The sequence below is a fragment of the Streptomyces sp. NPDC051569 genome (genome assembly GCF_044454085.1).
Classification (GTDB): Bacteria; Actinomycetota; Actinomycetes; order Streptomycetales; family Streptomycetaceae; genus Streptomyces.
In genome coordinates this window covers 1-113885 of sequence record NZ_JBITDJ010000018.1, presented here as the reverse complement: position 1 = coordinate 113885, position 113885 = coordinate 1, and the positions used below count along the sequence as shown (strand labels likewise).

The 113885-nt window shown below is 70.0% G+C and carries 107 protein-coding genes, 1 tRNA gene and 3 pseudogenes (1 of these 111 running past the window's edge); 31 read left to right on the top strand and 80 right to left on the bottom strand.

Annotated elements, in window-relative coordinates; translation table 11 throughout:
• The 6 genes from ACIBAE_RS23325 to ACIBAE_RS23300 all read right to left on the bottom strand — a co-directional run.
• Positions 1–822, bottom strand: the 5' portion of a protein-coding gene (locus ACIBAE_RS23325) for an aspartate-semialdehyde dehydrogenase (protein ID WP_399288836.1). 237 nt of this gene lie to the left of the window's left edge; 822 of the gene's 1059 nt are visible here — the first part of the coding sequence; the start codon lies at positions 820–822; its stop codon lies beyond the left edge, outside the window.
• The gene (locus tag ACIBAE_RS23320) at positions 819–2090 is read right to left on the bottom strand and encodes an aspartate kinase (RefSeq protein WP_399288833.1); all 1272 of its coding nucleotides are present in this window, start codon (positions 2088–2090) and stop codon (positions 819–821) included. Before ACIBAE_RS23320 ends, ACIBAE_RS23325 begins: the two co-directional genes overlap by 4 nt.
• 327 nt (positions 2091–2417) lie before the next feature.
• On the bottom strand, positions 2418–2633 hold the full coding sequence (locus ACIBAE_RS23315) for a type II toxin-antitoxin system VapB family antitoxin (RefSeq protein ID WP_399288830.1): 216 nt from the start codon (positions 2631–2633) through the stop codon (positions 2418–2420).
• Positions 2634–2779: 146 nt separating this feature from the next.
• Positions 2780–4141, bottom strand: coding sequence for a hypothetical protein (locus tag ACIBAE_RS23310; protein ID WP_399288827.1), 1362 nt, complete (start codon positions 4139–4141; stop codon positions 2780–2782).
• Between the two features lie 268 nt (positions 4142–4409).
• The gene (locus ACIBAE_RS23305) at positions 4410–4592 is read right to left on the bottom strand and encodes a DUF397 domain-containing protein (protein WP_399288824.1); all 183 of its coding nucleotides are present in this window, start codon (positions 4590–4592) and stop codon (positions 4410–4412) included.
• The gene (locus ACIBAE_RS23300) at positions 4589–5338 is read right to left on the bottom strand and encodes a helix-turn-helix transcriptional regulator (RefSeq protein WP_399288890.1); all 750 of its coding nucleotides are present in this window, start codon (positions 5336–5338) and stop codon (positions 4589–4591) included. Before ACIBAE_RS23300 ends, ACIBAE_RS23305 begins: the two co-directional genes overlap by 4 nt.
• Before the next feature lie 196 nt (positions 5339–5534).
• Here ACIBAE_RS23300 and ACIBAE_RS23295 point away from each other — a divergent pair, with 196 nt between their 5' ends.
• From ACIBAE_RS23295 to ACIBAE_RS23275, 5 genes are all read left to right on the top strand, one after another.
• Entirely contained in the window at positions 5535–6173 is a 639-nt protein-coding gene (locus tag ACIBAE_RS23295) for an ATP-binding protein (protein ID WP_399288821.1), read from the top strand.
• A 212-nt stretch (positions 6174–6385) separates the two neighbouring features.
• A complete protein-coding gene (locus ACIBAE_RS23290) occupies positions 6386–7192 on the top strand; it encodes a hypothetical protein (protein ID WP_399288818.1) in 807 nt (268 codons plus the stop codon).
• A gap of 12 nt (positions 7193–7204) precedes the next feature.
• Positions 7205–8740, top strand: coding sequence for a B12-binding domain-containing radical SAM protein (locus ACIBAE_RS23285; protein ID WP_399288815.1), 1536 nt, complete (start codon positions 7205–7207; stop codon positions 8738–8740).
• Positions 8737–9393 carry a dTMP kinase gene (gene tmk / locus ACIBAE_RS23280; RefSeq protein WP_399288812.1) on the top strand — a complete coding sequence of 219 codons (657 nt, stop codon included), beginning with the start codon at positions 8737–8739 and terminating at the stop codon, positions 9391–9393. The genes ACIBAE_RS23285 and tmk overlap by 4 nt, the downstream gene beginning before the upstream one ends.
• Positions 9390–9833, top strand: coding sequence for an NUDIX domain-containing protein (locus ACIBAE_RS23275; protein ID WP_399288809.1), 444 nt, complete (start codon positions 9390–9392; stop codon positions 9831–9833). The genes tmk and ACIBAE_RS23275 overlap by 4 nt, the downstream gene beginning before the upstream one ends.
• 85 nt (positions 9834–9918) lie before the next feature.
• On the opposite strand, the gene ACIBAE_RS23270 is transcribed toward ACIBAE_RS23275, so the two are convergent.
• Positions 9919–10596, bottom strand: coding sequence for a CDP-diacylglycerol diphosphatase (locus ACIBAE_RS23270; RefSeq protein WP_399288888.1), 678 nt, complete (start codon positions 10594–10596; stop codon positions 9919–9921).
• A 603-nt stretch (positions 10597–11199) separates the two neighbouring features.
• Positions 11200–11304: pseudogene (locus ACIBAE_RS23265) on the bottom strand (IS5/IS1182 family transposase); the annotation flags it as partial.
• Between the two features lie 269 nt (positions 11305–11573).
• On the opposite strand from ACIBAE_RS23265, the gene ACIBAE_RS23260 reads away from it, so the two are divergent.
• The 3 genes from ACIBAE_RS23260 to ACIBAE_RS23250 are packed head-to-tail and all read left to right on the top strand — an operon-like array spanning position 11574 to position 13818.
• Positions 11574–12050, top strand: coding sequence for a hypothetical protein (locus ACIBAE_RS23260; protein WP_399288806.1), 477 nt, complete (start codon positions 11574–11576; stop codon positions 12048–12050).
• Entirely contained in the window at positions 12050–13357 is a 1308-nt protein-coding gene (locus tag ACIBAE_RS23255; protein ID WP_399288803.1) for a hypothetical protein, read from the top strand. The genes ACIBAE_RS23260 and ACIBAE_RS23255 overlap by 1 nt, the downstream gene beginning before the upstream one ends.
• Positions 13354–13818 (top strand): hypothetical protein, encoded by a 465-nt coding sequence (locus ACIBAE_RS23250; RefSeq protein WP_399288801.1) that lies wholly within the window; start codon positions 13354–13356, stop codon positions 13816–13818. Before ACIBAE_RS23255 ends, ACIBAE_RS23250 begins: the two co-directional genes overlap by 4 nt.
• A gap of 112 nt (positions 13819–13930) precedes the next feature.
• Here the strand turns inward: ACIBAE_RS23250 and ACIBAE_RS23245 are convergent, their stop codons facing one another.
• The 3 genes from ACIBAE_RS23245 to ACIBAE_RS23235 form a co-directional block, all read right to left on the bottom strand.
• Positions 13931–14584, bottom strand: coding sequence for a DUF5063 domain-containing protein (locus ACIBAE_RS23245; protein ID WP_399288798.1), 654 nt, complete (start codon positions 14582–14584; stop codon positions 13931–13933).
• A complete protein-coding gene (recR, locus tag ACIBAE_RS23240) occupies positions 14577–15176 on the bottom strand; it encodes a recombination mediator RecR (RefSeq protein ID WP_399288795.1) in 600 nt (199 codons plus the stop codon). The genes ACIBAE_RS23245 and recR overlap by 8 nt, the downstream gene beginning before the upstream one ends.
• A 102-nt stretch (positions 15177–15278) precedes the next feature.
• Entirely contained in the window at positions 15279–15614 is a 336-nt protein-coding gene (locus ACIBAE_RS23235; protein ID WP_399288885.1) for a YbaB/EbfC family nucleoid-associated protein, read from the bottom strand.
• Between the two features lie 321 nt (positions 15615–15935).
• Here ACIBAE_RS23235 and ACIBAE_RS23230 point away from each other — a divergent pair, with 321 nt between their 5' ends.
• A complete protein-coding gene (locus ACIBAE_RS23230; protein WP_399288793.1) occupies positions 15936–16703 on the top strand; it encodes an SLATT domain-containing protein in 768 nt (255 codons plus the stop codon).
• A 132-nt stretch (positions 16704–16835) separates the two neighbouring features.
• On the opposite strand, the gene ACIBAE_RS23225 is transcribed toward ACIBAE_RS23230, so the two are convergent.
• The 3 genes from ACIBAE_RS23225 to ACIBAE_RS23215 all read right to left on the bottom strand — a co-directional run bounded on the left by ACIBAE_RS23225 (position 16836) and on the right by ACIBAE_RS23215 (position 21008).
• Positions 16836–17486, bottom strand: a complete 651-nt coding sequence (locus ACIBAE_RS23225; protein WP_399288790.1) for a hypothetical protein — start codon at positions 17484–17486, stop codon at positions 16836–16838.
• Positions 17487–17602: 116 nt separating this feature from the next.
• Positions 17603–20317: a glycosyltransferase gene (locus tag ACIBAE_RS23220; RefSeq protein ID WP_399288786.1), complete on the bottom strand. Its 2715-nt coding sequence runs from the start codon at positions 20315–20317 to the stop codon at positions 17603–17605.
• Positions 20318–20324: 7 nt separating this feature from the next.
• Positions 20325–21008, bottom strand: coding sequence for a GntR family transcriptional regulator (locus tag ACIBAE_RS23215; RefSeq protein WP_399288783.1), 684 nt, complete (start codon positions 21006–21008; stop codon positions 20325–20327).
• 403 nt (positions 21009–21411) lie between these two features.
• On the opposite strand from ACIBAE_RS23215, the gene ACIBAE_RS23210 reads away from it, so the two are divergent.
• Positions 21412–23499, top strand: coding sequence for a protein kinase (locus tag ACIBAE_RS23210; RefSeq protein ID WP_399288780.1), 2088 nt, complete (start codon positions 21412–21414; stop codon positions 23497–23499).
• A gap of 126 nt (positions 23500–23625) precedes the next feature.
• Here ACIBAE_RS23210 and ACIBAE_RS23205 read toward each other — a convergent pair whose 3' ends face one another.
• Positions 23626–24912, bottom strand: coding sequence for an adenylosuccinate synthase (locus ACIBAE_RS23205; protein ID WP_399288778.1), 1287 nt, complete (start codon positions 24910–24912; stop codon positions 23626–23628).
• Positions 24913–25119: 207 nt separating this feature from the next.
• Here ACIBAE_RS23205 and ACIBAE_RS23200 point away from each other — a divergent pair, with 207 nt between their 5' ends.
• Positions 25120–26019 (top strand): diacylglycerol kinase, encoded by a 900-nt coding sequence (locus ACIBAE_RS23200; RefSeq protein WP_399288775.1) that lies wholly within the window; start codon positions 25120–25122, stop codon positions 26017–26019.
• A gap of 75 nt (positions 26020–26094) precedes the next feature.
• The gene (locus tag ACIBAE_RS23195) at positions 26095–27876 is read left to right on the top strand and encodes a hypothetical protein (protein ID WP_399288772.1); all 1782 of its coding nucleotides are present in this window, start codon (positions 26095–26097) and stop codon (positions 27874–27876) included.
• A 33-nt stretch (positions 27877–27909) separates the two neighbouring features.
• Here ACIBAE_RS23195 and ACIBAE_RS23190 read toward each other — a convergent pair whose 3' ends face one another.
• A complete protein-coding gene (locus ACIBAE_RS23190) occupies positions 27910–28530 on the bottom strand; it encodes a GbsR/MarR family transcriptional regulator (RefSeq protein WP_399288769.1) in 621 nt (206 codons plus the stop codon).
• A gap of 75 nt (positions 28531–28605) precedes the next feature.
• Between ACIBAE_RS23190 and ACIBAE_RS23185 the strand changes: the two genes are divergently transcribed.
• From ACIBAE_RS23185 to ACIBAE_RS23175, 3 genes are all read left to right on the top strand, one after another.
• Positions 28606–29520: an ATP-binding cassette domain-containing protein gene (locus tag ACIBAE_RS23185; protein ID WP_399288766.1), complete on the top strand. Its 915-nt coding sequence runs from the start codon at positions 28606–28608 to the stop codon at positions 29518–29520.
• A complete protein-coding gene (locus tag ACIBAE_RS23180) occupies positions 29517–31310 on the top strand; it encodes an ABC transporter permease (protein ID WP_399288763.1) in 1794 nt (597 codons plus the stop codon). The genes ACIBAE_RS23185 and ACIBAE_RS23180 overlap by 4 nt, the downstream gene beginning before the upstream one ends.
• A gap of 299 nt (positions 31311–31609) precedes the next feature.
• On the top strand, positions 31610–33019 hold the full coding sequence (locus ACIBAE_RS23175; protein WP_399288760.1) for a lamin tail domain-containing protein: 1410 nt from the start codon (positions 31610–31612) through the stop codon (positions 33017–33019).
• Between the two features lie 144 nt (positions 33020–33163).
• Here the strand turns inward: ACIBAE_RS23175 and ACIBAE_RS23170 are convergent, their stop codons facing one another.
• From ACIBAE_RS23170 to ACIBAE_RS23100, 15 genes are all read right to left on the bottom strand, one after another.
• Positions 33164–33757 carry a Uma2 family endonuclease gene (locus ACIBAE_RS23170; protein ID WP_399288757.1) on the bottom strand — a complete coding sequence of 198 codons (594 nt, stop codon included), beginning with the start codon at positions 33755–33757 and terminating at the stop codon, positions 33164–33166.
• Positions 33758–33931: 174 nt separating this feature from the next.
• Entirely contained in the window at positions 33932–34591 is a 660-nt protein-coding gene (locus ACIBAE_RS23165) for a response regulator (protein ID WP_399288754.1), read from the bottom strand.
• Positions 34588–35898: a sensor histidine kinase gene (locus tag ACIBAE_RS23160; RefSeq protein ID WP_399288751.1), complete on the bottom strand. Its 1311-nt coding sequence runs from the start codon at positions 35896–35898 to the stop codon at positions 34588–34590. The genes ACIBAE_RS23165 and ACIBAE_RS23160 overlap by 4 nt, the downstream gene beginning before the upstream one ends.
• Positions 35899–36106: 208 nt before the next feature.
• Positions 36107–37033, bottom strand: a complete 927-nt coding sequence (locus ACIBAE_RS23155; protein ID WP_399288748.1) for an alpha/beta hydrolase — start codon at positions 37031–37033, stop codon at positions 36107–36109.
• A gap of 75 nt (positions 37034–37108) precedes the next feature.
• A complete protein-coding gene (gene kynU, locus ACIBAE_RS23150) occupies positions 37109–38476 on the bottom strand; it encodes a kynureninase (protein WP_399288746.1) in 1368 nt (455 codons plus the stop codon).
• Positions 38469–39314 carry a tryptophan 2,3-dioxygenase family protein gene (locus tag ACIBAE_RS23145; RefSeq protein WP_399288743.1) on the bottom strand — a complete coding sequence of 282 codons (846 nt, stop codon included), beginning with the start codon at positions 39312–39314 and terminating at the stop codon, positions 38469–38471. The genes kynU and ACIBAE_RS23145 overlap by 8 nt, the downstream gene beginning before the upstream one ends.
• A 489-nt stretch (positions 39315–39803) precedes the next feature.
• A complete protein-coding gene (locus tag ACIBAE_RS23140) occupies positions 39804–40217 on the bottom strand; it encodes a DUF3151 domain-containing protein (protein ID WP_399288740.1) in 414 nt (137 codons plus the stop codon).
• Between the two features lie 113 nt (positions 40218–40330).
• Complete coding sequence (locus ACIBAE_RS23135) at positions 40331–41797, bottom strand: MFS transporter (protein WP_399288737.1); 1467 nt, start codon at positions 41795–41797, stop codon at positions 40331–40333.
• A 24-nt stretch (positions 41798–41821) separates the two neighbouring features.
• Complete coding sequence (locus ACIBAE_RS23130; protein ID WP_399288734.1) at positions 41822–43108, bottom strand: MalY/PatB family protein; 1287 nt, start codon at positions 43106–43108, stop codon at positions 41822–41824.
• Between the two features lie 69 nt (positions 43109–43177).
• Entirely contained in the window at positions 43178–44209 is a 1032-nt protein-coding gene (gene fbaA / locus ACIBAE_RS23125) for a class II fructose-bisphosphate aldolase (RefSeq protein ID WP_399288731.1), read from the bottom strand.
• A 177-nt stretch (positions 44210–44386) separates the two neighbouring features.
• The gene (gene pyrE / locus ACIBAE_RS23120) at positions 44387–44926 is read right to left on the bottom strand and encodes an orotate phosphoribosyltransferase (RefSeq protein WP_399288728.1); all 540 of its coding nucleotides are present in this window, start codon (positions 44924–44926) and stop codon (positions 44387–44389) included.
• Positions 44927–44960: 34 nt separating this feature from the next.
• Positions 44961–45773 (bottom strand): aldose 1-epimerase, encoded by an 813-nt coding sequence (locus tag ACIBAE_RS23115; RefSeq protein ID WP_399288726.1) that lies wholly within the window; start codon positions 45771–45773, stop codon positions 44961–44963.
• 17 nt (positions 45774–45790) lie between these two features.
• Positions 45791–46690 carry an SRPBCC domain-containing protein gene (locus ACIBAE_RS23110; RefSeq protein ID WP_399288723.1) on the bottom strand — a complete coding sequence of 300 codons (900 nt, stop codon included), beginning with the start codon at positions 46688–46690 and terminating at the stop codon, positions 45791–45793.
• Between the two features lie 219 nt (positions 46691–46909).
• Positions 46910–48508 carry a polyamine aminopropyltransferase gene (locus ACIBAE_RS23105; protein WP_399288720.1) on the bottom strand — a complete coding sequence of 533 codons (1599 nt, stop codon included), beginning with the start codon at positions 48506–48508 and terminating at the stop codon, positions 46910–46912.
• 83 nt (positions 48509–48591) lie between these two features.
• Entirely contained in the window at positions 48592–49110 is a 519-nt protein-coding gene (locus ACIBAE_RS23100; RefSeq protein ID WP_399288717.1) for a DUF2617 family protein, read from the bottom strand.
• Between the two features lie 899 nt (positions 49111–50009).
• On the opposite strand from ACIBAE_RS23100, the gene ACIBAE_RS23095 reads away from it, so the two are divergent.
• Complete coding sequence (locus ACIBAE_RS23095; protein ID WP_399288715.1) at positions 50010–51206, top strand: pyridoxal phosphate-dependent aminotransferase; 1197 nt, start codon at positions 50010–50012, stop codon at positions 51204–51206.
• A 179-nt stretch (positions 51207–51385) separates the two neighbouring features.
• On the opposite strand, the pseudogene ACIBAE_RS23090 reads toward ACIBAE_RS23095, so the two are convergent.
• From ACIBAE_RS23090 to ACIBAE_RS23075, 4 genes and pseudogenes are all read right to left on the bottom strand, one after another.
• Positions 51386–52569: pseudogene (locus ACIBAE_RS23090) on the bottom strand (methyltransferase domain-containing protein).
• Between the two features lie 3 nt (positions 52570–52572).
• Entirely contained in the window at positions 52573–52704 is a 132-nt protein-coding gene (locus ACIBAE_RS23085) for a hypothetical protein (protein ID WP_399288711.1), read from the bottom strand.
• A gap of 149 nt (positions 52705–52853) precedes the next feature.
• Positions 52854–53018, bottom strand: a complete 165-nt coding sequence (locus ACIBAE_RS23080) for a hypothetical protein (RefSeq protein ID WP_399288708.1) — start codon at positions 53016–53018, stop codon at positions 52854–52856.
• A 1317-nt stretch (positions 53019–54335) separates the two neighbouring features.
• A complete protein-coding gene (locus ACIBAE_RS23075) occupies positions 54336–55562 on the bottom strand; it encodes a multiprotein-bridging factor 1 family protein (protein WP_399288704.1) in 1227 nt (408 codons plus the stop codon).
• Between the two features lie 781 nt (positions 55563–56343).
• Here ACIBAE_RS23075 and ACIBAE_RS23070 point away from each other — a divergent pair.
• Together ACIBAE_RS23070 and ACIBAE_RS23065 are read left to right on the top strand one after the other, a co-directional pair.
• Positions 56344–56558: pseudogene (locus ACIBAE_RS23070) on the top strand (IS5/IS1182 family transposase); the annotation flags it as partial.
• Positions 56559–56597: 39 nt separating this feature from the next.
• A complete protein-coding gene (locus tag ACIBAE_RS23065) occupies positions 56598–57002 on the top strand; it encodes a hypothetical protein (RefSeq protein ID WP_399288701.1) in 405 nt (134 codons plus the stop codon).
• 347 nt (positions 57003–57349) lie between these two features.
• On the opposite strand, the gene ACIBAE_RS23060 is transcribed toward ACIBAE_RS23065, so the two are convergent.
• The 13 genes from ACIBAE_RS23060 to ACIBAE_RS23000 form a co-directional block, all read right to left on the bottom strand.
• Positions 57350–57541, bottom strand: a complete 192-nt coding sequence (locus ACIBAE_RS23060; protein WP_399288699.1) for a hypothetical protein — start codon at positions 57539–57541, stop codon at positions 57350–57352.
• A gap of 56 nt (positions 57542–57597) precedes the next feature.
• Positions 57598–58977, bottom strand: coding sequence for an ABC transporter permease (locus tag ACIBAE_RS23055; protein ID WP_399288698.1), 1380 nt, complete (start codon positions 58975–58977; stop codon positions 57598–57600).
• The gene (locus tag ACIBAE_RS23050; RefSeq protein WP_399288695.1) at positions 58974–59855 is read right to left on the bottom strand and encodes an ABC transporter ATP-binding protein; all 882 of its coding nucleotides are present in this window, start codon (positions 59853–59855) and stop codon (positions 58974–58976) included. The genes ACIBAE_RS23055 and ACIBAE_RS23050 overlap by 4 nt, the downstream gene beginning before the upstream one ends.
• A gap of 43 nt (positions 59856–59898) precedes the next feature.
• On the bottom strand, positions 59899–61320 hold the full coding sequence (locus ACIBAE_RS23045) for a YcaO-like family protein (protein WP_399288692.1): 1422 nt from the start codon (positions 61318–61320) through the stop codon (positions 59899–59901).
• Between the two features lie 253 nt (positions 61321–61573).
• Positions 61574–64111 (bottom strand): class III lanthionine synthetase LanKC, encoded by a 2538-nt coding sequence (gene lanKC / locus ACIBAE_RS23040; RefSeq protein WP_399288689.1) that lies wholly within the window; start codon positions 64109–64111, stop codon positions 61574–61576.
• Between the two features lie 60 nt (positions 64112–64171).
• A complete protein-coding gene (gene mpaP / locus ACIBAE_RS23035; RefSeq protein ID WP_399288685.1) occupies positions 64172–65803 on the bottom strand; it encodes a daptide biosynthesis intramembrane metalloprotease in 1632 nt (543 codons plus the stop codon).
• A 185-nt stretch (positions 65804–65988) separates the two neighbouring features.
• A complete protein-coding gene (locus tag ACIBAE_RS23030) occupies positions 65989–66138 on the bottom strand; it encodes a daptide-type RiPP (protein WP_399288682.1) in 150 nt (49 codons plus the stop codon).
• A gap of 64 nt (positions 66139–66202) precedes the next feature.
• Positions 66203–66343 (bottom strand): daptide-type RiPP, encoded by a 141-nt coding sequence (locus tag ACIBAE_RS23025; protein ID WP_399288679.1) that lies wholly within the window; start codon positions 66341–66343, stop codon positions 66203–66205.
• A 44-nt stretch (positions 66344–66387) separates the two neighbouring features.
• Positions 66388–67638, bottom strand: coding sequence for a daptide-type RiPP biosynthesis dehydogenase (mpaC, locus tag ACIBAE_RS23020; protein WP_399288676.1), 1251 nt, complete (start codon positions 67636–67638; stop codon positions 66388–66390).
• Positions 67635–68954, bottom strand: coding sequence for a daptide-type RiPP biosynthesis aminotransferase (mpaD, locus tag ACIBAE_RS23015; protein ID WP_399288672.1), 1320 nt, complete (start codon positions 68952–68954; stop codon positions 67635–67637). The genes mpaC and mpaD overlap by 4 nt, the downstream gene beginning before the upstream one ends.
• The gene (gene mpaM / locus ACIBAE_RS23010; protein ID WP_399288669.1) at positions 68951–69757 is read right to left on the bottom strand and encodes a daptide-type RiPP biosynthesis methyltransferase; all 807 of its coding nucleotides are present in this window, start codon (positions 69755–69757) and stop codon (positions 68951–68953) included. Before mpaM ends, mpaD begins: the two co-directional genes overlap by 4 nt.
• The gene (mpaB, locus tag ACIBAE_RS23005; protein ID WP_399288666.1) at positions 69754–70827 is read right to left on the bottom strand and encodes a daptide biosynthesis RiPP recognition protein; all 1074 of its coding nucleotides are present in this window, start codon (positions 70825–70827) and stop codon (positions 69754–69756) included. Before mpaB ends, mpaM begins: the two co-directional genes overlap by 4 nt.
• A gap of 26 nt (positions 70828–70853) precedes the next feature.
• Positions 70854–71816, bottom strand: a complete 963-nt coding sequence (locus tag ACIBAE_RS23000; RefSeq protein ID WP_399288663.1) for an LLM class flavin-dependent oxidoreductase — start codon at positions 71814–71816, stop codon at positions 70854–70856.
• Between the two features lie 467 nt (positions 71817–72283).
• Here ACIBAE_RS23000 and ACIBAE_RS22995 point away from each other — a divergent pair, with 467 nt between their 5' ends.
• Entirely contained in the window at positions 72284–73288 is a 1005-nt protein-coding gene (locus tag ACIBAE_RS22995) for a LuxR C-terminal-related transcriptional regulator (RefSeq protein ID WP_399288660.1), read from the top strand.
• A 24-nt stretch (positions 73289–73312) separates the two neighbouring features.
• Here ACIBAE_RS22995 and ACIBAE_RS22990 read toward each other — a convergent pair whose 3' ends face one another.
• The 5 genes from ACIBAE_RS22990 to clpB form a co-directional block, all read right to left on the bottom strand.
• The gene (locus ACIBAE_RS22990; protein ID WP_399288657.1) at positions 73313–73714 is read right to left on the bottom strand and encodes a hypothetical protein; all 402 of its coding nucleotides are present in this window, start codon (positions 73712–73714) and stop codon (positions 73313–73315) included.
• Positions 73715–73719: 5 nt separating this feature from the next.
• Positions 73720–73938 carry a hypothetical protein gene (locus ACIBAE_RS22985; protein ID WP_399288654.1) on the bottom strand — a complete coding sequence of 73 codons (219 nt, stop codon included), beginning with the start codon at positions 73936–73938 and terminating at the stop codon, positions 73720–73722.
• A 254-nt stretch (positions 73939–74192) separates the two neighbouring features.
• Positions 74193–74732 carry a YbjN domain-containing protein gene (locus tag ACIBAE_RS22980; RefSeq protein ID WP_399288652.1) on the bottom strand — a complete coding sequence of 180 codons (540 nt, stop codon included), beginning with the start codon at positions 74730–74732 and terminating at the stop codon, positions 74193–74195.
• 352 nt (positions 74733–75084) lie between these two features.
• Entirely contained in the window at positions 75085–75375 is a 291-nt protein-coding gene (locus ACIBAE_RS22975; protein WP_399288649.1) for an AAA family ATPase, read from the bottom strand.
• A 205-nt stretch (positions 75376–75580) separates the two neighbouring features.
• Entirely contained in the window at positions 75581–78256 is a 2676-nt protein-coding gene (clpB, locus tag ACIBAE_RS22970) for an ATP-dependent chaperone ClpB (RefSeq protein WP_399288646.1), read from the bottom strand.
• Between the two features lie 104 nt (positions 78257–78360).
• Between clpB and ACIBAE_RS22965 the strand changes: the two genes are divergently transcribed.
• Entirely contained in the window at positions 78361–78837 is a 477-nt protein-coding gene (locus ACIBAE_RS22965) for a pyridoxamine 5'-phosphate oxidase family protein (RefSeq protein ID WP_399288643.1), read from the top strand.
• A 164-nt stretch (positions 78838–79001) separates the two neighbouring features.
• On the opposite strand, the gene ACIBAE_RS22960 is transcribed toward ACIBAE_RS22965, so the two are convergent.
• Together ACIBAE_RS22960 and ACIBAE_RS22955 are read right to left on the bottom strand one after the other, a co-directional pair.
• Entirely contained in the window at positions 79002–79325 is a 324-nt protein-coding gene (locus tag ACIBAE_RS22960) for a (2Fe-2S)-binding protein (protein WP_399288640.1), read from the bottom strand.
• Positions 79322–79492, bottom strand: a complete 171-nt coding sequence (locus tag ACIBAE_RS22955; protein ID WP_399288637.1) for a hypothetical protein — start codon at positions 79490–79492, stop codon at positions 79322–79324. The genes ACIBAE_RS22960 and ACIBAE_RS22955 overlap by 4 nt, the downstream gene beginning before the upstream one ends.
• 181 nt (positions 79493–79673) lie before the next feature.
• Between ACIBAE_RS22955 and ACIBAE_RS22950 the strand changes: the two genes are divergently transcribed.
• Positions 79674–80657 (top strand): helix-turn-helix transcriptional regulator, encoded by a 984-nt coding sequence (locus ACIBAE_RS22950; protein ID WP_399288634.1) that lies wholly within the window; start codon positions 79674–79676, stop codon positions 80655–80657.
• A gap of 181 nt (positions 80658–80838) precedes the next feature.
• Here the strand turns inward: ACIBAE_RS22950 and ACIBAE_RS22945 are convergent, their stop codons facing one another.
• From ACIBAE_RS22945 to dnaK, 4 genes are read right to left on the bottom strand one after another with little or no spacing between them, the layout of a single operon-like run.
• Positions 80839–81345: a heat shock protein transcriptional repressor HspR gene (locus tag ACIBAE_RS22945; RefSeq protein ID WP_399288631.1), complete on the bottom strand. Its 507-nt coding sequence runs from the start codon at positions 81343–81345 to the stop codon at positions 80839–80841.
• 7 nt (positions 81346–81352) lie between these two features.
• Positions 81353–82549, bottom strand: coding sequence for a molecular chaperone DnaJ (gene dnaJ / locus ACIBAE_RS22940; RefSeq protein ID WP_399288629.1), 1197 nt, complete (start codon positions 82547–82549; stop codon positions 81353–81355).
• A 60-nt stretch (positions 82550–82609) separates the two neighbouring features.
• Positions 82610–83260, bottom strand: a complete 651-nt coding sequence (gene grpE / locus ACIBAE_RS22935) for a nucleotide exchange factor GrpE (RefSeq protein ID WP_399288626.1) — start codon at positions 83258–83260, stop codon at positions 82610–82612.
• Positions 83257–85101, bottom strand: a complete 1845-nt coding sequence (gene dnaK, locus ACIBAE_RS22930; RefSeq protein WP_399288623.1) for a molecular chaperone DnaK — start codon at positions 85099–85101, stop codon at positions 83257–83259. Before dnaK ends, grpE begins: the two co-directional genes overlap by 4 nt.
• A 430-nt stretch (positions 85102–85531) precedes the next feature.
• Between dnaK and ACIBAE_RS22925 the strand changes: the two genes are divergently transcribed.
• The 3 genes from ACIBAE_RS22925 (at position 85532) to ACIBAE_RS22915 (ending at position 89730) form a co-directional block, all read left to right on the top strand.
• Positions 85532–86227, top strand: coding sequence for a sugar transferase (locus ACIBAE_RS22925; RefSeq protein WP_399288620.1), 696 nt, complete (start codon positions 85532–85534; stop codon positions 86225–86227).
• Positions 86228–86311: 84 nt separating this feature from the next.
• Positions 86312–88585 carry a (Fe-S)-binding protein gene (locus ACIBAE_RS22920; protein WP_399288618.1) on the top strand — a complete coding sequence of 758 codons (2274 nt, stop codon included), beginning with the start codon at positions 86312–86314 and terminating at the stop codon, positions 88583–88585.
• Between the two features lie 125 nt (positions 88586–88710).
• The gene (locus tag ACIBAE_RS22915; RefSeq protein WP_399288616.1) at positions 88711–89730 is read left to right on the top strand and encodes a Yip1 family protein; all 1020 of its coding nucleotides are present in this window, start codon (positions 88711–88713) and stop codon (positions 89728–89730) included.
• A 92-nt stretch (positions 89731–89822) separates the two neighbouring features.
• On the opposite strand, the gene ACIBAE_RS22910 is transcribed toward ACIBAE_RS22915, so the two are convergent.
• From ACIBAE_RS22910 to ACIBAE_RS22900, 3 genes are all read right to left on the bottom strand, one after another.
• On the bottom strand, positions 89823–90320 hold the full coding sequence (locus ACIBAE_RS22910; protein ID WP_399288613.1) for a phosphoribosyltransferase: 498 nt from the start codon (positions 90318–90320) through the stop codon (positions 89823–89825).
• A gap of 7 nt (positions 90321–90327) precedes the next feature.
• A complete protein-coding gene (gene dcd, locus ACIBAE_RS22905; RefSeq protein ID WP_399288610.1) occupies positions 90328–90903 on the bottom strand; it encodes a dCTP deaminase in 576 nt (191 codons plus the stop codon).
• Between the two features lie 71 nt (positions 90904–90974).
• Positions 90975–91157 carry a hypothetical protein gene (locus ACIBAE_RS22900; protein WP_399288608.1) on the bottom strand — a complete coding sequence of 61 codons (183 nt, stop codon included), beginning with the start codon at positions 91155–91157 and terminating at the stop codon, positions 90975–90977.
• 220 nt (positions 91158–91377) lie between these two features.
• Between ACIBAE_RS22900 and ACIBAE_RS22895 the strand changes: the two genes are divergently transcribed.
• Positions 91378–91451: transfer RNA gene (locus ACIBAE_RS22895), tRNA-Gly, on the top strand.
• Positions 91452–91617: 166 nt separating this feature from the next.
• On the opposite strand, the gene ACIBAE_RS22890 is transcribed toward ACIBAE_RS22895, so the two are convergent.
• From ACIBAE_RS22890 to ACIBAE_RS22855, 8 genes are all read right to left on the bottom strand, one after another.
• Complete coding sequence (locus ACIBAE_RS22890; protein ID WP_399288605.1) at positions 91618–92028, bottom strand: IS3 family transposase; 411 nt, start codon at positions 92026–92028, stop codon at positions 91618–91620.
• A gap of 167 nt (positions 92029–92195) precedes the next feature.
• Positions 92196–92501, bottom strand: a complete 306-nt coding sequence (locus ACIBAE_RS22885) for a transposase (RefSeq protein WP_399288602.1) — start codon at positions 92499–92501, stop codon at positions 92196–92198.
• Positions 92502–92590: 89 nt separating this feature from the next.
• Positions 92591–93700 (bottom strand): hypothetical protein, encoded by a 1110-nt coding sequence (locus ACIBAE_RS22880; RefSeq protein WP_399288600.1) that lies wholly within the window; start codon positions 93698–93700, stop codon positions 92591–92593.
• Positions 93701–93788: 88 nt separating this feature from the next.
• Entirely contained in the window at positions 93789–95870 is a 2082-nt protein-coding gene (gene fxlM, locus ACIBAE_RS22875) for a methyltransferase, FxLD system (protein ID WP_399288597.1), read from the bottom strand.
• Between the two features lie 23 nt (positions 95871–95893).
• The gene (locus ACIBAE_RS22870; RefSeq protein ID WP_399288594.1) at positions 95894–97168 is read right to left on the bottom strand and encodes a lanthionine synthetase C family protein; all 1275 of its coding nucleotides are present in this window, start codon (positions 97166–97168) and stop codon (positions 95894–95896) included.
• Positions 97165–100119, bottom strand: coding sequence for a lantibiotic dehydratase (locus tag ACIBAE_RS22865; protein WP_399288592.1), 2955 nt, complete (start codon positions 100117–100119; stop codon positions 97165–97167). Before ACIBAE_RS22865 ends, ACIBAE_RS22870 begins: the two co-directional genes overlap by 4 nt.
• A gap of 217 nt (positions 100120–100336) precedes the next feature.
• Positions 100337–100516, bottom strand: a complete 180-nt coding sequence (locus tag ACIBAE_RS22860; protein ID WP_399288590.1) for an FxLD family lanthipeptide — start codon at positions 100514–100516, stop codon at positions 100337–100339.
• A 554-nt stretch (positions 100517–101070) separates the two neighbouring features.
• Complete coding sequence (locus ACIBAE_RS22855) at positions 101071–101517, bottom strand: ATP-binding protein (protein WP_399288588.1); 447 nt, start codon at positions 101515–101517, stop codon at positions 101071–101073.
• A 233-nt stretch (positions 101518–101750) separates the two neighbouring features.
• On the opposite strand from ACIBAE_RS22855, the gene ACIBAE_RS22850 reads away from it, so the two are divergent.
• The 3 genes from ACIBAE_RS22850 (at position 101751) to ACIBAE_RS22840 (ending at position 104333) form a co-directional block, all read left to right on the top strand.
• Positions 101751–103034 carry an XRE family transcriptional regulator gene (locus tag ACIBAE_RS22850; RefSeq protein WP_399288585.1) on the top strand — a complete coding sequence of 428 codons (1284 nt, stop codon included), beginning with the start codon at positions 101751–101753 and terminating at the stop codon, positions 103032–103034.
• Entirely contained in the window at positions 103031–103570 is a 540-nt protein-coding gene (locus ACIBAE_RS22845; protein WP_399288583.1) for a GNAT family N-acetyltransferase, read from the top strand. Before ACIBAE_RS22850 ends, ACIBAE_RS22845 begins: the two co-directional genes overlap by 4 nt.
• Before the next feature lie 88 nt (positions 103571–103658).
• Complete coding sequence (locus tag ACIBAE_RS22840) at positions 103659–104333, top strand: IS3 family transposase (protein ID WP_399288580.1); 675 nt, start codon at positions 103659–103661, stop codon at positions 104331–104333.
• 471 nt (positions 104334–104804) lie between these two features.
• On the opposite strand, the gene ACIBAE_RS22835 is transcribed toward ACIBAE_RS22840, so the two are convergent.
• From ACIBAE_RS22835 to ACIBAE_RS22825, 3 genes are read right to left on the bottom strand one after another with little or no spacing between them, the layout of a single operon-like run.
• Entirely contained in the window at positions 104805–105464 is a 660-nt protein-coding gene (locus tag ACIBAE_RS22835) for a hypothetical protein (protein ID WP_399288577.1), read from the bottom strand.
• A gap of 57 nt (positions 105465–105521) precedes the next feature.
• Positions 105522–106442 (bottom strand): hypothetical protein, encoded by a 921-nt coding sequence (locus ACIBAE_RS22830; protein ID WP_399288575.1) that lies wholly within the window; start codon positions 106440–106442, stop codon positions 105522–105524.
• Entirely contained in the window at positions 106439–107959 is a 1521-nt protein-coding gene (locus tag ACIBAE_RS22825) for a hypothetical protein (RefSeq protein ID WP_399288572.1), read from the bottom strand. Before ACIBAE_RS22825 ends, ACIBAE_RS22830 begins: the two co-directional genes overlap by 4 nt.
• A gap of 348 nt (positions 107960–108307) precedes the next feature.
• Between ACIBAE_RS22825 and ACIBAE_RS22820 the strand changes: the two genes are divergently transcribed.
• Positions 108308–109030, top strand: coding sequence for an NUDIX hydrolase (locus tag ACIBAE_RS22820; RefSeq protein WP_399288570.1), 723 nt, complete (start codon positions 108308–108310; stop codon positions 109028–109030).
• A gap of 68 nt (positions 109031–109098) precedes the next feature.
• Here ACIBAE_RS22820 and ACIBAE_RS22815 read toward each other — a convergent pair whose 3' ends face one another.
• From ACIBAE_RS22815 to ACIBAE_RS22790, 6 genes are all read right to left on the bottom strand, one after another.
• On the bottom strand, positions 109099–109239 hold the full coding sequence (locus tag ACIBAE_RS22815; RefSeq protein ID WP_399288567.1) for a hypothetical protein: 141 nt from the start codon (positions 109237–109239) through the stop codon (positions 109099–109101).
• A 6-nt stretch (positions 109240–109245) separates the two neighbouring features.
• Entirely contained in the window at positions 109246–109389 is a 144-nt protein-coding gene (locus ACIBAE_RS22810; protein ID WP_399288565.1) for a transposase, read from the bottom strand.
• 304 nt (positions 109390–109693) lie between these two features.
• Entirely contained in the window at positions 109694–109900 is a 207-nt protein-coding gene (locus ACIBAE_RS22805; RefSeq protein WP_399288562.1) for a hypothetical protein, read from the bottom strand.
• 34 nt (positions 109901–109934) lie between these two features.
• Positions 109935–110075 carry a hypothetical protein gene (locus ACIBAE_RS22800; RefSeq protein ID WP_360172487.1) on the bottom strand — a complete coding sequence of 47 codons (141 nt, stop codon included), beginning with the start codon at positions 110073–110075 and terminating at the stop codon, positions 109935–109937.
• 887 nt (positions 110076–110962) lie between these two features.
• Complete coding sequence (locus ACIBAE_RS22795; RefSeq protein WP_399288560.1) at positions 110963–111535, bottom strand: hypothetical protein; 573 nt, start codon at positions 111533–111535, stop codon at positions 110963–110965.
• Positions 111536–111612: 77 nt separating this feature from the next.
• Positions 111613–111888 carry a hypothetical protein gene (locus ACIBAE_RS22790; protein WP_030595208.1) on the bottom strand — a complete coding sequence of 92 codons (276 nt, stop codon included), beginning with the start codon at positions 111886–111888 and terminating at the stop codon, positions 111613–111615.
• 539 nt (positions 111889–112427) lie between these two features.
• Between ACIBAE_RS22790 and ACIBAE_RS22785 the strand changes: the two genes are divergently transcribed.
• Together ACIBAE_RS22785 and ACIBAE_RS22780 are read left to right on the top strand one after the other, a co-directional pair.
• Positions 112428–112676, top strand: a complete 249-nt coding sequence (locus ACIBAE_RS22785; RefSeq protein WP_399288557.1) for a hypothetical protein — start codon at positions 112428–112430, stop codon at positions 112674–112676.
• Positions 112673–113074 (top strand): DNA-binding protein, encoded by a 402-nt coding sequence (locus tag ACIBAE_RS22780; protein WP_399288555.1) that lies wholly within the window; start codon positions 112673–112675, stop codon positions 113072–113074. Before ACIBAE_RS22785 ends, ACIBAE_RS22780 begins: the two co-directional genes overlap by 4 nt.
• 317 nt (positions 113075–113391) lie before the next feature.
• Here ACIBAE_RS22780 and ACIBAE_RS22775 read toward each other — a convergent pair.
• A partial coding sequence (locus ACIBAE_RS22775) for a transposase (RefSeq protein ID WP_399288552.1) occupies positions 113392–113885 on the bottom strand: 494 nt, incomplete at its 5' end.

Sequence of the window (113885 nt, the reverse complement as noted above, 5' to 3'; positions counted from 1 at the left end):
GTGCGCCCGGTCGACGGTGATCTCGTGCTCGAAGCGCGCGTGCACGGACATCGAGTGCGTGGTGATCACGGGGACGTGGACGCAGGTGGCCGCCACCCGCAGCCCGGGCAGGTCGAGGACCTTCCGGGTCTCCTCGCGGATCGCCATCTCCTCCGAGGACCAGCCGCCCTCCTGGAGCGCGCCGGACCAGGGCACCACGTTCAGCGCCAGCGGCGCGGCGAAGGGGCCGGTGGTGTCGCCCACCGCGCGGCGTACATCGCCCGGGTGCGTGCCCAGTTCCGTACCGGCGACGGCGGAGAGCTGATCGCGCAGCGCGCCGATGCCGTCCTGGCCGGCGGAGCTGACCGCCTGGTACGAGGAGACCACCAGCTCCCGGGCGCCGAATTCGGCGTGCAGCGCGCCCACCGCGACGATCATCGTCAGCGTGGCGCAGCCCGGACTCGCGATGATCCCGCGCGGACGGGACCGTACGGCGTGCGGATTGACCTCGGGAACGACCATCGGTACGTCCGGGTCCATCCGGAAGGCCGCCGAATTGTCCACGACGACCGCGCCCTTGGCGGCGGCGATGGGCGCCCATCTCGCGGACACCTCGTCCGGCACGAGGAACACCGCGACGTCCACGCCTTCGAGCGCTTCCTCGGAGAGCCCGACCACCTCGGTCGCCTCGCCGCGTACGGACAGCTTGCGGCCGTCCGTACGCGGCGAGGCGATCAGCCGGATCTCGCCCCAGATGTCGGCGTGCTGCGACAGGATCTGGAGCATGACGGCGCCGACGGCACCGGTCGCACCCACGACCGCGAGCGTCGGCTTCCGGGTCATCGCCCGGTGCCCCCGTAAACGACGGCCTCGTCGGTGTCGCTGTCGAGACCGAAGGCGGTGTGCACGGCGCGCACGGCCTCGCTGACCTCGTCAGCACGGGTGACGACCGAGATGCGGATCTCACTGGTCGAGATCAGCTCGATGTTCACACCCGCGTCGGACAGCGCTTCGAAGAAGCCCGCCGTGACGCCCGGGTTGGTCTTCATGCCGGCGCCGACCAGCGAGATCTTGGCGATCTGGTCGTCGTAGCGGAGCGACTCGAAGCCGATCGTCGACTTCGTCTTCTCCAGCGCGTCGATCGCCTTGCGGCCCTCGGTCTTCGGCAGCGTGAAGGAGATGTCGGTCAGACCGGTGGACGCGGCGGAGACGTTCTGCACCACCATGTCGATGTTGATCTCGTTGTCCGCGATCGCACGGAAGATCGTGGCGGCCTCACCCGGCCGGTCGGGGACACCGACAACCGTGATCTTCGCCTCGGAGGTGTCATGGGCGACACCGGAGATGATGGCCTGCTCCACCTTGCGGTCCCCTCGCGGTTCGTTGCTGACCCAGGTGCCGGGCAGTCCCGAGAAGGACGACCGGACGTGGATCGGGATGTTGTAACGGCGTGCGTACTCCACGCACCGGTGCAGCAGCACCTTGGAACCGGAGCTGGCGAGCTCCAGCATGTCCTCGATGGAGATCCACTCGATCTTCCGGGCCTTCGACACGACCCGGGGGTCGGCGGTGAAGACGCCGTCCACGTCGGTGTAGATCTCGCACACCTCGGCGTCCAGCGCGGCCGCGAGCGCGACGGCGGTGGTGTCGGACCCGCCCCGCCCCAGGGTGGTGATGTCCTTCTTGTCCTGGGACACCCCCTGGAACCCGGCGACGATGGCGATGTTGCCCTCGTCCAGCGCCGTGCGGATGCGGCCCGGCGTGACATCGATGATGCGCGCTTTGTTGTGGACCGAGTCGGTGATGACACCGGCCTGGCTGCCGGTGAACGACTGGGCCTCGTGGCCCAGGTTTTTGATCGCCATCGCCAGCAGCGCCATGGAGATCCGCTCTCCGGCGGTCAGCAGCATGTCGAACTCACGCCCGGCAGGGATCGGCGATACCTGCTCGGCGAGATCGATCAACTCGTCCGTCGTGTCACCCATCGCGGAAACCACGACGACCACCTGGTGGCCGTTCTTCTTGGCGTCGACGATTCGCTTGGCGACCCGCTTGATGCCCTCGGCATCGGCTACGGAGGAGCCTCCGTACTTCTGCACGACAAGGCCCACGTGCGCTCCTCGCTCAATCCATTACTGCTGTCGGCTCAGTTTACCGAGCGGTCGCATTTCGCCCCGGCTATATCAGATCATGAGATGTCCAGCTCACGGGATGATCAGCGAGAGGCGGGCACGGCCGCTCGGTGAGGATGCATGCCCCCGATCATGAAGGCCACGCGGAACGTGGGGCGCGTCACAGGCCGCCGTCACCTGACAGGGCGGTGGCGCGCGGCCCCCGGGATTGTCGTCCGGCGGCGTCCGGCGATGAGCGTCCGGCAGGTGCCCGGCGGGTGGGCGTCCGGCGGGCGAACGCGGATTTGTCGATCAGGTATCGCTCGTTCATGCCGCCGACGACTCCTGCCTGGGGTCGTTGCGGACGTCGTACATAAGGTCGATCTCCCCGGTCTTGATGGCGTCGCTGAACTCCTGCCGACGCAGACGCTTCGCCGCGTCCACGACTGCGGCCAGGACCGCCGCCTCGTCCGTCTCGGCGCCGAACGCCGCACGGATGTCTTCGAGGAATTCCCCGTCGATGTCGACACTGATGCGGGCCATGTCAGGCCGCCTTTCCACGAGAGGAATCACCGGACCACCTCCACGATAGGTCTCGCTGCTACGGGTTCGAGGCGCCTGCGGACACCTCGGTTCTTCGCGCCGCGCCTGGCCGCGTCGCGCTTCACCGCGCCGTACTTCACCGCGCTTCACCGCGCCGCGCTCGCACCGCTCAGCTCGCTGTGTGTCGGCTGCGGGATGGACCGGGCCTTGAGACCGGCCGCCGCGCGGGCCTCGTCGGCGCGGCGGGCGACGTCCACCTCGGCGGGGACGCTGCGGAAGGTGTCCGGTACGGAGTCGATGACCACGCCCGCCTCCTCCGCCACGTCGTACGCCTTCATCTCCTCGCGGCATTCCAGGCACACTCCCCGGACGAGCACCTTCACCGTCTCGGGCTCCTCGCAGTTCATGCAGGTCATCAACGCGCGGGTCACATGGGCGGACTGCCGGATCGGCGCGGGCGGCATCTTGCTCTCCAGTCGGGTACGGGCGATCGCCCCCGGGCTGTGCAGGGGATGCGGCAGCCCGGCGGTCAGGGAACGGGTGAGGTGATCCACCGTCGCCCCGCGCGCCAGCCACTGCGCGGCCAGCGGTTCGAGCGCGGCGCACTCGGCGGCGGAGAGGGTCATACGGGGATCGGTACGGCCGAGCCGGCTGAGGACGCCGTACGCCTTCGAGGGCACGGCGGCCACGACCGGCGCGGCGGCGGGTACGGGTGCGGGTGCGGGTGCTGGGGCGGGTGCTGGGGCGACGACGGGGGCCGGGGCGGGTACGGGGGTCGGCTCCGTGGCGGGCGTGGGCAGCGGCTCGGACTCGGGGGTCGGCACGGGTTCCGGCTCCCGCTCCGGATCGTCGTCATCCGGATCGGGGTCGTCGTCCCACCCGTCGCCGTCGTCCCACCCGTCGCCGTCGTCCCACCGGTCGTCCCACCCGTCGCCGCACTCCGGCTCTTCGTCATACTCCGGCTCGGGTTCGATCAGGTGCCAGGCATCAGGGTCCGCATCAGCCTCAGGCTGGGTTTCCCGCTCAGGCGCGGGTCCCGGTACGGCCCCGGTCGCCGACGCGCACGCGGCGGCTGCCCGCTCCCGGCGTTCCAGCTCGGTGAGGTCGATCCCGCACATGCTCCGTACGAAGGCCGTCCACCACGCGTCGTCCCTGGACGTCCGCGTGAAGTAGGTGCGTGTCACCCATCGAAAACTGTTGTCCTCCAGCTGCAAGTGCTGCTTCACCCGGCGCAGATGACCCTCGTCCGAAAGGAAGTTGAGCGCCTTGCCGCACGCCTGCTGGCCGTAGTCGGCGATGTTCCCGGCGAGGGCCTTGTAGCCGATCGCCGAGCCCTCGGGAAGGCGGTCGATGTACGAGGCGACGGCCGCCTCCCGCGTGCGCAGATGTGCGAAGTCCGCCTGTCCACGCGGGCGTTGGTCGGGTGCGCAGCGCTTTCCGTACCCCGGTTTGGCCCAGGGATGTGCGGAGGCGGGCAGGGCAGCACTAAGGTCGGTGTAAACCACCATCGAGTCCTGTCGATGCGTAGGTCAGGCCCCGGATTTCGGTGTTGGCGCACCGGCCGGGGCCGCTTAATGCCCCGAACGCTAGACGTTCATCACACTCCGGCGCAACCCGACCACGGAAAGTCATCGCGCCTGGTCGGTCGGGGACTTGGGAGGGGGGAAGGTTTTTCTCTCCCCCGGAAAACCACCCAATGCCTAAAGAAGGGCTCGAAGCCCGAGGCCCGGAACCCGAGGCTCAAGCCCCGGGCCGACCTGCGGTGACGTCTCCGACTCAGACGCGGCGCGCGTACGCCACGAAGTCGTCCCAGGAAGCCTGCGGAACGGCCAGTTCGGGGCCGGCGGGGGACTTCGAGTCGCGAATGTGGATGGCAGGGCGGCCGGCGGCCACCTCGACGCAGTTACCGCCCTCGCCGTCGCTGTAGCTGGACTTGAACCACGCCAACTGCTCGCTCACAGCTCATCCACCATCCGCTCCAGGAAACGGGCCGAGTCCTCGGCGCCAAGGGCTTCCATGCGGATCATGCTAAGCCGCTCGGTCGCCGCACTGACCGCTTCCGGCTCAGAGGTCAGCTCGCTCGCGAACGGCCCCTCGGCGAAAGCGAATCGCTCGTGGTTGCGGGTCTCCAGCAACACCATGGATCCACTGAGTGCCGCAGGAATACCGCGCTCGTACGGCAGCACCTGGAGCGAGATGTTACGCCGCGCTCCCACCTCCAGGAGATGGAGCAACTGTTCCTTGTCCACAAGCCGGCCACGGAGTGCGGCCTCGTACAGCACGAAAGTGAACGCCACCGGTGGCCTGCTGCTCAGGATCTTCTGACGCTCCAGACGGGCCAGGACTCGTTCTTCGACCGTCTCCGCGTCCACCGATGGAGAGAAGTTCCCGATCAAATCTCGCGCGTACGTCTCCGTCTGCAAGAGTCCCTGCACAAGAGCCACTTCGTACGACCACAGGTTGATCGCCTCACGCTCCTGAACCATGAAGTTCAGGGCGCGGGCGGGAAAGCGGTGGCGTCGCAGATAGGGCTTGGCCGCACTCAGCAGCCCCTCCGCCCGCAGCAGCTCATCCGCAGCGTCGAGCAGCTTGGGCGTCGGCATCCGTACGCCCTGCTCCATCGCCTTGATCGTGTCGGGAGCGTAATTGGAGGCCGCGCCCAGCTCCTCACGGCTCACACCGGCCTTCGTGCGCCACCTCTTCACCTGGTCACCGGCGTACCTCCAAGCGACCGGCGACTGGGAGTTCTCGCCCTGCTCCTGAAGTGACACAGTCCGCACCTCCGACTGATACACCGCACCGTGTATCCGCTCCGTCACTTCCGAGCGTAACCACTCTCAACCAGCCTGTGACCATGAATGATGCAATCCGACCCTCTCTGGTCGAGTGGTGAGCACGCCCATGTCCACGACCGTGATGCGGTTCGGCCGCTCAACCGCCTCCGTGCCCGAAGCCCGTGCCTTCGCCCGAGGTGTTCTCCGTAACGCCTGTGCCCACTTCCTCGACGACGTACTCGTCTGCGTCTCGGAGCTGGCGACGAATGCCGTCCGGCACGGCGTGCCCGTCGGCGGGGCGTTTCTGATCAAGATCGAGGCCGACGATCAGCGCGTACGGGTCGAATGCCACGACGCCAACCGCCGGCGCCCCCGCGTACGCCACCCCGCCGACGACGACCAGCATGGGCGGGGCCTGCTGCTCGTCGAGGCCATTTCGTCGCGCTGGGGTGTCGGTGACCGGCCGTTCGGCAAGTACGTGTGGTTCGAGCTGGATCTCAGGCCCCCGGCCGATGAAGCGGACCGGCCGAGCCGTCTCCTCGGCACGCTCGTCGGCGGGAGCAAGGTCGAGGGCACGGTCGAACTCGACGTCCCGGGCCAGGGTGTCGTGGTCGTCCGCACCGGCCAAGCAGACGTGCCCGCCCTGCTCAGGACGTACGCGAACCGGCGCGTGGCAGCCGAGGTGGACGCCCTGAACGGGCCCTCGCCAGTGGGGCGTGAGCGGCAGCGCCGTCAACTTCTCGGCCTCTCGCTTCACGAGGACTGAACTGCCGGCCCGGGCAGGCGGGGCGTGGAGAAGGAACGACCCATGTGTCGGACAGGCTCCCCGCTGCCGCCCCTGCCCAGGTGCCCGGCTACGACGTTGCCGCAGTTATCGCCCGCCGTTGATGCCTTCGCATTCCGCAGTCCACGGCGTGCCGCTCATCGCTGACGCGAGAAGCTACGGAGAACCGCCCGCACCACCAGAGGAGCATCTCCGTGACCGGCGTTCTGACGACTGATCATCCTGGCTGGCACAGCGACGCCGATGGGGCACGCGCGCGTGTAGTTCGTACGGCTTGCGGTCTCTGGGTCCTGTCCTTCGACGACCAACAGGGCCTGCGCGTCGACTGCCTGGAGGGCACCGAGGACGTGAAGCCCGCGTTCCTCTCCACCGACCCCGCCCACCTTCCGCAGACCGCACCACCCGCGCTGCGGTCCGGTCTCGACGAGCTCGGCGTCACGCAGCGGCTGGCGAATCCGTGGCTGTGGGACGCGATTACCACCGCGATCCTCCGCCAGGTCGTACGCGCCGACCAGGCCCGCAAGCTCTACCGCGCCTGGTGCAGCGCCTACGGCACCGTCGTCGACGGTCCGTTCGGCAAGCTCGCTGTGGCCCCGGCTCACGCCACGGTGATGGCCTTGGCCGACGAGAGCTTCGCCGCAATCGGCGCCAAGTTCCACCGCACCGCGCTACAGGCGGCGGCCGAGTACTACGAACGCCACCACGAGTCATGGGAGGGTGCGAACGCCGCCGACCTGAGTGTGGCGCTGACGGCCATCCCTCGGATCGGGCCCTGGACCGCCCGTGCGGCTGCCGCCGACTTCACCGGCGACTTCAGTATCTACCCGCACGATGACCTCGCCGTCCGCACCTGGGCCGCCCAGATCGCCCCCGCCTACCCCTGGCCCGGCAAGAAGGACAAAAGCTTCGGTCCCCTGTGGACCGGCTGGGCCGGTCCAGATCGAACCGCTCTGCACACCCTCACCCTCGCCACCCTCACCTGGGGGGCCCATGCCCGATGACCTGGAGGACCGATGCAGCAGTTACCGCTGATCGCGGGCGCCGACGACGCCCGTACGCTGGACGCCCTGTTCATCAACGCGCCACTGCGTGACTACACCCTGCGGCCTCGCACGAACGACTACACCCTCCCCGTGCTGGGCATGGCGTACATCGCCACCTACGCGCAGAGTCAGGGCTTCAACGTCGGCCTCCTGGATGCCGAAGCTCACGGCCTGGGCATCGAGGAGGCCGCCCGGATCGTCAACGAGGCCACGCCTCGCTGGGCCGCCATGAACCTCCTCGCACCGACCTACGAGATGTCCGCGAAACTCGCCACCCTCCTGAACCCGGGCATCGCCCTGATGGTCGGCGGCCATCACGCCAAGGCCATGCCGGACCGCGTGCTGAACGACCCTCGCATGCGCAGCCTCCGGGCCCTTGTCCTCGGTGAAGGTGAGCTGCGCGTCACCGCCCTTCTGGAGGACGAGCGAAATCGGCGGACGCTGCCCGGCGTCATGTGGCGGGACCCCCTGCTCGGCACCCGGGCCACCGGCATCGCCGACCCCAAAGCCAGCGCAGCGCTATTGAGCCCGAACATCGACACCCTTCCGTACATCAACCGGGCCTTCCTCCCGCAGGATCCCTGCCAGGCCGCCCCGACCGCGACCGACCGCCGCCTGGCCTCCCGAGGCTCCCGCTTCGCTACGGCTGCCCGCACCGGGCACATGGAGGCCAACATCGTCGGCAGTCGCGGCTGTCCCTACAACTGCACATTTTGCGGCGCCGCCGTCACAGCCAACCCGGACGTCACCATCCGGGTGCGCTCCCCCGAGAACATCATCGGTGAACTCGACCAGTTGCACGACGAGTACGGAGTGACCGCGTTCCGCTTCGTCGACGACCTGTTCCTCGGCGTCGGCCGCGTCATCGACGAGCAGATGGCGGCCTTCACCCGAAACCGTATTGGCGAACGGTATGTGTGGGACGCCACCGGACGTATCAACGTCCTCAACCGGCTCTCCGAGGCGGACCTGGACCGCCTCGTGGCCAACGGGCTGCGCGAAGTCGCCCTCGGTATCGAATCCGGCAGCGACCGCATCCTGGCAGCAATGGACAAGCGCATCGACGCGGCGATGACCGAGCGCGTCGCCCGCCGCCTGGTCGCCCACGGTATCGGGGTGAAGGGCTACTTCATCCTGGGCTTCCCCGGCGAGACACAGGAGGACCTGGACGCCACTGTCCAGCACATCCGCAACCTGTGGGACATCTCGGATCTGCACACCGGAGACGTGCGCGCGAGCGTCTTCGAGTTCCGCCCTTACCCTGGCACACCCGTGTGGCAGACGCTCACTGACGCCGGATACGAACCCGACACCCTCCTCGCGTACGGCGATGTGGACCTCACCAGCGACGGCGCGCACGAGTCGATGCGGCAGCGCGACGAGTTCAACTTCTCTGTCGGCATCCCATTCGGCGACATCCCTCTGCAACGCATCCGGTCGACGCTCGCCATGCTCACCCGCGAGCAGCACGAGCGGAACCACAGCGGGCAGGAGGTTTCCGCATGAGCCACGGACGCTCCGGCTGGTTCGTCAGCATCGACGGGCCCAGCGGAGTCGGCAAGTCCACCACCGTCAAGGCTCTGCACGACCTTCTGGCCGAGCAAGGTCGCCCCGTCACCAGGACGGTCGAACCGACCACCAGCGCCCTGGGCACGTTCACGCGCTCCCACGCCAACGAGATCCACGGCCTGGCGCTGGCCTGCCTCGTGGCCGCTACTCGCTACGAGCACGTCGAGACTGTGATCGACCCCGCGCTGCGGGCCGGCGAGCTTATCGTCAGCGACCGCTACCTACCCTCCACGCTGGTCCTGCAGCGGCTCGACGGTGTCCCATTCGAGTTCTTGATCGATGTCAACCGGCATGCTCCGTTGCCGGATCTGGCGGTGATCCTCACCGCCGAGCCGGGGCTCATCGCCCAGCGCGTCGCCGAGCGGGGAATCACCCACCGCTGGCACCTGGACCCCACCGGCCCGGGCCATGAAGTCGATCTGTACCGGGACGCAGCGGCCTACCTGACGGGCAGAGGTGTCAACGTGCTGGTCCTCGACAACAGCACCTACACCCCATCGGACGCAGCGCACAGAATCGCCGACGCCATACCGGCTCTGCCGCTAGCCTCGGTCCCCTCCCCCACCCCTTCAACCCCCCAAGGAACATGAGCGGACATCCGGCAACACCCGTCATCGACACCCACGTCATCCTTCGCGACGGCGACAAGGTCCTGTTCTCCCAGCGGGGCGGCCCGTACGGCTACGGCCGGTGGCACATGCCGTCCGGGAAGCTCGACCAAAAAGAGTCCCTGCCCGCCGGCGCCGCCAGGGAGCTGTTCGAGGAGACCGGTATCACCGTCGACCCGACCGACCTACGGATGGTTCAGGTCGTTCACCACCGCCAGGACGACGAGGTGGAGCGCATCGGCTTCTTCTTCGAGGCCGTCGAGTGGGAGGGGAACCCCGTCAACAAGGAACCGGAGAAGTGCTTGGCGCTCACCTGGTTCACCGTGCACGAGCTTCCTGACGACATCATCGAGTACCCGCAGGCCGGCCTGCTCGGCTACCTGAACGAGACCGGGCCTCTCACCTCGCACAACTGGCGGTAGCGCTCCCGGCGCTCAAGTCCGGCGAAGGCGCGGCAGTTGCGTGCCGGATTCGTCCGCTGCCGCGCCTCCCGCTCATTCCGAGGGCTCAGTTGTACACGAGAAGGTGGTCACACGTATTCGTGCCGTCGTGGAGCGAAGGGTCGCTGTTGAGGACGTAGAAAGCCCCGGCGAATCCCGTAGCCGTCATCTTCGGCACCACGATCAGCGTCTGGTTCGCCATGCTCAGCCCGTTCGGCTTCACCACGTACTGCTGCAACTGCGCGAAGAGATTCATTCCGAGACTGGGCAGCCTGAGGACTCGGTACGTACGGTCCCCCGTCCCGTCCGAGCCCGTGACCGGTACCCGGTACTTCACGGCGTCCCATTGCGCGGGACTGGTGGCCATGCGTCCCATCGTCTCCAGTTCCTGCAGCCGCCGTTGCGTGCTCGCCCGGACGCCGGCCATGTGAATGTGCAACTGGTTGAAAAAGCGGGCGCTCTGCGAATTGATCCCCAACCCGATATTGGGATACTGCACGGGGACGCTGCCTCCGCTCCGGGCGTTCTGCCATGCGTCGTTCCAGTAATTTGGCGCGCCGGAGGTCTCGATGAACGGGCATTCGATACCGGTGATCCGACAACTGGGGGTCAGGAGAAAGTTGTGCCGGCTCGACGGCCTGCCGTTCAGTACGACGTAGTCCGAGGTCACCTTCAGGCAGGCGGGAGGGAACTGCCCGGGGGGCAGGGGCTTTCCCTGCGTGCAGTACTGGACGTCCCGCCACAGCGGATCGTTGTCGGAAGGGCTGCCGCAGAGGGGCTGGAGCTGAGCAGGGGGGCAGGTCGGGGTTCCCCCGGGAGGCGGAGTGGGGCACGCGTCGGGGGCAGGGTCCGCGTGCGTCGGGGCGGCTGCCGAAGCGGTGCGTCCGGCCGCCGCTTCCACGCCGGTCAGGAGCGTCGCCGCACCGATGGCGCCGGAGAACGCCACAAACCGACGCCGAGGCAGCTCGTTCGAAGTCCTGTCGTCATTCATGCGTGCTCCCCGATGGTGATGTCCACTGCATGGAATTCCCGGCCGCGAGCCGGAAAGGGCGGCCCGCCCGATTCCGGCCGCGCCGATTCGCTCACAGGGTAGGGAGCGACGAGCAGGTTTCCTGTCGACCGACCCGGTCGGTGTCACGGGTTCCGCCATTCAGCGGCCATCCCGTTCAGTCGTCGATGGCGGTAGCGCCGATTCCGCTTCTGCTCTCCCGCACACGACGGCCCCGGAGACGACATCGGAGACGAAAGCACTCCCGGCCGGAGTTCGGTGAGGACCTCGACGATTCCGTGCGGCCGGGCGGCAGCCGAATTGTGGGTCGAGCCCGGCAGAGCGGGCGGGGCCCGGAGCACGCGACAGGGTCGCGACTCCGATGCCGAACCCCGCGGCGAGCTGGGCGTACGTATCGCCGTACCGCGAGTGGGCCAGGCGGCAGAGCCTGCGACCGGCCGACAGGCACGATGCGGTATCGGGCAAACCGCTCGCACGGTGCGGCCGCCAGGGGTTAGGGTCTTCAGTCACGATTGAACGCAACGTCGCAGAACGTGCTGCCCCGCAGCGGGCACGCGTGGGGACAGGGGGATACCGTGAGTTCCGAGCCCGATTCCTTAACGCCCATATTCGCGCCGAACACCGGCGTTGATCCCCGGTCCGGAAGTCTTCCCGCGCCGAACACCGGCCCGGACCCACGGACCGCCTGGCAGGACCCGCGTACCGCGCACCAGTTGCCCGCCCCGGACGGGCGCACCGATCTCCGTGACCCGGGCCCCGCAGCCGGCACGGACCCCGACCCCGGATTCGACGGCGGCATCCGGACCATGTCGGCCGGCGGCGGACCGAGCGGCGGTTCGGCCGTCGGCACCCCGCAGGCGAGCGCCGACGACAGCGGCGGCTACGGCGTGAACAACGCCGAACTCGGGAGACTCGCCGACGAAATGGACGAGGCGGCACTCATCCTCGAAAACGCCGACAAGGGACTCGCGGAGTCCGACGCCACGGCTCGCACGCACAGCATGCTCGCCAGCGGGCGCATGCTCCTGAGCACGACGAGCGAGTGGGACGGAGAAATCACCCGCCTCGCCCGACAATGCCGTTCACTGGCCGACAAGTTGCGCCAGACGCATACGAACTACACCGCGCAGGAACACCGTACGGCGCAGGATTTCCAGGCCATCCTCAGCTCGTCCGAGAGGGGTGCGTGATGGCGACGCTCGGCGAACGTCCGAAGGGCACGGACCACACCCATCCCGATGCGGTGGCGCGGCAGGACATCACCGTCGCGGAGCTGGACGACGTCCGTCCGGAGGCCTGGGTGCGAGCGGCTACGGAGTGGACCGACCTGGCGTCCGCGACCGCCGACGCCAGGGAACGTGTCCAGGACGTCCTCCACAAGCTGCCCTTCGTCTGGCGGAGCGCGGTCTCCGTCACGGCTCGGGTCCAACTGACCGCGCTGTACAACGAACTGACCATCGCGAACAGTGAGTCGAAAGCGGCCGCGGCCACACTCGACGCCGCGCACACCGGGTTCGAGCTCGCCGGCACATGGCTCGACGAGGCCACCGACATGGCCACGGCGCAGTACCTGACCCTGCACAACGACGGCAGCGTCTCGATCCCCGACCGGAATTACCCGCACAACGACCCGGACAGCGCCGTCGTGGCCCGGCAGGATCAGGAGAACGCCGAGACCCTTCGTACCCGCGCGGCGGCAGCCCTCAGTTACGCCGCTGACGTCAACGAGCACACCGGCTACGAACTTGAACGGATCAAGAAGGCCGTGGAGTACAGCGTGCTGGACGACCACACCAAGGCCGCCGTCCAGGCCGACACGGAGGGCGCGCAGGGGCTGAGCCGCGTGTTCTCCGGTCAGGGAGGCGTGCTCCTTCCTCCGCCCGTGCCCGACGAGGGGTCCGGCGACTACAACAGTCGCGAGGCCACCAACGAGGACCGTGCCATCAAGAACAAGATGGGCTTCTACGCCATGGGGTCTCCCGCGGTGGTCGGCGGCCCCCAGTCGGCGAAGCACATGCTGCACTACCTGTCGAACACCGGCGAGCCGCTGGAGGTCGATGTCGACGCCATGCTCGACGACCTCCCGGACATGCGGCGCAACGTCGACGCACAGATGGCGGACAACGCCGACGGCTGGCAGGCGCAGGCTCTCGCGGAGTACGAGCGCACGGGAAAGCCGGTGAAGATGGTCCAGCAGACCGGCTGGCAGGGCTGGACCGCCGAGAAGGACCCCGACTGGTATCACGCGATGGGTTCGTTCCACTACAACACGATCGCCCAGGTGGAGGTCGTCCCGGGTCCGGACGGCGAGCCCAGGACCACGATCCGCTACGAGACGCACGTGTACGACCGCTACAACTGGGACGCGAACAAAGGGACCCCGGTCCCGGCGATGGGCAATGTGTCGGACGCCGAGATGGCAAGGCTCCATCAAACGGGTCAGGCCAAGGAGTACGACATGGGTGGACAGAGCAAAGTCCGCACGTGGAACGGGTGAGCACGCGCCCCCGCCGGCGGAAGGCGCTGGTCTGGTTCCTGGCCGCATGCGTGGTGTGGATCGTCGGGGTGGCCGTCTGGGCCGCCGTCTCCCTCCTCACCCCGGCTCGGGAGGGGGCGGAGGAGGCCGTGGAGCGCAAGGCCGGCATGCACCACGATCAGCACCACCCCGAGACGCGCTACTACGTGCCGACGTACGCCGAGATCGAGAAGGACGGCACCGCCGTGCTCGGCTACCGGGTCGACGACACCATCGACTCCTCCGTCGCGGACTTCCTCCGGACCTACGACATCACGGCCGACCCGCAGAGCGCCGGGCCGACCCGCGCGACGTACACCGACCACTTCGGCGACGTACGACGCGTGGTCACCGTCGTCTACGACCGGCCGCCCGACGAACGCGACGAGTACGGCGCCCCCGCGCGGATCACCGTGCGGGCGGAGCCGTCGCACACCGGCTGAGATCGTGCCCCGGTCATCCCCCCGGCCCCGGCCTGGCCAGCGCCTCCCGGCCCTCGTTGTCCCCCGTACCGGGCGGCCCGGTACGGGGAAGCGGGGATCAGGCGAGCCCCGCTCAGGCGAGCGGCCTCGTCAGGTGGCCGATCTCCTCCGCCATCACGCGGCCGGCCTCTTCCGCCAGCGCGTCGTCACCCAGGTCCTGGTCGGTGTCCAGGCCGTCGAGGGCCGGGAGGGGCTGGTTGAGGCGGACGTGGGCGACCAGGGACTGGAGGGCGCGCAGGGCGGCGGAGGCGGTGGAGCCCCAGTTCGAGAAGTACGAGAACTGCCACCACCACAGCGCCTCGGTCGTCCGGCCCGCGCTGTAGTGGGCCATGCCGTGGCGGAGCTCCGCGACCACGTTGGCGATGTCGTCGGAGATCCGGGACGCGACGGGCGCCGTGCGGGGCTCGTACGGGTCGAAGACCTCGGAGTACACGTCGATCGGCTCCAGGATCACGGCGAAGCGCTCGCGCAGGTCGTCGACGTCCGGCTCCGGGCCGAGATCGGGCTCGTACCGCTCCTCGGGAAGGATGTCCGCGTGCGCGCCGAGCCTGCCCCCGGCCAGCATGAGCTGGGAGAACTCCAGCAGCAGGAAAGGCACGGCACTGTCGGGCTCGTCGCCCTTCGCCACCTCGGTGACGGCGACGATGAAGCTTTCGATCTGGTCGGCGATCTGGACCGCGAAATCGTCGGGGTCCTGGTGGACGGCGTGCAGCGTTGCGTCAGACATCGAGAAGTCGTCTCCCCTCGAAGGCCCGCCCGAGCGTGACCTCATCGGCGTATTCCAGGTCTCCCCCCACGGGCAGACCGCTGGCCAGACGTGTGACTTTCAGACCCATCGGCTTGATCATGCGGGCGAGATACGTCGCTGTGGCCTCGCCCTCCAGATTCGGGTCGGTGGCCAGGATGAGCTCGGTGACCGTGCCGTCGGCGAGACGCGTCAGCAGTTCACGGATGCGCAGATCGTCCGGGCCGACGCCCTCGATCGGGCTGATCGCGCCGCCGAGCACGTGGTACTTCCCGCGGAATTCGCGGGTGCGCTCGACAGCCACGACGTCCTTGGGTTCCTCCACGACACAGATCACCGTGACGTCGCGGCGCGTGTCACGGCAGATCCCGCAGAGCTGCTCCTGGGCGACATTGCCGCACACGGCGCAGAACCGGACCTTGTCCTTCACCTCAAGGAGGGAGTGGGCGAGGCGGCGCACGTCGGTGGGCTCTGCCTGGAGGATGTGGAAGGCGATCCGCTGCGCGCTCTTGGGACCGACGCCGGGCAGCCTGCCCAACTCGTCGATGAGGTCCTGAACCACGCCTTCGTACAACGGATTGCCTTTCGTGGTGCTGCTCTGCGTACGCTAGTTGGTGTCGGTGGGGCTTTGAAGAGGTACCGGGGAAGACGTACCGGAAAGGTCCTGGCAGAGGTCCTAGAACGGCAGTCCGGGCATGCCGCCGAGACCCTGCGCCAGCGGGCCCAGCTTCTGCTGCTGGAGCTGCTGCGCGTTCTCGTTCGCGGCCTGGACGGCGGCGAGGACGAGGTCCGCGAGCGTCTCCGTGTCGTCGGGGTCGACGGCCTTCGGGTCGATCACGAGGCCGCGCAGCTCACCGGAGCCGTTCACGGTCGCCTTCACCAGGCCACCGCCGGACTGTCCCTCGACCTCGGTCGCCGCCAGCTCCTCCTGGGCCTGGGCGAGGTCCTGCTGCATCTTCTGGGCCTGCTGGAGGAGCTGCTGCATGTTGGGCTGGCCACCACCGGGAATCACGGTCACTCCTGGCATTTCGACGACGAAAATCTCTGTAAGCCGAGCCTACGTGGTCGCCGCGCACCTCGCCTTACCCCGAGGGGAGCAACTCTTTCGGGTGAGAGTCTCCCGGCTCCTTTACCTGATCAAGGCCCACACGTAGGGGGAGATACCGGGAATTCGGGCGCAGGGCCCACCATTCGGCGGTAGGAATGCATCCGCGTCACCATGCGGTCCTGCGCATGGCCACGCACGCGCAGGGCCGGAGTCACGCGCACAGCGACCGTCACCGCCTGCCCCGACCGTCACACAGATCACAGCAGACCGCAGAGGAGTGCCCCGGTGAGCCAGCCGGAGATGCAGCCCGGAGGCCCCGCCCGGGAGGAGGGCCCCCCGTCCGGTGCCGTATACGGCGAGGGGGACGGCGGCCCGCCGCACGGTGATCTGACCGGGGGGCCACTCCCGCTCGGAGACTGGGGCGAGCCGGCGGAACGGCTCGACGAGCTGTACCGCTGGGTCGAGACGGGCGCGCTGCGCACGGTCGACTGGTATTTGTCCGACCGGTTACGGAAACGGCGCGTCGCGCGCGTCCTGCGGGCCGCCACAGCCGTCGGGGTGACGGCCGGCGCCGTACTGCCGCTGCTGGACCTGACCAGGGCGCTGCCCGAGGCGGCGGGCTGGGGATACGTCTCGCTGCTGCTGGGCGCGGCGTGCATGGCCTGCGACCGCTACTTCGGGCTGACGTCCGGGTGGATGCGGGCGGTCGCGACGGCGCAGGCGGTGCAGCGGCGACTGCAGACGCTCCAGTTCGACTGGGCCTCGGAGTGCGTACGGGAGGTGCTGGGCCCCACCGAGGGCACCGCGAGCGAGGCGGCCGAGCGGTGCCTGGGAGTGCTGCGGAGGTTCACGGAGGACGTGACGGAGCTGGTACGGGCGGAGACGGCGGACTGGATGGTCGAGTTCCGTGCCGGACACGCGCCGCTGGTGATGCAGTCGATGCCGATGGGCGGGGTACGGGGCGAGGGCTCCCCGCCGCACCCGGGCCGCTTCCCCCTCCCCCCGGGCACCCGCCCGAACATGCCACGGCAACGGCCCCCGGAGCCGAGGTGAGCGGTGGGGCGGGGCCTGCCTCCCGGCCCCGCCCGCTGGACCCCGACTCCCGGCCGGGCCCGCTGGGCGCCGCCTTCCGGCCCCGCCAGCTCGACCCCGCTTCCCGGCCCCGCCCCGGCCCTCGGCCTCGCCTCAGCTGAAGACGATCATCGAGCCCTGGCCCAGGCTCTTGGTGGCCGCCGCGTGGAGGCCCAGCCATACGTGGCGCTCGCGGGCGAACGGGCCCTCGTCGTACGAGGTCGAGGTCGCCGGTTCCTCCAAGGACGTGGGGCGGTCCGGCGGGGTCGGGGCGGACGGGGGGTTGGCCGCGTCGATGCCGATCGACGCGGCGACGAATTCCAGCTCACGCAGCAGACCCTGGGTGGAGCCCAGCGGGCCGCCGCCCGCGAGAAGTTCATCGTTCGAGAGCGGTGACGCGAAGTCCACCGGGACATACGCGCCCGCGTGGTCGTAGTGCCAGACCAGATGCGACTGCTGGGCCGTCGACTCGAACATCTCCAGCAACTGCTCGTAGTCACCGCCCAGTTCACCGACCGGCGTCACCGCCAGGCCGCAGAGCTGGAGCAGATACGCGCGGCGCAGGAAGTGCAGCGCGTCGTAGTCGAAGCCGGCGACCGGGGCGACATCGCCCGACAGGCCCGGCATGTAGGCGAAGACGGGGACGGGCGGCAGCCCGGCTTCGTTGAGTGCCTTGTCGTAGATGGCGATCTCTTCGGCGAAGGGATTGTCGGGGCTGTGGCACAGCACATCGACGAGGGGGACCAACCACAGGTCACAGGCCAAGGGAGGCTCGCTCTCCAACGGGTTCGTACGCGTACGCGCGATGGTCGGGACAGCGTAGTGCGGCGTGCGTGTTCAGCGAAGGGCCCGGTCAGCCGACGTGGGCCGGCCGGCGTGTGCTATCCGCCGGATGGCAGATCCCAGATCCATACCCCGCCGACCCGCTTTCCAGGGCCGCCGAGCAGCTTCTCCACCGTCTCGTACAGCGCCGCGTCATTGGGCTGCGGCGCGAGCACCACCACACCCGCCTTCCAGAAGGCCAGGTCGTAGCGCGCCTGCGCCTGCCAGTCGGCGCCCAGCTCCGGGACCTGGCCGTCGCCGTAACGGATGTCCCGCAGCAGCTTCGAGGTGTAGCGGTCGGGGGCGCCGTAGATGCCCCTGCGGTCCTCGCCCCACGGCCCGTTGAAGTAGCCCGCGGGCACGGAGAAGCCCAGGCCGGTCGCGGACTGCCAGTGCAGCGCCTCCGTCTCACCGGGGTAGGGCAGCGGTACGGGGACGACGGTCTCGCCCTCGGAGACGTACGAGCGGTACATCCCCTCCGCGAAGAACGCCGGGACCTCCGCGCGCTCCCGTACCGGGAACGGCGTCGGGAGAATCGGGAGCAGGGCGGCGGCCACCGAGGCGAGCCCGACGATCCGGTGCGTACGCCACAGCGCGACACCGAGGTCCCCGGGACCCGGAAAACGGTCCCCGGGACCCGGAAGACGCCCGCCCTCCGCCCGCCGGTCCGTGCCTCGGTCCGTGCCTCGGTCCGTGCCTCGGTCCGTGCCTCGGTCCGTCAGCCGGTCCACCGCCAGCGCCACCAGCGCGCCGAGCGCCGGTGCGCAGATCATCGCCACCCGCGACTCGATGACCGACTCGAAGAGCGGCTGATGGGCGAGCGCCCGCCAGGGCCCCGGCAGCACCACGTCCGTGAACGGGATACGGATCTTCGGGCCCATCGACAGCAGCGCCGCCGCGACCGCCGTGAACGCCAGCGCCCTGACCACGGCGAGCCGCCACAGCCACACCGTGATCCCGAAGGCGAGGGCGATCAACGGCCATCCGTAGAAGGCGTTCTGCTCGGTACGGTTCATCGCGAGGGCGTCGGCCGTCGCCTCGTCCCCGAAGAGCGCCCGCCCGGAGAACTCCAGGAAGGCCAGCGGGCCGTTGCCGGCGTTGTCGCCGTGCAGCACGCTGTGGTAGCTCTGCGGGCCGAAGAACTGCCAGTACAGCGGGAACGCCAGCAACGGCAGACAGACCTGCGCGGCGAACCCGAACCCCCGCAGCAGCGGCCGCACCGCCGCCCGCGCCACGTCCCGGCGCACGACCGCGTACCCGAGCGCGAAGAGCAGCATCCCCATCACGGCCAGCAGCAGCGGTTCCTCGCCGAGGAAGATCTGATACGTCACGAGGACGCCGAGCAGCACGCCGTTCCGGACGACCCGCTCACCCTCGCAGAGCCGCAGCGCCCGCTCGATGATCACCGGGATCATGAAGAGGACGAGGAAGTTGGGGTGCGCGTTGCCGTGCGACATCATCGGCGGCGCGAACGCGGCGAGGGCCGCGCCGAGCGCCGCCGCCCACCGGTCACGCACCAGCCGGCGCGCGAACAGCCGGTGCCAGGAGACGGCCGTCGCCGCCAGGCCGAGGGTGAGGACCAGCGCCCAGGTGACGTGCGGGCCCAGCGCGAGCGTGACGGGGGCGAGGGGGACGGAGAGCCCGAGCATGACGGTGTTCGCCATCAGGTTCACGCCGTCGGGGAAGTTCTGGAGGGTGGTGAAGAGCGGATTACGCAGATGCGCGACGTTGTCGGCGGTGACCGCGAAGAACCACTCCCACTGGTTCTGGTCCGACCCGGAGTCGGCGAGATACGCGTGGGGCAGGTCCGCCCACAGCCCCATGTAGAGGAAGAAGGACGCGACGAGGAACAGCGCGGCGACGGTCAGATCCGTACGGCGGGGCCCGTCGAGCCGCCCCGCCCGCAGCCGTACCAGCTCCAGCAGCACCCTCGCGTAATCCAGCGGCCGCACCTTGGAGCCCCGCTGGTGCGCCCAGCGCACCGGCACCTCCGTCACCGGCCAGCCGGACCGCCGGAAGAACCGCAGGATCTCGACGTCTATGCCCCAGCCGTCCAGCCGGGAGTCGGCGAACGCGGCCCGCCCCTGCTCGCCGTCGAAGAGCTTGAAACCGCACTGGGTGTCGCTGATGCCGTCGACCGCGACCACCTGTATCAGCCGGTTGCCGAGCCGGCCGAGCCACTCGCGCGGCGCCCACTGCCGTACCTCGATGCGCGCGTCGGGATGGGCGCGCGAACCGATCGCCGCGCCGCCGCCGTCCGCCGTGAGCTGCTCCGTGAGCTGCTCGTCGAGCCGGTCCAGTTCGGCGATCGGCGTCGCGAGGTCCGCGTCGGTCACCAGCACGCGCCGCCCGTGGGAGGCCAGCACGCCCTGGCGCAGGGCATGGCCCTTGCCGTGGTTGCCGGTGCTCGTCACCAGACGGACGCGCGGTTCGCCGGCCGCGGCCTCTTCGGCGATGGCGGCCGTGGCGTCCGTCGAACCGTCGTCGACGACGATCAGCTCCCACCTGCCCCAGCGGTCCGGATCCGCGCGCAGGTGGGCGCGGATGGCGTCCAGGGTGGGTCGGAGCCGGTGCTCCTCGTTGTACGCGGGTACGACGACGGTCAGATCCACGACCGCCCTGTCCGCCACAAGCTCCACGCCCGCCCCCTTGGGACCCGCCCCCTTGGGACCCGCCCCCTTCGGACCCGCCCCTGGTTCGCGCGGGCTCATCGCCTCTTCGCGCGGGCCGCTCGTCTCTTCGCGCGGGCCCCTCGCCGCCCTGTCCGGGCTCATCGCCGCCTCACCGCCGCGGACCTTCCAACCGGTCCGCCCACTTGAGCGCGTGCTCGTTGTAGTCGACCATTCCGGCCCGTACCGCTTGCAGATCGCCGAGGGTGACCGCGTCGGCCAGCTGCTCGTGCCCGCTCCACAGCCATTTCTCCGCCTCGGCGTCATCCCGCAGGAAGGGCACGGAGAACACCCAGGTCTGGACGCGCAGCCGGTGCAGGAACTCCGCGATGAAACGGTTCGCCACCAGACCGCCCAACTCACGCCAGAACCGCAGGTCGTAGCCGATGAGAATGGTCAGATCACCGACCCGGGCCGCACGGGCGGCCTCCTCGGCCCGACGCCGTACGGACACCAGCGACGCGCCACGCGACCTGGCGGCCAGTTGCTCGCCCCCCAGATGGTGGAAGACACCGTCCACGATCAGCGAGCGGGCCTCGATCATGCCCCGGAAGTCCTCGACGGAGAACTGATGGACCTTGAAACCGCGGTGCTGGTCGCAGTCGAGCAGCCCCTGTGCGCTGAGGTCGACGAGCGCTTCCCTGACGGGCGTCGCGGACACCCCGTACTGCTCGGCGATGTGCTTGACCGTGAATTCCTGCCCCGGCACGAGACGCCCTGCGAGCACTTCGTCACGCAGCGCGTCCGCGATCTGCTGGCGCAGAGTACTGCGGGTGACGGCTCCGCTGGCGCGCATGGTGGTCGGTCCTCCCCTGGTCCGGCTTCCGACACTTTAAGCCAGGGGGTGGGAGAGGGCGCCGGAGCGGTCGTGGTCCGCTCCACCACGGGGGCGGCCGCAGGCAGTCGGCGAGTCCCGCCGTCCCGTGCGAGATGATCCGGGGCGTGACGGACGGTGTGACGGACAAGGCGGACCGGGTGACTGACAAGGCGTGACAGACAGGGCGTGCCGGACAAGGCGGACCGGGTGACAGACAGGGCGTGCCGGACAAGGCGTGACAGTCGTACGGCCCCCCGGGAACCGGCTTGACGGGCATGGCAGTCTCTCGTGGTCGGGAGCCGACGCCATGTGCCCACCGGGCCCACCACCCGGTCCGGTCACGATGCACGGGAAATTCGGGGTAGGGGAGGGCCGCGCGGCCATGGAAAAGCTGGTAGCAGGAGATCCGCAACGCATCGGCGCCTACCGGCTGCTGGCCCGCCTCGGCTCGGGAGGCATGGGCCAGGTCTTTCTGGCCCGCTCCGACCGGGGCCGTACGGTCGCGGTGAAGCTCGTGCACCGGGGGCTGGCCGAGCAGGAGCAGTTCCGCGGCCGGTTCCGGCAGGAGGTGGCCGCCGCGCGGCGGGTCGGCGGACGGTGGACGGCGCCGGTCCTGGACGCCGACACGGAAGCGGCCGTGCCGTGGCTGGCGACGGGTTACGTCGCCGGGCCGACCCTGCGGTCGGTCGTCTCGGACGGCCACGGCCCGCTGCCGGAGCGCTCGGTACGGATCCTCGCCTCCGGTCTCGCACACGCGCTCCAGGACATTCACGCGGCGGGTCTCGTCCACCGCGATCTCAAGCCGTCCAATGTGCTGGTGACGATCGACGGGCCGCGCGTCATCGACTTCGGCATAGCCCGCGCGCTGGAGACGGTCACGGACGAGGGTCCGACGCGGGCCGGCGCGCTGGTGGGATCGGCGGGCTTCATGGCACCGGAACAGGTGCGCGGGGAACGGGTGACGGCGGCGAGCGACGTGTTCTGCCTGGGATCGGTCCTGGCGTACGCGGCGACGGGACGGCTGCCGTTCGGCACGGCGGACACCGGGGCGCACGCGCTGATGTTCCGTATCGCGCAGGAGGAACCGGACCTGTCCGGAGTGCCGGACGCCCTGCTGGAGTTGGTACGGGCCTGTCTGCACAAGGACCCCGGCGCGCGGCCGACCACGAAGGACATCCTCGGCCGGGTGGGCGACGCGGCGGCGCACCCGGCGACCGAAGCGGGGCCCGGTCCGGGGACCGAAGCGGGGCCCGGTCCGGGGACCGAAGCGGGGCCCGGTCCGGGGACCGAAGCGGGGCCCGAAGCGGGGCCCGGCGGTCCGGGCGCGGAACCGTGGCTGCCGGGCACGCTGCTGGCGCGGCTGGGGCAGCACGCGGTACGGCTGCTGGAACACGAGGACCCGACGGGGCAGGTGAGGAGACCGGTGGCGGCGATCGCCCCGGCGGCGGCTTCCGCACCGGCCGCGAGCACGGCCCTGGCGCTCCCATCGGCGCCGACGCCCGCACCGGGACACGGACCGGCACAGGCACAGGCACAGGCACAGGGGCTGTCACCGGCACGGGCCCTGACACCAGCACAGAGACCCGCACTGCCGCCGGCACAGACAGCGGCACCGGCTCCGGCCCCCGCCCTGACCCCGGCACACGCTCAGGCCCCGACGCCAACGCCAACGCTGACGCCGGCTCCGGGCCCGATGCCTCCGCAGACCGCGACGCCTCCGCAAGCCGCGACGCCTCCGCAAGCCGCCACGCCTCCGCAGGCCGCGACGCCGTACGGCTATCCGCAGCCCTGGTACGGGGTGCCGGGCTCGTCCAATCCCGCGCCTCAGTTCGGCACCGGCGCCCCCTTCGGCCCCACCACGCCGTACGGCCCGGCCCCGGTCACCGAGCCTCCGCAGCGTGACGCGCGCCGCACGCGCGGCACGATCGCCCTGATCGCCGTGGCGGTGGTCGTGGCGCTCGGCGCGGGAGGTTCGGTCTATGCCTTCATGGACGGGGGCAGCACGAAGGGCGACAAGGGAACGCGGGTGAGCGCCGGTCCGGACCCCAAGCCTCCGGTCGATGCCCCGCCGACCCCGCAGGCGTCACCGTCGGCCACCTCCGACGAGCAGGGCGACGTGCCCGCCGGGTATCTGGGCACGTGGACGGGGGGTCTGGACACCAGCACCGGTTACAGCACCCGCCGACTCGTCATCCGGCAGGGCGCGGTGGGCGACCCGGTCCTCTCCCTGACGGCGGACGGTCCGGCCGAGGGCGGCAGCAGCTACCACTGCGTCTTCGAGGCTCCGCTGACCGCCGCTCCGGCGCAGGGCGCCCCTCTCCAGGTCGGCCCGTCCAAGGTCACCACGGGCGAACCCATGTCCTCCTGCACCCCGGGCACCCCGACCGAACTGACGCTCCTGCCCGACGGCACGCTCCGCCGGACGACGACGAGCGGGGAGTCCCTGACGTACACGAAGGGCGACGGGTAGGCCGGGCGGCCCGGCGGACGACACCGCGCCCCGACAGCCGTTCATGGCTGTCGGGGCGCGGTGTTCGGGGCGCGGTGTGATGTCAGCGGCCCGCGTCAGCGGCCCCGCGTCAGGCGCTGATGACGCTTATGACAGGAAGGAGTTGATCTCGATCGTCTCCGTGCGGCCCGGGCCCACGCCGATCGCGGAGATCGGGGCTCCGGACATCTCCTCCAGCGCCTTCACGTACCCCTGCGCGTTCTTCGGCAGGTCGGAGAAGGTCTTGGCCTTCGTGATGTCCTCCGACCAGCCGGGCAGGTATTCGTAGATCGGCTTCGCGTGGTGGAAGTCCGTCTGGCTGTACGGGAGTTCCTCGACACGCTTGCCGTCGATCTCGTACGCCACACACACCGGGATCCGCTCCCAGCCCGTCAGCACGTCCAGCTTCGTCAGGAAGAAGTCCGTGAGCCCGTTGACCCGCGTCGCGTAGCGCGCGATCGGCGCGTCGAACCAGCCGCAGCGCCGGTCGCGACCGGTCGTGACCCCGCGCTCGCCGCCGATGCGGCGCAGCGCCTCACCGTCCGCGTCGAACAGCTCGGTCGGGAAGGGCCCGGCGCCGACACGCGTCGTGTACGCCTTGAGGATGCCGATGACCCGGCTGATCTTCGTCGGCCCCACACCCGAACCCGTGCAGGCGCCGCCCGCCGTCGGGTTGGAGGACGTGACGAAGGGGTACGTGCCGTGGTCGACGTCGAGCAGCGTGCCCTGGCCGCCCTCGAAGAGGACGACCTTGCCCTCGTCGATCGCGTTGTTCAGGAGGAGCGTCGTGTCGGCGACGTACGGCTTGAGCTGCTCCGCGTACGTCAGCAGTTCCTCGACGATCTTGCCGGACTCGATCGCGCGCCGGTTGTAGAGCTTGGCGAGGAGCTGGTTCTTGAAGTCGAGGGCCGCGTCGACCTTCTGGATCAGGATCGACTCGTCGTACAGGTCCTGGACCCGGATACCGACGCGGTTGATCTTGTCGGCGTAGGTCGGGCCGATGCCGCGTCCTGTCGTACCGATCTTCCGCGAACCGAGGAACCGTTCCGTCACCTTGTCCATGGTCGTGTGGTACGAGGTGATCAAATGAGCGTTACCGCTGATCAGCAGCTTGGACGTGTCGACACCGCGCTCGTTGAGCCCGTTCAGCTCGGAGAACAGGACGGCCGGGTCGACGACCACTCCATTGCCGATCACCGGGACACAGCCCGGCGAGAGGATTCCGGAAGGGAGGAGATGCAGTGCGTACTTCTGGTCGCCCACGACGACCGTGTGGCCGGCGTTGTTGCCGCCCTGATAGCGCACGACATAATCCACAGACCCACCGAGCAGGTCGGTGGCCTTTCCCTTGCCTTCGTCACCCCACTGAGCACCGAGCAGCACAAGTGCGGGCACAGGCGTACACCCCTTCCGGGCGGGGCATGTCCAAGGTCGGGAGGCGTGCGTACGCCGTCCATAAGGCGCACATACGCCCCATGTCATCGCACAACGCTGTACGACACAGCCCGAACCGTCGAACCGGTTGCCCCGGAATAGACGAAGCCCCTGGCGCAATAGCGCAAGGGGCTCTTGCACAAAGATGCTACCCGAGGAAGGACCGAGGTGTCGGCTCCGGAGCCCGCCGAGAACGGTGCGCAGCAGCTTCTGGTGGTCATCGACCCGGTCGCCCGCCGGACCGACGGCGAATCCGTACGGATCGCGAAGGACGTGCTCAGCGCCGGTGCGCCGGTGAAGATCTGTCTGCCTGACGGCCCCGAAGAGTTCGCCCGGGTGTTGGCCAGACGGGGCAGCCGGCGGCCGGTGCTCATCGGCGACGACCGGGCCCTGCTGCGCATGGTCGGCCTGCTCCACCGGGACCGGGAGCTGGCCTCCGACGCGCTCTCACTGGTGCCGGTGGGCGTCGCGGTGGAGCTGGCCCGCTCGCTGGGGGTGCCGACCGGCGCGGTCGCGGCGGCGCGCGCGGTGCTGGAGGGGGTGGTGCGCCGGCTCGATCTGCTGGTCGACGAGAGCGATGGGGTGGTGCTGGGGGATCTCCGCATCCCCGCGCTCCCCGCCATCCCCGCGCAGGGTGCCGCCCCGGCCGGAGCCGCGCCCCCGGTGGTGTCGGCGGCGTCGGCCGCCTCGGCCGTCTGGCACACCTGCTGCTCCCTGGTCCGCACGCTGGTACGACCGGCGCCGGGCGCCGTCACGGCGCATACGCACCGGCTGCGGGTGGAGGCGGACGGTGTGCTGCTGAGCGATCTGGACGAACCGGTCGAGGGCGTGACGGTGCGCTCGCGTGGCGGGCGCGCGGAGGTCGTGATCCGTACACACGCCTCGGCCGAGCCCGTCCGGGCGAGCGCACTGTCGGTGACGGTCTCGGGAGCGGACTTCCGCTACCGGGCGGACGCGCGGGTGACCGGCCCCGTACGGACCCGGACATGGACGCTGCGGCCGGGGGCCTGGGGGCTGACGCTGCCGGCGGAACCGGCGGGGGCACGCCCGGGGCCCTGGCGGGACTGACGCGCTCCTCCGGCCCTTCCGCCTCCTCAGGGGCGGGTAGCCTCGGGATCCGGTACGGAGCCCGGGGGGGCAGCTATGCACGACAGAGCGCTCGATGTCACGGCGACGGCGGAGGCACTGACCCGGTACCGGGGGCGGGGACGCATGTGGTCGCGCGTGGGTGCGGCGCTAGCGGCCGGCGGTGTGGTCATCGGCATAGCCGGCGCGGACCGGGGACTGGGATGGCCGGCACAGCTGATGAGCTACCTGGTCAGCGCCTCGGCATTCGCCTTGGTCGTCGGTGCGGCGAATCGGCAGCTGTCCGGCCGGATGCGGCGGCGGCTGGAGGGCGGTCCCTGGAGAGCGTGCGCGGCCGAGGCCGTACCGCGCGGGATGCACGCCGCTGCCGTGGTGCTGCGCGACCCGGACAGCGGCGCATTGCTTCCACTGACCGTGCTGGCCGTGCAGCAGCGCTTTCCCCTGGTCCGGCCCGGGCTGAGCGGCGTGCTGTGGTGGTGCGGCGACCCGCGTAACGGTGGGGTGGTCTCCCCGCCGGGCGGCGGGGAGCTGATCTGGGCGAAGCCGGTACGGGGACGCCGAGGACGGCTGCGGCTCGTACGCCTGGCGGAGGCGAAGGGGCTGTCGCAACGGACGGCGCCGCGCCAGCCACAGCCCAGCAGCGCGCCCGTACCGTTCGGGCTCCCGCTTCCTGTCCAGAAACCCATCCGCCGCTGGGGGCTCTTCCGGTGGTTGGTGCTGCTGGGAGCGGCAGCGCTGGCCTTGGGTATCGCGGGTGACCATGCCTCGGATATGGACCCGCAGATCGACCTCGCCGTGCTGAGCGAGCAGCCGGACGGCACCTGCCAGGTGCGGTGGACGGACCCCTGGAGCGGCGCGAAGCGCGAAGGCCCGTTCCACTGCGACCCGGACCGTGATCCGCTGCTGTACGACTGGTGGACCGGTTTCGTCGTCTCGTACGGGCCCTGGAAAGGCGATCTGTACGACGCCGAATGGCGCGGCACCGTGGCCAACGACGCGAACATCTGGGCCTCGGACGGCGGTCGCGCGCTCGTTGTCGTGGGCCTCGCCGGTGGCGGTATCAGCCGGTGGCGCCGGCGCGGGGCGGACGAAGCGGCTCCGACTGCCGACCTGGTACGGCGTCCCGTACCGGTCAGCCTCGTCAAGGCGAGCGACGCCGAAGCTCCGGTGACCCTGGCCTTCGCGGCGCTGGCAACCGAGGCGCGGCGGCGGCACATTCCCCAGACTCTCCGGCCGGGACGCCTCTACCGCCCCGAACGCGACATCCGTGAGGTGCCGTGGTGGCGGGTGCGGACGCTACGGAACGCTTCTTATCTGACCGGCACCGTCGCGAACCTGGGCCTGGCGGCCTTGTTCGGGGCGCTGTACTGGGTCCGGCCGGGCGGGGACACTCTGAAGTACGTGGGAGTCACCGGTTTCGCCTTGGCGGCCGGCCTGTACTCGCTGCACCGGTTGCTGACGCGGGGCCTGCCCACCGCCAGGAAGCTCGCCCGGGCGGCCCTCGCCCCCGTCCCCGTACCCAAGCGCTACGTCCTGCTGCACGACCCGCACGGCGGCGGGCCCGTGCTGCTCTTCTTCTCCGCGCACGGCGGAGACGACGATCTGCCCGAGGCGGTGCTTCCCGTGAACTCACCCGGCCCGGCCAAGCGGCCCTGGATCGGCCTGCCCACCGCCGCCACGGGCGAGGCAGAGCTGCGCGGCTGGCTCGACAACGATCCCGTGCTCGTCGTCGCGTGGATCGAGGGGCGGGCGCTGTGGCCCCAGGAGCCGTACCGGGAGATCAATCCGCGCGATGCCGGGACCCGCGCTTATCTGGAACGACTGGCGCCAGCCGGCTGACTCCCCGCGCCCGCCTCTGGTCGGTCCCTGGCGTCAGTTCCCCCCGTCCCCCGTACCTCTCTCAGTCCCTGGCGTCCGGGCCTCCGGGATCGGCGGCATCGGCGGCATCGCCGCCGTCCAGGTGGAGCCTTTCCGCTCCTCCTGCCAGCGGTCCATCAGGGACAGCAGCTCCTTCTGCAGGAACTCGAAGAACGCCGTCGTCTCGGCGACCCTCGCCCCCGCCGGGGTGTTTCTGCCGAGGGTGTCGGCGCCTTCGCGCAGGGTGCGTTCCCAGCGGCTCAGTACCGGCTCCCGCTGGGTGAACGTGGCGTACCAGAGCTCGTTGTGCAGGCGGTAGCGGTCGCGGCGGGAGCCGGGGTCGCGCTCGCGGCCGACCATGCTGACCTGGGAGAGGTAGCGGACGGCCCCGGACACGGCCGCGGGGCTGATGCTGAGCTGTCCGCTCAGCTCGGCGGAGGTCATGCTGGCATCGTCCGAGGCGAGCAGGGCCGCGAAGACCCTGGCCGCCGTCCGCTGCATCCCGGCCTCGGTCAGCTCGGCCGCGAACCGCTCCACGAAGCGCGTCACCGCCTCCTCGTCCCGCTGCGGGACATGGGCGTCGCCGGCGTCGCTGATGTCATCGGCCTTACGGGCGCCAGTGCTCGGGCTGCTCATCGCCCCATCCTAACGGCGTCCTTTTTGCACTTCCTTAACTTCACAAGTTTGTGAAACTCACGTACGTTCCAAAACATGACGAAGGCAATCAGCGTCGCCGGACTGCACAAGTCGTTCGGGCGGACGCACGCGCTGGACGGCCTCGACCTCACCGTCGAGACCGGCGAGGTCCACGGCTTCCTCGGGCCCAACGGAGCCGGCAAGTCCACCGCCATCCGCGTCCTCCTCGGCCTGCTGCGCGCGGACTCCGGCACGGCCCGGCTCCTCGGCCGGGACCCGTGGAAGGACGCGGTCGAGCTGCACCGGCGCGTGGCCTACGTGCCGGGAGACGTGACGCTCTGGCGGAACCTGTCCGGCGGCGAGGTCATCGACCTGTACGGGCGGCTGCGCGGCGGCCTCGACGCGGCACGGCGGGCCGCGCTCGTCGAGCGGTTCGAACTCGACCCCACCAAGAAGGGGCGCACCTACTCCAAGGGCAACCGTCAGAAGGTCGCCCTGGTCGCCGCGTTCGCCTCCGACGTGGATCTGCTCATCCTCGACGAACCGACCTCGGGACTCGACCCGCTGATGGAGGAGGTCTTCCGGCGGTGCGTCACCGAGGAGCGTGACCGGGGCAGGACCGTACTCCTCTCCAGCCACGTACTCAGCGAGGTCGAGGCGCTGTGCGACCGGGTGAGCATCATCCGCAAGGGCGTGACCGTCGAGTCGGGGTCGCTCGCCGAGCTGCGCCATCTGACCCGTACGAACGTGACCGCCGAACTCTCCCGCACACCCCGGGGCCTTGACCGGCTGCCCGGCGTCCACGGCCTCGACATCAGCGACCTCACCACCGGTGGAAAGCGCGTCCGGCTCCAGGCCGGCGCCGGGGCGCTCGACGCGGTGCTCCGGTCGCTCTCCGAGGCCGGTATCCGTTCGCTGACCTCCTCGCCGCCCACGCTGGAGGAGCTGTCCCTCCGGCACTACGCGCCCGACCAGGCGGTATCCCGATGAGCGGCGCCGGTACGACCGGTGACGCCACCACCGGCGCGACCGGTGCGATCACCCCCGGCGGCGCCATCGCCCGCACCGCCCTCGGCGGGACCGCCACCGCCGGCACCCGGCAGCTCGTGCGACTCGCCCTGCGCCGCGACCGGATCATGATCCCGGTGTGGGTCGCGGCCCTCGGGCTGACCATCGCGTCCGTCGCCCGGTCCTTGTCCGCGCTGTACGGCACCGCCGCCGAACGCGCGGACCTCACACGCTCCCTGCGGGGCGACAGCTCCCTGCGCGCCCTGTACGGGCCGGTCTTCACGGACTCCGTCGGCGGGCTGACCGCTTGGCGCACGGTCGGCTTCGGTGCCGGTCTCGCCGCCGTGATGAGCCTGCTCATCGTCGTACGGCACACCCGGGAGGAAGAGGAGACGGGCCGTCAGGAGCTGCTGTCCTCCGCCATGGTCGGCCGCCGCGCACCCCTCACCGCCGCGCTCCTCACCGCACTCACGGCCAACACCGCGCTGGCGGCGGTGATCACCGCCGGACTCGCCGCCTCCGGCCAGGACATCGCCGGTTCACTCGCCCTCGCCCTCGCGATCGCGGGCGTCGGCACGCTCTTCGCCTGCACCGCCGCCATCACCGCACAGATCACCGGGAGCGCGCGTCTCGCGAAGGGGCTCGCGCTCGCCGCCATCGGCGCCGCGTACCTGCTCAAGGCGGCCGGTGACGCCTCGTCGGACAACGGCTCGTCCGTACTGACCTGGCTCTCCCCGCTCGGCTGGGCCGAGAACACGCGCGCCTTCGCCGGGGAACGATGGTGGGTGCTGCTGCTCCTCGCCGCCGCCATCGTCGCCCAGGCCACCGTCGCGTACGCCCTCGCCGGACGCCGCGACCTCGGCATGAGCTTCGTGGCCGCCCGGCCGGGGCCTGCGGTGGGCGGGCTCGGCACGGCGGGCGCGCTCGCCTGGCGGCTCCAGCGCGGCAGCCTGGCCGGCTGGGGGGCCGGATTCCTGCTCGCCGGGGCCGTCTTCGGCGCCGTCACCGACAGCGCGGCCGATCTGGCCGGCGGCGATGAGGGGATACGGCGAATCATCGAGCGGATGGGCGGCGCGAACGGCGGGCCCGGTGGTCTCGGCGGGCCCGGTGGTCTCGGCGGTCTCGGCGGTCTCGGCGGTCTCGGCGGCGCAGCGGACGGCGGCGCGCACGAGGGCCTGACCGCCGCCTTCCTCGCCACGACGGTCTCGATGCTCGGCATGGTCGCCGCGCTGTACGCGGTCGCCTCGGTGCTGCGGCTGTACGGCGAGGAGACCGGCGGGCGTGCCGAACCGGTGCTCGCGGGGGCGGTCGGCCGACTGCGGTGGGCCGGTGGCCATCTGCTGATCGCCTTCGGCGGGGCCGGGCCGGTCATGCTGCTGGGCGGGGTGGGACTGGCCGCCGGTTACGGCCGGGACCTGCCCGCGATCCTGGGTGCCTGCCTCGTCCAACTGCCCGCGATCTGGGTGCTGGGCGCGTCGGCGGTGCTGCTGTACGGAGTCGTCCCGAGGGCGGCCGTGGCGGGGTGGGCGGTCGCGGGGGCGGTCCTGGCCCTGGGCTGGATCGGCCCGGCGCTCGGTCTCCCGCGCCGGGTGATGGACCTGTCGCCCTTCGGGCATCTGCCGAAGCTGCCGAGCGCGGCGGGCGCGGCGGGCGCGGGCGGCGCGGCGGGCACGGAGATGGCCTGGGCGCCGGTCCTCACGCTGACCGCGATCGCGGTGGTCTTGGTGGCCACGGGGCTGGCGGGACTGCGGCGCCGGGACATGCTGAGCTGAGGCAGGCTGAGCTGAACTGAGCTGAACTGAGGCAGGCCGAGCAGGGACGTGCGTCGGCGCGGCTTGTCCACAGCCTGTGGACAAGCCGCGCCGTCCACTCCCCCGCGTCTTGCGGGAAGGGAGTGGCCACTGCGGGGGCCGACACGTCGGGGCCGTCCCAACCGGGAAGCCAACAGCGTGAGTTACCCGCGCTGTTCGCAGTGTGTTCAACCCATGGTCGCTGATGTGCCCGAAGCTTCGCCGGGGGCGCGAGCGCGCTCCTTGCCCGCACCACCCCCGCGAATCGAGGACCGGTCCCCTTGCGTACGCACTGGCGTAGAAATGTCCACATCGGCGCCGCCGTCCTGTCCGTCCTCGCCCTCGGCCTGTCCAGCGCGCCGGCGTCCGCGCAGGACCAGTCCATGGTGCTGATCAACGAGGTCGAGTCGAACGGCGGAAGCCCCGGCGACTGGATCGAACTGGTCAACAACGGGACCGCCTCGGTCGACCTGTCCGGATGGATCGTCAAGGACGACGACAACTCCCACTCCTACAAGATCCCTTCGGGCAAAACACTCGCCCCCGGCGGCTACCTGGCACTCGATGTCGAGTCCTCCTACGGACTCGGCAGCCCCGACTCGGCACGCCTGTACCGCGCCGACGGCTCCACCCTGGTCGACAGCTACTCCTGGACCGGCCACGCCACCACCACCTACGGCCGCTGCGCCGACGGCACCGGCGCCTTCACCACCACCACCGCCCCGACCAAGAGCGCGCCCAACGCCTGCCCCGGCGGCGGGGGCGGGCTGCCGTCCGACACCACGTGGCCGGGCGATCCCGGCGTCACCGTCGCCGACGGCTCGAACGTGTTCGGCACCAACCTCAGCGGCCTGTCCTACGAGAGCCCGAGCGTGCTGTGGGCGGTCAACAACGGCCCCGGCAAGCTCTACCGCCTGGTACAGAACGGCACGACGTGGGCCCCCGACCGCACCGGCGGATGGACGTCGGGCAAGACGCTGCGCTACGCCAACGGCAGCGGCGACCCCGACGCGGAAGGTGTGGTCGTCACCCCTGACGGGCTGTTCGTCGTGACCGAGCGCGACAACAACGGTTCCACCAGCCTCCCGAAGGTCCTGCGCTACGACACCACCTCCACGGCCTCCTCGCTGAACGCGACCGCGGAGTGGAACCTCACCTCCGACCTGCCCTCCGTCGCAGCCAACTCTGGCCCCGAAGGCATTTCGTGGATCCCGGACTCCTATCTCACCGCGCACGGCTTCCACGACGAGCGCGCCAACGCCGCCTACAACCCGGCCGCTTACCCCGGCCACGGCAGCGGACTGTTCTTCGTCGGCCTGGAGGCCAACGGCACCGTCTACGCCTACGCCCTCAACCAGTCCGGCGGCGGATACACCCGGATCGCCACCGTCGCCAGCGGCTTCCCCGGCGTGATGGACCTGGAATTCGAACCCGCCACCGGTCACCTCTGGGCGGCCTGCGACGACACCTGCCAGGGCCGCAGCTCCACCCTCGACATCAACGCCCAGGGCAAGCTCGCCGTCACCCACACCTACGACCGCCCCACCGGGATGCCCAACTACAACAACGAGGGCTTCGCCATCGCCCCCCAGGCGGCCTGCGCCGCCGGCCGTAAGCCGGTCGTCTGGTCCGACGACGACAACGACGGCGGCCACGCCCTGCGGGCCGGCACCCTGGCCTGCACCAGCTGACCCGGCCGACCCAGCTCATCCCAGCTGATCCCAGCTGACAACGGCTGACAACGGCTGACAACGGCGGGGCGGGGCAGCCAACCGGCCGCCCCGCCCCGCCGTCGGGCTGCCAGGCGCTCATGGCGCCGCTGTCCCCACGTCCCGTCAGCGCACGAATTCCTTGAGGTCTTCGGTGTCGAGCTCGATGCCGACGGGGTCGGGGAGCAGGATCTTCGTCCCGAAATCGGCCACTTGGCGATAGCGGTAACCGTCCACGGCCGGATCGCTGTGGACGGTGACCGTGCCATGGTCACGGTCGATCAGCAGATAGAGCGGGATTCCCGCCGCGGCGTAGGCGGCCGGCTTTTCCTCGCGGTCCCGCCGGTCGGTGTCGGAGTCGTACGAGGTGACTTCCACCGTCATCAGCACGCCCTCCGGGTCGGCCCAATCCCCTTGCCCGACGAAGGTCCTCTCCGGAGCGAGCACGGCATCCGGCTTCGCCCGGCCTTTTCGGTACGCCTCGACCTGAAGCCCGAGCTCGCCGCCGGCGTACAGCCACAGATCGGCACGGACCCGCATGCAGCGTTTCTGAAGCCACCTGATGATCTCGCTGTGGTCGCCGTCGGTCATGCCCCTGATCCCGATCCGTCCGTGGATGAACTCCAGCCTGACGGCGTCGGACTCCCTCTCGACGAGTTCGGCGATCCTCTCGAACTCCTCGACAGACATCTGAACCGTGCGCTCTGCCATAACTGTCATGGTGCACCTCCTGTCAGGCCGCGACCAGTGTGACGGTGCCGTGTGCGGGTCGGCGGGCAGTCCCGGCCCCGCTCACCCTCGCGAGTGATCACCTGTCCGGTATCCGCCACTCACCCGGCCTCACCCCGCTTCACCCACGTCTCACCCACGCCTCACCCCGGCCTCACCCCCGCCTCACCCCGGCGTGACCAGCCGTGCCTCGTACGCGAACACCGCCGCCTGCGTACGGTCCCGCAGCCCCAGCTTCACCAGGATGCGGCTCACATGCGTCTTGATCGTGGACTCGGCGACGACGAGATGCTCCGCGATCTCCGCGTTCGACAGGCCCTGCGCGATCAGCACCAGCACCTCCGTCTCGCGCTCCGTGAGATCGGCGATCCGGGCCATCGCCGGGGCGCGGGGCACCTGCGCGAGCCTGGAGAATTCCGTGATCAGGCGCTTGGTGACGATCGGAGCGAGCAGCGCCTCACCGGACGCCACCACCCGTACCCCCTCGGCCAGCTGCCGTGCCGAGGCATCCTTGAGCAGGAAACCCGAGGCTCCGGCGCGCAGCGCCTCGTACACGTACTCGTCGAGGTCGAAGGTGGTCAGCACCAGCACCTTCGCCGTCGCGTCCGCCGCCACGATCTCGCGCGTCGCGTCGATGCCGTTCAGCTCCGGCATACGGATGTCCATCAGCACCACATCGGGGTGGAGCGCGGCGACCTGGGTGATCGCCTCGCGGCCGTTCACCGCCTCGCCGACGACCTCGATGTCCGGCATCGCGTTCAGCAGGACGGAGAAGCCTTCGCGGACCATCACCTGGTCGTCGACTATCAGCACCCGGATCGTCATGACGCCTCCCCGTCCCGTACGGCGGCGACCGGGATGAACACCGCGACCTCGTAGCCGCCGTCCTCCAGGAGCTCGGCCGTCATCTCGCCGTTCAGCATCGCCGCCCGCTCCCGCATACCCGTGATGCCGTGGCCCGCCCCGGGCGACGGCTTGACCAGGCCCTGCGGCGGGGTGTTGACGATCCGCAGGCCCAGACCGCCGAGCACGTACGAGATCTCGACCGTGGCGGTCGACCCCGGCGCGTGCCGCAGCGCGTTGCTGAGCGCCTCCTGCACGATGCGGTACGCCGACAGCTCGACGCCCTGCGGCAGCTCACGCACCGCTCCGGTGACCGTCTGCTCCACGGTCAGACCCGCGTCGCGGACGTTTCCGAGGAGGCCGCCGAGATCGGCGAGGGTGGGCTGCGGGGCGTCGGGGGCCTGGTAGTCCTCGGCCCGTACGACTCCGAGGACGCGGCGCAGCTCGGTCAGCGCGGCGACGGCGTTCTCGCGGATCGTGATGAACGCCTGCTCCAGCTCGGGCGGTGGATTCTCCACCCGGTACGGGGCCGCCTCGGCCTGGATCGCGACGACCGACATGTGGTGGGCGACCACGTCGTGCAGCTCGCGGGCGATGGTGGTGCGCTCTTCGAGCAGCGTGCGCCGGTCGCGCTCGACGGCGGTGACGCTCTGCTGCACGGCGACCTCCCGTACGGCCCGCACGGCCTCCCGGCGGACGTGCCACACGGTCACGGCCAGCAGCACCAGGGTGACCACGAAGATCATGGGTGCCGCGACGGACTCACCGTACCCGAAGGGGTCGAGGAACGCCCCGGCGAAGAGCCCGTACGCGACGGTGATCACCCACATCCAGGCGGCGTCGCGCGGCCGGGTGCGGGCGGCGACCACCGTCACCACGACCAGATAGGCGGCGAAGGAGCTGGCCGTCCACGGTCCGCCCGCGCCGTCGATCACGTTGAGAGCGGCGGCGCAGAACAGCGAGAGCCACCAGGCGCCGACCGGCCTGACCAGCGTCAGCAGCACCGGCAGCACCGGGAACAGCTGAAACACACTGCCGTCGGAGTAACCGACGACGAACACCAGGAAGGCGCCGGCCACGATCAGGACGTGCGGTGCCCAGGTCGCGGACGCGTGTATCCGCTCCGGCAGCCGGCGGATGATCGGACTGTCCAACGGCAGGGGGCGGAGCGGACGGTAGGCGAAGGCATCGCGGAAGAGGCTCTGGCGCAGGCCGCTGATGCCGTCCAGGGCCATACGGAACTCAGGGCTCCGGTTCTTGCGGCTCTTCCGGGTCTGTGTCTCGGTCACGCTTCCACGGTAGGCGGCGGGAGACGCGGAGTCGTCACCACTGAAGCGGATCCCCGGTGGTCCGTCCCAGGTACTACGCGCTCCACCAGGTACGCGGCGGCGCCGGGAGCGCGAGCCCGGGAAGTGGGTGCGCCGCGCGGGCCGACCAGGGGCGCGAGCCCGGCGCGCGCCAGGCGTGTTTCACCGGGCGTGTGTCACCAGGCGTGTGTCACCAGGCGAGCTGGGCGATCTCCTCCGCGACCACCGCGCACGCGTCGGCGACCGGGTCGATGAGCGGGAAGTGGCCCACCTCCTCCAGCAGGGTCAGGCCGACCATCTCGCCCGCCCTGGCCGCCGCGTCCACGTACGCCTCCGCGACGGCCTGCGGCACGGTGAGGTCCGAACGGCCCTGCACCACGGCCGTCGCGATCCCGGTCGGCAGCAGCGCCGCCGGGTCGGCGCTCTCCCGGCGCTGCTTGAACTCCGCCTCACCGCCCAGCAGCTGGAGGACGGCTCCGCCGCACACGTCCAGCTCGACGGCGCGTACGAGATCCGCGATCGGGGCGAGCGCGACGACCCCGCGCAGCGGCGGCGGCGCCGGAAGCCGCCACGGCGAGCCCTCGGGCAGCACGTGCCGGGACGCCGCCCACAGCGCGAGGTGCCCGCCGGCGGAGTGCCCGGCGACGACCGTGCGTCGCACGTCGGCCCCGGGCAGCGCGGTCGCGACGAGCGCGGGCAGCGCGTCCATGGCGGCGGCGACATCGTCGAAGGTGTCCGGCCAGCGACCGGCCACCGGCCCCGGGCCGCCGTCCGTACCCGCGCCGCCGTCCCCGCCGCCCTCGCCGCCGTTCTGCTGCGGGATCAGCTGTCCCCGCCGGTACTCCACATTGGCGACGGCGAACCCGCGCCGGGCCAGGAAGTCCGCGAACGGCGTGAGGTGCGCACGGTCGTACGGCGCGCGCCAGGCCCCGCCGTGCAGCAGGACGACGAGCGGCACCCGCTCCTGGCCATCCCGGGGGGCGTAGAAATCGATCACCTGATCAGGGTGTTCGCCGTACGAGGCGGTGCGATCGGGCCGGACGGCCGGATGGGCGAAGACCGATTCGGTCTCCGCGGCGTCACGAGCGACGGCGTCGTGCGCGGCGGGGTCCGGCATCTTGCTCCAACCTTTCGGTACGACGGCCCAATTGACCTGATCAGCGGGGACGGTATCAGCCCGGGAGGGAGTCGTTCACACGCCCGGGCCCGTCACCTCCACGGCTGACGCCGCCGGGACCCGCGCCGGGATCTCCGTCAGGACCTCCCCGAGCGCCCGCGCCGCCCGTTCCGCGTCGGCGAAGCCCACGTACAGGGGGGTGAAGCCGAAGCGCAGCACGTCCGGCCTGCGGAGGTCGCCGATCACTCCCCGGGCGATCAGGGTCTCCATGACGGCGGGCGCCTCGGCGCAGCGCAGGGCGACCTGGCTGCCGCGTTCGGCGTGCGCGGCGGGGGTCATCGAGGTGACCCGTCCGGGCGGCGCGTACGCCTCCACGCACTCCAGGAAGAAGTCCGTGAGCGCCAGGCTCTTGGCCCGTACGACCTCCACCCGCACGCCCTCCCAGACATCGAGGGCCGCCTCCAGCGCCAGCATGGAGAGGATGTCCGGAGTGCCGACCCGGCCACGGACCGCACCGTCCGCCGCCGCGAAGTCCGGGTCCATGGCGAACGGATCGGTGTGCGAGTTCCAGCCGGGCAGCGGGGAGTCGAAGGCCGCCTGATGGCGCTCGGCGACGTACAGGAACGCGGGTGAACCCGGCCCGCCGTTCAGGTACTTGTACGTGCAGCCGACCGCGAGGTCCACGCCGTGCGTGTCCAGGCCGACCGGCAGGGCGCCCGCGCTGTGGCACAGGTCCCAGACGACGAGCGCCCCGGCCTCGTGCGCGGCGGTGGTGATCCCCGGGAGGTCGTACAGGCGACCCGTACGGAAGTCGACATGGTTGACGAGCACGACAGCCGTGCGCGGCCCCAGCGCCCCGAGCAGCTTCTCCGGGTCGACGGGGACGAGGCGCTTGCCCGTCATCCGGGCGGCGGAGCGCGCGATGTATCCGTCCGTGGGGAAGGTCGTGGCGTCGACCAGGATCTCGTCCCTGACCGGGTCGCCGTCCTCCCGCGCGTCCAGCAGGCGGACCGCCGCCACCACGGCCTTGAAGACATTGACGCTGGTGGAGTCGCCGACCACGATCTGCCCCTGACCGGCGCCGACGAGCGGCGCGATCCGGTCGCCGATCCGCTCGGGCGCGGTCCACCAGCCGCCCTCGGTCCAGGAGCGGATGCCGAGCTCGCCCCACTGACGGGCGATGACGTCCTGGAGGCGCTCCGGGACATTGCGGGGCAGCGCGCCCAGCGAGTTCCCGTCGAGGTAGACCGACGCGTCGTCGAGGGTGAACAGCTCGCGCCGCCCGGCGAGTTCGTCGGCGGCGTCCAGGGCAGCGGCCTTCGCGACCAGCTCGGCGGTCGTCGCTCGCAACTCGGTGGCCTTTTCCCGCAACTCGGTGGCTGCTCGCAGCTCGGTGGTCTTCGCGGCCGGGGCCGCCGCGCTCGCGGCAAGGGGCTCAGACATGGCTGCGCGCCGTCCACAGCTCGGGGAAGACGTTCTTGGTCGCGCGCTTCTCCAGCCAGGCCACGCCGGCGGAGCCGCCTGTGCCGGTCTTGGAGCCCATCGCCCGCCGGGTCGCCACCAGATGGTCGTTGCGCCAGCGCCACACCAGCTCGCCGACATCCGTCAACGCCTCACCCAGGCGGACGAGTTCGGTGTGCTGGTCCGGGTCACCGTAGATCCCGGCCCAGACGTGCTCGATCTCGGGCGACGGCTCGTACCGCTTCGACAGGTCGCGCTCCAGCACCTCGCGCGGCACCGGCAGCCCGCGCCGCGCGAGCAGCGCCAGCACCTCGTCGTACAGGCTCGGCTCGTGGAGCGCCTTCTCCAGCTCCGCGTGGACGCGCGGTGCGCCACGGTGCGGGACGAGCATGGAGGCGGACTTGTCGCCGAGCAGGAATTCCAGCCGCCGGTACATCGCGGACTGGAAGCCGGAGCCCTCGCCGAGCGCGCCCCGGTAGGAGTTGAACTGCGCGGGTGTCAGCTGGCCGAGCGGCTTCCAGGAGGCGTTGAGCGCGTCCAGTTCACGTACGGACCGCTTGAGCGCGTCGATCGCGACCTGCGTACGGTCCTCGCGCAGCGCGCGGGACGCGGTCTCCCACTCATGGACGATGACCGTGAACCACAGCTCCATGACCTGGGTGGTGACGAGGAAGACCATCTCGCCCGGGTCGTCGGAGCGCAGATGCTGCAAATGGGTGAGGACGTCCGCCTGGACGTAGTCCTCGTACGGCGTGGTCCCGGCGAAGTCGAGGTTCGGGGACTCCGAACCGGCTCCGGGGGCATCGGGGGTGTGTGACATCGCTGTCTCCTCGATAGGACTGCCGGGTAGCGGTCCGCCCCTTTCCGTGTGGTTACGGAGCCCCGGTCCCCTCCCGGCATCATAATCCGACATACATGACGGGGCTCTGTCAGAGAGTGGGCCCGGCGATGTACGAACCGTTCGCGTCGTCCGGCCAGGCGTTGGAACGGCACGCCCAAAGCAGACTTCTCCCCTGGTGAGCCGGCCTGGGGGAGAGGCGAGACAACGGGTCTCCGTGCCGGATATGGCCGATATGACTGCGGTGGCGCTGTGACTTCTGCTGTCGGTGTGACAGGCGGCCCAGCTGATTCGACAGCGCGTGCGATCGGACAGACCGAAAGCCCGCACCCTGGGACACGGGCCGGGCCTTCGGAGGGTTGCGTTTTCCCGCGGACGCGAGCAGACGATTCGGCGCCGGAGTCACCAGCGGCCTGGAGCCACCAGCGGTCAGCGGTCAGCGGTCAGCGGTCAGCGGTCAGCGGTCAGCGGTCAGCCGAGCGTGTCCGCCGCGAGCTCGGAGGAGTCGCGCAGGAAGGTCGAGCAGCGCTCGTACTCCTCCTTCTCCCCGATCGCCTGCGCGGCGCGTCCGAGCGCGTGCAGGGCCCGCAGGAATCCCCGGTTCGGCTCGTGCTCCCAGGGCACGGGACCGTGTCCCTTCCACCCGCTGCGGCGCAGCGAGTCCAGCCCACGGTGGTAACCGGTCCTGGCGTACGCGTACGACTCGATGACCCTGCCGTTCTCGAAGGCGTCGTCGGCGAGCTGCGCCCAGGCCAGCGAGGAGGTCGGGTATTTGGCGGCGACTTCGGCGGGCGCCGTCCCGTCGGCGAGCAGCTCACGCGGCCCGGGATCGTCGGGCAGCTGGGTGGGGGGCGGCCCCCCGAGCAGGTTTTCATGGATGGCCATGCCTACAGTCTGCCTTGCCAGGACGAGCGCCTCCCCCGACGGGCCGCACGACCGCGAAACCGCCTGCCCGCCCCGCACCGGACGGGCCGCCGCACCCTCGGACAGCAGCGGCATCAGGGAGCGGTCGCCGGACGCTCGCTGAGCGGCGCGTCGGCCTTCTGCGCTTCCAGGGGTGGCGCGGAGAAACCACAGTTGATCTTGCATTCCGGCTGTTCCGCCGGCTTCCCCGGCGTACGGACCGTCGCCCAGGCGAGCGCCGAGCCCAGGACGAACACCCCCGCGCACCACAGCATCGCCCGGTGGAAAGCGGCGTTGAACTGCGTCGCCGAGTGGTACGCCTGCGGGCCCATGCCCGCCAGCAGCGGCAGCGCGGCCACCGCGATCAGACCGGCCGCGCGGGCCGCCGCGTTGTTGACGCCACTGGCCAGCCCCGCCCGCGCGGTGTCCACGGAGGCCAGCACCGTCGCGGTCAGCGGCGCGACCAGGGACACCAGGCCCAGGCCCATCAGCAGCAGCGCGGGCAGCACATCCGCGAAGTACGAGGCGCCCGGACCCACCCGCAGCATCAGCAGCAGCCCGGCCGCGCTCAGCAGCGGGCCCACCGTGAGCGGGATACGCGGGCCGATCTTCTGCCCCAGCGCCCCCGACCGCGCGGAGAGCAGCAGCAAGAGGATGGTCGTCGGCAGCAGGGCCGTCCCGGCACGCAGCGCCGAGTACCCCACGACGACCTGGAGCTGGAGCGGAAAGAGGAAGAAGAAGCCGCCGATCGCCGCGTAGACACACAGCGTCACGCAGTTCACGGCGGTGAACTGCCGGGACTTGAAGATCGACAGCGGCAGCATCGGATCGGCCCGCCGCCGCTCGACGAGCACGAACACCACACCGGCCAGCACGCCCGCGATCGCCGCCCAGATCGCCTCGGCGATCAGCGCGTAGGTCACCAGGGCCAGCGCCACCGCGCCGAGCGCCGCGCCCAGGACATCGAACCGGCCGTGTGCCGCCGGGTCCCTCGATTCCGGTACGTGCCGCAGCGCCACCGGCAGAGTGAGCGCGGCCAGCGGCAGATTGAGGAAGAACACCCAGCGCCAGCCGGCACTGTCGACCAGCCAGCCGCCCACGAAGGGGCCGATGGCCGCTCCGACCCCGCCCAGTCCCGACCAGAGACCGACAGCCTTCGCCCGGTCGTCCGGGTGAAAACTCGACTGGATGATCGCGAGCGAGCCGGGCACCAGCAGCGCTCCGCCCACGCCCTGCAGCGCCCGCGCGATGATCAGCACCTGGATGTCGGGCGCGATCCCGCACAGCAGCGAACAGACAGCGAACCAGACCACCCCGATGACGAAGATCTTCCGCCGGCCGTACCGGTCACCGAGCGCCCCACCGAGCAGAATCAGCCCGGCCAGCGTGAGCATGTACGCGTTGACGGTCCACTGAAGGTCCGCCAGGTCCGCGTTGAGGCTGTCCCCGATGTGGGGCAGCGCCACATTGACGACGGTGGAGTCCAGCAGGGCCATGCTGGAGCCGAGCACCGTCGCCATGATGACCCATCGGCCCTTGGCCGAGGACAGCCTGATGTCCATACGGGGATCATCCCCGCGCCCGTACTAGGCCGCGAGCCGGCGCAGCGCGCGGATCAGCGCGTCGATGCCCTTCTCCGCCTTGGCGCGCGGGCAGCCGACATTGAGCCGCACGAAGCCGTCGCTCCCGTAGGTGGTGCCCGGCATGATCGCGACCTTCTCGTGCTCGATCAGCTCCCGCTGGAGCGCGGCGTCGTCGATCCCGAGCGGCCGGAGATCGATCCAGGCGAGATAACCGGCCTGCGGGGGATGCCAGTCCAGCTGCGGGAAGGCCGAGTTCAGCCGGTCGGCGACCATCCGCAGATTTCCCTCCACATAGGCGTTGAGGGCGTCCAGCCAGGGCGCGCTCTCGCGGTACGCGGTGATGTGCGCGGTGAGCGTCAGTACGGCGGGTGAGGCGAGGCCCTCACCTGTCTCCATCCGCCGCAGGAAGGCCGCGTGGTCGTCCGGGTCGCCGATGATTCCGTACGAGCCGCTCAGCGCGGGAAAGTTGAACGCCTTCGAGGCGGAGGTGATGAGTGCCCACCGGCCGGTCCCGAACCGGGTCCACGGCAGATGCCGGTACCCGCCCGCCCCGGATCCGCCGCCCACGGACCCGCCCGGTAGGTCCGGGTCAGCGGATTCCGGGTCAGCGGATTCCGGGTGCGCGGATTCGGGGTGCGCGGATTCGGGGTGCTCGAAGTCCGCGTGCACGAAGTCCGCGTGGATCTCGTCGCTGATCACGGCGACGCCGTACGCCTGCGCCAGTCGGGCGAACTCCGTCAGCTCCGTCTCCGTCCACACCCGCCCGGTGGGGTTGTGTGGCGAACAGAGCAGCAGCACCTTGCTGCCGGGCCGGGCGAGCTGGCGCTCCAGTGCCGCCATGTCGCCGATCGGCACCCCGCGCAGCTCACGTCCCAGGCCGGATATCGCCTTCAGGAAACCGTCGTACGTCGGGGTGTGCACGACGATGCCGTCCCCCGGCTCGGTCCACATCCGCAGCAGTTGCGAGAGCTGGTTGAGGACGGAGGGCGCGTAGACGACGTGACCGGTGTCGATGTCGGTGCCGTAGCGCGTCGCGAACCAGTGGCGGATCGCGGACAGGAAATCCTCGTTGCGCCAGTCGGTATAGCCGAGGACGCCATGCGCGATACGGCGCCGCAGGGCGTCGAGGACCTCGGGCGGCGAGGCGAAGTCCATGTCCGAGATGGTGAAGGGAAGGAGTCCGTCGACACCGAAGCGGTCCGCGACCCCGTCCCACTGCACGCTCCAGGTGCCGTGGCGGTCGATGGGGGTGTCGAAGTCGGGGCCCACGCTGATGTCTCCTCCAGGCATGGCGCGGGCCCGGCATCGTGAGGGATACCGGGCCCGACGCACAAAGAGCGGTCTTACGCGAAACGGGTGTTACTTGAGCTTGGTGCCCGTCGAGCGCAGGGCGGCGCACGCCTCGGTGACGCGCTTGGCCATGCCGGCCTCGGCCAGCTTGCCCCAGGTGCGCGGGTCGTACGTCTTCTTGGAGCCGACCTCGCCGTCGACCTTCAGCACACCGTCGTAGTTGCGGAGCACGTGGTCCGCGATGGGGCGCGTGAACGCGTACTGGGTGTCGGTGTCGAGGTTCATCTTCACGACGCCGTTCTCCAGCGCGGTGGCGATCTCCTCGGCCGTGGAGCCGGAGCCGCCGTGGAAGACGAAGTCGAAGGGCTGGCTGCCGGCGGCCTTGCCGTACTTGGAGCCGACGCCCTCCTGGAGGTCCTTGAGCAGCTCGGGGCGGAGCACGACGTTGCCCGGCTTGTAGACGCCGTGGACATTGCCGAAGGACGCGGCCAGCAGGTAGCGGCCCTTCTCACCCAGGCCGAGAGCCTCGGCGGTCCGCAACGCGTCGTCGACGGTGGTGTACAGCTCGTCGTTGATCTCGTGGGTGACGCCGTCCTCCTCGCCGCCGGTCGGGGTGATCTCGACCTCAAGGATGATCCTGGCGGCGGCGGCCTTGGCGAGCAGCTCCTCGCCGATGGCCAGGTTGTCCGCGAGGGTCTCGGCGGAGCCATCCCACATGTGCGACTGGAAGAGCGGGTTGCGACCGGCCCGGACGCGCTCGGCGGAGATGTCGATCAGCGGACGCACATAGGCGTCGAGCTTGTCCTTGGGGCAGTGGTCGGTGTGCAGCGCGACGGTGATGTCGTACTTGGCAGCGACGATGTGCGCGAACTCGGCGAGCGCGACGGCGCCGGTCACCATGTCCTTGCTGTACTGACCACCCAGGAACTCCGCACCACCGGTGGACATCTGGATGATGCCGTCGCTCTCGGCCTCCGCGAAGCCGCGCAGTGCGGCGTGCAAGGTCTGGGACGAGGTGACATTGATGGCCGGGTAGGCGAACTTGCCTGCCTTCGCCCGGTCGAGCATCTCGTTGTAGACCTCGGGGGTTGCGATGGGCATCGGGCCGCTCCTTGTGATGTGCGGGTGTGAGGTGCTTGTCCCTGACCTGGGGGCGACGTCATCGTCGACCCCATCTTTCCAGACTCCTGTACGGGCTCCACCTGGAGCACCACCCCTACAGCGCTGCGGGCTGGGCCGTTTCACGTGAAACGGCCCAGCCCGCAGCGAAATGCCAGGTCAGGCGAGTTCGAGCTCGTCCAGCCCGTAGACCTTGATGTACGGAAGGCCCGCCTCGGCCATGGCCGGAGCCGCGCCGCGCTCCACGATGACCGCGACCGCGACGACCTCGCCGCCGGCCTCCCGGACGGCCTCGACGGCGGTCAGCGGCGAACCGCCGGTGGTGGACGTGTCCTCGACCACCAGGCAGCGGCGGCCCTTGACCTCGGTGCCCTCGATCCGGCGCTGCATCCCGTGCGCCTTCTGCGCCTTACGGACCACGAACGCGTCGAGCCGCTTCCCGCGCGCGGCGGAGGCGTGCAGCATCGACGTCGCCACCGGGTCGGCGCCCAGCGTCAGCCCGCCCACACAGTCGAAGTCGAGCTCGGCGGTGGCATCGAGCATGACCTGCCCGACCAGCGGCGCGGCGTGCCCGTCCAGCGTGATCCGGCGCAGATCGATGTACCAGTCGGCCTCAAGACCCGAGGAGAGGGTCACTTTGCCGTGTACGACGGCCTTGTCCTTGATCAGCTGGAGCAGTTCAGCGCGTGCGTCAGTCATGGTCACGAGCTTAGAGGCTTCCACGGTCCCTCTCTCAGGCCCCCTGGAGCCGCCGCCAGGTCCACGTCGTCGCGATCTCCAGCGGATCCACCGGGGTGACCAGACGCGGCAGGGTGTTGAGGCCGTTCGGGGGACCGGACTGGGGCTCCACGCAGACCGCCTCGGCCTGCTCGTCGTAGATCACCACCCACTCGGCCCGGCTGGCGACCTTCAGCTCCAGCCGGCCGGGCCAGGTGAGGGTGACGTCGACGCCGTCCGGCATCCCGAAGCAGTCGTCCCAGGGGCCCGGAAGCGGCGGGATACGGCGGCCGGTGGGCAGATGGTCGTCGCCGCGCTCCTCCTGCCACGCCGGAGTGAAGTCGACCTGTACATCGCCCTCCCCGTCGCCCCCGAGGCTGCGCAGGAACCACGGGTGCCAGCCGGCCTGCGCGGGGAAGGACGTGTCATACGTTTCCACCCCCATGGCGAGGGTCAGCGAGTCCTCGGTCAGCTCGAAGGTCTGGGTGATCTTGCCGCTGTACGGCCAGGGCTCCACGAGGTCGTACGTGAACGAGGCCTCGCGCTCGCCGGCCCGGGCGGTGCGCCAGGCGCCGTTCCTGGCGGTGCCGTGGATCGCGTGGGGCGGGGCGTTCAGCGGCATCTGCTGGACCACGGTGCCGTTGCGGAACTTCCCGTGCTCGATGCGACCGCACCAGGGCACCATCGGGAAGCAGCCGTACCGCTCCCCCTGGCGCAGCAGTTCGGTCCCGCCGACGCGCAGGCCGCTGATCCGGCAGCCGTTCGCGGGGTCGATGGTCAACTCGGCGTCGCCCGCCGCAAGCCGGATGCTCTCTTCGCTGCTACTCACCCCCCGAGATTACGAGATCACCGGCGCCGACGCAGTGCCCGCCCGACAACCACGGCGGAGGCCAGCGCGAGCGCGGCGGCGGGTGCGACCCAGCGCAACGTGGCTCCCGCACCGGCGGCCTCGGGCGCGGGAACGGGCGCGTACCGTCCGCGCGGCGGCGCGTGATCGACCTCTTCGGCGCTCCGCCCGATCATGGTGCGCCGAGCGTGCGCGGCCTCGGCGAGCGGCTCGTCGGGGATGAGGAAGTCCCCTTCCGCCGAGGTGGTCTCGCCGTCGAGCGAGGACGGCGGCACCTCGACATCGAAGACGGAGGCGTCGGACGGCTCGTCGGAGGGACGACCAGCGGACTCGGCCTGGGGCTCACCCGCGGATTCGGCCGGGGACTCGGCCTGGGACTCACCCGCGGATTCGGCCGGGGACTCACCTGCGGGCTTCCCGGCGCTCCGGGCTTCACCGTCGTCGTCGGCCCCGGCTTCCGGCGCCCCGGGGAGAACAGACTCCTCCCCCAGGCGTGCGACGACGCGGTCCAGCAGCCGGTGCGCCGCAGCCGTGGCCGTCCCGGCGGGAAGTTCCGCGAGGCGTCCCTCCACATGCGCCGAGCCCGTGAAGGCCAGCGTCGTCCCCGCGCCCGTTTCCGTGAGGCGGAGCGTAAGCGTCAGCTTGACGGAGCCCGTACCGCGCGCTTCCGTGCCCTCGCCCTCGGCGGTGAAGACGCCGTCCCGCTCGGTGAGCGTCAGGGCGCCCCGGTACGTGATCGTATGGCCGCCGATGCGGACCTTGAGGCGGCCGGCCGGCGCGCCCGCCGACTCGTCCGCGTCCTGTTGGAGTCCCGGCACGCAGCGGGCGACCCGCGCGGGGTCCCGCAGCGTCTGCCGGAGGGTCTCTGCCAAAACCGGAACGAACACCTCATGCTCCATAGAAGCCGAGCCTACTCAGACCGGGCCGCTCGGGCGCCCCCCTACGCGGAACCGGCACACTTCGACGCCGCACAACCGCCCGGACGCTCCCGGCCCGCGCGCGCCGCAGCCGGGCCGTCAACCGTGCGATGAGCCGCGCCTCAGCACCGCCTCAGTCGCCCCTCCGCACTGTCTCAGCACCGCCGCAGCCGCACCTTCGCCGGACCGGAGCATCCCCGCTCAGTCCGCGTACCGCGGGTGCACCAGCGTCGACGGCGGCAGATCCGGCATCCGTGTCCGCTCCGCCCCCCGCGCGCCCGCCGCCAGCTCCGCCCCGGCCAGGGACCGCAGCGGGGGGGCGTCCGCCGCGAGGCCGAGCCGCGGTCTGACGCCCACCTCGGCCAGCTCGAACCCCCAGTCGCTCGGGGTCGGTCTGCCGTCCTTCGCCCGGTCGGGCCCGGCCGCGAAGCCGGAGGGCCGCCCCGTCGCGCGGTACGGCCGCGTCCCGAACCCGGCCGCGCGCAGTGTCGCGTCGACCGTCCAGTACGTACGCGGCTGGGTCGCGGTCGACCCGGCGTGCACGGCCAGCCGCCCGCCGGGGGCGAGCACCCGGGTGGTCAGCCCGTAGAACTCCTCCGAATACAGCTTCGTGCTGGGCGTGATCCCCGGATTCGGCAGGTCCGAGATGACCACGTCGTACGTCCCGTGCCCGGCACCGCGCAGCCAGGTGAACGCGTCCGCGTACACCGCGCGCACTCGGGGATCGCGGTACGCGTGCCCGTTCAGCGCGGTCAGGGCGGGATCCGTGCGGGCCAGCCGGACGACGGCCGGGTCCAGCTCGACGACGGTGACCGAGCGGACGTCCCCGTACCGCAGGACCTCCCGGGCGGCCAGTCCGTCTCCGCCGCCGAGGATCAGCACCCGTCCGTGCGGCCCGCGCATCGCGGGGTGGACCAGCGCCTCGTGGTAGCGGTACTCGTCGCGCCCGCTGACCCGCAGCCGGCCGTCCAGGTACAGATCGGGGGGCCCGGCCCGGTCGCCCGTGACCACGACTTCCTGGACATCGGTGTGGAGGGCGACCCGCACCCGGTCGCCGTACACCGCGCGCCGCGCCGCCCGCTCGAAGTCGTCGACCTGGACCGCCGCCGTGGCCAGCGCGGCCAGCACCAGCACGTTGACCCCCAGCAGCAGCCAGCGCGAGCGCCGCGTCAGATCCCGCCCGAAGACCCACAGGACCAGCGCGCCGCCCGCCACCGCGTTGACCGCGCCCGTCAGCAGCGCGCCGGTGAGCTGTCCCAGCCAGGGCAGCAGCAGGAACGGGAAGGCGAGCCCGCCGACGAGCGCGCCCACATAGTCGGCGGCGAACAGATCGGCGACCGTCCCGCCCGCGTCCTGCCGGGAGACCCGCTGGATGAGCGTCATCAGCAGCGGGATCTCCGCGCCGATGAGGATGCCGATGGCCAGCGAGAAGCCGACCAGCGCGAACCGCGACTCACCTATCCACGCGAAGCTCGCGTACAGCACGAGCGCCGAGCAGCCGCCGAGCAGCGCGAGCGCCGCTTCCACCAGACCGAACCCGACCGCCGCGCGGCAGCGCAGCCGCTTGGCGAGCAGCGAGCCGATGCCCATCGCGAAGACCATCACCGAGAGGACCACGGACGCCTGGGTGACGGAGTCCCCGATCAGATACGAGGCGAGCGCGACCAGCTCCAGCTCGTACACCAGTCCGCACGCGGCGCAGATGAAGACCACGGTGAGGATCAGGAAACGGCCGGCATCCGCGCGCACGGGCAGCCGCGTCGCGCCCCGGGGCGGCGAGTAGACGGACTGTTCGATCATGTTGGTAACGCTACGTCACGACGCGCCTGCTTTTTGTCACCCACAAGGGTGTATCTGCGGCAGACGCTCCCCCACTGGCGCACCTACAGCGCCACGGGCATCCGGACGCCGACCCGCGTCCGCGTCACGACGAGCCGCCCCTCCTGCGGATACGCGTGCCAGGTCCGCCACCGCACCTGCCCCTCGTCACGCTGCGCGAGCATCGCGGTGAAGGCGTACGGGGATCCCGGAAAGGTGCCCGCCAGTCCGTTCGGGTGGTCGGCGACCAGGGCGAGCAACTCCTGCGCGCGCCCGGCGAACGAACCCTGCGAGAGGATCTCGACGCGCGCGGCGAATTCGTACTCCCACTCCCCGAGCCGCTTGGAGACGCCGAGCGGCAGCGGCGTACTGCTGCCGGGGATGCAGGCCACGGTCTCGGAGCAGGTACCCCGCTCCTCCTCCAGAAGCACTTGGTGGGAGGCGCCGAGCAGCCTCAGCTGAACGCTGGCGCCGGAGAGGTCGAGGTCGAGGACGGCCAGGGCGGGAAGCGGTTCCCGGCCCAACGCCCAGGCCAGGTCGGCGGCACGGGTGTCGGTGTAGGCGGTATCGAGGGTCCTGAGCATGGGTGGGCTCCGCAAACACGCTTGACTGATGGACCGGGGATCTCCCGGACGACGAGCGAGGGCACCTTGTGGGGGAGATCGCCTGCTCGGTCCGGATGACGTCCCGAGGGCTGGAAGCTCTCAACAGTGAGGGAATCACGAACTACGCGGCGCTCAAAGCGTTTTTACCCAACTTGGAGTGGTTTCCATCCCCCCGGGGGCTCCACGGTTCACGTGTTCAACCGAAAGCGGCCGAGAAGGTCAACCGGACGGTCAACGTGGCGATGCCCGGCGGGAATTCGCTCCCGCCGGGCATCGCGCACCGGGCTCTCACCACCGCGGACCAACTGCCCCGTGTCAGTCGCCCGCGTCAGTTGCCCGCGTCAGTCGCCCGCGTCAGTCGCCCGCGTCAGTTGCTTCCGCACCCGCCACCCCCGCCGCACGACGATCCCCCGCCGCACGACGACCCCCCGCCGCAGGAGGAGTGCCCGCCACCGCAGGAGTGACCACCGGAGGAATGACCGCCCGAGGAGTGACCACCCGAGGAGTGACCACCACTGCCGCTGTCGGACGAACCCCCGCAGGACGCTCCGCCGCCACCACCCTCCCACCAGCTGCTGTTCGAGCGGTTCTTCGCGCTCTTCTTCCGCAGCGACGGCCCCGTCGGACCCCGGCGCCTCTTCCGCGCTTTGTCGCGGCTGTTCACACTCGCCACCACCCCGACGACCGCGACCGCGACCAAGACGATCACCACGCCCAGAGCTGCCATCTCCCCCACCGTCCTTCCGCTCCCCCGAAGCGAGGCCCCCGCGCCGTCGCGTGGCCGGCTTCGCACGTACCGGCTTGTCGTGTGAGGGGGATGTCCCCTCGGCGCCACCGGCCCAAAGCTGACTTGAGGAACTCCAGAGCTTCCCCCCAGGATGGCCGCCATGACCGTACGCGAACCAGGTTCACGCCCGTTCCTCAACCGCCGTCTCGCCGAGTTCGGTACGACGATCTTCGCGGAGATGTCGGCCCTGGCCGTCCGGACCGGGGCGATCAATCTCGGCCAGGGCTTCCCCGACACCGACGGCCCCGACGAGGTCCGCGAGGCGGCGGTCCGCGCCCTGCGCGACGGGCGCGGCAACCAGTACCCGCCGGGCCCCGGCGTCCCCGAACTGCGCACCGCCGTCACCGAACACCAGCTGAAGCGGTACGGCTGCGCGTACGACCCCGACACCGAGGTCCTCGTCACGGCCGGCGCCACCGAGGCGATCGCCGCCGCGCTGCTCGCCCTGGTCGAGCCGGGCGACGAGGTGATCGCGCTGGAGCCGTACTACGACTCGTACGCCGCCTGCATCGGTATGGCGGGCGGCACCCGCGTCCCCGTCACCCTGCGCCCCCGGGACGGCGCCTACCACCTGGACCTGGACGAACTGCGGGACGCCGTCACCCCCCGCACCCGGCTGATCCTGCTCAACACCCCGCACAACCCGACCGGTACGGTCCTCAGCCGCGCCGAACTGGCGGCCATCGCGGAACTCGCCGTCGAGCGCGATCTGCTGGTCGTCACCGACGAGGTGTACGAGCACCTGGTCTTCGAGGGCGAGCACCTGCCGATCGCCACCTTCCCCGGCATGCGCGAGCGGACCCTGACCATCAGCTCGGCCGGGAAGACGTTCTCCTTCACCGGCTGGAAGGTGGGCTGGGTGACAGGAACGCCCGAACTCGTCACGGCGGTGCGCTCCGCCAAGCAGTACCTGACGTACGTGGCGTCGGGGCCGTTCCAGTACGCGGTGGCCGAGGCGCTGCGCCTTCCCGACACGTACTTCGACGGTCTCCGCGCCGACCTGCGGGCCAAGCGCGACCTGCTGTCCGCCGGTCTGACGGCGGCCGGCTTCGAGGTCTACCGCCCGGCCGGCACGTACTTCGTCACCACCGACATCCGCCCCCTCGGCGAGAGCGACGGCTTCGCGTTCTGCCGCGCGCTCCCGGAGCGCTGCGGGGTCGTCGCCGTGCCCAACGCGGTCTTCTACGACCACCGCGAACAGGGAGCGCCTTTCGTGCGCTTCGCGTTCTGCAAGCGCACCGATGTGCTGGACGAAGCGATCGAGAGGTTGTCCGATCTGCGGAAATGAGCCCCGGCCCGTCTTGGCGCCCGACCGGCGCCCGGCTCAGGCGCGGGACACGGCACGGCGTCCGGTAAGGCACTCGCGGGACCTCGGTGACGTCTACACCGTGCCGCAGCGCGGGATTTCGTCCGGGACCGGGGCAGGCCCGCCCTTCTGCTACCGGCAACAGACGGGCGGGGGCGGTCTCACACCGGCCAGTTGGCGTCGACGTCGTCCAGCCACACGCGCTGTTCGTCGGCCACGTCGACCGTGAGCCCGAAGCGCTCATGTCCGGGCCGGTCCATCTCCTCCCACCATCGGTAGGCCGCTTCCGCTTCGTCCCACAGGCGACGGGCCCCGCTCTGCCGGACTTGCGCGGTCGCCCCGTCCTGGAACATCACGCACGCCCATGACCGGTCGGTGAGCCCGTAGAGCCAGACGGGCCGTGCTCCGTCGCGCTTCTCGGCGACGACGTGCACGCAGTGCGGCACCCGTACCGCGACAGCGAACCGCTGAGGACTGAACCGGTCGGCTCCGAGGAAATCCGACTCCGTGACGGACGTGGACGACTTTTCCCGCTCGGAGGCGCCCCCACGCACGTAATCGGCGTGACTGATGACGGGGGCGCGTTGGGCCCGCGCCTTCATGAACTCGACGGGCCCCGTGAATTGCCCCCAGGCGCTCAGCCCGTCGTCCGCGACGACAAGTTGGGCGACGGCGTCACCGTTGCCGTAGTGCGTTCCCCACGGGAGCACGATCACCCCGCCGGGCCGGGTCTGTTCCACCCACGACCACGGGAAGTCACGCCACCCACACGTCGCGATGACGCGGTCGTACGGCGCTCCTTCGGGGTAACCGAGCCGGCCGTCACCGTGCACGACGTTCACACGCAGCCCGAACAGGTTCAGCGCCGTACGCGCCCTGTCGGCGACGGCCTTGTCAACGTCCAGCGTGACGACGTTCCCCGCGCCCAATCGGTGGGCCAACAGTGCGGCGTTCCATCCGGTGCCCGTGCCGATTTCCAGGACGCGGTTTCCGGCTTCCACCTCCAGGTCACGCAGCATCCGGAAGACCACGGACGGCATGCTCGCGGACGATGTCGAAACGGCCCCCGGCTCCGTCCCCTTGTGTGCGCCGTCATCCCATTGCGTGACCACGGGGACGTCAGCGTTCGCGTACCCGTACCCCACGTCGCAGGATCGTCCGGGCGGGACACGGCGACGCTCTCGCTGGTGGCCATGTCGAACGGCCACATCAGGTCGGGCAGGAATGCGGAGCGGGGAACCGCAGCGAACGAGGGGGCCCAATCCGAAGAGAGCGCGCCCCCTGTCACGAGGACGCGCCCCAGCTCTGTGCGGCTGGGGCGCTCCTGGTCTGCGTCGATCGCCACTGGTCAGGAGTCCTTCGGCGGGTTGGGGACGCCGGGACCACCGTCCGGGGTGGGCGGCTGGTGCGGTCCGGGGTACGGCTCTCCCGGCAGACCGTCTCCGCCATCGCCGCCGCTGATCTGCCACAAGTCGCTCATGATCTTCCCTCCGTCAGGGATTTGACTCTGGATTGAGGTGCCGGGGACGGCAGCTGGAGCCGGCTGCCGTCCCCCACTCCCGGGGCGAGACCCCGCCGGGAGTGCCGTCCCGCTGCCAGCGCTGTAGACGGGGACAGCGGGACGGAGTCCTACGTGGTGAGCAGCGCGTCGGCCTGGTTCGGCTCATCGCCGGCACGCTGGAGAGCCGCCCCCGTTTCCCGCTGGTACTTCCGGCGATGAGCCGCCGCGATGTTCGCGCGGATGGTCTCTTTCCGCTCGGCGGAGAACTCAGGAAGGGGCTGGGTCTGGGACATATCTCGCTCCGTTTCGCACCGGGGGCAGGACGGTTATTCCTTCTGATCCCACGAGCATCCGCCGGGGTGCCGGCCGTAGAGGGTGCACACACCACCCTCCGGTTCATCGGTCCGTGCGGTGCACGGTGCCTCGCGCTGGACGACAGCCAGTGCGCCCCGCCACCTCACCCACACCGCGCCCTCAACGGGCCCCGGGCGGACGGGGCAGAGGTACGCGGCGTGATCCGGGGCGTGGACCTGATCGAGTTCGCAGCTCACGAAACCGGGCACGTGCGTGTCATCCGCGCCGTCCGCGAGCCGTACCGCCTCATCGATCAGAAGCGTGGGTACGACCAGGGGCACGTAGCAGCGCCGCGCCGTCACCGCTGCCCCGCTGCCATCCGGGGAAGCCGCCATGCCCGGCGGGCAGGCTCCGCCACACAGATGGGCTGTACGGCCAGCGTGTACCGGCACCCCGTGTCATCGGCCACGGACAGCGAGACCACGGCGCCTCTGCTCAGTACGTACCGGGCGGAGCGCCATGCCTCCCCGTCCACACACCAACGACGCAACTCCCTTGCTGCGTAAGGGGTTTCCTGGCCGCCCCCTGCACCCTGATCCAGGGCATCCGCGATGCGGCAGGCGCGATCCTGGAGCCAGGTGAGCGCGGATACCGGGGAAGGGCTCCGATAGGTACCCAGCGGGGTGGTGACGAGCTGCCCGCCGGCCGGCCCCCGGCTCGTCACCATGGCCCGGTAGGCCCGTCTGCCTGATGCCTGGTGCCTCATGACCTGCCCCCCTCATGCGGGTGGTTCCGCATCTCCGCGTTGCACTGTTCAACGGTGAGTTCGCTCGGCCCCCGGATGGCCTCCGCGCGCTGCATGGCCAGCGATGCGCAGATGGCGCACCCCGGGACGGGCCTGGGCTCCGCATCAGCTGCGGTGGTCATGAACTGCCTTTGAAATCAGGGCAGTTCTGGGAGCCGCACTCACACGGGGGCCACTGGCGAAGCACACTGAAGATCTCCGGCCTGGGGAGCGTGTTCGGCATTGAGAGGGAGCGGCGACCAGCGAGATTCCCCCATAGCCGTGAGCGGTATCCGGAGTCCGCGCGACCACCCGCTTGCCCTCGGTACGGGTGCTCGGCTGACTTCCGGTTCACGGCCAACGGCACACTCTCCGCTCGGGCCGAACCCCGCCGGCTCTCTTCTTCGGCCGACAGCCCCCTGCCTTGATCTGTCGTCATGAAGGGAAGTTAGAAGCCTTTTTGAAAGGGGAGGGGGACAGCCCGTCCCCCTCCCCTTCAGGGGGACAGGCTGTCCCCCTCCCCGCGCTTCGGCTATGCGGCTACGCCCACCCTCTCGGCCAGGTTCCGGGCATCACCACGGAGTGACGGAGGCGATTGAAGGGCAAGGTCCGCTGCGAGCCTCCTGCCCACGGGGACATACCGGACGCCCTCCGGGCTGGTGTCGAAGCCCTTCCCTAGCCAGTGGAGTGCTGACGCGTATTCCTTCCTGGCGAACTCGGACCTGGCCGTGTCGATGAACAGTCGTGACCGCCGCTCTACGGAAAGCACCGATTCGGGGACTGTTTCCGCCGCCCGTTGCAGGGCTGCCCCGGGCGTACGGAGATCCACTCCGATGGTGACCCCGGAGACGGATACATTTCCTGGGGAGAACGCCGTCCACGGGTCCAGGTAGCCCACCGGCAGCTTGCCCGCAGTACGGTCCGCCTCACCCCACCAGTACCAGGCGTTGCCGTCTTCTCCCTCCTGCCCGTACGTGATACCGGCATGAAGGCACAAGGCCCCGAAGATGGCTCGCAGACTGTCGCTCCCGTGCTCCAGTCGGGGCCGGAGAGATTCGGCCGCGTCGATCACTTGCCCCAACGCCTCATCCGTGTGCCCCGCCGCCCGCAATCCGTTGGCGCTCACCCACGCCGCAAATGCCAGAAGGACCGGATCGTCCGACTCTTCCGCCGCCATACGCGCCCGGTCGACCACGATCCAGTAAAGCTCTGGTTCCGTGGTGTGTGCGGCAAATTGTTGGGCCAGCGCGTACGCCTCAGCCATCACGGCATACATCTGCCGTCGCTCCGGACCCTCCGTGCGCCGTGTCGCCGCATGCACCGCCGCCAGTAGCGCGGGGAGTGCCGCGCCTACCTCCGTGCGCTGGTGGGCAGATGAGTGCCAGGTATCCCATGCTTGGCGCACCCGGCCGGACAGCACCTCGACACTTTCCGGAAGGGCTTGGGGACGACGAAACAGGCCCAGGTGGATCGCGTCGCGGAAGGCTGGGACGGATGGGTGGGAGAGCTTGCCGACGTCGGTCACGGGACCAGTGGAATCGGCGCCGGTGAGCTTGGCCAGATCGTCCAGGCGGAGTGCTTGCGCGAGCTTGGAAAGCATGGCCAGGGATCGGACGGGCCTGTCCCCCCTCTCAACCTTTTTCAACCAGTCCGGGGACCGGCCGACCAGACCGGCCAGAACCGGGCGGGACATCCCGCGCCGCTCCCTGTGATACCGGATTCGCTCCCCAGTGGTGAGGTCAGGTGGTGACTCCGTCATGACTACTCCCGGAAGGATATTGGCCTTACTCGGCAGGTTAGGGGCGAATACGACTCCCTGTCTGGCCCCTTACCCACCCTCACGAAATCCCGCACGTGAAGTGGCCCCTCCCCCTCGGAGCGGCGGGGCTCTTCGCTGTGCTCAGGCAGCCAGTCCGAAGCGGCGGACCGTTCATCACGCGGCGGGCTCGTACTCCTCGGGGCCCCGGCGGGCTCTTAGGTCACGGGTACGTCGTCCAGGAAGACCGATGCCCAGTCGGGGACCGCGTCCACCCAGTCGTCCGCCCCGGGCACCACGAGATCAAGAGCAGCCCCCAACTCCTCCTTGCCGAAAGGCGGGGGCTCTCCGTCGTCGCCAGGGTCGGGCTCCACTTCCGGCCCGGCAGACTTCCGGCGCGTGGTGGACGGAGTACTTGCCGCGTCTTCCGGCGCGTCGTCAACACCGAGCCGCTTGCCGTCGCTGGAAGCATCAGCCCGCCGGGGACCCGGGCCGCCGAAGGGGTCGCGGGGAGCGCCGGCTCACACTCGGGGGCCTTCGAGTGTCCTTCCGGACCGGCGTCTTCGGCAGATTCGCGGCCGGGGTCAACGGACGTCCGGTGCCCAGTGGCAGGCGGGTGGTCGCCCCTGAAGACGAGCGGGTCCGGCAAGAGACCGAACAGGACGCTCGTCAAGGCGAACATAGCGGTGAACAGGGTGGTTGGCCTCCCCCTTCCGCCGGGGGACTCCCCGGCCTCTCCAAGGGCTGCCCTGTGACTGCTGATCGTGGGTGAGAAAGTCTGCCTGTGACTGGCGTGATCACGGCGTCCGAACCATCCTGGACACACCCATCCATCGGGTGAGCCGGCGTCGGATCGGAAAGCCGCTGACCGTGCTCCGATGCCAGGACGCTGCGGTGGTGCCGCGTGGTCGGCCGTGGGGACTCCCCTTGGAGTACCGACTGCTGCTTGTTGCGGGCTACTGGCACACGAACTTGACGCCGCGCCAACTCGCCCCGTTGCTCGAAGATCGACTACGCGACAGCCCTTAGGCTCGCCGCATGGCTGAGCCCTTGGTGAACGGCGACGTTCTGCATCTTGCTTGCGGTATCTGCCCGTCGCGCCGTCTCCCAGTCGGAGAGTTCGACGTATTCGAACGGCCCACAAGGGAATGCCCGTTCAATCCTGCGGACGGCCATCGGTACACAGCTGACGGAACACCGGTTTGTGTCCATCCGGACAGGGTCGGACTGCCGGTCGCACGGTACAAGAGTGAGAACGCACCGCTGACCATTGAATTGCGCTTGCCGCCCGACCCTTCCGAACTGGTGCCGTACTTGCACGACGTGCTTTACGGCGCCGCACCTGTCTTGCTTGACGGGCTCATCGCACAAGCGTCAGTGGAGATCCGGCGAACATTCCCGGACCTTGACCCGCTGAACGTGCTGCGCCGTGCGCTGAGCTGACGTCTGCGCGACAGCGAAGCCGATGGAACGCGCCTCACCGGACCGGAGGAATCCGCCGCCTCATACTTGGCGTCCGGGATTTTCAGCCGGAGCGCCGCTTCGGTGCGGCCGAGCCAGTAACGGTCGTTCGGCTCACCCCACGCGGCCACGTACGCCTTGTGCTCGACCTTGTCGGATGCCGTGGCGAGGCGTACACGAGGATCACCGTGGAAGTCTCCTGGCTGACCAGCCGGCCGTCCGGCCGGACGGGACCCCGGCCGCCGCCGGCCCGGGGTGGCCCCTCCGGACATGCCGGAGCCCGGCCAGGGCGGGCGGCCCTGGCCGGGCTCCGTGGGTGGGGGGGCGGTTCAGCCGGTGCGGCGGGTGCGGCCGAGCTGGATGACGCCCACGACCAGGGCGACGGCGATGGCCGCGCCGACGCCGTAGCGCACACCGTCGCTCGCACCGCTGGACAGGAGGGCCACCTCGCAGCACACGAGCACCGCGAGGGTCACGCCGATGAGCGCGTTGGAGCGGCTCCGGGTCGGGTTGTCAGTCATATTTCTGCCTTCCGTGGATCGGTTCCTGCTTCTTGCACACCCGCGGCTGAGCCGGGTCACTCCGACTGCTTGAGCGCCTGGCGGATGGACAGCTTCCGGCCCGTCTGCATCAACGCGCGGCGGTAGACCCGCTCGCTCATGAGGATCACGAACGCCGCGGCGACGAGGGAGATGAGGAGCGACACCACCGGCTCCCACCAGGCGGCGCCGCCGGCCACGATCCGTCCCGGCATCGTGATGGTCGAGGAGAGCGGCAGGAACGACAGGACCGTCTGGAAGGTCCCCGACGCCGAGATCCCGCCGATGAACACCACGGCCACCACGGCACTGACCGGGGTGGTCGTGGACTGGATGTCCTCGGTACGGGTCGAGATGGCACCGGCCGCGGCGAAGACGCAGGCGAGCACGGCGATGCCGACGCCGTAGAACACGAGGAACCAGCCGAGGCCCGGGGTGATCTGCCGCAGCGTGTCCGACTTCCCCATCGCCAGCAGGCCGATGACCCCGGCGACGCTGAACACCAGCATCTGGCCGAGCGCCATCACGATGCTGCCGACGATCTTGCCGACCAGCAGGTCCCGCAGCCGGATCGCGCTCGCGATGATCTCGACGATGCGGTTCTGCTTCTCCTCGACGATGCTCGTGGCCAGGGACACGCCGAGCAGCACCGCCGCCAGGTAGAAGAGGAACCCGAAGACGTACGTCGTCACCATCACGACCATCTTCGGCGTCTCGTCGGGCGACAGCAGCGCGTAGTCGAGGCTTCCCCCGCGCGACAGGTCGGCGACGGTCGTCCCGGCCTCGGTGGCGTTGCGGTCGAGGGCGGACTGCTGGACGGCGGCGCCGATCCAGATCGCCGCCGTCGAGTTCCGGTCCGTCTTGCCGACCAGCTGCCAGCCGTCGGCGGTGGGCAGCAGGCCCGCGTCGGCGTCGCCCGAGAGGACGGCGGCCTTCACGGCCGCTTCCGAGGCCCGGCGGCTGCCCGCGATGGCCACGTCCTCGCCGGACCGTTCGGCGAGGGTCACGGCCAGCTCGATCACGTCGCCGGCCGGGGCTCCGGCGACGGCGACCGTGACCTTCTCCTCGGACGCGCCGACGTACATCTGTATGCCGATGGCGCCCAGGATGAGCGCCAGCGTCGCGATGGTCGAGATCAGGAAGCCGCGGTCGCGGATCTTGACCGACATCTCCCGGGCGGCGACGACCCGCCAGGCCTTCTCCCGGGTACGCGCCGTGTCCCCGCCGCGCGAGCCGGGCGCGGCCGCCGGGCGCTTCCCGGCGGCGGAAGGGGCGGAGTCCGGCGCCGTGGTCGCCGTGCTCGTGCCGGCGTCGGTCCCGGTCTCGGTCCCGGTCTCGGTCCCGGCGTCGGTCCCGGCGTCGGTCCCGGCGTCGGTCCCGGTCCCGGTCCCGGTCCCGGTGGTGACTGTCCTGGTCATGCCGTCATCTCCCGGAACACATCGGCGACGCTCGGAACCATCTCGGCGAACTCGCGCACCGAGCCACGGCGCAGAGCCTCCGTCAGCAGCCGGTCGGCGGTGTCCGGGGCGGCCAGCTCCAGCAGGGCCGTACCGTCCCCCTCGTCCACCACGGTGACGCCGGTGACGTCGCGGACCCACCGGGTCTCGCCACCCGTCACGAGCCGGTACCGCGACCGGCCCCGGCGCCGCAGTTCGTCGGAGGTGCCGTCGGCCACGACGCGTCCGGCGGAGAGCACCACGAGGTGGTCGCAGAGCCGCTCGACCAGTTCCAGCTGGTGGGAGGAGAAGAGCACCGGGACGCCCCGGCCGGTGATCTCGCGCAGGACCTCCGCCATGCTGTCCACGGCGAGCGGATCGAGCCCGGAGAACGGCTCGTCCAGGACCAGCAGGGCCGGGTCGCCGATCAGGGCGGCCGCGATCTGGACCCGCTGCTGGTTGCCGAGCGAGAGGGATTCCAGCCGCGCGTCCTGCCGGTCGGCGAGCGAGAAGCGCTCCAGCAGCCCGGTGGCCGAACGCTTCGCGCCCTCGGGCCCGAGGCCCCGGAGTCTGCCGAGGTAGACGAGCTGGCCGAGCACCGACTGCTTCGGGTACAGACCACGCTCCTCCGGCATGTAGCCGAAGGTCCGGCGGACCTCGGGCGTGGGCACCTCGCCGTTCCAGCGCACCTCGCCGCCGTTGATCGCCAGCACGCCCATGATCATGCGCATGGTGGTCGTCTTGCCGGCGCCGTTCCCGCCGACGAAGCCGGTGATCTTCCCGTCCGCCACGCGGAACGACACCTGGTCCACGACGACTCTGTCATCGAAACGCCGTACCACGTTGTCGAGTTCTAGCACTGTTCCTCCCACTCACGTCCGTGCGGTCTGCTGGTCTCTCGCCTCACGGCAACGGATGCGGCCGGGCGGCCGAGCGGCCCGGGTATCTGGCCTCGCACCCGGTGCGGGCGACGGCGGACTCCAGTCGTGGGGCGTTCCAGCTCCACCCGTGGCTCTCGTCCATGCGCAGGTGCTGGTATCCGGCCGGGATCACCTTGACGGCGCACCAGCCCATGGAGCGGAGCACGGGCGGCAGCCTCGGGGTGAGATCGACGGCCACCGGGTCGCCGCCGTCGGCGAGGACCGCGCGCAGGATGTCCTCGTCGGAGACGTCCACGGCCGGGGGCGACCCCGGGGCCGGGACGAAGCCCTCCACCCAGTCGCGTACGGAGGCGTAGCCGTCCGGCGTGAGCATGTGGTGGATACGGTCGGCCTCGGTCACGATCGTCTTCAGCGGTTCGTCGCGCGGGCCGGCCGCCCGGGACGATTCGAGGGCGGCCCGTACCTGCCACGCCTCCTGGAAGGCGCCCAGCAGCGCGTCCCACGGCCGGTCCGACGCCTTCAGGCCCACCGTCGCCAGGGCTCCGGGACCCGCCGGGTCGACCAGGGAACCGATGACGCACCACAGGCCGGGAACGGCGGTGGGAACCCGGGCGAGCCTCGGGGTGATCCCCCGGTCGCGGGCCTGCCGCCACAGCCTGGTCAGCGCGGTCCTGGACCGCCGGTCGCCGGGGGACCCGTGAGCAGGACCGGCCTGCGCGGTGCCGACCTGAGCGGAGCCGGCCTGCGCGGGACCGGCCTGCCCGGGACCGGCCTGCCCGGGACCGGCCTGCCCGGGACCGGCCTGCGCGGAGCCGGCCTGCGCGGTGCCGGCGGGACCGAGGTCGACCTGATCCGGGTCGTCGTACGCCGGGAGCCGCAGCCCCCGCTCCCACGCGCCCAGCACCGCGTCCCGTTCGACGATCTCCAGCAGGGCGGAACGCAGCGCCATGCGCGGGCTGCTGCCCGCCGCCGCACCCGAGGGCCCGGGGTCGAACAGCGCGCAGTCGGCACCGAGCGAAGGCCAGTCGACGAGGGGCGCGGGCACCATCACGGTCGTGTCGTCGCGCAGCCTGCGGCCCGGCACCCAGTCGAGTACGGCGCCGACGGCGGCCGGGGCCGCGAGCGCGAGGTGGGGCTCGAAGGCCGCCAGCGCGGGGGCGTCGAGGGCCCCGGCCGCGCCGCGCGTCGTGGCGAGGCCCGGTACGGGGTGCAGGGCGTAGCGCTCGACGGCCTCACCGGCGCCCCGGAGCAACGCGTCGGCGCGGGAATGCCCGCTGGCGCCCACCAGGCGCGCGGACGGCGGCATCTCGCCGGCGTCCAGGCCGTCGACGGGCAGCAGTTCGACGGCCACGCTCCACAGCGGGCCGGCGTCCTGGGGCGGGGCGAGCGAGTAGCCGACGGCGATGCCGCCGGAGCGGCCGAGCGTACGGGGCACGTCGATCATGCGGATTCTTCCCTGGCTTCCCTGGCTTCCCTGATGTCCCCGGCGCCCCTGGCGCCCCCGGCGCCCCTGGCGCCCCCGGCGCCCCCGGCGCCCCTGGCGCCCCCGGCACCCCCGGTACCCCTGCTGCCCCCGGCGCGTCCGGCACCCCTGGCGCCCCTGGCGCCCCCGGCACCCCCGGTACCCCTGCTGCCCCCGGCGCGTCCGGCACCCCCGGCGCCCCCGGTACCCCTGCCGTCCCCGGCGCGCAGCCGCGTCATGCCGGCGCCGCCTGCCGGGCCGCCTCGGTGAAGGGCAGCAGCGACCCCTCCCGCCCGGCCAGCGCCGCCAGCGCGACGAGCACCCCGGCCGAGCCGGTCGCGAGGTCGGTGGAGAGCCGGTGGCCGTGGTCGCCGATGAAGTCGACCCGGCCGGGCTCCGGCGACACCGCTTCCCAGCCCAGCGCGTCCGCGTGGGCGCGGAGGTTCGCGGCGTCCGCCGGGTCCTCGTCGTGGCCGGCCAGCGCGAGCACCGCACCGGCCCGTCCCTTGAACAGGCCGCCGGGCACGGCGAACTGGGACCGCGCCATCGCGAGCAGCGCGTCGTGGGACCGCCGCAGATCGTCCTCCGGCCGCTCCCCGAGGACGGCGCCGGTGACCAGCGCGAGGCCGGCGCTGCCCGCGAGGCCGCCGCCCAGCTGGAGCGCGGTGGTGGCCTCGTCGCGGCCGATGATGTCGAGGTCGGTCCGCAGCTCCCGTACGGCGGCGTCGAGCCAGGCGTTCTCACCCGTGCGCTGGAAGAGCCGCAGCAGGAACAGCGCCGGGCCCGTCCGGCCGTACAGCAGTCCGACGCGCGGCGCCCGGCCCGTACCGGCGTCGCCGGGGTCGCCGGGGTCGCCCAGCCGGGCCGCCACTTCGCGCGCGCGGTCCAGGTACGCCGGGTCGTCACGCCGGGCGGCCAGGTGGAGCGCCGTCAGACCGAGCCCCGACCAGCCGTCGGCGAGGGAGTCGTCCACCCCGGCGGCGGGCGTCGCGAGCGCCCGGTCCAGCAGCGCGGTGGCCGCCTCACCGCGGCCCAGCTCTTCGAGGGTGTACGCGACTCCGGCCAGGCCGGTGTAGAAGCCGGGCCCGCAGGGCTCCAGGGTCCCGGCGTGCTCCACCAGCCACCGCACGTGGTCGGCGGGCGGTGTGTGGCCGGTGCGTGCCAGGGCCCAGAGCACCCCGGCCGCGCCGTAGGCGAACGTCGTACCGCCGCCCGGGGTGAGGAACTGCGTCGCGTCGCCCGGGTAGAGGCGGTCGTCGCGCTCCGGGGTCGCCGCCGCGACGATGCTCGCGGCGATCCGGTCGCGCAGGTCACCGGTCACCGGATCGGCGGGCCAGGGCACGGAGTAGTCGGTGCCGGAGCCGATCCGGTCGGGGCCGAGACCGTCCTCCATCGCCGCGACGACGTGCGGTTCCAGCGCGAACCGCTCGGCGGCCACCGCGATCAGCTCGCGGACCTTGGCGACACCCCACGGGACGACCTGGGGCATGGGCACGAACATCGTCAGCCGCAGTACGGCGAGTCCGTACAGGTCCACCCCGGCCCCGGACACATGGCCCGGCGCGTGGAAACCGAGCGCGCCCATGTGCTGGAGGCCGTTGTCCTCGACCGCCGTCGCGGTCTCCATGTCGATGAACGCGATCAGGCCGTCGGGCTTCACCAGGATGTTGCCGGGGTGCAGGTCCCCGAAGACGACACCGCGCTCGTGCATCGCGCGGATCCCGTCCTCGACCTGGGCCAGGATGCCGAGTGCCCAGGTCGCGTACGCGGCCCGCGCGGCGGGCGTGTTGTCGCCCGACGCGAAGGGGTGGCGGGTGCGCAGCAGGTCGACGAGCGGCTCGCCTTCGACGAACTCGCGTGCCAGGAAGCGGTGTTCGTGGCCGTCCCGGTAGTCGATCAGGGCCGGGACGGTCGGCAGGCCCGCCAGCCGGGTCAGCGCCCAGTGCTCGCGCCGCATCCGTTCCACGGCGTCGGCGCCCCCGGCGTCGAGCCCGGCGAGCGGCCGGGCCTCCTTGAGGAGGACCTCCTCGCCGGCCCGGGAGTCCACGGCGCGGTAGACGCCGCCGCCGTTGGAGAAGTGCAGGGCCTTGTAGACCTTGAACGGGAAGTCCTTGAGCGTCCCGCGCCTGCGCTCCGCGAGCGCGTCGGCGAGGAAGCCGGGCAGCGTCACCCACTCCGGCGGCCGGAACGAGGGCCGTCGCAGGTCGGGGACCAGTTCGCCCCGGGGGTCCACGATGGCGGGCACCGGCGTGCCGTGCTGCCCCCGCGTCATCTTGAGGACGAAGGCGCCGTAGCGCACGAAGAGCGGGCCCTTGCCCCAGCGGAGGTCGCTGAGGATGTACGGCGCGGGCGTACCGCCGACCAGCTCCTCCAGCTCGGTGAGGGTCCGCTCCAGGACCTCCTCGTCACGCGGGTAGAGGGTGATGAACTTCCCGCTGGCGGTGCGGTCCCCGTACTTGCTGCCGCGCCGGCTCAGCGTGTCGCGGTCGTTGATGTACTTGAAGAACAGCCCGTGTTCGGCGCAGTAGGGCGCGACGAGGTCGAGCAGGTGCTCCGCGTTGTCCGGCGACGCCGAGACGTGGATCTTCCAGCCCTGGTCGGGGATGTCGAGCACCGGCGGCGTGCAGACGGTCCACTCCCGGCCCCGGACGACGGTCCAGCCGGGCCCCGGGACGCGTCCCGCGTGGAAGTCCTGTTCCGCACCGGACCGGTCGGGAGCGTCGTAGTAGAGCGTGTCCTCGCGGCAGAAGTCGAGGAAGCGGAAGTCGAGCACGTGACGTCTCCTGTTCTGTGGGTGCGGTCAGGGGTGGCGCGCGCCGCCCGGTGGTCGGGGCTACAGGAAGGGCTTCAGGTAGCCGCGGTACACGACCTCCCAGAGCGGCAGGTCCCCGACGAGCACCCGGGCCGCGCCGGACTCCGCGTCCGGCCGCTCCCCCGGGGTGAGGGTGAGCGCGTAGCCGGTGACCGGGAGGTCCGGCTCGGCGGCCAGGGTGACCGGGAAGAACGAGGACAGCGGGGCGGTGCCCGCGGTGCCCTGCCCGGTCGTGACGGCCGCCGCGCCGACGCGGGTGTGCAGTACGGCGCCGTTGCGCAGGAGTTCGACCCGCTGCCCGGCCTCGATGCCGGCCGCGTCCGAGCCGTCGAGCAGCACCAGTTCGACCGCGCCGTCCCGGGTGACGTACGCCGCCTGGACCGCGTACGGCTGGGGCACGAACGCCAGCGCGCCGAGCCCGGCGGCGAGGGCCGCCGTGACGGTCAGGACCCGCCACCGGGCGGCACCGGCCGCGCGCACCTCGCGGGCGAGCCGCCGGCCGCCCCGCACCAGGAAGTAGAGGGCGTAGAGGAAACCGCACAGGACGAGCAGCAGGCCGAGGATCCCGCCCCGCTGCAGCACGCCGATCCACACCGTCAGGGCCGTGGAGAGCAGGTAGAGGGGGAAGCAGAGGCAGGCGAGGCCGTAGAGGGTCGTCCAGCGGCTCGTCAGCTCGCGCTGGTACGTACCGCCGAACAGCAGCCGGGCGACCGCGCGGCGGGCGTCGCCCGTGGCGCGGTCGCGGAGGTACGGCACGTCGATCCGGGTCATCAGGGCGAGGTAGCCGTCGAGTTTGACGAACGGCAGCAGGTTCAGGGCGCCCGTGACATAGCCGCCGACGGCGAAGAACAGCAGGCCGTCCCGGAAGCCGGACGGTTCGGTCACGAGGACGGCGAGCGCGGCCGCCCCGGCCAGGAACGTCTGGACGGCGGGCCCGGCCAGCGCCACCCGGACGCGCTGGTTGCGGTGGGGCAGCCGCCAGCTGTCGGAGACGTCGCAGAAGAACGCCGGCATCAGGTAGAAGAGCATGACGCCGATCCGGGACGGGCGTCCGCCGTAGTGGATGAGCGTGGCCGCGTGGCCGAGTTCGTGGATCGACGTGCCGACGACGAGGCCGAGGAGTACCCCGACGTACGTGGTGGCGGGCAGCGGTTCGCCCAGGACCCGGGTGACCTCACCCGACCGGACGGCGAGGGCGGCGAAGCCGGCCACCGCGACCAGGACGGCCGCGAGCACGACGAACCGGTTCGCGATCAGGGAGAAGAAGGGCCGCATCCGCTGCATCGTGGGGCCGGGGCGCAGCAGGGTCAGCTGGAGCGTGAACGGCGGGACGATCTTCATCCGGGACGGTCGCCTGGGAGCGGCCGTGTCGCCTCGGTCGATCAGCCCCAGGTCGTCGAGCTGCTGGACGGTCCGGCTGACGAGCGCCTCGGACCACGGGCGCCCCAGGACCTCCGCCAGGTCCGCGTGGTCGCGCTGCCCGTCCATCCGCTCCGCGAGGCGCGCGACACTCGCGCCGACCCGGATGTAGCGGGGGCCTTTCTGGAGTACCCACTGGCCGCCGTCGTCGCCCATGGGAGGATGGATCTCCGTACCGGGCGCACAGCTCGGCCGCCGCGTGTACGCGGCAGGCGTTGCGGTTGGGGTACTCACGTCAGTTCCTCACCACGAGATCTCGTGTGTCCGTCCCGGATACGGGTAGGGGTCCCCTGCCTCGGCCCAGCTGATTCCTAGCCGGAAAGCGGGCCGAGGCAGGACGTACGGAAGGCTCCCGCACGCGTGGTGAACGCAGCTCACCAGGAAGTGGCTCACCAGGAAGGTGAAGCGTCAGCTGCTGCTCAGGTGACGGCCACGGACGTGGCGACACTGGCGCTGATCGCGACACCGATCGAGACACCGGTCCAGAAGCCCGGGGCCTCAAGGGCCTCCAGCTCCTGCATCTCCAGCTCCAGATCGAGTTCCTCGATCGAGGCGATGTGGTTGTTCATATTCGTTCCTCCTCTCCAGGTCTCGACGGGACGGCCGTTACGGGACGGTGCCCGCGCGGGTCGACTAGGTGATGCTCCACGCGACGCTGACGATGGATACGCCGACGCTCACGCCGATGCTGGTCGCCCAGCCCGGAGCCTCCATGGACTCCAGCTCCTGCATTTCGAGCTCCTGCATCTCGAGCTCGACCGTGTTCTCGGTCATGGTTGTTCCTCCTCTCCCTGTCTCGTTACCGGTCATCGCTTCCATCACGTCACGGAGTGGAGCTCCGCGACGCGTTGGTCTGTGGGGCCGGGGGCGGCGGCTGTCGCGCCGTCCTGTCCCGGCCGGAGGGCCTCGGTGAGGAGGGAGCGCAGGTCGCTCGCCGTCAGCCCACCGAGCATCGGAAGTCCGGCGCCCCAGGCCCGCATCGTCCGGGTGACCGCGGTGTCGATCCGCTCGGGGGTGGCCCCCGTCGCGGGTTCGACGCGCCACGCGCGGATCAGCCCGGCCAGGCCCGTGGCCGGATCGGCGTCGAGCCACGGGGCCCGCTGCCGCAGCACCGTCCAGAGCCGGTCGATCCGGCCCGCGTCGCCGAGGCGGTCGTCACCGGCGCCGACCCGGCGCCAGAGCACCGGCCAGACGGCGGCCACGGCCCGCATCTTCGGCAGGCCCAGCGTGGTGGACAGCTCGTTGGCGATCGGCCAGCCCTTGACGGCGTACGGGTCGCGGCCGAGGTTGATGTGGCCGATCTGGCTCTCACCGCTCAGCTCGGCGATCCGCAGCCGCAGCGCGGGCCCGACGGCCCGGCCGGCCGCGCGGTGCTCCGCCACCTCGTACCCGGCGTCCACCAGCCGGCCCGCGAGTTCCTCCACCGCGGCGTCCTGCTCGGGGAGTTCGGTGGAATCGCCGGCGTACGGACTGACCGTACGGAACAGCGCCTCCAGCACCCCTTCGGCGATCAGGCCGGCCGGCAGGGTGGCCGTCGCCTCCGGTGCCCATACCGCGGCCTCCGGCCGCAGACAGGGTCCGGTCACCAGCCGCTTGGAACCGGCGTGCTCGTAACAGGCCACCGTGCCCAGCTCGCTGCCGGTGCCCAGCGTGGTCGGTACCGCGAGCACCCGCGCCGACTCGCCGAGGCGGGGCGGCAGGGCGACCATCCCGCTGCGCTGCGGGGCGGTGAGCCAGCGCAGCGCCTCGGGCCGGGCGGCGACGAGCGCCGCCAGCTTGGCGAGGTCGAGGGTCGTGCCTCCGCCGACGCCGATGAGGAGTCCGTCCGGGGTGAGGCTCCCGGCCAGCCGCTCGACCGACGGGAGGTCGACCCGGCCACCGCCGCGTACGAGCCGGGGGGGCAGGCCCGCGCTCTCCACCTGGGCCAGCAGCGACCGGGTGATGTCCTGGTCCGCGACGGCCGGGTCCGCGAGGAGCGTCACGGCCGCCGGTTGGTCCCGGCGGAGCAGGTCGGCGACGTGCGCCACATCCCGCATCGGGGCCGGCGGCGTACGGAAGGTGGCCTTCATGACGCCCTCCCGGGCCCGGCCGGCGGCTCGGGGAGGGCCGGGACACCGGCCGGTACCGCCGTCGTCCCCGTGAAGGCGGCGAGTCCCGCTTCCACGCGGGCCATCAGCTCGTCCAGTTCGGCGTCCGTGTAGGTGAGCGCGGGCACCAGCTGGATACCGCCGGGGCCCGGGTGCACCAGGGCCCCGGCCCGGCGGATCTCCGCGACCAGCTCCGCGACCCGGGAGCCGGGAAGCCGCTCGCCGGACTCCTCGGTGAGGTGCAGGGTGCGGAAGCAGCCGCGGCCGGAGGAGCCGGTCACCCGGGGGTGCTCCGCCACCAGCCGTGTCACCGCCGCGTCGAGCCGGGCGGCGAGCGCGCGGCCCGCGACGACGGCGTCGAGCCGGTGCGTCTCGGCGATGGTCGCGCTGATCGCCGCGCACGGGATCGCGGTGGCGCCCTGGGTCTCCGCGTGTGTCAGGACGGCGTCCTGGTCCGTGAAGGCCTCGGCGACCCGGTGCGAGAAGACGACGGCCGACGCCGGGCAGGTGCCGTTGGTCAGGCCCTTCGAGGTGATCAGCACGTCCGGCTGACCCGGCCAGGTCTGGGAGGCGAAGAAGGCGCCGGTCCTGCCGAACCCGGTCGCGACCTCGTCGGCGACGAGCAGGTAGCCCGTCTCGTCGCGCAGCCGCAGCAGCTCGGCGATGTACGCGTCGGAGAGCGGGACGGTGCCGGAACCGAGGACCGGCTCCACCACGACCGCCGCGATCTGCGCGCCGCTCCGGGCGACCAGCGCCCGCAGCTCACCGAGGTCGTTGGGCGTCACATGGCGCACCAGTCGCTGGTCGACGCCGTAGACCCGCTGGCCGAGGTCCTCGCCGGTGAGGGCGAACCCGCCGAAGGTCAGGCCGTGGAAGCTGTCGCGCAGCGCCACCACCAGGTTGCGGCGCGGCTGCCCGGCGAGGGCCTGGTAGTGCCGTACGAGCTTCATCGCGGCGTCGTTGGCCGCGCCGCCCGAGGAGGAGAAGAGCACCCGGGAGTAGTGGTCGGGTCCGCAGACCTCCACCAGGGCCTCCGCCGCGCGGCGGGCGTAGCTGTTCTCGTAGCGGAAGGCCCCGAGGTACGACGCGTCCTTCGCCGCCTCGCCGATGGCGGCGGCGATGGCCGCGTTGCCGTAGCCGAGGTTCGCGTTCCACAGGCCGCTGTTCCCGTCGAGGACGACGCTGCCGTCGGCGAACGTGATCCGGTGACCGGACGCGCTCACCGCGCAGAGGCTGTCGTCGCCGTGCGTGCTGGGGGCGGTGAGGTACGGCCAGAGGGCCGTGCGGGCGGTCGTCATCGTGCCGACACCGCCTTCATGAGCGTCACCTGGTGGCGGTCGTCCGGCCCGGAGAGCGGGCGGCGGCCGGTCAGTTCGAGGCCGGCCCCGGCGAGCGCGCGCTCCACGTGGGCGACGTCGGTCGTACCGACCTCACCGGTGCAGACGGGCACGGGTCCCGGCGGCGGATCGGCGGGAATGATCGTGACGGTCCGGGTCGGTGCCCCGGCCGGCCAGTGGTCGTGCAGGTCGTACGCGGTGCCGCTGGCCCCGGTCACCCGGGACACCTGCTCGTCGGCGCCCGCCGCGTCACCGCGTTCCAGGACGGTGAAGAGGAAGTGCCCGCCGGGCTCCAGGTGCGCGGCGACCGCGCGGCACAGGCCCTCCTGCCCCGCCGGGTCGAGCAGCGAGAGGGAGGTGGCGCCGAGCACGATGTGCGCGAAGCGCGTCTCCAGCCGGAAGGCGGCCATGTCGGCCCGGACCACCGTGCAGCGGCTGCGGACCCGCTCCGGTGCGGCGGCGATCCGCCCACCGAGGAGGTCCAGCATGTCCTGGGACAGGTCGAGCGCGGTGACCTCACGGCCGAGGGCGAGCAGCGGGAACGTGAAGCGTCCGGATCCGGCCGCCAGGTCCAGGACGGGTCCCGGGACGGCGCGCACCTCGCGGACGATCTCCCGTACCTCCAGGGCGTCGCCGGAGGCGAGGTCGTGGTAGACCGGGGCGCCGGCGCTGTCGTACACGCCGCACAGCCGGGCCCGGTCGCCGAGCTTCTCGTACGCGGCCCCGGCCAGGCCGGGGGGTGCCGCGAGGGTTCCGGTCGTCATCTCGCACCCGCCGTGATCCGCTCGCCGGCCAGGGACACACCGCGCCCGGCGAAGAAACGCTCCACCTTCGCCACGGCGGCGGCGGGCACGTACCCGGCGGCGGCGGACGCCGATCCGGTGACCAGGAGGCTCTCCACGGCCCGCGCCGAAACGCGGTCGACCGTGAAGACCCGGCCGGCGGTCGGTTCGAAGACGTAGGCGCGCTCGTCGTTCCACAGGACCACGGGCAGGGCCGGGTCCAGCAGGTCGGCGGCGTACGCACCGGCCACCGGCGCCGCCGTCAGTCCGGGCGTGATCCGGTCGCCGAATCCGGAGACCCGGACACCGGCCACGTCGTTGACGGTCATCGTGCGCAGCGCGTCCACGGCCGTCAGATACCGGCCGGTGTACGGCCGGGCCAGCAGCGCGGTGACCCGCTCGGACTCGGGTACCGCCGCGCCGAGACAGACCCCGCACGGCAGGTCGCCGGCCGCGTTGATCCGCTCCCAGGCCCCGGCGAGTTCGGCGAACGGCGTTCCGACGGTCCCGAGCGGCGAACCGCTCGGCGAGGTCGAGACCGTGCCGTCCGCGTCGACATGAAGGCGCAGCCCGGCGCCGTCGATGCCGCGTCCGGCTCCCAGCGCGGGGGCGTCGGCGACGCACACGGAGGGCGCGACGGCGAAGTCGGGGAACACACCTTCGGCGACGGCGCGGTCGGCGTCGGCGAGGAAGAGCGCGAAGTCGTCGCGGTCGGTGATCCGGATGAGCGTCGGCCCGAGCACGGACATGAAGGCGCTGCTCGCGTAGTCCTGCGTCTGGAGGTAGAAGTCGTCACCGATGGAGAAGTCGGCGCCGGGCTCGGCGAGGAAGCCGTCGTATCCCACGACACCTGACGCCGCGTCGTCATCGCCGGGGGCGAGGACGACGGTCCCCGGACCGGTCAGGCCGGACCCGATCACGGCCGCGAGGTGCTCCCGGTCGGCGAGCGCGATCGTCGCGGCCGCGCCGCCGGGGGTGGCCGCCGGACGGTGCGTGCCGGTACCCCACGACATGATGTGCTGCTTGATCCGTCTGCGCTCTGACCTGTCCACTGCCTCGTCCTCCTGTTTCCTGGCCCCTACGCCGAAGCGCCGAGAATCGACTTGAGGTCCTGGATCGCCGCCTGAGCGCCGGACACCTTGTGCACCCCGGTGGTGTTGAGGACGACCTCGTCCACCCCGGCCTGCCGGTACTCCTCCAGTCGCTTCATGACGGTGTCGAGATCCCCGGTCACGAAGGCGCCCGCCTCGGCGACCGCCCGCGCGACGGCCCGGAGGTCGCCGTCGGTCACCTCGATCCCGGCGCGCCGGAGCATGTCGAGGTAGTGCGGGGCCTGGAGGTGCGCCGCGTTGCTCGCGACCACCAGATGTTCCGGGTCCACGCCGTCCCGCGTGGTCCCGACCGGGACCATCGCGACGATGCGCGGAGGAGTCGTACGCCCCGCCCGGGCCATCCCCTCCCGTACGGCCGGCAGCAGCACATCGCGGATGTACGACGGCGGGGTCAGCCAGGTGATCACCACGTCGGCGACCTCGCCCGCCAGCCGCGCCATCCCCGGCCGCAGCACACCGAGGCCCACGTCCACCCGGGGCGCCGCGGCCGGCGCGAGCTGCGCGTGGACCCTGAGGTAGCGCCCGTCGGTACGGACCACCTCGCCGTCCAGCAGTCCGCGTACGGTCCTGACGTACTCCCCGGCCAGCGTCAGCGGGCTGGCGTACGGCTCGCCCACCATGTTGGCCTGCAGTTCGCGGGAACCGGTGCCGAATCCGGCGATGACGGGGTGCCCGGTCGCCAGGGCCAGTGAGCGGGCCTGGAGGGCCGCCTCGTACGGGTGGCGCAGCGGCATCAGGGTCACGCCGAGACCCACGGGGACCCGGAAGCCGGCGCCCGCGGCACCGGCGAATCCCTGGTGGGGCTCCAGGACGAGGGACTGTCCCTGCCAGAGCCGGGCGGCGGCGGTCCAGTTGACCAGCCCCGCGAACGGCAGCACCTGCTCAGGACGGCGCGGCACGAAGGGCACCAGCACTGACAGTTCGAGCATCTCGCCCCCCGGCCTCGGCGCGGCGGCCGGTTCCGCCGTGGCGGCCCGTCCGTCGCTGATCGCGCCGCCCTGGAGCGGCTCCGGCGACCCCCTGTCGCCGATGGCCTGATTCTGTTGCTTGCCAACTTCCTTCTGGCAGTGGGCTTTTCCGGTCGCCCCGGACGGCTGTCCGCGAGCGGACAGCCGGACCCGACCGCACTGGAAGGGCACACACCCTGCCGGCCCGACAAGGCGGCGCGCCGGGGAGCGGAAGCCGTCCGGGGGTCAATTGGTCGGTGAAGTACGGCTGCTGACGGTATGACAGCCAGGTGTTTCACCAGGGCCCCATCCCCCTTGCCGCATCTCTGCGCAAAAGATCGACAATCGCGGGCGATGCGGGGATGATGCAGACCGATGCTCTCCGGATGGCCTGACCAGCAGCGGTGGGGCCGATCCTGTCCGAAAGGTACGCATCAGCGGGAGTGGGAATGTCACTGGACTACTTGGGACTTGACCCGCTGACCCAGGCCGTCTACCAGACACTTCTTCTCCAGCCGGACGCCGATATCAGCGACATCAGCTCCCATGCCGGCGTGACACTCGACGACACGAGAAGAGCGCTCGACCGGCTGGCCGGCCTCGCCCTCGTCCGCTGGGGCGGCGACGAGACCTCCTCGCCCGCGCTCAACGACCCCGACACCGCCCTCTCCGCCCTCCTCGCCCGTCAGCAGGCGGAGATCGCGGAACGGCAGGTGCAGATCGAGGAGTCCCGGGCCGCCATCGCCGATCTGCTGACCGCGCGAACCACGTCCGTCAAGGACCAGGACCGTTCCGACGTGGAGCGCGTGATCGGACTGGAAGCGGTGCGCACCAGGATCGAGAAACTCGCCGAAGCCTGCCGGGAAGAGGTCTGGTCCTTCAACCCCGGCGGACCGCAGTCCGAGCAGAACCTCGTCCGGTCCCGGCCGCTGAACCGCGAGACACTGGCGCGCGGTGTCCGGATGCGGGCGGTCTACCTGGACAGCGTCCGCAACGACGAACCGTCGCTGGTCCACCTCAAGTGGCTCACCGAAGAGGGCGCCGAGGTACGGACGCAGCCCGTCCTTCCGATCCGGATGATCGTCATCGACCGGAGCATCGCCGTCGTTCCCATGGACGACCGCAGCACCGCCAAGGGCGCGCTCGTGGTGACCGGGCGCGGCATGGTGGCAGGGCTGGTGGCGCTCTTCGTGTCGACGTGGAAGTCGGCGCACCCGATCGGCCCCCGGCGCTGCCGTGAACCGGGCCAGCCCAGCACGCAACAGCGCGCCGCGCTGCGCCTGTGGGCCCAGGGGGCGACCGACGCGGTGGTCGCGCGCACCCTGGGGATATCCGAGCGCACCGTACGGCGTATCAGCGAGGCGCTCACCGAGAGGCTGGGAGCGCGGAGCCGCTTCGAGGCCGGCGCGCGGGCCATGGACATCGGCTGGCTCAACGGCGACGACCTGATCTGACCGCCCGGATCCGCTGACGCGGGATCAGCCGCCCCAGCCGAAGCCGATACCGGTGTCGGTGTCGGTGTCGGTGTCGGTGTCGGTGTCGGTATCGGTCTCGGCGTCGGGCGCGGCTCCGGGGCCGGGGCCGGGGCCCGCGCAGCCCGTGGTGCTCTCCGGCGGCGCCACCGCCCGCACCTGGATGACGGGGTCGACATCCGGCATCAGCGAGGCCAGCGCCTTCCGTACCCATGCGGTGTCCCCTCCGTCCGCGCCGGAGGGGACACCGTTCATGAAGATGCCCATGCGCCACCAGCCCTCGCGCTCCCGCAGATACACGTGAGCGACCGCACGGCCGTCCGGCGCATGCTGATCGACGGCGTCACGAATGCGCCCGGGGGTGATCCCCGGCCACGCGGGAGACAGCAGCGCCGCGATCAGATGCATAGGTCCTATTCCCAGCCCCAGTTGTGGGGCAGCACTCCGTGCAGAAGACCCGTCAGAACATCGCTTACCTGCTCCGTGGCCGTCTGCCCCACCGACACCGACACCGGCACCGGCACCGGCACCTGGGTGGCCGTCGCGGCTGACGCGGCGGTTCCCGTGATCATGACCGCCGCCACCGCGCCGAGTATGGCAAAACTGACGCGTACATGCATAATTTTGGGCATTTCTTTGCTCCCCGTTGAGATCTGTGGTTCCGATCCTGCGGCGCCGCACCCCCGGCCACCAGCGGTCGCTTCCGGACATGGCCGTCTTCGGCCGGGCGCGGCCCGCCCGCCCGGCCGCTTCCCGCCCGTTTGCCCGCCCGCCGCCCGTTTGCCCGCCCCCGTTTTCCCGCCCGCCCGGGAACGGAGAAGCCCGGCGAGGCCGCGATCAGAAAGATCACGTCCTCGCCGGGCTTCCCCGGTCCGACCGCTGGTGGTCAGAGCTCGTCGTCGGGCTTCTCGTCGGCACCGTCGGCCGACTCCAGGCCGAACTGCTCCACGATCCACTTGTCGAATTCGATCGACGCGCGCACCCAGCTGACCGTGGACGACACGAAGTGCTCCAGGCTGACACCCATGCCGATCAGCATCTGGGCCTCGCCGATGAGCCGGACGGTGGGCGGGCCGTCGCCCTCCTCGTGGATGTGGCTGTACACCTTGGGCCACAGCGTGCGGCGGTTCCAGTCGTCGATCGCGTCGAGGATCTTCGACTTGTCCGTGATGGCGTGCGGCCGGTCGTAGAACGTCCGCACCGAGAAGACCTGCTGGTCGTCATCGCCCCGGAACATGAAGTACGTCCGGAATTCCTCCCACGGCGCCGCGAGGTCACCCTCGTCGTCGACGACGTACTTCAGCTCCATCTGTTCGAGGAGCTGCTTGACCAGATCCTGGTCAGGGACGACGGGGCCCGCCGGTCCTGCACCCTGCGGCTGGGGCGGGCCCCCGAAATTCGGAATCGAGGACGGGTCGATGCTCACCGTGTATTTCCCTTCGTACGGTTCCTGCCATCCTCCCCCATGCCGCCCGGGACGTGGCAACCCCGGCCCGCCCCGATCCGCTACCGGCTGACACGGACGGCGGAAAACCCGCCTGTCACGGGTTCGCCATGCGCTCCGTGAGCTGCCAGACACCCGTGGACGGGTTGGCGTCGTGCCGGGCACGAGCTGCGTCGGGGAGCACGCCTTGCCGCGCACGACGACGGAGACGGCGGGGTTACGGAGATGGTCCCGCAGGCCCTGGAGTTACTGCCGCTCGGTCTCCTTGCTGCCGCAGACGATCAGCAGGGTGCGTGAGGAGCGTCGGACCGGGGCGCGCCGCCGGCCCGATCCCTCACGCGGGAACGACCTCGCCATGTGCCCCCCAGTACTTCTTCAACAGGTCTTCGAAGGCCGTCTCGGGCAGGAGCGGGACCGCGCCGTAGCTGCCGGCCAGGTAACGCCGCTCGAAGTTCTCGCCCTTGCGCGGTTTGAAGTCACTGAGCGGATACAGCTCGGAGGCCCCGTTCCCGGCCGACTTCTCATCCGTGAAGAAGCGGAACGCGTCCACCAGCGTCGACTTGCCCGACGCGTTCGCACCGTAGACCGCCGCGACCGGCACCGCGGGCCGGTCGTCCTCGTACACCGGAGCGAGATTCAGCTCCTGCGGGTCACGCAGAGAGCCGTGATTGGCGACACGAAGCTCAACAACATGAGATCCCTCATCCCCGAAGACGGCCTTGTGAACAAGTGAAATGCAAATTTGCATCTCTGCGTGAGAATACTTGCCTGCCTGGAGTACGAAAAGGCCCGTCACCCGAGGGGGTGACGGGCCTGTCGTGTAGTCGCCGCTACAGCGTCTTCCCGGTGGGCGCGGGCGTCCCGGCAGGCGCGGCCGTCCCGGCGGCCGGCTCGTCGGGCGTGGCCGCGCCGACGATCAGGCCGTCGTCGAAGCGGTCCACCCGGACCGTGTCGCCGTCCGTGATCTCGCCCGCGAGGATCTCCTTCGCGAGCTGGTCGCCGATCGCGGTCTGCACGAGGCGGCGCAGCGGGCGGGCGCCGTAGGCCGGGTCGTTGCCCTCCTCGGCCAGCCAGTCCAGGGCGGCCGGGGTGACCTCCAGGGTGAGCTGCCGTTCGGCGAGACGCTTCGCGAGGCGGTTGATCTGGAGCTTCGCGATATGGGCCAGCTCGTCCCGCGAGAGGGCGGAGAAGACCACCACGTCGTCGAGCCGGTTCAGGAACTCCGGCTTGAAGGAGGCCCGTACGACCTCCATGACCCGCTGCTTCTTCTGCTCTTCGCCGGCCATCGGCTCGACCGGGCTGTGTCCGCTCAGGAACTGGCTGCCGAGGTTGGACGTCAGGATCAGGATGGTGTTGCGGAAGTCCACCGTCCGGCCCTGTCCGTCGGTGAGCCGGCCGTCGTCGAGGACCTGGAGCAGGATGTCGAAGACCTCGGGATGGGCCTTCTCGACCTCGTCGAGCAGCACCACGCTGTACGGGCGGCGCCGCACGGCCTCCGTGAGCTGGCCGCCCTCCTCGTAGCCGACGTAGCCGGGCGGGGCGCCGACGAGCCGGGCGACCGAGTGCTTCTCGCCGTACTCGCTCATGTCGATGCGGACCATGGCCCGTTCGTCGTCGAAGAGGAAGTCCGCCAGGGCCTTGGCCAGCTCGGTCTTGCCGACGCCGGTCGGGCCGAGGAAGAGGAAGGACCCGGTGGGCCGGTCCGGGTCGGCGATTCCGGCGCGGGTACGGCGTACCGCGTCGGACACGGCCCGCACCGCCTCGCTCTGGCCGATCAGCCGGCGGCCCAGCTCCTGCTCCATGCGCAGCAGCTTCTGTGTCTCGCCCTCCAGCAGCCGGCCGGCCGGGATGCCGGTCCAGGAGCCGACGACATCGGCGATGTCGTCCGGGCCGACCTCCTCCTTGACCAGCTTGTCGGTGGGCTCCTTCGCGGCCTCCTGCTCGGCCTCGGCGGCCTCCTCCAGCTCGCGTTCCAGGCCGGGGATCTCGCCGTAGAGCAGCTTGGAGGCGGTGTCGAAGTCGCCGTCGCGCTGAGCGCGTTCGGCCTGGCCGCGCAGGTCGTCGAGACGTTCCTTCAGCTCACCGACGCGGTTGAGGCCCTGCTTCTCCTTCTCCCAGCGGGCGGTGAAGCCGCGCAGCTCCTCCTCGCGGTCGGCGAGGTCGCGGCGCAGCTTCTCCAGGCGCTGCTTGGAAGCGGGGTCGGACTCGTTCTTGAGCGCCAGCTCCTCCATCCGGAGGCGGTCGACGGAGCGCTGGAGTTCGTCGATCTCGACGGGCGAGGAGTCGATCTCCATACGGAGCCGGGACGCGGCCTCGTCGACGAGGTCGATGGCCTTGTCGGGGAGGAAGCGGGAGGTGATGTACCGGTCGGAGAGGGTGGCGGCGGCGACCAGGGCCGCGTCCGCGATCTGCACCTTGTGGTGAGCCTCGTACCGGCCCTTGAGCCCGCGCAGGATCGCGATCGTGTCCTCGACGGTCGGCTCGGCGACCAGCACCTGCTGGAAGCGCCGCTCCAGCGCCGCGTCCTTCTCGATGCGCTCGCGGTACTCGTCCAGCGTGGTCGCGCCGACCATGCGCAGTTCGCCACGGGCCAGCATCGGCTTGAGCATGTTGCCGGCGTCCATGGCGGAGTCGCCACCGGCGCCGGCGCCCACGACGGTGTGCAGCTCGTCGATGAAGGTGATGATCTGCCCGTCGCTCTCCTTGATCTCGGAGAGGACGGTCTTGAGGCGCTCCTCGAACTCGCCGCGGTACTTCGCACCCGCGACCATCGCGCCGAGGTCGAGCGAGACCAGCCGCTTGTTCTTGAGCGACTCGGGCACATCGCCCTTGACGATGCGCTGCGCGAGCCCTTCCACGACGGCGGTCTTGCCGACGCCGGGTTCACCGATGAGCACCGGGTTGTTCTTCGTACGGCGTGACAGCACCTGCACCACGCGCCGGATCTCCTGGTCCCGGCCGATGACCGGGTCGAGCTTGCCCTCGCGGGCGGCGGCGGTGAAATCGGTGCCGAACTTCTCCAGGGCCTTGTACTGGCCCTCCGGGTCGGGCGTGGTCACCCGGCGTCCTCCCCTTGCTTTCTCGAACGCGTCCAGCAGCTTCCCGGCACTGGCCCCCTGCTGGTCCAGTACCTCCCCGGCCCGCCCGCCCTTGGCGGCGGTGCCGATGAGCAGGTGCTCGGTGGAGAGGTAGTCGTCCCCGAGCTCCTTGGCGCGCTGCGCGGCGTCGGCGATGACGGCGAGCAGTTCGCGGTTGGGCTGCGGGGGCGCGACGGTGGACCCGGTCACGCTGGGCTGTGCGGCCAGCAGCCGCTCCGCTCCGGACCGTACCGCAGCCTGGTCCGCCTCGACGGCGGCCAGCAGATCGGTGACGTTCTCGTTGTCCTCGCCCGCGAGCAGCGCGAGCAGCAGATGGGCGGGGGTCAGGTCGGGATGTCCCGCCGCCACGGCGCGGTTGGTGGCGGCGGTGATGGCATCCCGGCTCTTGTTGGTCAGCTCGGCGTCCACGTGCGCTCTCTCCTCGTGCATCTCGCTTTGACTGCTGGAACATGCGCAAAGTTGAGTCTATTCCACTCAAGGCAACACCCGGGGCACCCCTCTAGGCTTCCGGCATGACCGAAGACGTACGCGATCCCAGCCCCAGCTTTCTCGCGTTCTGGCGCGAATACCACCTGTGCACCCTGACCACGGCGCGTCCGGACGGCAGTCCGCACGTCGTCCCGGTGGGCGTGACGTACGACCCGGAGGCCGGACTCGCCCGCGTCATCACCGGGAAGCACAGCAGAAAGGTCGCCAACATCCTGGCGGCGGGCGGGGTGGGAGCCGCGGGCACGGACGGCGCGGCGGGCGCGGGCGCGGACGGCGCGGCGGCCACCGACGGCGGCGCGGGGGGCGCGCGGGTCGCGGTGTGCCAGGTGGCGGGCGGCCGGTGGGCGACCCTGGAGGGCCGCGCGCGGATCCGTACGGAACCGGAGCTGGTCGCGGACGCGGTGAGCCGCTACGCGGAGCGGTACGGACGGACCCCGGCGCCCGACCCGGACCGGGTCCTCATCGAGATCGCGCTGGACCGGGCGCTCGGCCGCGGCTGAGAGCCTGCCGGGTGGCCTGCGATCGGGAAGCGGACGCGAGGGCGGCCGGCACGCGGCCCGGGCCCGGAAGAGAAAAGCACAGCGGCGCCATCGTGTTTCAGGTCCACGATGGCGCCGCTGTGTGGGGGAAGCGCCCGAGCGATCTACAACGACGGGGGAATCGCTCAGGCACTGCGGGGGGTGGCTGTGTTGGTCAGTGGCGCTCCGGCCAGCTGGTGATCACGCTGGTCGAGATTGACGAAAATCATGTCGTACCGAATGGCGCACCGGACCGGCTTCGGAGCCCCCCGCGGCCTCCGGAGGCAGCGGTAGGCACGGACGTCCTCGTCCTCCTCGCGTACGACGAGGATCGGCTCGCCGAACAGAGTCACCATCACCGAGTCGCCCCGGTGGGGGATGGCGGTGACGAGGTCGATGAAGTGCCAGCCCGAGCGGTAGGCCGTTGCCATCTCACGCCGGAAGACCCGGTCGTCCAGCGGGACGGTCATGCGTCCGCGTGGGCCGGCGAGCTTCCCCAGCCGGTGTCCGCCGTGGTCGCGGGAGTGCTGCCCCAGCCGGTGTCACCCGGTGCGCTGCCCCAGCCGGTGTCCGCCGTGGTCGCCTCCGGGGTGATACCCCAGCCGGTGTCCGCGCCACCCAGAACCCCGTAAGCCACGACTGCGGCAAAAGCAGCGGCAAGTACCGAGCGAAGCAATCTCTTGTACATGGTCGGCTTCGTCCTCACTTGATGGATGCGTCTCCCCCGCCTCCATAGACGATGGCTCATTCAGGCACATCAGTGCCACAGGGGCGATGCATCATGTTCCTGTACGTACAGGACCCTGGGGGGTGGAGATTTGCCAACAATCAACTCAAAACCGACACATCCTCATGCTGTCACTGAGTTGTGTGACGAAGGAGCGCACCTTTACGCCAGCGCTCTGAGTGCGGGCCGGATCTCACGAGCGGAGGCGGAGGAGGCTCCCTGCCTTCTTGAATTCGCCCTTTTGCACCCCGATCCGGACGACCCGAACTGGCTCAGGCCCGTTCCGCCCTCCGTCGCCCTCGCCCAGCGGCTCCACCCCATCGAACGGGAGATCCTCGACCGTCGGAGGCTCTCCATCGACCTGACAGAATCCTTTGAGCCATTCATGGCGATCAGCGCCCTCGACCCGGCCCCCACGCACGCCATCACCGTGCTGGAGGGCTACAACCGCATCAACGCCGCTCTCAATCTCGCCACCGCCGAGTGCCACACCGAGGTGCTGACGATTCAGCCCGGAGGCGGCCGGCGCGAGCACATTCTCAGCCAGGCCCTCGAACGGGACCGGCCACTGATCGACCGTGGCGTCAGCATGCGCACGCTCTACCAGCACACGGTCCGGCACTCCATGGGGACCATGGCGTACGTGGACCGCATGGCCAGCGGCAAGATCGAGATACGCACCCTGGAAGAGCTGATAGAGCGGCTCATCATCTGCGACCAGACGGTCGCCTTCATCCCCGCGCGCGACGACCAGCAGGTGGCCCTGGAACTGCGCCACCCCGGCCTGGTCTCCTACCTGGTCAAGGTCTTCGAACAGCTCTGGCGGCGTGCCACGCCCCTCACCGAGCAGGTGGCCTACGAGCCGGCCCCCGACGGCATCACGGGCGTCCAGCGGACCATCGCGAAGCTTCTCGTCGAGGGGTACGTGGACGAGGCCATCGCCCGTCGCCTCGGGATGAACGTACGGACCTGCCGCGCGCACATCGCCAAACTCGCCACCGCGCTGGGCAGCGGCAGCCGCGCCCAGCTCGGGTATCTCGTCGCGCGGTCAGGAATTTTGGAAGAGGACAGCTGACGGCCGCCGAGGCCCGGGGCCGCCCTTCCGCGTACGACGCCCACGCGGAAGGGCCCCGGAATCCAGCGGGATTCCGGGGCCCTTCCCACGGCCGCACGGCCGCACACAGCCACACATGACCGCACGCGACCGCACAAGCCGTCGCAGCCGTCACACCCGTCGCAGCCGTCGGGACGCGCCCTCAGTCCGTCGGCCGCTTGGGCCGCCACACCACCAGCGCGCTCGTCTGCTGCACATCCTGATACGGCACGAGATCCCGGCGGTACGAGGCATGCACCTGCGCCTCGCGCTGCCGCATCGCCACCGCCGCGCCCTCCACCGACGCCGCCAGCTCGGCGACCCGGGCCTGGAGCGCGGCGACCTGATTCTCCAGTTCGATGATCCGCTTGATCCCGGCGAGATTGATGCCCTCGTCCTGGGACAGCTGCTGCACCTGGCGGAGCAGCTCGATGTCCCGTGCCGAGTAGCGGCGCCCCCGCCCGGCCGCACGGTCCGGGGAGACCAGACCGAGACGGTCGTACTGCCTGAGGGTCTGCGGGTGCAGTCCCGACAGCTGGGCCGCCACCGAGATGACGTACACCGGCGTCTCCTCGGTCAGCTGGTACGGATTACGCCGCCGCCCGTGGCTGTCCGCCCCGTCGGCCCGCTCCGGCCTGTCCGGTCCGTTCAGCCTGTCCGGCCTGTCCATAGGAGATTCATGCTCCCTTCGCGGCCTGGAACAGCTCAGCCCGCGGGTCCTCGTCCGACGTCGCCTTCCGGTAGGCCTCCAGCGCGTCACGTGCCGGTGCGCCGAGGTCCTTGGGGACGACGACCTCGACGGTGACCAGCAGGTCGCCACGGGTGCCGTCCTTACGTACGGCGCCCTTGCCGCGGGCGCGCATCGTGCGGCCGTTGGGCGTGCCCGGCGGCACCTTCAGGGTGACCGCGGGACCGCCCAGGGTCGGCACCTTCACCTCGCCGCCGAGCGCCGCCTCCGCGAAGGTGACGGGCACGGTGACCGTGAGGTTGTCGCCCTTGCGGCCGAAGACCGGGTGGGAGCCGACGTGGACGACGACGTACAGATCGCCGCCCGGGCCGCCGCGCTCGCCCGGTGCCCCCTTGCCGCGCAGCCGGATCCGCTGGCCGTCGCTGACGCCCGCCGGAATCCGGACCTGCATGGTCCGGGAGGACTTGGCCCGCCCGCTGCCCTTGCAGACCTCGCACGGGTCCTGGGCGATCAGCCCACGGCCCTTGCAGTCCACGCACGGGTCGGTGAGCGAGAAGCCGCCGCCGGTACCGCGCGACACCTGTCCGGTGCCCACACAGGTCGGGCAGACCCGTGGGGTGCCGTTCTTGTCGCCCGTGCCCGAACACGCCTTGCAGGGCGCCTGGCTGGACATCCGCAGCGGGACCGTGGCCCCGTCGACCGCCTCGGTGAAGCTGAGCGTCACCTCGGTCTCGATGTCCTGGCCCCGGCGCGGCTGCGTACGGGTCCCGGTGCCGCCGCCCCGGTTGAAGAGGCCGCCGAAGACATCGCCGAGCCCGCCGCCGAAGCCGCCGGCCCCGGCGCCCGGGGCGCCTCCCTGCGGTCCGCCCTGGGCGCCTCCGAAGAGGTCACCCAGGTCGAAGTTGAAGGAGCCACCGCCGCCGCCGGGTCCTGGCCTGAATCCGCCGTTCCCGAAGAGGGCGCGTGCCTCGTCGTACTCCTTGCGCCGCTTGGCGTCGCCCAGTACGTCGTTGGCCTCGGAGATCTCCTTGAAGCGCTCCTCGGCCTTGGCGTCGCCCTTGTTCGCGTCCGGGTGGAATTCGCGGGCGAGCTTGCGGTACGCCTTCTTGATCTCGGCCTCGGTGGCGTCCTTGGGGACACCGAGAACCTTGTAGTAGTCCTTCTCGACGAAGTCCTTCGTGCTCATTCCCGGCATCCCTCCTCTCCGCCGTCACCTCGGCCGCCACCCCGGGCGCCCGTCACCGCGTCAGCCCTCTTCCGGGCCACCGCTCTCCTCGTCCGTGGCCTCGTCCGAAGCCTTGGGCTGAGCCCCCGGCTGGGGCTCGGCCACCGCGACCCGGGCCGGCCGGATCGTCCGCTCGCCGAACCGGTACCCAGGCTGCAGGATCGCGACGCATGTCGTCTCCGTGACATCCGGGGCGTACGAGTGCATCAGGGCCTCGTGGATCGTCGGGTCGAAGGGCTCGCCCTCCTTGCCGAACTGCTGCAGGCCCATCTTCGCGGCGACCGACTCCAGCGACTCGGCCACCGACTTGAACCCGCCGACCAGTTCCTCGTGCTCCCGCGCCCGGCCGATGTCGTCGAGCACCGGCAGCAGCTCGGTCAGCAGACCCGCGACAGCGATCTCCTTGACCGTGACCCGGTCACGCTCGACCCGGCGCCGGTAGTTCTGGTACTCGGCCTGGAGCCGCTGGAGATCCGCCGTGCGCTCGGTGAGCGCGGTACGGACCTGGTCCAGCTGTGCGGTCAGAGCCGCGTCCTGTGCGTCCCCTGCCGGGGCCGCCGGGCCCGACTCCTTGACGGAGTCGGACTCGGCGGCGTTCGGCGTGGCGTCATCGGGGCCGGCGCCGGAAGGGACGTCGGGCTTCTCCTCGAAGCCCGGGGTCTCCTCCGTCACGCGGCACCGTCCTTCTTGTCCTCGTCGACGATCTCGGCGTCGACGACGTCGTCGTCACCCTGCGGGGCTCCGGCGCCCGGCGCCTCGGCACCGGCGGCGCCGGAGGCCTGGGCGTCGGCGTACATGGCCTGGCCGAGCTTCTGCGAGACGGCGGCGACCTTCTCGGTGGCCGTACGGATCTCGGCGGTGTCCTCGCCCTTGAGCTTTTCCTTCAGCTCGACGATGGACTCCTCGACCTCGGTCTTGACGTCGCCGGGGACCTTGTCCTCGTTGTCCTTGAGGAACTTCTCCGTCTGGTACACGAGCTGCTCGGCCTGGTTGCGGGTCTCGGCGGCCTCGCGGCGGCGGTGGTCCTCGTCCGCGTACTGCTCGGCCTCTTCGCGCATCCGGTTGACCTCGTCGCGCGGCAGCGAGGAGCCGCCGGTGACGGTCATCTTCTGCTCCTTGCCGGTGCCGAGGTCCTTCGCGGCCACGTGCATGATGCCGTTGGCGTCGATGTCGAAGGCGACCTCGATCTGCGGCACGCCACGCGGGGCCGGCGGCAGACCGGTCAGCTCGAACATCCCGAGCTTCTTGTTGTACGCCGCGATCTCGCGCTCGCCCTGGTAGACCTGGATCTGCACGGACGGCTGGTTGTCCTCGGCCGTCGTGAAGATCTCGGAGCGCTTCGTCGGAATCGTGGTGTTCCGCTCGATCAGCTTGGTCATGATGCCGCCCTTGGTCTCGATACCGAGGGACAGCGGGGTGACGTCGAGGAGCAGGACGTCCTTGACCTCACCCTTGAGGACACCGGCCTGGAGCGCGGCGCCGATGGCGACGACCTCGTCCGGGTTGACGCCCTTGTTGGCGTCACGGCCGCCGGTCAGTTCCTTGACCAGCTCCGCGACGGCGGGCATACGGGTCGAACCGCCGACGAGCACCACGTGGTCGATCTCGGACAGCTGGATGCCGGCGTCCTTGATGACGTTGTGGAACGGGGTCTTGCAGCGGTCCAGGAGGTCAGCGGTCAGCTGCTGGAACTGCGACCGGGTGATCTTCTCGTCGAGGTGCAGCGGGCCCTCGGCGGACGCCGTGATGTACGGCAGGTTGATGGACGTCTCGCTGGAGGACGACAGCTCGATCTTCGCCTTCTCCGCGGCCTCGCGGAGACGCTGGAGAGCCATCTTGTCCTTGGAGAGGTCCACGCCGTGACCGTTGGCGAACTGCTTCACCAGGAAGTCGACGAGACGCTGGTCCCAGTCGTCACCACCGAGGTGGTTGTCACCGTTGGTGGCCTTCACCTCGACGACGCCGTCACCGATCTCCAGCAGCGACACGTCGAAGGTGCCGCCACCGAGGTCGAAGACCAGGATCGTCTGGTCGTCCTTGTCGAGCCCGTACGCCAGGGCGGCCGCCGTCGGCTCGTTGACGATACGCAGGACGGTGAGGCCCGCGATCTCACCGGCCTCCTTGGTGGCCTGACGCTCCGAGTCGTTGAAGTACGCCGGGACGGTGATCACCGCGTCGGTGACCTTCTCGCCCAGGTACGCCTCGGCGTCCCGCTTCAGCTTCTGCAGCACGAAGGCCGAGATCTGCTGCGGGTTGAAGTCCTTGCCGTCCAGGTTGATCTTCCAGTCGGTGCCCATGTGGCGCTTGACCGACCGGATGGTCCTGTCGACGTTCGTGACCGCCTGGCGCTTCGCGACCTCGCCGACGAGCACTTCGCCGTTCTTCGCGAAGGCGACGACGGACGGCGTGGTCCTGGCGCCTTCGGCGTTGGTGATGACGGTGGGCTCGCCGCCTTCGAGAACGCTCACGACGGAGTTAGTCGTGCCCAGGTCGATGCCGACCGCACGTGCCATGTCAATTCCTCCAGCTGACTTGAGTGGAACGGACTCAAGGATGCATCACGGATCTCATGGAGTCAAAGGACCTGAGCGGAGGAGACTCAACTAAGGTGCGGGCACCTTGCGCCCGCAGAGCCGAAGCGGCCCGCGCGGGGTGCGCCTACCCGGATCTCGCCACCCAACCATGCGATCGTTCTGTAACAACTTTCACAAAGAGTGCGGAATGCCAGCAAGACCTCTCGAAAGTAACAGAACGCACAGAACGGTCGGCGTGACCATGAAGCGACGCACGGGGCGGGTTCCTACGGGGTGGGTCCCACGGAGACCCGTGGGGCGGATCATGAGGCGGCTCGGAAGGGGCCCCGGGCGGAGGCATCCCGGCGCCGGCGCGGGCAGGCGGACCATGAGGCGGCCGACGATGCTGCGGAGGACCACGAGTCCCCTCGTGACCCGATCGCCCCAGGCACCCCGGACGCCCTGGGCACCCCGAACACCCCGCCTGGAACCCAAACGCCTGCTGGACCTCGCGCTCGGCACGGTGCTGCTGGCGCTGACCGCGCCCGTCCTGGCCGCCGCCGCCCTCGCCGCCCTTCTCTCGCGACCGCCCGGGGGCGTCCTCGTACGTGACTACCGCACCGGGCTGCACGGCCGCCCGTTCCTCCTGCGCTCCCTGCGCACCCGGCGGTTCCGGCTCGATCTGCTGTCCCGGCTGCCCCATGTCGTACGCGGCGACCTGTCGCTCGTCGGACCGGCGCCCCTGAGGGTCGGCTCGCGGGAGGCCGCCGCTCCCTGGCGCCGGCTCGTACGGCCGGGCCTCACCGGCCTCGCCCAGCTGCGGCGGGGCTCGCCGCTGCCGTGGGACGAGACGCCGCTGCTGGACCAGCACTACGTCGAACACCACTGGATCGGCCTGGACCTGGCGATCCTCGCCCGCACCCCGCGAGCCCTGCTCGCCCCGCACGGCGGGCATCGCGGCCGCGCGTCCCGCCGCGTTTCCCGTCGCGTCCGGCGCCGCCTCGACCGCCGGACCGACCGCCGCCTCGACCGCCGGATCTCCGGCCGATTCCCGGACGGAATCCCCGGTCAGGACCCCCTGAGCGATACAGATCACCGACCGCGCCGCTACATTGCGGCGAGATAAGTGGGTAACCTCAGCACGAACTGATTAAGTTACCGCTTAGTAAGAGCTGGATTTCCCACCCTCGCAGGCCCGAGGAGCCCCCTCATGCAACTCGCCGCGATCATCGTGTCGCTGGTACTCGGCGTCGTCGGCGTGGCGCTGTTCGGCCGAGCCGTCGCGCAGATCTACCGCTTCGTGAAGCTCGGCCGGCCCGTCCCGGCCGGCGCGCGGACCGACGAACCCGCACAGCGCACCCTGACAGTGGCCAAGGAGTTCCTCGGCCACACCCGGATGAACCGCTGGGGCGTCGTCGGCGTCGCGCACTGGTTCGTCGCGGTCGGCTTCTTCACGCTCGTCCTGACCCTGGTGAACGCCTTCGGGCAGCTCTTCCGGGCCGACTGGCTGCTGCCGGTCATCGGCGACTGGACACCGTACGAGGTCTTCGTCGAGCTGATCGGCCTGCTGACGACCCTGGGCATCCTGACCCTGATCGTCATCCGCCAGCTGTCCCTCCCCAGCCGGGCCGGCCGCAAGTCCCGCTTCGCGGGCTCCAACCTCGGCCAGGCGTACTTCGTCGAAGCCGTCATCCTCATCATCGGGCTGGCGATCCTGGTGCTCCGCGGCCTGGAGGGCGCACTGCACCACGCCGACTCGTACCAGGCCGCCTACCTCGTCTCGTACCCGCTGGTCGCGGCCTTCAAGGGGCTCAGCCTCAGCACCCTCCAGAACCTCGTCTACCTGATCGCGATGATCAAGATCGGGACGTCCTTCGTCTGGATGATCACGGTCGCGCTCAAGACCGACATGGGTGTCGCCTGGCACCGCTTCCTCGCCTTCCCGAACATCTGGTTCAAGCGCGAGGCGGACGGCGGCACGGCCCTCGGGGCGCTGCTGCCGATGACGAGCGGCGGCAAGGAGATCGACTTCGAGGACCCGGCCGACGACGACGTCTTCGGCGTCTCCCAGGTGGAGCAGTTCTCCTGGAAGGGCATCCTCGACTTCTCGACGTGCACGGAGTGCGGGCGCTGCCAGTCGCAGTGCCCCGCCTGGAACACCGGCAAGCCGCTCTCCCCGAAGCTGCTGATCATGTCGCTGCGCGACCACGCGCACGCCAAGGCCCCGTATCTGCTGGCCGGCGGCGGCAAGAACATGGAAGGCGAGGAGCAGGCGACCGCCGAACAGCTGGCGACCGTCCCCGCCGCGGCCCTCGCGGAGGCCGAGAGGCCGCTGATCGGGACGCTGGAGGAGAACGGCGTCATCGACCCCGATGTCCTCTGGTCCTGCACCACGTGCGGCGCGTGTGTGGAGCAGTGCCCCGTCGACATCGAGCACGTCGACCACATCGTCGACATGCGCCGCTACCAGGTGATGATCGAGAGCGCCTTCCCGAGCGAGGCCGGGACGATGCTCAAGAACCTGGAGAAGAAGGGCAACCCCTGGGGCCTGGCGAAGAAGCAGCGCCTGGAGTGGACCAAGGAGGTCGACTTCGAGGTGCCGGTCGTCGGCCAGGACGTCGAGGACCTGACGGAGGTCGACTACCTCTACTGGGTCGGCTGCGCGGGCGCGCTGGAGGACCGGGCCAAGAAGACGACCAAGGCCTTCGCGGAGCTGCTGCACATCGCGGGCGTCAGCTTCGCGATCATGGGCGGCGACGAGAAGTGCACGGGCGACTCGGCCCGCCGCCTGGGCAACGAGCCGCTGTTCCAGCAGCTCGGCCAGGAGAACGTGGCGATGCTCAACATGGCGTACGGCGAGGACGAGGACGACGCGTCGACGAAGAAGCCGAAGTCGTCGAAGAAGATCGTCGCGACCTGCCCGCACTGCTTCAACACGATCGCGAACGAATACCCGCAGCTCGGCGGCGAGTACGAGGTCATCCACCACACGCAGCTGCTCCAGCACCTCGTGGACGAGGGCAGGCTGGTCCCGGTGACACCGGTCGAGGGCCTGATCACGTATCACGACCCCTGCTACCTGGGCCGGCACAACAAGGTCTACTCACCCCCGCGCGAGATCATCGCGAAGGTGCCCGGCCTGCGGAACGAGGAGATGCACCGTCACAAGGAGCGCGGCTTCTGCTGCGGCGCGGGCGGCGCGCGGATGTGGATGGAGGAGCGGATCGGCAAGCGCGTCAACAACGAGCGTGTGGACGAGGCCCTTTCGCTGAACCCGGACATCGTCTCGACGGCCTGCCCGTTCTGCCTCGTCATGCTCACCGACTCGGTCAACGGCAAGAAGAACGAAGGCCAGGCGAAGGAATCCCTCCAGGTCGTGGACGTGGCGCAGTTGCTGCTCGACTCGGTGCGGACGCCCGCGGACCCGTCGGGTTCGCAGGAGCGCGAGAACACACCGGATCCGGAACCGGAACCGGTGAAGTAGCCCGAGCGGCCGAGCTGTCGCGTCCCCGACACGTCCCCTAAGGGATGTCACAGCTCGGCCGCAAAGGCCCCTCCGTCCCCCTCCCCCTGCCATCACACCGCGCGGGAGCGGGTACGTTCGATCGCGTGGCTGGATTCAGGATCGGACGCGGCCGGGACAACAACCGCACCCCGCGACAACCGCAGCAGGAGCCGTACGGACGGCAGGCGCCTCCCCCGGGATACGAGGGCGGCCAGCAAGCCGCGCCCTCGTACGGGCAGCAGCCGTGGCCGCCGACGAACGGCGGGCAGTACGGCCCCCAGTACGGCGGGGCGGGCGGGCCCGGCAGATCACCCGGCCGGGGCGGACACGGCGGGCAGGGGGGACAGGGCGGACACGGCGAGCCGGAGTACTTCGGCGACCCGTACCAGCAGCCCCACCAGCCTCAGCAGCCCCAGCGTCCGCAGCAGGGCCGTCACCCGCAGCAGGGCCGGCCCCCGCAGCAGGGCGCGCCCGGCGACCCGTACGCCAACAACCCGGGCCACACCCAGGCGTTCAGCGTCGGTGACGACCCGTACGGCGACGGCGCGACGTACCACGCCGGCCAGACCGCGGCCCCCGTCGGCCCCCGCCTCGGCTGGAAGGACCTGCTGAGCGGCATCGTGCTGCGCCCGGCACCGACCTTCCTGCAGATGCGCGACTACCCGGTCTGGGGCCCCGCCCTGATCGTGACGTTCCTGTACGGGCTGCTGGCGCTCTTCGGCTTCGACACGGCCCGCGAGGAGGCGATCAACGCGACGCTGTCCTCGGCCATCCCGTACGTCCTCCTGACGGCCGTCGCCTTCGTCGTCGGCAGCCTGATCCTCGGCGCGGTGACCCACACCCTCGCCCGCCAGCTCGGCGGCACCGGCGCCTGGCAGCCGACCGTCGGCCTCTCCATGCTGATCATGTCGATCACGGACGCCCCGCGCCTGGTCTTCGGCGTCTTCCTGGGCGGCGAGAACGCCCTGGTGCAGGTCGTCGGCTGGCTCACCTGGATCGCGGCGGGCGCGCTCTTCACCGTCATGGTGGGCAAGTCGCACGACCTGCCGTGGCCGAAGGCGCTGGGCGCGTCGGCGATCCAGCTGATCGCGCTGCTGTCGCTGATCAAGCTGGGCACGATCTAGCCGCCGCTCACCAGCGGCCACCATGCGAAGGCCCCCGACCGCTACCCGGTCGGGGGCCTTCGCACAGCTCCTGCTCCCGGCGCCCCGGACGCTCAGAAGTCGCGCACCTGCCGGCCACGGCGTACGACGGGCGGCTCGACGCTCCAGGGGAAGTTGATCCAGGAGTCCGTGCTCTTCCAGACGTACTCGCACTTCACCTGGGACTGCGGCTTCTCGTAGATGACCGCGCTGCGCACCTCGGCGACATGGTCGACGCAGAAGTCGTGCACGAGCTTGAGCGTCTCGCCGCTGTCCGCGACGTCGTCCGCGATGAGGACCTTCTTGTTGGAGAAGTCGATGGCGTTCGGTACGGGCGCCAGCATGACCGGCATGGACAGGGTCGTACCCACACCCGTGTAGAACTCGACATTCACCAGGTGGATGTTCTTGCAGTCCAGGGCATACGCGAGAGCACCGGCGACGAAAACCCCGCCGCGCGCGATGCTCAGGACGACATCCGGCTCGAATCCGTCGTCCGCGATGGTCTGCGCGAGCTCACGGACGGCACGGCCGAACTTCTCGTACGTCAGGTTCTCGCGGCTTCCGGTCATCGCCGTGTCACACCTGCGTCCGGTGGAAATTGAGATACGACCGCGAGGCCGTCGGCCCCCGCTGCCCCTGGTAGCGCGAGCCGTACCGTTCGGAGCCGTACGGGAACTCCGCCGGCGAGCTGAGCCTGAACAGGCACAGCTGTCCGATCTTCATCCCGGGCCAGAGCTTTATGGGAAGCGTCGCGAGATTCGACAGTTCGAGCGTGACATGCCCGGAGAAACCGGGGTCGATGAACCCGGCGGTCGAATGGGTCACCAGCCCGAGCCGCCCGAGGCTGGACTTCCCCTCCAGCCGGGACGCGATGTCGTCGGGCAGCGAGATGGCCTCGTACGTCGACGCGAGCACGAACTCCCCGGGGTGGAGGATGAACGCCTCGTCGCCCTCCGGTTCGACCGTACGTGTCAGGTCGACCTGCTCAATGGCGGGATCGATATGCGGATAGCGGTGGTTCTCGAACACGCGGAAATACCGGTCGAGCCGCACGTCGATGCTGGAGGGCTGCACCATCGATTCGTCGTACGGGTCGAGGCGCACGCGTCCGGAATCGAGCTCGGCCCGGATGTCCTGGTCTGAGAGAAGCACGCCCCGAGGATACGCAGAGCGCGCGAGCCCACCCCAATCGGGCAGCCCCGCGCGCCTCGGCCGGACCACCGTCAGCGCTGCTTCGGCTCCGCCGGCTCCACGGGCACGGCGCTCCGCAACCGCGCGCAACGCGGACACCGGATCAGCCGCCCGGGCCCGATCCGCCCGGGGCCGAGCTGCTGCATCGGGAACGACGTCGTACTGAACACATGCCCCTCGGCACAGCGGACAACGGTGCGCTCGATCAAGTCCATCAGGTCCCTTCCCCAACAAACGCGGACAAAGGCCCACAGTAGAGGATGAACAGGACCCTCTCCCCAGCGGCACTCCGACACCGACCCTACGCCCCAACTCCCGCGCCCCACACCCGCGTCCACCCCCTGAACGCACGACAGGCCCCGAGGCGAAACGCGCCCGGAGCCTGCAATGAGGTAACATGTCCCACGACGCGACGCCAGTCAGCTGGAACGCCGCGCGGGTGTAGTTTAATGGTAGAACATGAGCTTCCCAAGCTCAGAGCGCGAGTTCGATTCTCGTCACCCGCTCCACGACAACCCCCAGGTCAATGACCCGAGGGTTGTTTGTTGTCTAGTCCATTTCGGGATGAGCCAGCCCTTCACCAGCCCTATCTGCTGGCAGGAGCCACTTCTGAGCGGCTTTCCGTGGCACGTAGGAGCCTTTCCACGCCAGGCTTCTCAAATAACGAGACGCATTTTATGTGAACTGGGTCACATGGATGCGAGTCGACGCAACGTTGCGGATGCAATATGGCTGTCCATGAACTCCGTGGAGAGCGCGGGGCGGCGGAGACAGAACCGGCGTTGCATACAACTTCCCTTCCAGCGTGACGAGTTCGGTCATGTCACCGACGAGCCGCGTCCCGGGCCGGGGCGCGGTGAAGTCCCGGCCGATCAGGTCGAGCGCGAACACCGCCCGCTTCGCCTGCCGGGTCAGGCCCCGCCGCCGACGGCGGGTGATCCCGACGATCCGGTGCTTGCGCATCAGCCGCTCGATCTTCTTGGAGTTCACCACCCGCCCGGCCCGCCGCGGGGCGGCGTGGATCCGCGGGGCCCCGTAGGCACTGCGAGATCCGGCATGGAGCACCCGAATCTCGCCCACCAGCACTTCCTCGGCCCGCTCCCGCACCGTCCGGGCCGGCCGTGACGCCCTGTGCGCGTAGTAGGTGGAACGGGGCACTCCCAGCACACGGCACAGAAACGCAACGCTGTGACCTGCAGGATTATCCTCCGATGCCTTCTCCGCATCGATGAGACGACACCGTGCCACGGTGTCTACCTCATCTTGTCCTGCGCGAAGAAGGCGGTCGCTTTTCCCAGAACCTCGATCGTGGCCTCCTGCTCGCGGACCTTCCGCCGCAGCCGGACCAGCTCCTCGCGCTCCGCAGTGGTCAAAGCCCCGACGGGCCCCTCACCGCGGTCAATCTTCGCCTGCTTCACCCACCCGCGCAGCCCTTCCGGACTCACACCTAGATCCCTCGCGACCTCGGTGACCGTCCTCTCCGAGGACAACGCCAAAGCGACCGCGTCCCGCTTGAACTCGGCCGTGTACCGCTTACTCATGTTGCTCTTGTCACTCACTACCTGTGACTGCTTCCTCCGGGACCATCCGTCCCAGTATCAAGCTGTCCAGCCGACAGGGGGAACCTCACTCACCGCAGAAGTACGCGTCAGGGATGGCGGGGGCGTACGAGACTCTCCCGGATCGCACTGCCGCTGGCGTGCAGAGCAACCTTCAGTTGTCCTCGCGGCCCATCCGGGAGGGTCCCTGCCCCGAGAGCAGAAGCACGCACGAGAGCGCGGCAATCCTGCTCTTGCCGGTCCGTGGCAAGCGCGGTGAACAGAGGGTTCGCCACGTTCTCGCGGGCCGCGTAGCCGTCTTCGGCGTCCGTAGCCCGGCAGTGCAACTCGTCGACAATGCGCCGTGCCGCGAGGGCCTCGACGGAACCGATCGCGTCAAGGACGGTAAGTCCGAGGCGGATGTCGAAGACGGTCATTCCAGGTTCGGGCTTCCACTCTGCGTAGGTCGTCACAAGGCACGCCAAGTGATCGTCGATCGGCTGCCCGGCGTCGCGGCGGCACAGGACCGTCAGGCATGCCGTGACCGCTTGTTCCCAAGGGTCACCAGATAACGTCTCGCCGAGGAGAAGGTCAGCTCGATCCACGTCACCTGCGACAAGAGCGGCGAGCACGGCGACTTGACGCCCGTCGAGCATCCGCTTGCCTACGCCGTTGTGCGCTTCGAGGTGTGTCAGGGCCTCGGCCCATCGGCCCTCGGTGGTGAGTGTGCGTGTCCCGTCGGCGAGGAGTACGCGCCACAGCCACGCGCGGACCTCTTGGCGGTCCTCGTCCGTCGCGGTGAGGTCCGCCGGTACCTCGACTCCCTCGAACCAAGCCGTCGAACCGGCCCCGACCGCCTCATACAGGTCGAGCAGTCGCCTGCGGCCCTCGTCTGCCCGGCCGGCGCGGATCTGGAGGCGGGCCAGGTTGACGACGGGCTCCAGCCCCCGGATCGCGCTCATGCCGGGCAGCGGGCAGGCATGGAGGTAGGCGGCGGCGTGCTGGTGACACATCTCGCGCGCCAGGTCGGGAAGTCCGACATCGGAGGCGATGAGTGCGGCCTGGTTGTAGACGGCCGAGGCAAGGCCCTGGTCGGTCTTCTTCGCTGCGGTGTCGGCAAGTTCGACGAGCGCGCTCACGCGCCTGGGTAAGGGCAGGCAGGCCGGCCGGAATCGGGCGACGAGCGGGAAGCGTTGGGCTGTGGGTCCGTACGGGTCCATGGCTCCCCCGGGTGTGAGTCAGAACTGCTGAGGTGACGGGGCCCGCCGGGGTACGGAGGCGGGTCCCGTCAGGGATGCGAGTGGAGCGTCACTGCCAGTCGACGACAATGCGGTTCAGCGGGGTGTCGAGAGCGAAGCGGCCAGCACGCTGCTCGACGGCGGGGGCGTCGAGAGCCTGAATCTCGAACGTGGCTTCGCGGTCGCGGTACTCGCGGTCCCAGGCGCGGATGGCGTCGGCGACAATTGCGGTCAGTTCGTCGCTGCCGGGGCCATGGCCGACGACGCCGAACTCCCAGAGCTTGCCGCCCTCGGGGGTCTTCCGCTCGGACAGGCGCCGTGCCAGGTACGCGACGGAGCCCTTGTCGACGGTCGCGGTCGACGAGGGGTAGGGATCCTCGGTGAGCAGACCGCCCTTGGCGCTCTGGGGGAACAACATCCGGATCAGGCCGGAGCGGAGGGAACAGGTGACGAACAGTTCCATCCACTCCGGCGACTCCATGGCGCGGACGGTCACACCGGTCCACTCCTCGGTGCGCGGCTGATCGAGGACTCCCGCGAGGGCATCAGTGTCGATCTCCTGCCCGGCAGGTGCCTGGAGCCGTACGGTGCCGTCCGTGCTGAGCGGGATGACTCGGCGGTCGTCGTCGGCGATGCCTCGCCGGAGCGGCATGAAGGTGTTCATCTCACTGCCGAGGGATACCCATCGACCGTCGCGCTCCTCATAGGCGATGGAACGGGAGACGCTGCCCTTGAGGCGCTGGGGGACGAGGAGCCGGCCGCCAGGCGCGAGCTGCCGCAACCAGGCGTGCGGCACGCCGTGCGCGCCGACTGTGGCGATGATCCGGTCGTACGGCGCTCCTTCGGCGTAGCCGAGTGCTCCGTCCCTGGTCACGGCTTCGACGTTGGTGATCCCGGCGGCGGCCAGATGTACGCGGGCACCTTCCACCAGGTCGTCGTCGACGTCGAGCGTGATGACGTGTCCGCTGTCGCCGACCAGGTGGGCAAGCAGGGCCGCGTTGTAACCGGTGCCGGCGCCGAGTTCGAGGATGCGCTCGCCCGACTGGGCATCGAGTTGGTCCAGCATAAGGGCGACAACCCCCGGCTGGGAGGCGCAGGAGATCGATGTGCCGTCGGTGTCGTACTTGATGTGCACGGGCGCGTCGGCGTAGGCGTCTTCGAGCGGCGCGTCGGGCACGAACACGTGGCGTGGCACGGTCCGCAACGCGGTCTCGACGATGGTCGTGCGGACGTGCCCGTCCGCACGAAGCTGGTCGACCAGGGCGTTACGGAGCCGCTCGGCTTCCGTCGTGGGGGCGGTGATCGAGTCGTTGTTCACCGCGGCGACGCTATCGATCCGGGCCGTGGGCCGGTCGGGCAACGCGGTGTTGTCACTCGTTTCCATGACTACCTTTCTGGCAATGGTGGACAGGGCACTCTGGTCGTCCAGAAGGAGACCCGCCCGGTTGGCGTGGAAGATGACGTGGTGAGCGAGAACGGCTCGAAGGCCACGGGTGAGGGCGCCGCGGTGGGCGAGGTCAGCGAGCGCGGCTCCTGCCCCTCCGAAGGCGTCCACCCACGCGTCGTGTGCATACAAGGAGCCCTTCGGGCGGCAAAGGTCATGCGCGTCGGCGGTCATCAGCTTCCGCAGTGCCGGGGCCAGTTCGGCGGCTCGTTCGGATCGTAGTGGGATGGTGGCCGGTCGGAGGGCGGCCACCTTCGCCCATACGTCTCCTTGCTCGTACCAGTCGAGTCCCGCACCGCGCATCATGGCGCTCACCAGCAGGACGGCGGTCTCCCGATGCCCCAGGTGCTCCGGGCTCGGCTGGTAGGTGAGCAGGTGGCGGGAGTCGCTGTGGAACAGTTCGTGGGCAGCGTCCATGGCGTTCGTGCCGCCGAAGGCGTCGACTTCGGGCTCGTAGACGCAGGGCAGCCACGACACGACCGCACCGTCGCCGACGAGATCACTCAGCAGCGACTCCACGACTGGGGAGGGCTCGTCAGCGAGGTATCTCAGCGGCCAGGGTTGCTTGTTCATGAACCACCAGGTGCTGAGCTGCCCATCCTGTTCGGCCGCGAGAAGGGCCGGACCGAGACGCTCGGAAATGACGCGCTTCGCGCTCTCGCGATCAGCGAAGGTGATGTTGTGCTGCTGCCAGTGGTCGAGAGGCATAAGAGGGTCCTTCGGTCGGCGGATCAGGCGATGAGCAGGCAGGTGTCCCAGGCGGATTGCGGCGGTGCGGTGGTACTTGGTGCGATGAAGGCCAGGGCTGTACCGGCGGCGCCGTCGAGGAGACCGGGGCCCCGTTCGTCGTCCTGAATCAGCGTCTTTGCGGTGAACTCGGGATCAGCGCCCGGCGGGTGGACCGCAGCCAGGAGGGCCGGAATGGCGGCCCGGAGTTGGTCCACAGTCGACGGGTGGGCGTCCTCGGCCGCACGGGCGGCGACGTGGGCAAGGCCGGCGAAGCCGTGGCACAGGCCGTTGTCCGTCGTGGCCTTCAGTTGTTCGGGATTGGTGAGGGCGGCCACCAGTGCGTTCTCGGCGTCGATCTGGCGACCGGTGTTGCCGAGGGCGAGCGCGGCGAGTTGCTGGGCACGGGCGAGGCCGGTGGTGCCGTAACACCAGGACGGCCGACGGGGTGCAGACGGGGTGAGGTGACCGGTACGCAGCTCACTGCGGGTGACCCAGTACGGCCAGGTCGGTCCGCTGCCCGTCTCCTCGCGCCAGCGGTCCAGCCACGCCAGGATGGTGCGCAGTGCCGTGTGGTGTCCGTCAACAACAGTGTCTTGCCGGGCGGCGAGGGCCAGGAGCGCGAGCACGCCGCCGACGCCGTGTGCCATACCGATGTTGGCGTGTCCGCCGGGGAACCGGTCGTCCGGGCTGCCCGAGGGCCCGGTCTCCGTCCACCAGCCCGGGAGATTCTCGCCGCGCTGGGTGATCGGTGCGGTGAGGCGTACGCAGTAGTCGAGGACGGCGCTCGTCATGGGGCCAGCGGGGTCGCGGCGCAGGAGGTAGGCGCCGTATCCGGTGAGGCCCCGAATGGTGTCGAACTCGGCGAGGACCGGCGGACGCCCGGCATCAATGCGGCGGTGTGCGGCATCGAGACGGCGCCCGACATCGGCCGCGACCTGTCGGTCCACCGTGCTCAGAGCGCGCAGGTAGGAACCAGGCAAGTGGTCTGCGCCGCAGGACAGAGCCTGGGCGAAGGCGGGAACTCCGTAGAAGGGGTGGCTGTCGGGGCCGCTGGTGAACGGCTGGCGGGAGGCGGCGGCGAGCCACTCGTGGGCAGGCTGCCAGGGGCCAAGGCCACTCGCAGCCCGCTCGATGTGCAGGAGTGCGATGCCGGGCGGGCCGTAAGCGAGGTGCTGCCGGTAGGCGGACGCTGCCCGGCGGCCAGAGAACACCACTGCGGGGTCGGCGAGTTGGGAGGCGATGGCGTCGACCAACTCCAGTGCGGGGTGGGCGGTCACGTTGCCCTCCCTGCGGCACGGGCAGTCCAGGCCAGTGCCGCAGCGCGTGCCAGGTAGAGGCACACCTCTTCTTCCGGGAAGTTCACCGCGACGTGTCGCACGAAGTGCACGTGCAGCAGGGAGGTCAGGACGTCGTCGATGGCGATGCCTTGGGTGTCCGGGCCTGGCAGGTGCGACCGGTATGCGGCGAGGGCCGTATCTCTGTCTGCCCATCCCGACACAACGGCGTGTCCGCCCGGGACAGCTCGTAACGCCGCCCAGTTGTCGCGGGGATCGGCGAGCCGTACGGCCTCGGTGAACTGCGGACGCGGCACAGGCACCGGGGCAGTCTGCGGGATGTGGTCGATCAGCCACCGCATCGCGGCTTCGGTACTGCCGAGGAACGCGGAAACGATGGCGATGGTATGCGCCACGACCAAGGAGCGCTGGGCAGGGCGCTGCGGCTGCGCGAGCTGGGTCAGGACGGCACGCGAGTCCGCCCGGAACACCTCTTCTGCCGCGGCCCACGCGGCGCCGGATCCCCAGCGGCCCATCTCGCGGTAGGAGGTGGGGTATCGCAGATCGGCCAACAGACCGACGCTACGCAGCTCGTCCGCCCACTCGCTCACCGTACGGGCCGTCTGGGCGAAGGCCCCCGGGTCGGGGAGGGCAATGCGCAGGCGGAGGTGCTGGCCGGGGTCGCGGAAGCGGATGAACCACCATGGCGGCTTGCCGAGCCGTTCGAGGAGGTCGGGCAAGTGCTCTGTGAGCAGGGCGTCTTGGCGGCGAGGGTCTCCGTACAAAGTGGCCAAAAGTACCGAGGACAAGGCGGGGGTCTGGATCTGGTCCGCAGAAAGGGCACGAGCCTGGATGGGGGCGGGCAGGGACGGCCACGTCGGCGGCCGGGTCGCCTTGAGGGGCACGACGACCTCGTGGGCGCGGCCGTCGCACCAGCCGTACGACTCCGGTTCCGGTGCCTCGACGAGCACAGCCGGGCGCGTACGGTCGAGGTGTCGGCGCAGCAGCGTCCGGTGGCCGGCCTCATCAAGGTCGAGGAAGAGACGCCGGTCGTTCTCAACGAGGTGGACTCGGCTCGGCAGCCTTCGTCGGGCCCGCCAGTCGGTGAGCGCGGCATCCCACTCGGCCCGGGGGCTGGCGCGGCCGGGCAGCTCGGACTCCTCCAACCGCCAGCGTGCCGGGGCCAGCACCGTACGCCCGTATCGCAGGCGAGGAAGGAACGGCATCGCCGATGCGGCGCCCCAGTCGAACATGGTCACCTGCGCGTACTGGGCGCGAGAAAGCTCGGCGAGGAAGCGCGCCAGCGGCGGTGTATGGGTGCGCGGGTTCAGCGCATTCATGCCGACTGCCTCGACGCGGTGACCTCGTTCGGGGGCGGCGAGATACATGCGGTGCCCGTCGCACCCCACCGCCAAGTCGTCCGGGTTGAGGACGGCGCCGTCCGGGGCTCGGTGCTCCTGGAGGCTAATCATGGTGGGCACGACCTGCGGCGTACGGGCGACGTGGGCGCTCTCGGGGAGCAGCGGCGGGAAGGAGAGCTGCGCGGGCACGGTGTTGCTGTCCGCCGCCGGGAGATCGGTCAGGTCTGCGGCCAGGGCATCGGAGTCCGCAGGGTCCAGGATGCTCAGAAAGCGGCCCGTGGATACGCCGGCACCACGGGACACGCTCACGACCTCCAGCCGGAACAGCCCGCGCTCCAACTCCCGCAGGTCGGCCGCGTACACCCGCACACCCATCTCTACGTGCAGTGGTACTCGGGGCTGGTCGGGCCCGACGTCCAGCGCCGCAACGAGTTCGTCCGTGAGGACCACTTCGTCGCGGCCGTCGAGCGCGGCGGTCTGGGCGAGCCGTACGAGGATGTCGTCCCGAGCGGATAGACGCGGCCGACGCCCGCCGGCCGGAGTGCCCGGGTAGCTGTCCGGATAGCCGACGCCGCTGTCGGCGACCACTTCCTGGAGCGGCACCACCGTGCCGATGCCGTAACGCTCGTAGAACCGCTGGTGGTACTCACCCCACGCGACGGTCCCGTAGGGGCGGGGGCTCAACCGCGTCAGCACAAGGGCGGCGCGCTCAATCTCGCGTGCTACTTCGTCCGGCAGAACGATGTGGGCGTCCAGACGGAGATCGAGGGCGATGGGGTGCCGGCGCAGGCCGGGCGACAGGGCTTGCATCCGAGCTGCGACGCTCTCCCGGCCGCCACGCGTGGCGCACTCCCCCAGGCCGGCACGGATCGCGCGCAACTCGCGTACCGTCTCAGCGACCGAGGCGAGATTCCCGGCGTCGATCGCGTCGAGCTGGCCGAGCAGATGTCCGAGGGCGTCAGTCTCGGTGCTCGGTGCGTGCAGACTCGTGATCAGTGCCCGCCGCCGGATCAACTCCTCCAGGAGACGCCTCGTCTTCTCCGGACCGGCTTCGGGAAACTGCGTCCGCAACTTGTCCACGAGCGCACCGACACGAATCGGAGCCCGCGTCGCGGCAAGGACGGCGCGCACCGGTTCCGTCAGGGCCAGGGATGCTTCGACCGTACGGGTCCGATCGTGCTGTACGTCGGGCTGGAACGGCAGAATGAGCCGATCTCCCCTGCTCGTGCCCGTGTTGTTCGCGACGACAGGCAACCGGTCGAGCAGGTTCGGGCACGACTCCAACCGCTCAACCACGGCAGCCAACCACTCCGCCCCCGCGCGGCCGATGGCCACGTGGCGTGTGCCCCAGGCTGAACGGGCCTGCGGGCCGAACGCTGCGGTGGCCACGCCTGCGAAGAGTCCGAAGGGCGTCGCCCGGTACTGGGACCGCAGCAGGTAGCGGGCGACAGACAGCGCCGCTCGCCGCGTGTCCCGCGCAGAGGGATTCTCGGCCACGCACGAGGTCCGTACCTGCGTGGCGAGGGCCGGGCTGGAGTGTTGCAGTGCCTCGGCGATGTCCTCGTTCGCCCAGACCGCGCGCAGCCACGCCACGAAGACACCCGAGCTGCTGGTCGAACGGTCATCGAGGTCGGGAATCGGAGGAACTGACAGCTCCGGCCGAGCAACGGCGCGCAGGAGAGCGGTTGTGCCGGTTCGGAACGCTTCGGGCGGAGTGCCCACCAATGACCTCCGTAGAACGAGGGACGGGCGGCTGGTGCCGCCGAGCTGCAGCGCGGCGGCACCAGCCCGGAGTGACCTGAGGTCCGAGTCAGGCGACGTTGGTGGTGCAGGCTCCACAGGTGGAGCCGCAGCCGTCGTCGGTCAGGTTGACCAGACCTGCCGGGTCGGCGATCTCGACGAGAGAGACGTCCAGGTCGAAGCCGTCTGACGTACCCGGGCTCTGCAGACGTGCCTGGGTGTGGCTGAGAACTGCGGTGCTGCGTGTCATACCTGGCGACTCCTCATATGTGGTGGTCTCTTGCTGTGTTGTGGTGTCTCCAGGCGCCCTCACTCGGAGCATCTGCCAGTGGCTCCTCGGGGGCTCCTGGCCGCCCGGCACGAGCTGACGTGTCCCGCAGAGGCAATCCGCGGGCGCCGTCGCCGTACGCCGGGAAGTCGTGTGCCGGAAGTCCGATCAGGCAGACGCCGGTCGTCGTTCCATGGCGTAGGCGAAGGCTTGAGCCCTGAGACGGTCGAGGCACGGCTCGCACGCGAAGAACGGGGCGTGCTGCCCGTCCCACTGCACAGGGCCGAGCCAGATCACCCGCACTTCCGAGCGCCCGCACCCGAGCCAGCAGTCACCAGTGATCCATTGCCGTTCCACGGAAGACTCCCCCGTTCTCGGTAGCAGGGACGGCCGCTCGGCCGCCCGACAGTTGAGCGCTGGGCAGCCCCGGGACCGGAATGACAGACCCCGGTGGCGCACCTGCCCAAGCGCCAGGCCCTCGGGGGGACAGGCGGACGGCGTCCAGGAGTGGCAGGTGCGCTGCGGAGCGGTGGTATTCACTCGTCGCCCTTGACGCGGAGTTCGGCCCAGACCTCTTTGGCCCATGGATGCCCGGCCGAGCCGTGCAAGTCGTAACCCCAACCGTCGGCGACGGCATCAATGAGGAACAGTCCGCGACCCGACTCGTCCTCGTCATCCGCCTGGCCGAGAGTCGGCAGGCACCACGGCGCCCGGTCCACGACCCCGATACGCACCCGGGTCCCCGTCGGCCGTCCGACTATCAGGCGGATCTCATGACACGGCGTATGCCTGACGGCGTTCGCAATCAGCTCGGTGACAACCAACGCAGCACGGTCGGCGAGGTTGTCGAGGTGCCATACGCCGAGGACTTCCCGAACAAACCGGCGGCCGATCTCGGCCGTCGACGGCTCGCACGGGAAACTCTGGCTATAAGCGGGACGGCCGACGGAAGCGGCCAGAACAGACCTACTGAGACTCGTCATTGGGGTGGAGCCTTCGCGTTGTCTCGGCGCTCGGTCCTCCGCAGGAAAACGCCAGGGCCGACCGAGCCGTCAACAGCCGCCCGCACTCACGTAGCGGCCGACCAACAACCAGATAACTCCGCCTCGCCACAGACTGGTTAGGGCAATCACGGGCCCAGCCCACGGGATGACCTAGGGCGATTTGACCTCCCCTTTGCCTGGCGAATGAGTGACGAACGAGCTACCGTGCGTCGATGGACATCGCGCGCAACACCACTCTTGCGGTGTGGATGGCCGAACACGGCTACAGCTCCAACAGCCTTGCTGACGCGGTGAACAGGGCCTTGGAGCACCTGACCGGGCGGGCCGGCGGGCTCGACGGGTCATCGATCCGAGCCTGGAAGGCAGGTCGGGTGACGTGGCCGAAGTCGGCAACCCGCAGGGCACTTGAAGACGTCACCGGCCTGCCCGCCACGGCTTTAGGGTTCGTGCCACGGAGACGCCCTCCGTCCACCCCAGCCGCACCGCAGCAGGAGGACCCCGACATGAAGCGCCGCACCCTCGTCGGTGGCCTTGCCGCGGCTGCCGCAGCGGCAGCAGCCGCCCCTGGCACCGCAACCCGCCGCATCGGCATGGGCGATGTCGACCGTCTACAGCAGCGCTTCGCCGAGATCGTCGCCAGCGACCACCGCCACGGCGGACAACTCGGCATCGAGCAGCAGGCCGCCGCGCTCGCCGAGGAAGCACTGAACCTCCAGCACGCGGGCAGCGCCTCCCAGCGCGTACGCAGCAGCCTGTACGCCTCCGCAGCCGCGTTCCGCTCCTCGGCCATGTGGGCCGCCATCGACGGCCGCCGCTACGACGTCGCGAAGGCCCACATGCGCGAGGCCCAGGCCCTCGCCGAAATGTCAGGCGACCAGGCGATCAAGTTCCGTATCTGGAGTCACGCGGGCACGATGTACCGGCACATGGGCCGACCCGCCGACGCGATCGCCGCCAACGATGTCGCCCGCAACCTGCACCTCACCCGCCGCGACCCCCTGTTCGCCTCCCTCGGCCTAGCCCGACAGGGGGCCATCCACGGCACCGCACAGAACCGCGCCGGCACCCACCGTGCGTTCGACCAGGCGCAGGAAGCCATGCTGCGTGCCGACCCCGCCGACTACCGGCCGATGTGGATGCGCGCCTTCTACGACCAGGCCGAACTGGACTCCCTGGCCCTCTCCGCGCACTTGGCGCTCGGTGACCACCCGACCGCCGAGTTCCACGCCCACCGCTGCCTGTCCGCGTTGCGACCCCACATGGTCCGCTCCCGGGCCATCGCCACAACCCGCCTCGCCCACGCCCAGCTCGCGCAGGGCGCGCCCGACGCCGCCACGGCCACCGCGATGAAGGTGCCCACCGACGCCGCCACCCGTCACGCCCGGGTGGCGCGCATGCTGCAAGAGTTCGGAGCCGCGCTGCGCGCCACCGCCCCGGGCAGCTCCACCGTGCAGACCTGGAACGAGCACGCCGCTCTCTGGAGGACTCCCGCATGACCACTGCGCCCGCCATCGAACTCCGCACGTTCACCACCCTCGACACGATTCGCGGCGATCTCCTCGACATATACGCCGACGTACGCGCCCCACTCCTCCACCTGCCGAACTACGCGATCACGGCCTTCGGCGAACGACTGGACCGCCACGGCACCGAGCCGGGCTTCGCAGCCGTACTCGCGTACGCAGACGGACACCCGGTCGGCTACACCTACGGCACCACCATCGAGCACGGCAACCGCTACTGGCAGCGCACCAGCCCAGAGCCGGCGGAAAAATACTCCGAGCGTCCGGCCGTAGCCCTGAAGGAGATCGGCGTCCGACCGACTTGGCGCAAGACAGGCACCGCCCGGCGTATCCACGACACCTTCCTCAGCATCCGCGAGGAGCCGTTCATCACCCTCATGGTCAACCCGGCCGCAGGCGACGGAAAGGTCCACGCGCTCTACAAGTCATGGGGCTACGAGGAAATCGGCCAGAGCCAACCATCACCGGCCTCGCCGGTCCTCAGCGTGATGATCCGCGCCAGCCGCTGACCCAACTCGGCGCGCGTCAACGCAGCACCGGTCCACTTCCCATTTCTAGTCTGGACCCTCCGAGGCAACGGAGCCCGGGACAGGGTGAATGGTTCGGCGTCTTCCGGTGGCTGCGGCCGAGGAAGGATTCGAGCGGCTGATGCGCAAGCACCGGATCGTCGGGATCACCCGCCGTCGGCGGCGGGGCCTGACCCGGCAGGCGAAGCGGGCGGTGTTCGCGCTCGACCTGATCGGCCGGGACTTCACCGCGCCCCGGCCCGGGATGCGGCTCGTCGGTGACATGACCGAACTCGTCACGCTGGAAGGGAAGTTGTATCTGGCGACCTGTATCGACCTCGCGACGCGGGAGGTGGTCGGCTGGGCGATGGCCGATCACCACCGCGCCGAGCTACCGGTCGCTGCCCTGCGGATGGCGGCCGGGCGTGGCGGCCTGGAGCAGGGTTGCGTCATGCATACGGATCGCGGCAGCGAGTTCACGAGTGACGAATTCCGCACCGTAATACGCAAGTTGCGCATGAGGCAGTCGATGGGGCGTGTCGGCTCTTGTTACGATAATGCCGCCGCGGAAAGCTGGTTCACCATCCTGAAAGCGGAGATCGGGACAACGGTGTGGGAGACCCGCGAGGCTGCCCGGGCCGACGTTTTCCGCTATATCGAGGTCGAGTACAACCGCAGCCGGCTCCGTCGGCACCCCGACTACGGGTACGTCACCCCGCTCGAAACGAGATACCTGCTCAGGCAGAACCTCACCCCAGCAGCGTAAACACCCGCTGTCCAGTTCGCGGGGGGAACTTCATATCGACTCGTCAGCCTGCCGCCGGTGACGTGCAGCAAGGCGAGCCCCAATCCAGCCCGTCATAGGCCGATCATTACATCGACTGCAGCTCTGCGGTGCTCGACTCCTGCTGATGCCACCGCTGTCTTGGCAGAAGTTGGCCAAAAACAAGAGGTAGATCGTGCCTCGTACGTCGTGCAGCGCCGCCTTCCCCTCGGTGCTGCGACACACGCACAGCAGAAGCTGCGTTGGTCTCCCAGCGACCCACCTATGCTCAAGATCCTTTGCAAGAAAGCGGAGCGAACCAAGTGCGTCTGCGACAGCACCGGCCCATCGGTGCCGAGCAAAGGACGTCATGAGTGTGGTACGTACGCCAACGGAATACAGGAGGAGGTGTGCCACCGCACAGCTCAGAGTTGCTTGACGGGAAATCAGCAGTGCCAATTGGGCCGGAAATGGTCAGGCTGCGGGGCGGGCTGGGGAACTGTTCGCCCAGACCATGTCGAACTGCTGGAGGGCTATTGAGTACAGGAGGCCGGGGGCCCGGGCATACAAGCAGGGGGAGTTCCTGCCGTGGCTGTGGCTGTTGTAAAAGGTGAGGTAGGCCGCCCGGTCCGTGGCGATTACTCGGCAGGTGTTGGGGAGGTTGAAGCTGCGGAGTTCGATGTGCGGTTGGGCGCGGGTCACCTGTGCGAGGTAGTTCATGTTCGCCTCGACTTGGGTCTTGAGCAGGTCGGGCGTGAAGCCGGGATCGAACAGGCACAGGTCGTGTGAGCGCCGGTCGAGCCAGGAGTCGCCCGGTGTAAGAGTTTCAGGCAGCAGGACTTGAACGGACCCCGGGGAGAGTTCACCCGACCACAGAGGCGAGAAGACCTCACGGGTGAGTACGTTTCCCCGTCCTGCCAGGACCTTGATCCAGCGGGCCCGGCCAAGGTCGCGGGCGATGTCGCCTTCGGCGGAAGATTGGTGCCGGTAGACGCGGCCGAGTCCGGTACCGGTGAGCCGCGAGCAGACCGCGACCAGCCACCACAGGGGGCGAGAGCCGTGTAGGAGGCCGAGGACGAACATGAGTGCGCTGGCCGCCAACGAGCTGAGGACTCCGAGCAGGAAAGCAGTCATGCGAGCCATCTCCCTGGTGGGTGATTTCGGTCGGGTGGCTTTCGCGTTCGCAGACAGTCAGCAGAGGTAGGGCAGGAGCTTCCGCAGGATGTACGCGGCATTCCGGGCCGCCAACTCATGAAAGCCGTGGCCCTTGTCCTGGTCGGCATTATCGGACACGCCCCGGATCACGATCCAGCCGGGGTTGGGCTCGCCGTGGACCGAGTTCTCCTGCCAGTACTGGCTCAGTCCACCGGCTTCCATGTCCACTGCCAGGACCTTCTCGTGATAATTCTTGAGCCAATTGCGAATATCGCTCTCTCGGTCCGCGATAACCGCTTCGCCGGACCCGATCAAGCCTGGGTAGACCTCGAATTCGTCCGAGCTGTGCGTGGCGAGTTGGCCGTGGATCCGTGCCGGAGTTCCGTGATCGGTGAAGAAGGCGTTGACTGCATGGACGACCGGCGCGGGTGCCTGGCGGTGTTCCCCGCGTCGGCGGACGTCCCCCAGCGGATTAATTTTGCGATTTTCGTAGTACACGATTTCGGTGGAGACAATGACGTTACCGATACGCGCGTGCTGGTCGTGAATTCCACCGCCCACGCCTACGAGGGCCCACATCTGCGGGGCGTAGTGGCGACGCAGGTTTTCCAGGGCGGCCATCGCCGAGCGCTGTCCCTGACTCTGGCTCTGGGTTGCCACGATACGTACGGTCGCGTCAGGGGTGGTGTATTCGCCCTGGTAGAAGTACAGCCCCCCATCTGCCTTGTGCCGTTCCAGTTTCAACTCGTCAACGATGGAGCGCAGTTCCTCACTCAGGATCGTGACCACGCCGATGTCCCACCCGGCGGGTGCCGGTTGATCCTCCGCGCTGACGTCGGCGGCGTGCGTTGGGTGCTGAGAGGGTGCGGACAGGGAGACTTGGGCGTGTTCCCCGATGGTATTGTTGTTGAAAGTATTTCCGTTGCCGTGACTGATGATGCCGCGATTGGTGTTCATTTTTCCCCTCCACCGCTGGGATTCATGCTTGCCGACTCATTTGCGGGCGCGCCGACCTGGGCGGCATCGCCCACGGCGTTGTTGTTGAAATTGTTGTTGTCGCCGAAGTTGAAGATGCCGCTGTTGATGATTTTAGTTGCGCGGTCGTTGAACTCGGACGCGTCCACGTCGTGATTGATCAGGAAGTCGCCGGCGGCCCGGAGTAGACGGCGCTCGATCGTCTTCATCCGGCCGAGAATGTCGGTCTTCTCCAGTTGGATCTTGGACCATTCCTGCGCCGATTTTTCCCGTATACTCACCCGACTTCCGATGAGAACGTTGCGGATCGGTGTGGAGGTGAGATCGCGAGGCAGTACGGCTGCCTTCCCCAGGGAAAAGAGATATCGCACGATTCGCCAGGAGTGTTGGATCTCCGACGGCAGCATGGCGAGTTCACGCAAAGCCGCCCAGGGGACGGCCAGGACCCCGTGGTGCCCGAACTCTGCGGTGCGCTGGAAAGACCTCGGCGTGTGGGCGAGGACGCACGCGGCGGTGGAGATGCTCAAGGTGCGCCCCTGAACACTGATGTGCAGCAGGACCGTCGCGACGAACTCCGCGTCCTCGGCGGGAGAGGTCACCTCGAGGAAGTGATACTCCTTCGATCCCGGCGTGTTGATGATCTCCCGCAGCCGGGCTGCGTCGAACTTTCGGGTCAGAAGGGAACGGTCGACAGCCACATCGGTCTCGGCGAGATAAACGCGGTCGGTGACCCGTGTCGGCAGCCGGACGTCCTGGCTGTCGGTGTCGAGCAGTTGGACCGCCTCGCGCAGATAGTCGACCAGTTCATGCGCGTGGAACGGGGGGACGGGATGCTCGCGTTCGTGTAGCGGCACGCCGTCGTCGTCGCAGGGGCGCAGCAGTTGGATGCTCATGGGCGGGTTCCATTGGTAGACCAGCTCACCTGCCCCGATGAAGGGCGACTCGTCACCGAACAGGGTGAAGACGGCGAAGTCATCCTCGTCGTCGTCCTCGCTGTGACGAGCGCGGCGGTAGACCGCACAGGTATGGCCCTGCTCCGTGTCCGCCGCCCGTTCCCGGCGGGTCAGGTGCCGGGGCCGCAGGGTGGGCGCCCGCAGGACGCGTTGAAGTATCAACTGCCGTACGGCTCCGACACCGAGGCATACGAACATCATGCCGGCGCCTATGTGGAGGGCAACGCTTGCCTGGTGGGGATGGGTGAGCCCGACCGTCAGACCGGCCAGCGTCAGGGACAGCGCGGCCCAGCCGACGCGCCTGAGGGCGTGTGCGCTCTCCGAATATCTCCGGGGGAACAGCCACCTCGACAGGGCCCGAGGGCCCGGTACCGTTCCCAGCCCCCGGCGCTTGGACTTTTTCCCCTTCCTGGCCTTACGCCCGCCCCGTCCGATCCGGCCGAACTCCGGCTCCCGGTCCAGCTTCCTCAGCTCAACGGCGAGCGGCATCAGGCACAGGAGAGCGAGACCGCAGGAGACCAGGATCGCGGTGGGCAGGGCGCCCATGAGAACCGGGGCCCCCACTCCGGCGACCACTGTCCCCCGTACCAGCGCGGTCAGCGCGGCAGCACGCCACGCGTGGCGCATGACGGGGACGATGTCGAACCCGTAGGACGGGGCGACCCTGCGGTACGGGGCGGTGCACACCTCGTCGATCACGAGATTCCGGAACCGTTCGTCGACGTACACGCCGCTGCATAAGTGGCGGGTGGCGGCGGAAGGAACGTCCACCACTTCCTTGGCCGATGGCGCATGGGAAGTGAACATGCCCTGACACCGCCCTCGTTGAGTTTTGGTCTATGGGACCATAAGTGGACTCATACGTTTAAGTCAATATGACCTTTAGGGGTTCTCGTGGATCGCTGGCTGAAAGACTCCGCCGAAGTGGAGTCGTCCTGGGTGACCGTCGACCTGACGATCTTCACGATCAGGTCCGGGCAGTTGATGGTGCTACTGATCGAGCGCGGGGTGGAGCCCTTCCTCGGGCACCCCGCACTGCCAGGGGGATACGTCCAGAAGGACGAGACTCTGCGCGAGGGTGCACTTCGTGAACTCCATGAGGAGGCCGGAATCGACGGGAACAACTTGCACCTCGAACAACTCGGCGCCTACGGAGACCCCCGACGCGACCCAAGGGGCCGAGTGGTCACCATCGCCTATCTCGCACTGGGCCCAGACCTGCCGGCTCCCATGGGCGGCACGGATGCCCAGCGCGCCTACTGGGCGCCAGTGTCCCAACTGGAGCAGGAAGAAACGGCGTTGGCGTTCGATCATCCGGCGATCCTTGCCGACGCCTTGGAGCACGTCCGCAGCAAGCTCGAATACACCGCCGTCGCCACGGCCTTCTGCGGGGAATGCCTCACCCTGAGCGAGTTGCGCGGTGTCTACGAGGCAGTCTGGGGTCAGCAACTGGACCCGAGCAACTTCCGCCGCAAGGTTCTCAACACCACAGGCTTCGTCAGGGCCACCGGCCACCAACGCTTCCCTCCCACCGGTCGCCCGGCCACCCTTTACCGCCGCGGAGGCGCCTGGCTTCTCAACCCGCCCCTAATGCGCGGCACCGAGCACACCGTATGACCCGCCACGATGTGTGGTACGCCGTCCAAGTGGCGTCAGCCCGGAGGGCCTTTAGGCGCGAGGCGTGTCTAGCCTGGCCCCGCCTCACGCCCTTCCCGCTCACGCACCCCTCCGCACAGCCGGTCGTGGAACTCTGCGATCAGCCCGTGCTCGCGCCGGCGGCGGAAGAAGGCGTAGACCCGGCCCCAGCCAGGGAAGTCCACGGGCATGGCCCGTCAGGAGATCCCGCCCGCGACCAGGTAACGGATCGCGTCCAGCATCTGCCGGTGGCAGTAGCTCTCGGGCTGCCCGCCCCGGCCCTGGAGCCAGGCCGGCACCGGCAGCAGAGGCCGGATGGCCGCCCATTCCGCGTCCGTCATGTCGGAGGGATACCGGCGTTCCCGGTCCGGATGGTCGTCCCCGTTGCCGTACACATGCGCCTGGCAATCACACGATGGAGCAGTCGAGTTGAAGTCAACTGGCTCGGACACGTACAACAACGACACCAGGGCCTCCCGGCCCTGCTCGGTCAGATTCGCATCCCCGAGCTACCGAGAGGCCCTGTCTTCATGCGCCTACAACGAGAAGATCACCCCGGCGGAAAACCTGCTCGACTCGCACGTTCCAAGATCGGTTGAGATACGGCTTCTCGGACCCGCGACCGGGGTAAGAGCCACACTTGGGTCAGTCTTCAGTCGAATCGAGGATGTACAAGGCGCGTGGTACGTCGTCGGCTGCCGCCCAGCCGACAGGCACCGAATCCAGGATGTCCAACGCGGACGGAACGTCGTCGTCCGCACCCCAGTCGACAGGCGAGGGCGCTTGCAGAGCTGAGGGTGCATCGTTATCCCCCCAGGCCATCTCTGGTGTCCGGTCTGATTCGTTCTTCATTCGGTCTCCCTAACATGCGTGACTGAACGGAGCATCAAAGCTTCAAGTAGAGCGCGAGCGCCACCCAGACGGCCAGGGCGATCGACATCGCTGGAATAAGTGCGGGATGGCTGACAGCGATCAGAGCGGCCACGGTTGCGCCCAGTGCGGCAATCGCAGTGCGTTCGGTGGGCATGTGTTCTCCAGCAAGTCGAGGGTTCCGGACGAGTGCCCGGCTGCGGGACACAGTGAGGGATCACCGGGTTAGCGACGCAACCCCCCAACGACCTGGCCTTATGTCGAATCACCTGACTCCAGCGAGTACATGGCCCGATAACCGAGGGCAAGCGCATGGCAATGCTTGAGGAGCTGAAAGATCTTGCCGCCGTGCACGAGCGCGGTGCCTCCAGAGGGCACGATGCCGGGGCCTCACGAAGAAGCGGGCGGGTGATCACAGACAGCGGCTATTGGGTCTTCGTACTCGACTGCAAGGCGGTGTCATTGGCCGTGCGCGGCAACAAGAAGATGATCGCCTGGATCGGCCCAGCGGCTGGTAGCTGCGGCCAACTTCGTCAAGAGGTGCGACCTCAGCACTCCTGGTCGCATCCCACGCCGTTGGGCAGGCATGCGCGGGTGGACAGGGGGACCGAACCGTTCGCGAGAGGGCACGGGCTCTGGACGGAAGTCCCCGTCGTACCGGCTCGGGCCACCCAGCCGTCCCCGCTATCGCTCTCTGACGGGCCAGCCCCATCCCAGCCCTTCAGGGCGGTACACCAGGGTCAGAAGCGGTCAATCCAACCGGCTCCCGTACAGCCTGCGGACCCAAGTAACACCTGGTCAGAGCACTTCCGCCCTCCGGAGCGCCGTTGATTCCCAAGCTCAGAGCGCGAGTTCGATTCTCGTCACCCGCTCTTTAATGAAGGCCCAGGTCAGTGACCTGGGCCTTGTTTCTGTTCCGGCTGCTACGGCTCTGTGTCGAGGAGTCGGGCGGCTTCGCGAGGGTCCATCAGGTTGGACCAGGCTTGTTCGGCGGGGAGCAGGTCCCGCTCCGGCAGGGCGTATTCGGGGTACCAGCCGTCGGCCTCACAGCCGGGGACGTTGCGCAGGATCAAAGTGGTGAGGTGGCGGGACCGAACCCGTGATCCGCACCGCGAGGTAGGTTTCGTGGCCGTCGTCGGCGCGGACCTGAAGGCCGACGGTGAAGGTGTCGAAATCCACCGTGTGTTCCTGGCCGTCCCGGAGGGTAGAACGGCTCAGGGTCAGAACCGTAGTCCGGAGTCGCCGGACGAAACGGACTCCCGCTTCGGCGCGATAGCGGACGTGGTCCTCGCGAGCGGGGAGTAAGTGGGCGGTGTACGTGGCGGACTTGAGTGCGTCGGCGTTGCCGGCGTTGTAGCGGGTTCGGGCGGTCTTGCCGTCAGCTTCGAGAGCGGCGTAGAAGTCGTCGGTGGAGCCGTCCTCGCGGCGGCCGGCCGCCACCAGCCACGGAAGATCGGCGTCCACCCAGACCGCCCCGCGCCAGCGCTGGACCTTCACCTTGAACAACACCTGGTCATCGACAGCACGAATGCGCTCATGCTTGGCATCGTCCGCCGCGAACTGCTCGGCGGTCTTCGCCAGGATCGGGTGCTCGATCTCGTCCAGGGGGTCGGTCACCGCCGGCAGGGGGAGTCCGAGGTCATCGCATAGGCATCGCAGGGTGGGCCTGGCGGGACGCATCGCAGCGGGGCCGGTCATTCGTCGATCCCGCCGACCGCGTCGATCTCCTCCGATGTCAGCCCGGTCAGGAGCATGACGTCCGACTTCAGGGAGCCGTCCAGGACGCTGAGCGCCTCCACCATGCCCTCACGCAAATCCTCACGCCTCTGGTCCAGGTAGACCCGTACCGCCTCCGCGACCAGGTCCTTCTTCGTCAGGCCCAGGAAATGCGCGCCCTGGCTGATCAACTTGTCCGTCGCCGGGTCCACCTTGAGCGGCGACTGCCGGGGCGGCTTCGAAGCCGTGGTCATGAATCCCACCTCCACATCCACGGTACCTTAGTACCTCACGTCGCACCTCGCTGGTGACCGCGCTGAGACGCGGTCCGCCGACCGCCTGTATCGCCAGGGATGAAATCGCACGACGGCAAGCGCCTGATCCAGCACGGTGACGCTTCCCCACTCACGGCACGGCGACATCGATCACCCTCGTGCCCCATTCGTGCCCTTCGGAGCGGATAGCAGCGGTCAAGTGCGGTGGCCAGAGACCACACCAGCCTCGACCGATCCAGCCAAACATGCAGGTCAGAGCCACTACAGCCGTTCAAGAGCCGTTGATTCCCAAGCTCAGAGCGCGAGTTCGATTCTCGTTACCCGCTCTTCAATGGAGGCCCCGGTCGGCGACCGGGGCCTTTCGCTTGCCCACCAGCGGCACCGGGCCCGGGCCCTCACCCCGCTGCGGACAGTCGGAGCGCGACCATTGCCTGCTCCACCCGGAGCATGCAGTCTCGGCCGTCAGGGCCGAGGACAGAAGCCCGGGCAATTTGTGCATACTCCAGTATGCTTGGCTTATGTCCTCAACGACTCGCATCACCGTCACGCTCCCCAGCGACCAAGTGGCGGAGCTCCGCAAGCTCACGGACAACGTCTCCGGGTACGTGGCGGAAGCCGTGGCCCGCCAGATCCGGCACCAGCTGCTTGGCGACGACCTTCGCCGGCACGAGGAAGAACACGGTCACTTCAGCGACGAGGAACTCGCCGAGGCACACGCGAAGATCTTCGGCGGCGCCAGCCCCGCCAAGGGCGCGGACGCCGCGTGAGCGAGCGCATCGAGACCGTCGTCCTCGACTCGGAAGGGCTGTCCGCCTGGATCGCGCAGGACCGCAAGCTTCTCGCGATGCTGCAGGTCTTCCACGACATGGGAGCCGACCTCGTGATCGGGGCGAACACCATCGTGGAAGTCAGCCACTCCCGCACCAACATGCCTCGTCTGGACTGGGCCCTGTCCCGCGTCAAGGTGGAACCGGTCACCGAACAAGCGGCGAAGGCGGCAGCGGAGCTCCTCAAAGGCGCCGGGCTGCACGGGCACAAGTACGCCATCGACGCCACGGTCGCCGAGGTCGCACTGCGCCAGCCGAAACCGGTCGCCCTCCTGACGTCCGACAGCGACGACATGACCAAGCTCTGCGGCAGCCAGGTCCGCATCATCCCTCTCTGACCCTCCAGGCCACCCGGAGCATGAACCTCAGCAGGTTCTGGTGCACTGTCGCCACCCGTGCCCCATCCGTGCCCAGCGGAGCGGACAACACCGGTCATGTACGGCGTCCGGAGACCACGCCAACCTCACACGTATCGACCAAACATGCGGGTCAGAGCCAAGACACCTGTTCAAGAACCGTTGATTCCCAAGCTCAGAGCGCGAGTTCGATTCTCGTCACCCGCTCCAACGGAAACCCCCAGGCCAGCCGCCCGGGGTTCTTTGCTGCCTGGACCGGATCAGGCACTGAGGTTCCCCCGTTGCTCGGGAGGTGCCGATCAGTTGGTCAAGGAGGGTTGACGGGGTTTCAGGTTCGCTCTTTTGGTCGTTGCCTGATCGGAGTAGTGCTTCTCCTCGAACTCGATCGGGCTGAGGTAGCCGAGCCGCTTCTGGATGCGCCGGCTGTTGTAGAAGCCATCGAAGTACTCGAAGAGTGCGAGGTTGGCTTCGGCTCTGGTGGCGAAGACGCGACCGCGGACGCACTCGGTCTTCGTCAGCATCCACAGGTTCTCCGCCAGAGCGTTATCGTAACTGTCGTCGACCGAACCCATCGACGCCTCAATTCCCGCTCTCACAAGGCGAGTTGTGAGCTTGATGGATGTGTATTGGCAGCCGTGGTCGGCGTGGTGAATGAGCTTGCCGGGCTCGACCTCGCGGGAGGCGAGCGCGTACTCCATGCTGGTCAGGACCAGGTCGGCGTCCGCGCGGGCGGAGGTTTCCCAGGCCACGACCCGGCGGGAGAACGCGTCGCGGATCGCGGACAGCCACAGCG

Coding starts and splice junctions, on each gene's coding strand:
- ACIBAE_RS22855 (WP_399288588.1), bottom strand. CDS start 101,517: ATGACGAGTCTCAGTAGGTCTGTTCTGGCCGCTTCCGTCGGCCGTCCC.
- ACIBAE_RS23145 (WP_399288743.1), bottom strand. CDS start 39,314: ATGTCACACACCCCCGATGCCCCCGGAGCCGGTTCGGAGTCCCCGAAC.
- ACIBAE_RS22810 (WP_399288565.1), bottom strand. CDS start 109,389: ATGACGGACGCGGAATGGGCGGCCATCCGGCCTCTGCTGCCGGTGCCG.
- ACIBAE_RS23245 (WP_399288798.1), bottom strand. CDS start 14,584: ATGTCTGACGCAACGCTGCACGCCGTCCACCAGGACCCCGACGATTTC.
- ACIBAE_RS23110 (WP_399288723.1), bottom strand. CDS start 46,690: ATGGAGCATGAGGTGTTCGTTCCGGTTTTGGCAGAGACCCTCCGGCAG.
- ACIBAE_RS22845 (WP_399288583.1), top strand. CDS start 103,031: ATGACCACTGCGCCCGCCATCGAACTCCGCACGTTCACCACCCTCGAC.
- ACIBAE_RS23075 (WP_399288704.1), bottom strand. CDS start 55,562: ATGACGGAGTCACCACCTGACCTCACCACTGGGGAGCGAATCCGGTAT.
- ACIBAE_RS23295 (WP_399288821.1), top strand. CDS start 5,535: ATGTCCACGACCGTGATGCGGTTCGGCCGCTCAACCGCCTCCGTGCCC.
- ACIBAE_RS23310 (WP_399288827.1), bottom strand. CDS start 4,141: ATGGTGGTTTACACCGACCTTAGTGCTGCCCTGCCCGCCTCCGCACAT.
- ACIBAE_RS23135 (WP_399288737.1), bottom strand. CDS start 41,797: ATGGACATCAGGCTGTCCTCGGCCAAGGGCCGATGGGTCATCATGGCG.
- ACIBAE_RS22985 (WP_399288654.1), bottom strand. CDS start 73,938: ATGCCCAAAATTATGCATGTACGCGTCAGTTTTGCCATACTCGGCGCG.
- ACIBAE_RS23060 (WP_399288699.1), bottom strand. CDS start 57,541: ATGACTGACAACCCGACCCGGAGCCGCTCCAACGCGCTCATCGGCGTG.
- ACIBAE_RS23210 (WP_399288780.1), top strand. CDS start 21,412: ATGGAAAAGCTGGTAGCAGGAGATCCGCAACGCATCGGCGCCTACCGG.
- ACIBAE_RS22800 (WP_360172487.1), bottom strand. CDS start 110,075: ATGCCCACCGAACGCACTGCGATTGCCGCACTGGGCGCAACCGTGGCC.
- pyrE (WP_399288728.1), bottom strand. CDS start 44,926: ATGACTGACGCACGCGCTGAACTGCTCCAGCTGATCAAGGACAAGGCC.
- ACIBAE_RS22920 (WP_399288618.1), top strand. CDS start 86,312: ATGCAACTCGCCGCGATCATCGTGTCGCTGGTACTCGGCGTCGTCGGC.
- ACIBAE_RS23045 (WP_399288692.1), bottom strand. CDS start 61,320: ATGATCGACGTGCCCCGTACGCTCGGCCGCTCCGGCGGCATCGCCGTC.
- kynU (WP_399288746.1), bottom strand. CDS start 38,476: ATGTCTGAGCCCCTTGCCGCGAGCGCGGCGGCCCCGGCCGCGAAGACC.
- ACIBAE_RS22965 (WP_399288643.1), top strand. CDS start 78,361: ATGACCGAAGACGTACGCGATCCCAGCCCCAGCTTTCTCGCGTTCTGG.
- ACIBAE_RS23155 (WP_399288748.1), bottom strand. CDS start 37,033: ATGCCGGACCCCGCCGCGCACGACGCCGTCGCTCGTGACGCCGCGGAG.
- ACIBAE_RS22990 (WP_399288657.1), bottom strand. CDS start 73,714: ATGCATCTGATCGCGGCGCTGCTGTCTCCCGCGTGGCCGGGGATCACC.
- ACIBAE_RS23095 (WP_399288715.1), top strand. CDS start 50,010: ATGGCCGCCATGACCGTACGCGAACCAGGTTCACGCCCGTTCCTCAAC.
- ACIBAE_RS22850 (WP_399288585.1), top strand. CDS start 101,751: ATGGACATCGCGCGCAACACCACTCTTGCGGTGTGGATGGCCGAACAC.
- ACIBAE_RS23000 (WP_399288663.1), bottom strand. CDS start 71,816: ATGCTCGAACTGTCAGTGCTGGTGCCCTTCGTGCCGCGCCGTCCTGAG.
- ACIBAE_RS23215 (WP_399288783.1), bottom strand. CDS start 21,008: ATGCGCGCCAGCGGAGCCGTCACCCGCAGTACTCTGCGCCAGCAGATC.
- dnaJ (WP_399288629.1), bottom strand. CDS start 82,549: ATGAGCACGAAGGACTTCGTCGAGAAGGACTACTACAAGGTTCTCGGT.
- ACIBAE_RS23105 (WP_399288720.1), bottom strand. CDS start 48,508: ATGATCGAACAGTCCGTCTACTCGCCGCCCCGGGGCGCGACGCGGCTG.
- ACIBAE_RS23140 (WP_399288740.1), bottom strand. CDS start 40,217: ATGGCCATCCATGAAAACCTGCTCGGGGGGCCGCCCCCCACCCAGCTG.
- ACIBAE_RS23065 (WP_399288701.1), top strand. CDS start 56,598: ATGGCTGAGCCCTTGGTGAACGGCGACGTTCTGCATCTTGCTTGCGGT.
- ACIBAE_RS23025 (WP_399288679.1), bottom strand. CDS start 66,343: ATGACCGAGAACACGGTCGAGCTCGAGATGCAGGAGCTCGAAATGCAG.
- ACIBAE_RS23170 (WP_399288757.1), bottom strand. CDS start 33,757: ATGACAGTTATGGCAGAGCGCACGGTTCAGATGTCTGTCGAGGAGTTC.
- ACIBAE_RS23030 (WP_399288682.1), bottom strand. CDS start 66,138: ATGAACAACCACATCGCCTCGATCGAGGAACTCGATCTGGAGCTGGAG.
- ACIBAE_RS23190 (WP_399288769.1), bottom strand. CDS start 28,530: ATGAGCAGCCCGAGCACTGGCGCCCGTAAGGCCGATGACATCAGCGAC.
- fbaA (WP_399288731.1), bottom strand. CDS start 44,209: ATGCCCATCGCAACCCCCGAGGTCTACAACGAGATGCTCGACCGGGCG.
- ACIBAE_RS22805 (WP_399288562.1), bottom strand. CDS start 109,900: ATGAAGAACGAATCAGACCGGACACCAGAGATGGCCTGGGGGGATAAC.
- ACIBAE_RS23220 (WP_399288786.1), bottom strand. CDS start 20,317: ATGAGCCCGGACAGGGCGGCGAGGGGCCCGCGCGAAGAGACGAGCGGC.
- ACIBAE_RS22960 (WP_399288640.1), bottom strand. CDS start 79,325: ATGACCGTCCCGCTGGACGACCGGGTCTTCCGGCGTGAGATGGCAACG.
- ACIBAE_RS22785 (WP_399288557.1), top strand. CDS start 112,428: ATGTCCTCAACGACTCGCATCACCGTCACGCTCCCCAGCGACCAAGTG.
- ACIBAE_RS23195 (WP_399288772.1), top strand. CDS start 26,095: ATGCACGACAGAGCGCTCGATGTCACGGCGACGGCGGAGGCACTGACC.
- ACIBAE_RS23285 (WP_399288815.1), top strand. CDS start 7,205: ATGCAGCAGTTACCGCTGATCGCGGGCGCCGACGACGCCCGTACGCTG.
- tmk (WP_399288812.1), top strand. CDS start 8,737: ATGAGCCACGGACGCTCCGGCTGGTTCGTCAGCATCGACGGGCCCAGC.
- ACIBAE_RS22910 (WP_399288613.1), bottom strand. CDS start 90,320: ATGACCGGAAGCCGCGAGAACCTGACGTACGAGAAGTTCGGCCGTGCC.
- ACIBAE_RS23165 (WP_399288754.1), bottom strand. CDS start 34,591: ATGACGATCCGGGTGCTGATAGTCGACGACCAGGTGATGGTCCGCGAA.
- ACIBAE_RS23055 (WP_399288698.1), bottom strand. CDS start 58,977: ATGACCAGGACAGTCACCACCGGGACCGGGACCGGGACCGGGACCGAC.
- ACIBAE_RS22815 (WP_399288567.1), bottom strand. CDS start 109,239: ATGCCCGTGGACTTCCCTGGCTGGGGCCGGGTCTACGCCTTCTTCCGC.
- ACIBAE_RS23185 (WP_399288766.1), top strand. CDS start 28,606: ATGACGAAGGCAATCAGCGTCGCCGGACTGCACAAGTCGTTCGGGCGG.
- ACIBAE_RS22835 (WP_399288577.1), bottom strand. CDS start 105,464: ATGACTGCTTTCCTGCTCGGAGTCCTCAGCTCGTTGGCGGCCAGCGCA.
- mpaM (WP_399288669.1), bottom strand. CDS start 69,757: ATGACGACCGGAACCCTCGCGGCACCCCCCGGCCTGGCCGGGGCCGCG.
- ACIBAE_RS22995 (WP_399288660.1), top strand. CDS start 72,284: ATGTCACTGGACTACTTGGGACTTGACCCGCTGACCCAGGCCGTCTAC.
- ACIBAE_RS22825 (WP_399288572.1), bottom strand. CDS start 107,959: ATGGGCGCCCTGCCCACCGCGATCCTGGTCTCCTGCGGTCTCGCTCTC.
- ACIBAE_RS23275 (WP_399288809.1), top strand. CDS start 9,390: ATGAGCGGACATCCGGCAACACCCGTCATCGACACCCACGTCATCCTT.
- ACIBAE_RS23255 (WP_399288803.1), top strand. CDS start 12,050: ATGGCGACGCTCGGCGAACGTCCGAAGGGCACGGACCACACCCATCCC.
- ACIBAE_RS23085 (WP_399288711.1), bottom strand. CDS start 52,704: ATGAGCGACTTGTGGCAGATCAGCGGCGGCGATGGCGGAGACGGTCTG.
- ACIBAE_RS23100 (WP_399288717.1), bottom strand. CDS start 49,110: ATGCTCAGGACCCTCGATACCGCCTACACCGACACCCGTGCCGCCGAC.
- dnaK (WP_399288623.1), bottom strand. CDS start 85,101: ATGGCACGTGCGGTCGGCATCGACCTGGGCACGACTAACTCCGTCGTG.
- ACIBAE_RS22840 (WP_399288580.1), top strand. CDS start 103,659: ATGGTTCGGCGTCTTCCGGTGGCTGCGGCCGAGGAAGGATTCGAGCGG.
- mpaC (WP_399288676.1), bottom strand. CDS start 67,638: ATGAAGGCCACCTTCCGTACGCCGCCGGCCCCGATGCGGGATGTGGCG.
- ACIBAE_RS23080 (WP_399288708.1), bottom strand. CDS start 53,018: ATGTCCCAGACCCAGCCCCTTCCTGAGTTCTCCGCCGAGCGGAAAGAG.
- ACIBAE_RS23315 (WP_399288830.1), bottom strand. CDS start 2,633: ATGGCCCGCATCAGTGTCGACATCGACGGGGAATTCCTCGAAGACATC.
- mpaD (WP_399288672.1), bottom strand. CDS start 68,954: ATGACGACCGCCCGCACGGCCCTCTGGCCGTACCTCACCGCCCCCAGC.
- ACIBAE_RS22790 (WP_030595208.1), bottom strand. CDS start 111,888: ATGACCACGGCTTCGAAGCCGCCCCGGCAGTCGCCGCTCAAGGTGGAC.
- ACIBAE_RS22945 (WP_399288631.1), bottom strand. CDS start 81,345: ATGGACAGGCCGGACAGGCTGAACGGACCGGACAGGCCGGAGCGGGCC.
- ACIBAE_RS23130 (WP_399288734.1), bottom strand. CDS start 43,108: ATGCCTGGAGGAGACATCAGCGTGGGCCCCGACTTCGACACCCCCATC.
- ACIBAE_RS22880 (WP_399288600.1), bottom strand. CDS start 93,700: ATGGACCCGTACGGACCCACAGCCCAACGCTTCCCGCTCGTCGCCCGA.
- ACIBAE_RS22830 (WP_399288575.1), bottom strand. CDS start 106,442: ATGAACACCAATCGCGGCATCATCAGTCACGGCAACGGAAATACTTTC.
- ACIBAE_RS23180 (WP_399288763.1), top strand. CDS start 29,517: ATGAGCGGCGCCGGTACGACCGGTGACGCCACCACCGGCGCGACCGGT.
- fxlM (WP_399288597.1), bottom strand. CDS start 95,870: ATGCCTCTCGACCACTGGCAGCAGCACAACATCACCTTCGCTGATCGC.
- ACIBAE_RS22860 (WP_399288590.1), bottom strand. CDS start 100,516: ATGACACGCAGCACCGCAGTTCTCAGCCACACCCAGGCACGTCTGCAG.
- ACIBAE_RS22900 (WP_399288608.1), bottom strand. CDS start 91,157: ATGGACTTGATCGAGCGCACCGTTGTCCGCTGTGCCGAGGGGCATGTG.